Source organism: Paenibacillus sp. FSL P4-0127 (assembly GCF_038007325.1).
Taxonomy (GTDB): domain Bacteria; phylum Bacillota; class Bacilli; order Paenibacillales; family Paenibacillaceae; genus Fontibacillus; species Fontibacillus macerans.
The window spans coordinates 4,296,632-4,411,974 of sequence record NZ_JBBOWY010000001.1; the positions used below are offsets into that span (position 1 = coordinate 4,296,632).

The 115,343-nt window shown below is 50.3% G+C and carries 116 protein-coding genes, 7 pseudogenes and 1 other annotated feature (1 of these 124 cut by a window edge); of the genes and pseudogenes, 80 read left to right on the forward strand and 43 right to left on the reverse strand.

Annotation, left to right across the window (positions count from 1 at the left end):
- Positions 1–2: 2 nt before the first annotated feature.
- From NYE74_RS19340 to NYE74_RS19375, 8 genes are all read left to right on the forward strand, one after another.
- Positions 3–1,220, forward strand: coding sequence for a VWA domain-containing protein (locus NYE74_RS19340; protein WP_124332072.1), 1,218 nt, complete (start codon positions 3–5; stop codon positions 1,218–1,220).
- A 48-nt stretch (positions 1,221–1,268) separates the two neighbouring features.
- Complete coding sequence (locus tag NYE74_RS19345) at positions 1,269–1,871, forward strand: DUF1349 domain-containing protein (RefSeq protein ID WP_124332073.1); 603 nt, start codon at positions 1,269–1,271, stop codon at positions 1,869–1,871.
- Between the two features lie 132 nt (positions 1,872–2,003).
- The gene (locus NYE74_RS19350; RefSeq protein ID WP_124332074.1) at positions 2,004–2,645 is read left to right on the forward strand and encodes an HAD family hydrolase; all 642 of its coding nucleotides are present in this window, start codon (positions 2,004–2,006) and stop codon (positions 2,643–2,645) included.
- Positions 2,646–2,683: 38 nt separating this feature from the next.
- Positions 2,684–3,319: a pyridoxamine 5'-phosphate oxidase family protein gene (locus NYE74_RS19355; protein ID WP_124332075.1), complete on the forward strand. Its 636-nt coding sequence runs from the start codon at positions 2,684–2,686 to the stop codon at positions 3,317–3,319.
- 516 nt (positions 3,320–3,835) lie between these two features.
- A complete protein-coding gene (locus NYE74_RS19360) occupies positions 3,836–4,006 on the forward strand; it encodes a hypothetical protein (RefSeq protein ID WP_170179988.1) in 171 nt (56 codons plus the stop codon).
- Positions 4,007–4,037: 31 nt separating this feature from the next.
- Positions 4,038–4,493 (forward strand): NUDIX hydrolase, encoded by a 456-nt coding sequence (locus tag NYE74_RS19365; protein ID WP_270618754.1) that lies wholly within the window; start codon positions 4,038–4,040, stop codon positions 4,491–4,493.
- A 207-nt stretch (positions 4,494–4,700) separates the two neighbouring features.
- A complete protein-coding gene (locus NYE74_RS19370; RefSeq protein WP_124332217.1) occupies positions 4,701–4,994 on the forward strand; it encodes a putative quinol monooxygenase in 294 nt (97 codons plus the stop codon).
- Between the two features lie 314 nt (positions 4,995–5,308).
- Entirely contained in the window at positions 5,309–6,787 is a 1,479-nt protein-coding gene (locus NYE74_RS19375; RefSeq protein WP_213510715.1) for an Lsa family ABC-F type ribosomal protection protein, read from the forward strand.
- A gap of 70 nt (positions 6,788–6,857) precedes the next feature.
- Here NYE74_RS19375 and NYE74_RS19380 read toward each other — a convergent pair whose 3' ends face one another.
- Positions 6,858–8,528 carry a stalk domain-containing protein gene (locus NYE74_RS19380; protein ID WP_213510716.1) on the reverse strand — a complete coding sequence of 557 codons (1,671 nt, stop codon included), beginning with the start codon at positions 8,526–8,528 and terminating at the stop codon, positions 6,858–6,860.
- Positions 8,529–8,800: 272 nt separating this feature from the next.
- Between NYE74_RS19380 and NYE74_RS19385 the strand changes: the two genes are divergently transcribed.
- The 15 genes from NYE74_RS19385 to NYE74_RS19455 all read left to right on the forward strand — a co-directional run bounded on the left by NYE74_RS19385 (position 8,801) and on the right by NYE74_RS19455 (position 24,361).
- Entirely contained in the window at positions 8,801–9,142 is a 342-nt protein-coding gene (locus NYE74_RS19385) for a phage tail protein (RefSeq protein ID WP_036622883.1), read from the forward strand.
- A gap of 31 nt (positions 9,143–9,173) precedes the next feature.
- Positions 9,174–13,079 (forward strand): immunoglobulin-like domain-containing protein, encoded by a 3,906-nt coding sequence (locus NYE74_RS19390; RefSeq protein WP_341005124.1) that lies wholly within the window; start codon positions 9,174–9,176, stop codon positions 13,077–13,079.
- A 169-nt stretch (positions 13,080–13,248) separates the two neighbouring features.
- Positions 13,249–15,264 (forward strand): serine hydrolase, encoded by a 2,016-nt coding sequence (locus tag NYE74_RS19395; protein ID WP_155619386.1) that lies wholly within the window; start codon positions 13,249–13,251, stop codon positions 15,262–15,264.
- Positions 15,265–15,343: 79 nt separating this feature from the next.
- Complete coding sequence (locus NYE74_RS19400; RefSeq protein WP_270618781.1) at positions 15,344–16,036, forward strand: response regulator transcription factor; 693 nt, start codon at positions 15,344–15,346, stop codon at positions 16,034–16,036.
- Positions 16,023–17,414 carry a HAMP domain-containing sensor histidine kinase gene (locus NYE74_RS19405; RefSeq protein ID WP_270618752.1) on the forward strand — a complete coding sequence of 464 codons (1,392 nt, stop codon included), beginning with the start codon at positions 16,023–16,025 and terminating at the stop codon, positions 17,412–17,414. Before NYE74_RS19400 ends, NYE74_RS19405 begins: the two co-directional genes overlap by 14 nt.
- A 91-nt stretch (positions 17,415–17,505) precedes the next feature.
- The gene (locus NYE74_RS19410) at positions 17,506–18,747 is read left to right on the forward strand and encodes a cell wall-binding repeat-containing protein (RefSeq protein ID WP_036622887.1); all 1,242 of its coding nucleotides are present in this window, start codon (positions 17,506–17,508) and stop codon (positions 18,745–18,747) included.
- A gap of 140 nt (positions 18,748–18,887) precedes the next feature.
- Entirely contained in the window at positions 18,888–19,091 is a 204-nt protein-coding gene (locus NYE74_RS19415; protein WP_036622888.1) for a DUF2933 domain-containing protein, read from the forward strand.
- Positions 19,092–19,136: 45 nt separating this feature from the next.
- On the forward strand, positions 19,137–19,844 hold the full coding sequence (locus NYE74_RS19420) for a response regulator transcription factor (protein ID WP_036622889.1): 708 nt from the start codon (positions 19,137–19,139) through the stop codon (positions 19,842–19,844).
- Positions 19,841–21,250, forward strand: a complete 1,410-nt coding sequence (locus NYE74_RS19425; protein ID WP_036628139.1) for a sensor histidine kinase — start codon at positions 19,841–19,843, stop codon at positions 21,248–21,250. Before NYE74_RS19420 ends, NYE74_RS19425 begins: the two co-directional genes overlap by 4 nt.
- Complete coding sequence (locus NYE74_RS19430) at positions 21,247–21,444, forward strand: hypothetical protein (RefSeq protein WP_213510719.1); 198 nt, start codon at positions 21,247–21,249, stop codon at positions 21,442–21,444. Before NYE74_RS19425 ends, NYE74_RS19430 begins: the two co-directional genes overlap by 4 nt.
- 6 nt (positions 21,445–21,450) lie before the next feature.
- Positions 21,451–22,158, forward strand: a complete 708-nt coding sequence (locus NYE74_RS19435; protein ID WP_240751777.1) for a biotin/lipoyl-binding protein — start codon at positions 21,451–21,453, stop codon at positions 22,156–22,158.
- 1 nt (position 22,159) lies between these two features.
- On the forward strand, positions 22,160–22,801 hold the full coding sequence (locus NYE74_RS19440; RefSeq protein WP_341005125.1) for an HlyD family secretion protein: 642 nt from the start codon (positions 22,160–22,162) through the stop codon (positions 22,799–22,801).
- Complete coding sequence (locus NYE74_RS19445; RefSeq protein WP_270618749.1) at positions 22,798–22,956, forward strand: hypothetical protein; 159 nt, start codon at positions 22,798–22,800, stop codon at positions 22,954–22,956. The genes NYE74_RS19440 and NYE74_RS19445 overlap by 4 nt, the downstream gene beginning before the upstream one ends.
- A 149-nt stretch (positions 22,957–23,105) precedes the next feature.
- Positions 23,106–23,831, forward strand: a complete 726-nt coding sequence (locus NYE74_RS19450) for a class I SAM-dependent methyltransferase (RefSeq protein ID WP_124332082.1) — start codon at positions 23,106–23,108, stop codon at positions 23,829–23,831.
- Between the two features lie 80 nt (positions 23,832–23,911).
- A complete protein-coding gene (locus NYE74_RS19455; RefSeq protein WP_306308130.1) occupies positions 23,912–24,361 on the forward strand; it encodes a winged helix-turn-helix transcriptional regulator in 450 nt (149 codons plus the stop codon).
- Here NYE74_RS19455 and NYE74_RS19460 read toward each other — a convergent pair.
- Positions 24,335–24,709, reverse strand: coding sequence for a DoxX family protein (locus NYE74_RS19460; protein WP_270618748.1), 375 nt, complete (start codon positions 24,707–24,709; stop codon positions 24,335–24,337). The two genes, NYE74_RS19455 and NYE74_RS19460, sit on opposite strands and share 27 nt — an antisense overlap.
- A 454-nt stretch (positions 24,710–25,163) precedes the next feature.
- Here NYE74_RS19460 and NYE74_RS19465 point away from each other — a divergent pair, with 454 nt between their 5' ends.
- From NYE74_RS19465 to NYE74_RS19490, 6 genes and pseudogenes are all read left to right on the forward strand, one after another.
- Positions 25,164–26,375, forward strand: a complete 1,212-nt coding sequence (locus NYE74_RS19465; RefSeq protein WP_270618747.1) for an MFS transporter — start codon at positions 25,164–25,166, stop codon at positions 26,373–26,375.
- Between the two features lie 50 nt (positions 26,376–26,425).
- Positions 26,426–26,729 (forward strand): annotated as a pseudogene (locus NYE74_RS19470) (ATP-binding cassette domain-containing protein); the annotation flags it as partial.
- 73 nt (positions 26,730–26,802) lie between these two features.
- Positions 26,803–27,813 (forward strand): FUSC family protein, encoded by a 1,011-nt coding sequence (locus NYE74_RS19475; protein WP_124332084.1) that lies wholly within the window; start codon positions 26,803–26,805, stop codon positions 27,811–27,813.
- Positions 27,814–27,940: 127 nt separating this feature from the next.
- Positions 27,941–30,274, forward strand: coding sequence for a xanthine dehydrogenase family protein molybdopterin-binding subunit (locus NYE74_RS19480; RefSeq protein WP_341005126.1), 2,334 nt, complete (start codon positions 27,941–27,943; stop codon positions 30,272–30,274).
- Positions 30,261–31,094: an FAD binding domain-containing protein gene (locus NYE74_RS19485; RefSeq protein WP_155619379.1), complete on the forward strand. Its 834-nt coding sequence runs from the start codon at positions 30,261–30,263 to the stop codon at positions 31,092–31,094. The genes NYE74_RS19480 and NYE74_RS19485 overlap by 14 nt, the downstream gene beginning before the upstream one ends.
- A gap of 1 nt (position 31,095) precedes the next feature.
- Positions 31,096–31,581, forward strand: coding sequence for a (2Fe-2S)-binding protein (locus tag NYE74_RS19490; RefSeq protein ID WP_036622901.1), 486 nt, complete (start codon positions 31,096–31,098; stop codon positions 31,579–31,581).
- A gap of 302 nt (positions 31,582–31,883) precedes the next feature.
- Here the strand turns inward: NYE74_RS19490 and mprF are convergent, their stop codons facing one another.
- On the reverse strand, positions 31,884–34,532 hold the full coding sequence (gene mprF, locus NYE74_RS19495; RefSeq protein ID WP_155619378.1) for a bifunctional lysylphosphatidylglycerol flippase/synthetase MprF: 2,649 nt from the start codon (positions 34,530–34,532) through the stop codon (positions 31,884–31,886).
- A 217-nt stretch (positions 34,533–34,749) separates the two neighbouring features.
- Here mprF and NYE74_RS19500 point away from each other — a divergent pair, with 217 nt between their 5' ends.
- The 6 genes from NYE74_RS19500 to NYE74_RS19525 all read left to right on the forward strand — a co-directional run bounded on the left by NYE74_RS19500 (position 34,750) and on the right by NYE74_RS19525 (position 40,633).
- Positions 34,750–35,256, forward strand: coding sequence for a hypothetical protein (locus NYE74_RS19500; RefSeq protein WP_124332088.1), 507 nt, complete (start codon positions 34,750–34,752; stop codon positions 35,254–35,256).
- Positions 35,257–35,486: 230 nt separating this feature from the next.
- Positions 35,487–35,660, forward strand: coding sequence for a hypothetical protein (locus NYE74_RS19505; RefSeq protein ID WP_164815261.1), 174 nt, complete (start codon positions 35,487–35,489; stop codon positions 35,658–35,660).
- A gap of 609 nt (positions 35,661–36,269) precedes the next feature.
- On the forward strand, positions 36,270–36,500 hold the full coding sequence (locus tag NYE74_RS19510; protein ID WP_036622904.1) for an aldo/keto reductase: 231 nt from the start codon (positions 36,270–36,272) through the stop codon (positions 36,498–36,500).
- A gap of 135 nt (positions 36,501–36,635) precedes the next feature.
- Positions 36,636–38,318 carry a spore germination protein gene (locus NYE74_RS19515; RefSeq protein ID WP_036622905.1) on the forward strand — a complete coding sequence of 561 codons (1,683 nt, stop codon included), beginning with the start codon at positions 36,636–36,638 and terminating at the stop codon, positions 38,316–38,318.
- Between the two features lie 25 nt (positions 38,319–38,343).
- Positions 38,344–39,447: a GerAB/ArcD/ProY family transporter gene (locus NYE74_RS19520; protein WP_036622906.1), complete on the forward strand. Its 1,104-nt coding sequence runs from the start codon at positions 38,344–38,346 to the stop codon at positions 39,445–39,447.
- Positions 39,440–40,633: a Ger(x)C family spore germination protein gene (locus NYE74_RS19525; protein ID WP_036622907.1), complete on the forward strand. Its 1,194-nt coding sequence runs from the start codon at positions 39,440–39,442 to the stop codon at positions 40,631–40,633. Before NYE74_RS19520 ends, NYE74_RS19525 begins: the two co-directional genes overlap by 8 nt.
- A gap of 118 nt (positions 40,634–40,751) precedes the next feature.
- Here NYE74_RS19525 and NYE74_RS19530 read toward each other — a convergent pair whose 3' ends face one another.
- Together NYE74_RS19530 and NYE74_RS19535 are read right to left on the reverse strand one after the other, a co-directional pair.
- On the reverse strand, positions 40,752–41,396 hold the full coding sequence (locus NYE74_RS19530; RefSeq protein ID WP_036622908.1) for a DUF2306 domain-containing protein: 645 nt from the start codon (positions 41,394–41,396) through the stop codon (positions 40,752–40,754).
- Between the two features lie 14 nt (positions 41,397–41,410).
- Positions 41,411–42,445 carry a DJ-1/PfpI family protein gene (locus NYE74_RS19535; RefSeq protein WP_036622909.1) on the reverse strand — a complete coding sequence of 345 codons (1,035 nt, stop codon included), beginning with the start codon at positions 42,443–42,445 and terminating at the stop codon, positions 41,411–41,413.
- Positions 42,446–42,608: 163 nt separating this feature from the next.
- On the opposite strand from NYE74_RS19535, the gene NYE74_RS19540 reads away from it, so the two are divergent.
- The 3 genes from NYE74_RS19540 to NYE74_RS19550 all read left to right on the forward strand — a co-directional run bounded on the left by NYE74_RS19540 (position 42,609) and on the right by NYE74_RS19550 (position 46,347).
- Positions 42,609–43,295, forward strand: a complete 687-nt coding sequence (locus NYE74_RS19540; protein WP_036628141.1) for a response regulator transcription factor — start codon at positions 42,609–42,611, stop codon at positions 43,293–43,295.
- Position 43,296: 1 nt separating this feature from the next.
- Positions 43,297–44,661 (forward strand): sensor histidine kinase, encoded by a 1,365-nt coding sequence (locus tag NYE74_RS19545; protein WP_051985439.1) that lies wholly within the window; start codon positions 43,297–43,299, stop codon positions 44,659–44,661.
- A gap of 948 nt (positions 44,662–45,609) precedes the next feature.
- On the forward strand, positions 45,610–46,347 hold the full coding sequence (locus NYE74_RS19550; protein WP_036622911.1) for an SDR family oxidoreductase: 738 nt from the start codon (positions 45,610–45,612) through the stop codon (positions 46,345–46,347).
- Between the two features lie 84 nt (positions 46,348–46,431).
- Here NYE74_RS19550 and NYE74_RS19555 read toward each other — a convergent pair whose 3' ends face one another.
- Positions 46,432–46,602: a hypothetical protein gene (locus NYE74_RS19555; RefSeq protein ID WP_164815307.1), complete on the reverse strand. Its 171-nt coding sequence runs from the start codon at positions 46,600–46,602 to the stop codon at positions 46,432–46,434.
- Between the two features lie 90 nt (positions 46,603–46,692).
- Between NYE74_RS19555 and NYE74_RS19560 the strand changes: the two genes are divergently transcribed.
- Both NYE74_RS19560 and NYE74_RS19565 read left to right on the forward strand, forming a co-directional pair.
- Complete coding sequence (locus NYE74_RS19560; protein ID WP_124332091.1) at positions 46,693–47,640, forward strand: helix-turn-helix transcriptional regulator; 948 nt, start codon at positions 46,693–46,695, stop codon at positions 47,638–47,640.
- A gap of 71 nt (positions 47,641–47,711) precedes the next feature.
- Entirely contained in the window at positions 47,712–48,254 is a 543-nt protein-coding gene (locus tag NYE74_RS19565; protein WP_036628145.1) for a DinB family protein, read from the forward strand.
- A gap of 7 nt (positions 48,255–48,261) precedes the next feature.
- Here the strand turns inward: NYE74_RS19565 and NYE74_RS19570 are convergent, their stop codons facing one another.
- Entirely contained in the window at positions 48,262–48,678 is a 417-nt protein-coding gene (locus NYE74_RS19570; RefSeq protein ID WP_082207770.1) for a LysR substrate-binding domain-containing protein, read from the reverse strand.
- 126 nt (positions 48,679–48,804) lie between these two features.
- The gene (locus NYE74_RS19575; RefSeq protein ID WP_036622913.1) at positions 48,805–49,479 is read right to left on the reverse strand and encodes an SOS response-associated peptidase; all 675 of its coding nucleotides are present in this window, start codon (positions 49,477–49,479) and stop codon (positions 48,805–48,807) included.
- Positions 49,480–49,633: 154 nt separating this feature from the next.
- On the opposite strand from NYE74_RS19575, the gene NYE74_RS19580 reads away from it, so the two are divergent.
- Complete coding sequence (locus NYE74_RS19580) at positions 49,634–50,521, forward strand: hypothetical protein (protein ID WP_036622914.1); 888 nt, start codon at positions 49,634–49,636, stop codon at positions 50,519–50,521.
- Positions 50,522–50,559: 38 nt separating this feature from the next.
- Here NYE74_RS19580 and NYE74_RS19585 read toward each other — a convergent pair whose 3' ends face one another.
- A complete protein-coding gene (locus NYE74_RS19585; RefSeq protein WP_036622915.1) occupies positions 50,560–51,504 on the reverse strand; it encodes a tyrosine-type recombinase/integrase in 945 nt (314 codons plus the stop codon).
- Positions 51,505–51,718: 214 nt separating this feature from the next.
- On the opposite strand from NYE74_RS19585, the gene NYE74_RS19590 reads away from it, so the two are divergent.
- The 5 genes and pseudogenes from NYE74_RS19590 (at position 51,719) to NYE74_RS19610 (ending at position 58,499) form a co-directional block, all read left to right on the forward strand.
- Positions 51,719–51,823 carry a DUF6254 family protein gene (locus NYE74_RS19590; protein ID WP_015735743.1) on the forward strand — a complete coding sequence of 35 codons (105 nt, stop codon included), beginning with the start codon at positions 51,719–51,721 and terminating at the stop codon, positions 51,821–51,823.
- A gap of 317 nt (positions 51,824–52,140) precedes the next feature.
- Entirely contained in the window at positions 52,141–53,727 is a 1,587-nt protein-coding gene (locus tag NYE74_RS19595; protein WP_341005127.1) for a carbohydrate-binding protein, read from the forward strand.
- 1,212 nt (positions 53,728–54,939) lie between these two features.
- Positions 54,940–56,181, forward strand: a complete 1,242-nt coding sequence (locus NYE74_RS19600) for an MFS transporter (protein WP_306436793.1) — start codon at positions 54,940–54,942, stop codon at positions 56,179–56,181.
- A 364-nt stretch (positions 56,182–56,545) separates the two neighbouring features.
- Positions 56,546–57,550, forward strand: coding sequence for an AraC family transcriptional regulator (locus NYE74_RS19605; protein ID WP_213510396.1), 1,005 nt, complete (start codon positions 56,546–56,548; stop codon positions 57,548–57,550).
- A gap of 158 nt (positions 57,551–57,708) precedes the next feature.
- A pseudogene (locus NYE74_RS19610) lies at positions 57,709–58,499 on the forward strand (SDR family NAD(P)-dependent oxidoreductase).
- A gap of 1 nt (position 58,500) precedes the next feature.
- On the opposite strand, the gene NYE74_RS19615 reads toward NYE74_RS19610, so the two are convergent.
- Complete coding sequence (locus NYE74_RS19615; protein WP_213510395.1) at positions 58,501–59,598, reverse strand: glycoside hydrolase family 88/105 protein; 1,098 nt, start codon at positions 59,596–59,598, stop codon at positions 58,501–58,503.
- Positions 59,599–59,734: 136 nt separating this feature from the next.
- On the opposite strand from NYE74_RS19615, the gene NYE74_RS19620 reads away from it, so the two are divergent.
- Positions 59,735–60,583 (forward strand): AraC family transcriptional regulator, encoded by an 849-nt coding sequence (locus NYE74_RS19620; protein ID WP_036622920.1) that lies wholly within the window; start codon positions 59,735–59,737, stop codon positions 60,581–60,583.
- Positions 60,584–60,784: 201 nt separating this feature from the next.
- On the forward strand, positions 60,785–61,513 hold the full coding sequence (locus tag NYE74_RS19625; RefSeq protein WP_036622921.1) for a CAP domain-containing protein: 729 nt from the start codon (positions 60,785–60,787) through the stop codon (positions 61,511–61,513).
- Between the two features lie 95 nt (positions 61,514–61,608).
- Here the strand turns inward: NYE74_RS19625 and NYE74_RS19630 are convergent, their stop codons facing one another.
- The gene (locus NYE74_RS19630) at positions 61,609–61,968 is read right to left on the reverse strand and encodes a MerR family transcriptional regulator (protein WP_036622922.1); all 360 of its coding nucleotides are present in this window, start codon (positions 61,966–61,968) and stop codon (positions 61,609–61,611) included.
- 117 nt (positions 61,969–62,085) lie between these two features.
- Between NYE74_RS19630 and NYE74_RS19635 the strand changes: the two genes are divergently transcribed.
- From NYE74_RS19635 to NYE74_RS19650, 4 genes are all read left to right on the forward strand, one after another.
- On the forward strand, positions 62,086–62,544 hold the full coding sequence (locus NYE74_RS19635; RefSeq protein ID WP_213510394.1) for a nitroreductase family protein: 459 nt from the start codon (positions 62,086–62,088) through the stop codon (positions 62,542–62,544).
- 217 nt (positions 62,545–62,761) lie between these two features.
- Complete coding sequence (gene ppsA, locus NYE74_RS19640; RefSeq protein ID WP_124332095.1) at positions 62,762–65,383, forward strand: phosphoenolpyruvate synthase; 2,622 nt, start codon at positions 62,762–62,764, stop codon at positions 65,381–65,383.
- A 240-nt stretch (positions 65,384–65,623) separates the two neighbouring features.
- Positions 65,624–66,382, forward strand: coding sequence for a 3-oxoacyl-ACP reductase family protein (locus NYE74_RS19645; RefSeq protein ID WP_218032600.1), 759 nt, complete (start codon positions 65,624–65,626; stop codon positions 66,380–66,382).
- A 200-nt stretch (positions 66,383–66,582) separates the two neighbouring features.
- On the forward strand, positions 66,583–67,179 hold the full coding sequence (locus NYE74_RS19650) for a TetR/AcrR family transcriptional regulator (protein ID WP_036622926.1): 597 nt from the start codon (positions 66,583–66,585) through the stop codon (positions 67,177–67,179).
- A 126-nt stretch (positions 67,180–67,305) separates the two neighbouring features.
- On the opposite strand, the gene NYE74_RS19655 is transcribed toward NYE74_RS19650, so the two are convergent.
- Positions 67,306–68,268: a helix-turn-helix transcriptional regulator gene (locus NYE74_RS19655; RefSeq protein WP_036622927.1), complete on the reverse strand. Its 963-nt coding sequence runs from the start codon at positions 68,266–68,268 to the stop codon at positions 67,306–67,308.
- Between the two features lie 110 nt (positions 68,269–68,378).
- On the opposite strand from NYE74_RS19655, the gene NYE74_RS19660 reads away from it, so the two are divergent.
- The 14 genes and pseudogenes from NYE74_RS19660 to NYE74_RS19725 all read left to right on the forward strand — a co-directional run bounded on the left by NYE74_RS19660 (position 68,379) and on the right by NYE74_RS19725 (position 78,186).
- Positions 68,379–68,858, forward strand: a complete 480-nt coding sequence (locus NYE74_RS19660; RefSeq protein WP_270618735.1) for a GyrI-like domain-containing protein — start codon at positions 68,379–68,381, stop codon at positions 68,856–68,858.
- Positions 68,859–68,881: 23 nt separating this feature from the next.
- The gene (locus tag NYE74_RS19665) at positions 68,882–69,346 is read left to right on the forward strand and encodes a hypothetical protein (protein ID WP_036622929.1); all 465 of its coding nucleotides are present in this window, start codon (positions 68,882–68,884) and stop codon (positions 69,344–69,346) included.
- Between the two features lie 544 nt (positions 69,347–69,890).
- Positions 69,891–70,016, forward strand: a pseudogene (locus NYE74_RS19670) (class I tRNA ligase family protein); the annotation flags it as partial.
- Between the two features lie 189 nt (positions 70,017–70,205).
- The gene (gene vanR, locus NYE74_RS19675) at positions 70,206–70,910 is read left to right on the forward strand and encodes a VanR-ABDEGLN family response regulator transcription factor (protein ID WP_124332221.1); all 705 of its coding nucleotides are present in this window, start codon (positions 70,206–70,208) and stop codon (positions 70,908–70,910) included.
- A gap of 16 nt (positions 70,911–70,926) precedes the next feature.
- Positions 70,927–72,021 (forward strand): sensor histidine kinase, encoded by a 1,095-nt coding sequence (locus tag NYE74_RS19680; protein ID WP_316560795.1) that lies wholly within the window; start codon positions 70,927–70,929, stop codon positions 72,019–72,021.
- 135 nt (positions 72,022–72,156) lie between these two features.
- On the forward strand, positions 72,157–73,119 hold the full coding sequence (locus tag NYE74_RS19685; protein ID WP_316560794.1) for a D-isomer specific 2-hydroxyacid dehydrogenase family protein: 963 nt from the start codon (positions 72,157–72,159) through the stop codon (positions 73,117–73,119).
- Positions 73,120–74,151 (forward strand): D-alanine--(R)-lactate ligase, encoded by a 1,032-nt coding sequence (gene vanA / locus NYE74_RS19690; RefSeq protein WP_341005128.1) that lies wholly within the window; start codon positions 73,120–73,122, stop codon positions 74,149–74,151.
- 4 nt (positions 74,152–74,155) lie between these two features.
- The gene (gene vanX, locus NYE74_RS19695) at positions 74,156–74,812 is read left to right on the forward strand and encodes a D-Ala-D-Ala dipeptidase VanX (RefSeq protein ID WP_270618732.1); all 657 of its coding nucleotides are present in this window, start codon (positions 74,156–74,158) and stop codon (positions 74,810–74,812) included.
- A 367-nt stretch (positions 74,813–75,179) separates the two neighbouring features.
- Positions 75,180–75,527 (forward strand): DUF1048 domain-containing protein, encoded by a 348-nt coding sequence (locus NYE74_RS19700; RefSeq protein WP_124332101.1) that lies wholly within the window; start codon positions 75,180–75,182, stop codon positions 75,525–75,527.
- Positions 75,528–75,536: 9 nt separating this feature from the next.
- Positions 75,537–75,890, forward strand: a complete 354-nt coding sequence (locus tag NYE74_RS19705) for a DUF1048 domain-containing protein (protein ID WP_124332102.1) — start codon at positions 75,537–75,539, stop codon at positions 75,888–75,890.
- Positions 75,891–75,903: 13 nt separating this feature from the next.
- The gene (locus NYE74_RS19710) at positions 75,904–76,224 is read left to right on the forward strand and encodes a PadR family transcriptional regulator (protein ID WP_124332103.1); all 321 of its coding nucleotides are present in this window, start codon (positions 75,904–75,906) and stop codon (positions 76,222–76,224) included.
- A 56-nt stretch (positions 76,225–76,280) separates the two neighbouring features.
- A pseudogene (locus NYE74_RS19715) lies at positions 76,281–76,502 on the forward strand (DUF1048 domain-containing protein); the annotation flags it as partial.
- 172 nt (positions 76,503–76,674) lie between these two features.
- On the forward strand, positions 76,675–77,436 hold the full coding sequence (locus NYE74_RS19720) for an ABC transporter ATP-binding protein (protein WP_316560792.1): 762 nt from the start codon (positions 76,675–76,677) through the stop codon (positions 77,434–77,436).
- Positions 77,437–78,186, forward strand: a complete 750-nt coding sequence (locus tag NYE74_RS19725; RefSeq protein WP_124332105.1) for an ABC transporter permease — start codon at positions 77,437–77,439, stop codon at positions 78,184–78,186.
- 106 nt (positions 78,187–78,292) lie between these two features.
- Here the strand turns inward: NYE74_RS19725 and NYE74_RS19730 are convergent.
- The 4 genes and pseudogenes from NYE74_RS19730 to NYE74_RS19745 all read right to left on the reverse strand — a co-directional run bounded on the left by NYE74_RS19730 (position 78,293) and on the right by NYE74_RS19745 (position 81,902).
- Positions 78,293–79,274, reverse strand: a pseudogene (locus NYE74_RS19730) (FecCD family ABC transporter permease).
- Positions 79,271–80,293, reverse strand: a complete 1,023-nt coding sequence (locus NYE74_RS19735) for a FecCD family ABC transporter permease (RefSeq protein ID WP_124332222.1) — start codon at positions 80,291–80,293, stop codon at positions 79,271–79,273. Before NYE74_RS19735 ends, NYE74_RS19730 begins: the two are co-directional and overlap by 4 nt.
- A gap of 15 nt (positions 80,294–80,308) precedes the next feature.
- Positions 80,309–80,830 (reverse strand): annotated as a pseudogene (locus tag NYE74_RS19740) (ABC transporter substrate-binding protein); the annotation flags it as partial.
- 259 nt (positions 80,831–81,089) lie between these two features.
- Positions 81,090–81,902, reverse strand: a complete 813-nt coding sequence (locus NYE74_RS19745; RefSeq protein ID WP_124332107.1) for a class I SAM-dependent methyltransferase — start codon at positions 81,900–81,902, stop codon at positions 81,090–81,092.
- 463 nt (positions 81,903–82,365) lie between these two features.
- Here NYE74_RS19745 and NYE74_RS19750 point away from each other — a divergent pair, with 463 nt between their 5' ends.
- Positions 82,366–83,208, forward strand: coding sequence for a hypothetical protein (locus NYE74_RS19750; RefSeq protein WP_124332108.1), 843 nt, complete (start codon positions 82,366–82,368; stop codon positions 83,206–83,208).
- A gap of 190 nt (positions 83,209–83,398) precedes the next feature.
- On the opposite strand, the gene NYE74_RS19755 is transcribed toward NYE74_RS19750, so the two are convergent.
- On the reverse strand, positions 83,399–84,313 hold the full coding sequence (locus NYE74_RS19755; protein ID WP_316560791.1) for a hypothetical protein: 915 nt from the start codon (positions 84,311–84,313) through the stop codon (positions 83,399–83,401).
- Between the two features lie 723 nt (positions 84,314–85,036).
- Here NYE74_RS19755 and NYE74_RS19760 point away from each other — a divergent pair.
- The 3 genes and pseudogenes from NYE74_RS19760 to NYE74_RS19765 all read left to right on the forward strand — a co-directional run bounded on the left by NYE74_RS19760 (position 85,037) and on the right by NYE74_RS19765 (position 87,120).
- Positions 85,037–85,630, forward strand: a complete 594-nt coding sequence (locus NYE74_RS19760) for a TetR/AcrR family transcriptional regulator (RefSeq protein WP_155620095.1) — start codon at positions 85,037–85,039, stop codon at positions 85,628–85,630.
- Positions 85,631–85,714: 84 nt separating this feature from the next.
- A pseudogene (locus NYE74_RS33345) lies at positions 85,715–85,813 on the forward strand (MBL fold metallo-hydrolase); the annotation flags it as partial.
- A 257-nt stretch (positions 85,814–86,070) separates the two neighbouring features.
- Complete coding sequence (locus NYE74_RS19765) at positions 86,071–87,120, forward strand: aldo/keto reductase (protein ID WP_155620096.1); 1,050 nt, start codon at positions 86,071–86,073, stop codon at positions 87,118–87,120.
- 161 nt (positions 87,121–87,281) lie between these two features.
- Here NYE74_RS19765 and NYE74_RS19770 read toward each other — a convergent pair whose 3' ends face one another.
- Positions 87,282–87,563 carry a GNAT family N-acetyltransferase gene (locus NYE74_RS19770; protein ID WP_155620097.1) on the reverse strand — a complete coding sequence of 94 codons (282 nt, stop codon included), beginning with the start codon at positions 87,561–87,563 and terminating at the stop codon, positions 87,282–87,284.
- Between the two features lie 2 nt (positions 87,564–87,565).
- Positions 87,566–87,856 (reverse strand): (4Fe-4S)-binding protein, encoded by a 291-nt coding sequence (locus NYE74_RS19775; RefSeq protein ID WP_330164891.1) that lies wholly within the window; start codon positions 87,854–87,856, stop codon positions 87,566–87,568.
- Between the two features lie 306 nt (positions 87,857–88,162).
- Here NYE74_RS19775 and NYE74_RS19780 point away from each other — a divergent pair, with 306 nt between their 5' ends.
- Positions 88,163–88,288, forward strand: coding sequence for a hypothetical protein (locus NYE74_RS19780; protein WP_330164892.1), 126 nt, complete (start codon positions 88,163–88,165; stop codon positions 88,286–88,288).
- Between the two features lie 77 nt (positions 88,289–88,365).
- Entirely contained in the window at positions 88,366–88,926 is a 561-nt protein-coding gene (locus NYE74_RS19785) for a hypothetical protein (protein ID WP_341005129.1), read from the forward strand.
- Positions 88,927–88,983: 57 nt separating this feature from the next.
- On the opposite strand, the gene xerS is transcribed toward NYE74_RS19785, so the two are convergent.
- The 3 genes from xerS to NYE74_RS19800 all read right to left on the reverse strand — a co-directional run bounded on the left by xerS (position 88,984) and on the right by NYE74_RS19800 (position 91,501).
- On the reverse strand, positions 88,984–90,054 hold the full coding sequence (gene xerS, locus NYE74_RS19790; RefSeq protein WP_155620099.1) for a tyrosine recombinase XerS: 1,071 nt from the start codon (positions 90,052–90,054) through the stop codon (positions 88,984–88,986).
- A gap of 123 nt (positions 90,055–90,177) precedes the next feature.
- Positions 90,178–90,891 (reverse strand): beta-glucanase, encoded by a 714-nt coding sequence (gene bglS / locus NYE74_RS19795; protein WP_128633622.1) that lies wholly within the window; start codon positions 90,889–90,891, stop codon positions 90,178–90,180.
- 163 nt (positions 90,892–91,054) lie between these two features.
- A complete protein-coding gene (locus NYE74_RS19800) occupies positions 91,055–91,501 on the reverse strand; it encodes a ferritin-like domain-containing protein (protein WP_326044431.1) in 447 nt (148 codons plus the stop codon).
- A 176-nt stretch (positions 91,502–91,677) separates the two neighbouring features.
- Between NYE74_RS19800 and NYE74_RS19805 the strand changes: the two genes are divergently transcribed.
- Entirely contained in the window at positions 91,678–92,151 is a 474-nt protein-coding gene (locus NYE74_RS19805; protein ID WP_341005130.1) for an Hsp20/alpha crystallin family protein, read from the forward strand.
- 79 nt (positions 92,152–92,230) lie between these two features.
- On the opposite strand, the gene NYE74_RS19810 is transcribed toward NYE74_RS19805, so the two are convergent.
- Positions 92,231–92,929 (reverse strand): nucleotidyltransferase domain-containing protein, encoded by a 699-nt coding sequence (locus tag NYE74_RS19810; protein ID WP_341005131.1) that lies wholly within the window; start codon positions 92,927–92,929, stop codon positions 92,231–92,233.
- Positions 92,930–93,028: 99 nt separating this feature from the next.
- Between NYE74_RS19810 and NYE74_RS19815 the strand changes: the two genes are divergently transcribed.
- Entirely contained in the window at positions 93,029–93,400 is a 372-nt protein-coding gene (locus tag NYE74_RS19815; protein WP_124332119.1) for a YmaF family protein, read from the forward strand.
- Here the strand turns inward: NYE74_RS19815 and gerPC are convergent.
- From gerPC to NYE74_RS19840, 6 genes are all read right to left on the reverse strand, one after another.
- Positions 93,379–93,987: a spore germination protein GerPC gene (gerPC, locus tag NYE74_RS19820; protein ID WP_341005132.1), complete on the reverse strand. Its 609-nt coding sequence runs from the start codon at positions 93,985–93,987 to the stop codon at positions 93,379–93,381. The two genes, NYE74_RS19815 and gerPC, sit on opposite strands and share 22 nt — an antisense overlap.
- 99 nt (positions 93,988–94,086) lie before the next feature.
- A complete protein-coding gene (locus NYE74_RS33350; RefSeq protein ID WP_124332121.1) occupies positions 94,087–94,455 on the reverse strand; it encodes a spore germination protein GerPE in 369 nt (122 codons plus the stop codon).
- Positions 94,456–94,457: 2 nt separating this feature from the next.
- Positions 94,458–94,631, reverse strand: a complete 174-nt coding sequence (locus NYE74_RS19825) for a spore gernimation protein GerPD (RefSeq protein WP_373281400.1) — start codon at positions 94,629–94,631, stop codon at positions 94,458–94,460.
- A 54-nt stretch (positions 94,632–94,685) separates the two neighbouring features.
- Positions 94,686–94,898, reverse strand: coding sequence for a spore germination protein GerPB (locus tag NYE74_RS19830; protein WP_155620105.1), 213 nt, complete (start codon positions 94,896–94,898; stop codon positions 94,686–94,688).
- On the reverse strand, positions 94,898–95,128 hold the full coding sequence (locus NYE74_RS19835; protein WP_124332123.1) for a spore germination protein: 231 nt from the start codon (positions 95,126–95,128) through the stop codon (positions 94,898–94,900). The genes NYE74_RS19830 and NYE74_RS19835 overlap by 1 nt, the downstream gene beginning before the upstream one ends.
- Positions 95,129–95,324: 196 nt before the next feature.
- Positions 95,325–97,496: a 5'-nucleotidase C-terminal domain-containing protein gene (locus NYE74_RS19840; RefSeq protein WP_341005133.1), complete on the reverse strand. Its 2,172-nt coding sequence runs from the start codon at positions 97,494–97,496 to the stop codon at positions 95,325–95,327.
- A 245-nt stretch (positions 97,497–97,741) separates the two neighbouring features.
- Between NYE74_RS19840 and NYE74_RS19845 the strand changes: the two genes are divergently transcribed.
- Positions 97,742–98,209: a GreA/GreB family elongation factor gene (locus tag NYE74_RS19845; RefSeq protein ID WP_155620108.1), complete on the forward strand. Its 468-nt coding sequence runs from the start codon at positions 97,742–97,744 to the stop codon at positions 98,207–98,209.
- A 70-nt stretch (positions 98,210–98,279) separates the two neighbouring features.
- On the opposite strand, the gene NYE74_RS19850 is transcribed toward NYE74_RS19845, so the two are convergent.
- Positions 98,280–98,873: a TetR/AcrR family transcriptional regulator gene (locus tag NYE74_RS19850; protein WP_240751761.1), complete on the reverse strand. Its 594-nt coding sequence runs from the start codon at positions 98,871–98,873 to the stop codon at positions 98,280–98,282.
- Positions 98,874–98,904: 31 nt separating this feature from the next.
- Positions 98,905–99,525, reverse strand: a complete 621-nt coding sequence (locus NYE74_RS19855; protein WP_155620109.1) for a VC0807 family protein — start codon at positions 99,523–99,525, stop codon at positions 98,905–98,907.
- A 205-nt stretch (positions 99,526–99,730) separates the two neighbouring features.
- Between NYE74_RS19855 and NYE74_RS19860 the strand changes: the two genes are divergently transcribed.
- Complete coding sequence (locus NYE74_RS19860; protein WP_155620110.1) at positions 99,731–99,910, forward strand: small acid-soluble spore protein H; 180 nt, start codon at positions 99,731–99,733, stop codon at positions 99,908–99,910.
- Between the two features lie 534 nt (positions 99,911–100,444).
- Here NYE74_RS19860 and NYE74_RS19865 read toward each other — a convergent pair.
- From NYE74_RS19865 to NYE74_RS19885, 5 genes are all read right to left on the reverse strand, one after another.
- Positions 100,445–101,989 carry a 2-isopropylmalate synthase gene (locus NYE74_RS19865; protein ID WP_341005134.1) on the reverse strand — a complete coding sequence of 515 codons (1,545 nt, stop codon included), beginning with the start codon at positions 101,987–101,989 and terminating at the stop codon, positions 100,445–100,447.
- Between the two features lie 102 nt (positions 101,990–102,091).
- Positions 102,092–102,323 (reverse strand) — a binding site (T-box leader).
- A gap of 646 nt (positions 102,324–102,969) precedes the next feature.
- Complete coding sequence (locus NYE74_RS19870; protein WP_082207775.1) at positions 102,970–103,062, reverse strand: sporulation protein YjcZ; 93 nt, start codon at positions 103,060–103,062, stop codon at positions 102,970–102,972.
- Between the two features lie 123 nt (positions 103,063–103,185).
- On the reverse strand, positions 103,186–105,162 hold the full coding sequence (locus tag NYE74_RS19875) for a translation factor GTPase family protein (RefSeq protein WP_341005135.1): 1,977 nt from the start codon (positions 105,160–105,162) through the stop codon (positions 103,186–103,188).
- Positions 105,163–105,207: 45 nt separating this feature from the next.
- Positions 105,208–106,563, reverse strand: coding sequence for a PFL family protein (locus tag NYE74_RS19880; RefSeq protein WP_270618778.1), 1,356 nt, complete (start codon positions 106,561–106,563; stop codon positions 105,208–105,210).
- Between the two features lie 25 nt (positions 106,564–106,588).
- Positions 106,589–106,858: an ACT domain-containing protein gene (locus NYE74_RS19885; protein ID WP_036622993.1), complete on the reverse strand. Its 270-nt coding sequence runs from the start codon at positions 106,856–106,858 to the stop codon at positions 106,589–106,591.
- A 143-nt stretch (positions 106,859–107,001) separates the two neighbouring features.
- Here NYE74_RS19885 and NYE74_RS19890 point away from each other — a divergent pair, with 143 nt between their 5' ends.
- Entirely contained in the window at positions 107,002–107,577 is a 576-nt protein-coding gene (locus NYE74_RS19890; RefSeq protein ID WP_124332127.1) for a short-chain dehydrogenase, read from the forward strand.
- A gap of 62 nt (positions 107,578–107,639) precedes the next feature.
- Here NYE74_RS19890 and NYE74_RS19895 read toward each other — a convergent pair whose 3' ends face one another.
- The 3 genes from NYE74_RS19895 to NYE74_RS19905 form a co-directional block, all read right to left on the reverse strand.
- Positions 107,640–108,398, reverse strand: coding sequence for an SDR family oxidoreductase (locus NYE74_RS19895; protein WP_155620114.1), 759 nt, complete (start codon positions 108,396–108,398; stop codon positions 107,640–107,642).
- A 134-nt stretch (positions 108,399–108,532) separates the two neighbouring features.
- Positions 108,533–109,120 carry a GNAT family N-acetyltransferase gene (locus NYE74_RS19900; protein ID WP_172531694.1) on the reverse strand — a complete coding sequence of 196 codons (588 nt, stop codon included), beginning with the start codon at positions 109,118–109,120 and terminating at the stop codon, positions 108,533–108,535.
- A gap of 76 nt (positions 109,121–109,196) precedes the next feature.
- The gene (locus NYE74_RS19905) at positions 109,197–110,075 is read right to left on the reverse strand and encodes a VOC family protein (RefSeq protein ID WP_036622996.1); all 879 of its coding nucleotides are present in this window, start codon (positions 110,073–110,075) and stop codon (positions 109,197–109,199) included.
- A 463-nt stretch (positions 110,076–110,538) separates the two neighbouring features.
- Between NYE74_RS19905 and NYE74_RS19910 the strand changes: the two genes are divergently transcribed.
- Positions 110,539–111,453, forward strand: coding sequence for an IS1595 family transposase (locus NYE74_RS19910; protein ID WP_341005136.1), 915 nt, complete (start codon positions 110,539–110,541; stop codon positions 111,451–111,453).
- A gap of 313 nt (positions 111,454–111,766) precedes the next feature.
- On the opposite strand, the gene NYE74_RS19915 is transcribed toward NYE74_RS19910, so the two are convergent.
- The gene (locus NYE74_RS19915; RefSeq protein WP_036623003.1) at positions 111,767–112,201 is read right to left on the reverse strand and encodes an Rrf2 family transcriptional regulator; all 435 of its coding nucleotides are present in this window, start codon (positions 112,199–112,201) and stop codon (positions 111,767–111,769) included.
- Positions 112,202–112,272: 71 nt separating this feature from the next.
- The gene (locus NYE74_RS19920) at positions 112,273–112,761 is read right to left on the reverse strand and encodes a cysteine hydrolase family protein (protein WP_326043636.1); all 489 of its coding nucleotides are present in this window, start codon (positions 112,759–112,761) and stop codon (positions 112,273–112,275) included.
- 191 nt (positions 112,762–112,952) lie between these two features.
- Here NYE74_RS19920 and NYE74_RS19925 point away from each other — a divergent pair, with 191 nt between their 5' ends.
- A complete protein-coding gene (locus tag NYE74_RS19925; protein ID WP_326043635.1) occupies positions 112,953–113,351 on the forward strand; it encodes a MerR family transcriptional regulator in 399 nt (132 codons plus the stop codon).
- On the forward strand, positions 113,323–113,664 hold the full coding sequence (gene trxA, locus NYE74_RS19930; protein ID WP_326043634.1) for a thioredoxin: 342 nt from the start codon (positions 113,323–113,325) through the stop codon (positions 113,662–113,664). The genes NYE74_RS19925 and trxA overlap by 29 nt, the downstream gene beginning before the upstream one ends.
- 68 nt (positions 113,665–113,732) lie before the next feature.
- On the opposite strand, the gene NYE74_RS19935 is transcribed toward trxA, so the two are convergent.
- Positions 113,733–114,200, reverse strand: coding sequence for a hypothetical protein (locus NYE74_RS19935; protein WP_326043633.1), 468 nt, complete (start codon positions 114,198–114,200; stop codon positions 113,733–113,735).
- Between the two features lie 85 nt (positions 114,201–114,285).
- Positions 114,286–115,343, reverse strand: the 3' portion of a protein-coding gene (locus NYE74_RS19940) for an AI-2E family transporter (protein WP_036623011.1). It continues 31 nt past the right edge of the window; 1,058 of the gene's 1,089 nt are visible here — the last part of the coding sequence; its start codon lies off the right edge, out of view — the gene reads right to left on this strand; its stop codon occupies positions 114,286–114,288.

Consider the following 115,343-nt stretch of genomic DNA (forward strand, 5'->3'; position numbering starts at 1 on the left):
ACATGGCTGAAGCGGTAAACCAACAACAGGCTTTGGCCCGCTGGCGGCTTATTCTGGGCGCGGCCGCCGCAGGGGAGCTTGACCGGTACGGCAGCGGCGGGCAAGTGGAGCTCTCGGAAGATGAGTTGATTATGGATCGAGCGCTTGCCGCCATTTACGATCAAACGGCGGAGGGCGGAGAAGGAGCAAGCGGGGGCAGCGGTGCTGGCGCTCGCGGTGCGGGCCAGGGGAAATCCGCGCCCCGCCTGGCGCAGTGGCTTGGCGACGTAAGGACTTTTTTTCCGAAAGACGTGGTGTCCGTAATCCAGAATGATGCGATGGAACGCAAAGGCTGGAAGCAGCTTTTGTTCGAACCGGAGGTGCTGGCCACCGTTAAACCGGATATTCGCCTTGTCGGAACGCTGCTGTCGCTCAAAGGAAAAATTCCGGAGAAGACAAAGGACACCGCGCGAATGCTTGTGCAGGCGGTGGTCGATGATCTGGTCAAACGGATGAGCCATGAGCTCCAAAGAGCGGTCACCGGGGCGTTAAACCGCCGGCAGCATACACCGCTGTCCTCGCTGAGCGGTATCGACTGGAAGCGGACGATTCAGCGGAATCTGAAGCATTACGATGCAGAGCATAAGCGAATCGTCCCGGAAAGGTTTTATTACTTTGACCGCGCCAAGCGCAGCAAGGAATGGACGGTCATCGTCGATATCGACCAGAGCGGCTCCATGGCGGAATCGGTGATCTGGGCGTCGGTGATCGGGTCCATTTTTGCCAGCATTCCGGCGCTGGACACGCGTGTGGTCGTTTTCGATACCGAGGTGGTCGATCTGACCGAGCAATGCGCGAACGATCCGGTGGATATGCTGTTCGGCATTCAGCTCGGGGGAGGCACGAATATCGACAAATCCGTGGCCTATTGCGAACAATTCATTAAAGAACCGAAGAAAACGTTGTTCATCCTGATCTCCGATCTTTATGAGGGGGGCAATCAATCCCGGCTGATCCGGCGGATGCGGGAAATGAGGGAAGCCGGCGTCAAGACGCTAGGGTTGCTCGCCCTGTCGGATGAAGGAACACCGTTTTACGATGAACAGTTGGCCAGGGCTTTTGCTAGGGACGGGACTCCTTGTTTTGCCTGTACGCCTGCGATGTTGCCGCAATTGGTGGAAGGTGCGCTGCAAGGCAAGGATTTAGCGGAGTTGGTGAAGCGGTTGGAAAACAAGGATTAAGAATCGCCTCTTGGCATTAAGAGGCTATCCTAAGGAGGAGTTTGGCAAATGACCAAAAGCATATTGAATTGGGAGACAGGGCGCTGGATGAATGCGCCTTTGTCCGTGAAGCAGGAGGGGAGCTGCCTAAAGGTTGTTCCGGAAAAAGGCAGGGATTTTTGGAAGAAGACACTTTACGGTTTTGAGTTTGAGGACGGCGCGGCCCTGTTAACCGGCTGGCCGGCGGACAAAGCGGTGGAGGTGTCGTTTTTGCTGACGACTTTCACCGAATTGTATGATCAGGCCGGTATTATGCTGTACCACGGACCAGGCCAGTGGATCAAAGCGGGCGTTGAAATCAACGATGGAATTCCCCAGTTGTCCGCCGTAGTCACGGATGGGTATTCGGACTGGTCCTTAACGGCCGTACCCGAATGGGCGGGCGAAGAGGTGACCATCCGCGCTTCCCTCATGAACGATGCCGTCATTATACGGGCGCGTACGGAGCGCCATGCCTGGCGCACCATCCGCGTGGCTCGTTTCCCTTACCTTTCCGGCAATCAAGCCGGCCCTTTCACGTGTTCCCCGACGCGCGACGGCCTGGAGGTTACGTTTACTGGCTGGGCTTTCGCCGAGCAAGACCAGGATCTTCATAAAGATCCGCCGGTTTGAGTGCTAAAGCGAAATGCCATTATTGAACTCGGCCGCAGATTCCTCGCGCGGTTCATTATTTGCTATGATATATGCTCAAATGAGCATCGCTTAACGTTATGTGACAAAATACGAGCACAAGGAGTATCCTGCATGCTGAAAGCATTTATTTTTGATATGGACGGCGTAATTATTGATAGCGAACCGCTGCATTTCGAAGTTGATCTGTACACGTTAAACTCGATCGGCATTGCCAGCAGCAAAGAAGAGCTGGAGCAATACGTGGGGATGACCAATCCGGAAATGTGGAGATTAATCAAGGCTGAATATCAATTGGCGCATTCGATTGAGGAATTGATTCAGCTGCAATTAACGAAAAAGCTCGCTTATTTGGATGAATCGGACATCGAACCCATTTCCGGGATCCGAGAGCTCATTCAGGAATTGCGTGATAGGAACATTCCGATCGGCTTGGCCTCATCGTCCCCCAGAGTATTTATCGAAAAGGTGTTGAGCAAATTCAACATCCTGCATGAATTCGCATGCATCACAAGCGGGGAAGAGGTTCCCCAGGGGAAACCCGCTCCGGATGTCTATTTGGAAACCGCGCGGGCGATGAACGTGGAGCCGGAGCATTGCTGTGTCCTGGAGGACGCCAAACACGGGGTGGCAGCAGCGAAAAACGCCGGTATGCAATGCATCGGATTCGTGAATCCAAACTCCGGGAATCAAGATTTGTCGGCGGCTGATTTTATCGTCAACTCCATCGCAGAAGTAAAAATCCGGGAACTATAGCACGCGCCCATAAGATCATCCGCTGGGGGGAATTTCAAGTGAAAGCATCTATTTTTAATGACATCGTTACTTCGGAGGAGGAGCTCCGGACGTTATGCGGATTTCCGAAGGAATTGGTTAAGAACAAAGCGGTAACGGTCATAGACCGGCATTGCCGGGACTTTATTTCCAAGTCTCCGCTCATCTTCCTGTCCACTGCCGATTCGGCGGGCTCTTGCGATGTATCTCCGCGGGGAGATGCCGCCGGCTTTGTACACGTTATGGATGACCGCCATTTGGTTATTCCCGAACGTCCCGGAAATAAACGATTCGACTCTCTGCGGAACATTCTCGAAAATCCGAGGATCGGATTGATTTTTATGATTCCCGGGCTGGGGGAGACGTTAAGAATCAACGGACGGGCCTGGATCGTGAAAGATCGGGAGATCCTGAAGAATATGGAGGCTTTCGGAAAAGTTCCGGTGCTGGGGATCGGAGTGGAAGTCGAGGAATGTTATATGCATTGCGCCAAAGCATTCAAACGTTCGCATGTGTGGGACGATCACTACTGGCCGAAACAAGAGGAGTTGCCGAACCCGGCAAAAATTATCGCCGCCCATGCGGAAAAATTAAAACTTTCCGCCGATGAGGTGGCCGCTTCGCTAAAGGAAAGCTATGAGCAGCGATTATACTAAGCCGTCGTTAGGGCTTATCAAACGAATCGGTTACGCGGCAAGTGTGGTCACCGTTGGGTTATGGGCGGTTCTGCTGTGGTTTAATCCTTATTTTAACGGCTTGGATCGGATTAGCTTTTTGATTACATTGATTATGCTGGTTCTCCCGGCTGTTTTATTTTCCGTGGGTCTTGCTTTGTCCCGGAGTCTAATTTTATTGATTTCGTTCATCTGGAGTTTTCCGTACAGCTTGTATATGCTGCTGACACCCAGCATTTTTAAGCTGTTTGGCGTTACGTGCTTCATTTATTTATTGTGTTTCGTGCTGTTTCGAGCAAATAAGATAAAGTATTAAATTAGGCTGAACTTAAAAATCGGTGTTTGATAAGGCGGCTGCTGAATGACCAACCGCCGCGGCTGGGCCTGCAAAATAGCGGCACTTTATGTTCTTATTATCCGGAGCCAGGCGTGTCCATCCCCAATAGCGGAATTTTTTGTTCTTATTTTTCCTTTAAGTGGCCCAGAAGGCGGCATTCCTTGAGCTTTGAGAAAATAGCGGCACAAATTTCCTCTATTTTCCCAAAATTGATGGATATCGCTGGAATAACGCCATTTATGTACTTATGTTTTTCTATGGAATTTCTCAGGGAGCCTGGTTTTTGCAGTTTTTCTGATATTGCTTTGTCAAATGCCGTTTCTATTTTGTGACATTAACAACCAGGCAAAGAAGTGATCCTTTATGGGCTATATTATGGATATAAGAAAGATTGTGGGTACCAGACCCTTAATTATGGTGGGGGCTTGTGTTGTAGTTATAGATGGCGACTTCATTTTGCTGGAGAGAAGAACGGATAACGGCATGTGGGGGTTACCCGGAGGATCGCTGGAACCTGGGGAATCGTTGGAGCAAGTAGCCCGGAGAGAATTGTTTGAAGAGACGGGGTTGGAGGCCGTTCAGCTTGAGTTGATGGATGTTTTTTCGGGGCATGAGCTTTATTACAAGTATCCGCACGGGGACGAAGTTTATAACGTGGTAACTGCTTATTTGTGCAAAACGTATCGCGGAACGATCCGTAAAGAGGATGCCGAAGTGGAAGAGATCCGTTTTTTTGAAGCCAATCAATTGCCGGACAACATCAATCCGCCGGATCGGCCGATCATTAGAGCATATTTAAGTCTACAAAATCATTTCTAAATTGAGGGTGTATTCAATCATGAAAATCGCTTACGCCCTATTCGATGGGATTACTTGCCTGGATTTGATTGGAGGGAGAATCTTAGGCGTGCACTTGAAAGCCAGCCTAGGCTAAGGAATCTCTATAGCACACGCCTGTTCGAGGAATTTTTGCTGTTTTTTAGAAAATGTAATACTATGGAAATAAAACGGAAAGGGATGGAACAGGTGATTATTATTCATGCCGGGTTTCAAGTAGATCCAATGAAAGAAGCAAGTTTTTTGGAAGAGATTGCTCCGCTGATACAAGCCTCGAGAAATGAAGCCGGTAATATATCGTACCGACTGTATAAAGATACGGAAAAAGAACATGCGTTTACGATGATTGAAGTCTGGGAAGATTCGGCTGCAGTGGATTCCCATAATTCCAGTGAACATTTTACCTCATTCGTGGCCAAGGCGAGTCAATTTTTAACCGAACCGTTGGATATAAAAGTTTATAGTGGGCAGCCTTTGACGTGATAACGCAGGGCCTTATCGGCCATCCTGGCGTTGAATGGTTGAATTTAGAAAACAGCTATGTTAAGATACAAATAATTTAAATGACAGGAGCTGAAGAGGATAATGGATTTTTCTTGCTAAGAATTATAAAACAACAAAGCGAAAATGGTTTCGCATGTTTTATTTTTCCTATGCAAGAAAGTTGCTTATCCTTTTCACTCAAACGGAATATCCTGATCTGATGCCATAAGTGGGCCAGATTTGCTGTATTTGATTTGAGCTGCGGGAAAGTAACTTTCTTGCGGCTCAAATTTTTTTTGCAGGAGGATCGTTTCATGTCATTAATTAAAGTAACGAATCTGACTTTTGCCTATGAGGGCAGTTACGATAACATTTTTGAAGACGTCAGCTTTCAAATCGATACCGCTTGGAAACTAGGCTTTACGGGGCGGAACGGCAGGGGGAAAACGACGTTTCTGAACCTGCTTCAGGACAAATACGAATACAGCGGGCATATTTCCGCCGACGTCGGCTTTGAGTATTTTCCTTTCCATATCAACAACCCGGAATATCTGACCATGGATGTCGTCAGCGAAATATTTCCGGACTACGTCAACTGGGAACTCATGCGCGAATTGAACTTGCTGAAGGTGTCCGAGGATGTGTTGTACCGGCCGTTTGCGTCCTTGTCGAACGGCGAGCAGACGAAGGTGATGCTTGCGGCCTTGTTCCTGAAGGAAAACCGCTTCCTGCTCATCGACGAACCGACCAACCATTTGGACATGGAAGGGCGAAAGCTCGTGAGCGATTATTTGGCGGACAAAAGCGGTTTTATTCTAGTCTCGCACGACCGGGCGTTTTTGGACAACTGCGTGGATCATATCCTGTCCATCAACAAAACGAATATCGAAATTCAGAAGGGCAATTTTTCCGATTGGTGGGAAAACAAACAGCTGCAGGATAATTATGAGCTTTCCGAAAACGAAAAGCTTAAAAAAGATATCAAACGTTTGTCGGAAGCGGCGAAACGGACGAGCAACTGGTCGCATGAAGTGGAAAAAACGAAAAACGGTACGAGAAACTCCGGGTCGAAGGTGGATAAAGGATATGTCGGCCACAAAGCCGCCAAGATGATGAAGCGTTCCAAATCGATGGAACAACGGCAGCAATCCGCGATTGATGAAAAGTCCAAGCTGTTGAAAAACATTGAAACGGCGGAGAGTCTAAAGATCACGCAGCTTACGTTTCATAACTCCCGGCTGGCCCAGCTTGAGCGTGTTTCGATTTTTTACGGGGAGAAGGCGGTTTGCGAGGATATCAGCTTTACGATCGAGCAGGGGGAGCGGATTGCGCTTTCCGGGAAAAACGGCTCCGGCAAATCGAGCATCATGAAGCTTATTTGCGGCGAGGAGATCAGCTACACGGGAACGCTAAGAATTGGAAGTCAACTTAAAATATCTTATGTCAACCAAGATACTTCCCATCTCCAAGGCAATTTAACGGACTATGCCCGTAGTGAAGGAATTGATGAAAGCCTCTTTAAGGCGATCTTAAGAAAGCTGGATTTTTCCCGAATCCAATTCGAAAAGGACATGGCGGCATTTAGCGGCGGTCAAAAAAAGAAAGTGCTGATCGCGAGAAGTCTCTGCGAGCAAGCCCATCTCCTGGTCTGGGACGAACCGCTGAATTTCATCGACGTCATTTCGCGCATGCAAATCGAAGTACTGCTGCTGCAATACGCGCCGACCATCCTTTTCGTGGAGCATGACCGCGAATTTTGCGACCGTATTGCCACCAAGATTGTCGAACTATAGAGTTGTCGGCTAAACGAAGAGGCCGCCTTAAAAGGAATTATCCTTTTGAGGGCGGCCTCTTTCGTGTGCGCTAATCCGGCAGGATCAGGCCGACTGCGCTGTTCCCCATCGACTGGACGTAAATGCCAAGCTGTTCGGAAACAAAGCGGACAGGGACGAAGGTGGTGCCCCCGACCATCATCGGAGCCGCATCGGTCTCTACGCGTTTTCCGTTTACGAGGATGGTTTTTTCTCCGACCGTAAGTTCAAGCTCGCGGTTTTTCCCGTGTATCGTTACTTTGCGCGCCGATTTATCCCATTTCACGTTAGCCCCCAGCGTTTCCGATACGAACCGGAGCGGCACGTAAAATCTCCCTTTATTGTTGAAAGGGGCTTTGTCCAATTTTACAAATTTCCCCAAAACATATACGTCCTGAGTCTGGCGGAACAATATGTCCGGAAATGGCTCGTAGGTCGTAAGCAGCACTTCGGCGCCTGCTTCCTTCAACCTTTGGATCACGGCAGCGGAGCCGGACGGTTCACGGTAATCAACGATATTGCCTTCGATATCGAGCAGCTTCAGTTTCGGGCCGGGCTGGATTCCTTCGATCGAAGCGAGCAGATTATGGCTGAGATGGGCGTATTCAAGCTCAGGCCACGCATTGATGACGGCGATCGAAGACAGGCGATTGGCGGCTGCGTTAAAGGTGCGAAGCCGGGACAAGCCGCGCAGCGGGTCGACCGTTTCGATCTGGTTCATGCTGATATCGAGGGATTCCAGCTTCGTAAGCCCGGTTAGCGGTGCGACATCTTTCAAACCGACCGCCGGGAGCGACAGCCGGGTTAGATTCGGGAACGCTTTAACGGTTTCAGGATGCCGAAGGTTCGGATTCTGTCCTGTATATAGTTCTTCCAGGCGGGAAAGCGAAGCGATTGGCGATAAATCATGTATGCGCGCTGCTTCCACGTTTAACTTAACGAGTCCGGTCAGTCCGCTTAACGCTTCCAGCCCAATCGGCTTCGGATGGGGGGTGTCGCTGGCGAGGGTCAAATCGGCGAACGACAGCTCCGTCAGTCCTTTAAGTCCGCGCAGCGGTTCCAAATCAACGAGCGGGTTCGCATCCAGCTCAAGCTTATGGAGCTTCGGCAAGTGGCCGATGGGAGACAGGTCCGCGACATGGTTTCCGGTCAAATCCAGTTCTTCGAGGGAAGTCAGACCGCGGAGCGGCTTAAGATCCGACAGCCCGCCGTTATACTGCAATGTCAATCGCTTCAGGTTGTTCAAGTTTTGCAACCCGTCAAGCGACTTAAGTGAACCCGAAGATATGGTAAGATCCTCGAGTTTGCTTAGTTTACTTAGCGGGGCAACGTCTTTGATGCGATGCTCAGGTTGAAAAGGGTGTGTATAGTCCGGTGCGATATACAGCCGTTGCAAATGGGCGAAATGCTGAAGCCCCTCAAGGCTTTGAATGCCGGGAAACATTCCGGCCGATCCGGCGCCCGCACCGTTTTGCGCACCCTCAGCCATGGCGTCATAGGACTTCGAGGTATCGATCTCCGTGATGCGCGCGGCGTCCTCGGCGGTAATCGGTCCGGAAGGTTTGCCGAGGAGGGAGCGGACGATTTTTTCCAGCACGGGGTCCTCAATGGTTATGGAGTCGGAAGAAGCCGCCGACGCGGCGGATGACAGGAAAAGCGGGATCGACAGCAGCAGCAAAAGAAAAAGCGTTTGTATCTTGACCAATTTAAAGCTCCATTTCATAGGAATTCACCTCTAAAATCTGAAAAATTCGGAATATCATTTAGACGGCGATATATGGAATAAGTTTCGCTCCGCACTTAAGCGCCGGCAAAAGAACCGGCCAGGTTCAATCCATCCGCCTACACAGATCTCTTAAAGCGCACTGCAGCATCGATTAAAATTTCAATATTAAATGGTTGACTTTCATGCTAATATCTACTTAGTCTATGATGTTTGTCACGGACAAAAGCGGGAATCTCGATATATTCCGTGAATTCTAAAGGAGGATGTATATGATGAAAAGTTATTACAAAAAAGCTCTGATCCTCGGTGCCCTGGGAGTGATGTTAACGGCAGGCGCAGTGGTTAATCCCGGGCAGGCGGAAGCGTCGACAGATCCGTATTTAGGCGAGATTCAGCTGTTCCCCTACAGCTTCACCCCGGAAGGCTGGATGAAAGCCGAAGGCCAGGAGTTGTCGATTTCTCAAAACCCAACTTTATATTCCTTGCTCGGAACAAAATTCGGCGGGAACGGTCAAACGACGTTTGCGCTGCCGGACTTGCGCGGAGCTTCGCCGATGCCGGGGGTTTCCTATTATATTTCTATAAACGGTGCGTTCCCGCCTCGCGAGTAGGAATCGCAAACATGGAAGATGAGGTGAGGGCGTGTCGAAAACAAAACGTAGAACGCGTAAAAATATGAAACTCCGGTTCCTGATCCCGCTTTTGCCGGCCATCGGCGGGGCGATTTTGATGTTGGGTCAGGATGCGTCGGCGGCGGTCGTGAACGTAACGCTAGGCAAACCCGTAACTTCCAGCGGCTTTGCCGACCCGTACGAGCCGTCGAGGGCGGTGGACGGTTCCGTTCAGCCGACCAGCCGCTGGTACCAGGCAACCGCCGGAGAGAAATGGATTCAGGTCGATTTGGGAGATATTTATACGCTGAGTATTTGGAAGGTAACCGGTATGGGGCTCTACTATGAATGGTCCGGCGGATTGGACCCTTATCATTTTCATTTGGAAACGAGCTTGAACGGATCGAATTGGAAGACCGTGGATACGGTGCAGGGCAACACTAATCCGCTCTTTCAACGGTCTCTGCCGCCGGTAGATGCGCGTTACGTCCGGCTGGTGATTGATCAGGGGAATGCCGCCAACAATCAATGGGCGTCCGTGCTCGAATTTGAAGCTTATGGAGAATTGCTGACCGCGCCCGGGACGCCGGGGAATTTTGCGGGCGTCTTTCAAGATGGGGCTCCCAAGCTTAGTTGGGATGCCGCAGCAAAAGCGGCCACTTATGAACTTAGACGAAACGGCACGCTGATTTATTCCGGACCGCTTACTTCTTATACGGATGCCGATATCCTGCCGGCAGGAGAAATTACATACAGCGTTCAAGCGGTTAACGCCAAAGGAAGCAGCCCGGCGGCGGAAATCACCGTGAACGTTCCAAGCGAGGCGGAACGGGCTGACGAGGCCGCAGCGGCGCTGGAAATCGGATATGCGCCCGGCGACAGCGCTTCTGCGGTGACGCAGGATTTAACGCTTCCGCTTGCCGGATTAAGCGGGACAACCGTCAGCTGGAGCTCAAACGCTCCGGAAACGGCCGGCAATGACGGAAAGGTGACCCGCCCTGCGTATGCTCAGGGGGACCGCGCGGTGGAAATGACGGCGGCGGTAATGCTGGGAACGTATAAGGTGACTAGGACTTTCAACATAACCGTGCTGAGGGAACCGGCCGAAACCGCTCTGGCCAGAGCGGAGCAGGAACTTACGCTCGGGGATCTGACGGCCGTTGCAGGCAACCTCGCACTGCCTGAAACGGGCTATGGCGGAACGCGGATCGAGTGGTCTTCCAATGCGCCGGAGATCGTCGCGCCGGACGGAACGGTTCACCAGCCTGCTTATTCGAAGGGAGACAAAGATGTCACGCTGACCGCTGTGCTGAGGCTGGACGGTCTGGAGCGGGTCAAGACGTTTAACGTTCATGTCCTGAGCCTCCCGATCAACGATGAAGAAGCCGTGGCGGCCGCATATCAGTCGTTGACCTTGCCCGTAACGACGGTCACGTACGATCTGGATTTGCCGGACCGCGGGGCAAACGGTGTTTTCATGAACTGGAGCTCGTCGCATCCTGAATTTCTGAACTCGGAAGGACAGGTGACCCTGCCGAGTTATACGGATGGGGATCAGAACGTGACGCTGACGGCGACGATTTCAAGAGGAGCGTATTCGCTGACCAAGGCGTTCCCGCTGCTGCTTCCCGCTCAGCCGATTCGCCCGGATGAGGCGGCACGGCTGGCGGCGGATTCGCTAGTTCTTAATTACCCTGCGGGGATTAAAGATTCCATCAACCTTCCCCGCTCGGGCCCCTTTGACACTACGATCGAATGGGCGTCCGATCGGCCGGAAGTGTTGGATGCGGACGGCCGGGTCAACAGGCCAAGGTACACGGACGGGGATGCCGAGGTTCACTTGACGGCAACGGTGTCCAAGGATGCGGCTGCCGTGCAGAGAACGTTTCGGCTCACCGTACTTAAAGCTCTGCCGAACACGCCTTATATTCGCCTCAGCGGAACGAATCCTGTGCTGCTCGAAAGCGGAGACAGCTTTACGGACCCTGGAGCGACCGTCGTCGATAGCGTTTATGGGAGCATTCTGGCGGAAGGGATAACGGGAACGGGTTTGATGGATATAAATACCCCCGGTATTTATTCGCTAAGCTATGATTATAGCGGCGATGGATGGACGGCGGAAGGCGCCGAGCGCGAAGTTCATGTGCGGCCCCGCCCGGTGTCGGCTGCGGCCGCAAGCAGCGGCGTAGCAGGCTCCGTCCATGTAAGCGGAGCGGTCCCGGGGGCCCGGCTTGGACTGTATAACAGCGATGGGCGGCTGGCAGCTGATGGCACGGCGTCCGCGGAAGGGACGTACACATTTACTTCGCTTGCGGAAAACGGGTACTATGTGCTGCAAACGGTGAACGGTATGGCAAGTTCCCCGTCCGCTCTAATATACGTAAAGCTTCTTACGGCAGCGGACGTAGCGGCGGCAATCACAGCCGTCCCCGGCCCGGGCGAAGCGGATACGAAACTGCAGCTTCCGGCAGTGCCGGACGGGTTCACGCTTGCGATCTCCAGCAGCAGTCATCCGGAGGTCGTGCAAACGGACGGAGTCATCCATCGTCCGGCACGCGCTACTCAGGTTACGCTTGTATTGCAGGTAATCAAGGTTTCGGACGGCTCCGGCGCGCTGACCGTCCCGATCGCGATTACGGTTCCCGGCGTTCGAACCGGCGGCGGGGACGACGACGGCGGTCAGAACAGCGGGAGACGGAGCGGCGTATCGGTTAGCAGTTCAACGCTTCAAAAATCGTTCCTGTACGAACAAGGCCGTTTGGTCGTGGTTTATACGCCTTCGGCCGCATATTTGGAGCAACGGATCCGCCAGGCTGAGCTTTCCGGCATGGACCACGCTTCCATTGAATTAACGAATGAGACAGGCGCCAGCCGAGTGATCATTGCTTCCGATCTTTTGCGCAAATTCGATCAAGCCGGCACTTCCATCGTGTCCAGATACGCGACGTTCCGCCTTTCGGAAGAAGATCTGCTAAAACTGGCCGCGGAAGGACGAAAGCTGGAGGTCACTCTTGAAGCGGAAAGCGGCGCCGGTTCGGAATTGCTCAGTTCATGGGCTTCCGGCGAAGGGCTATCGGCGGCGGGACCCGCAGTGCGGATTAGCGCTGCGGTGACGGGAACGCCGCGAGTCGTTCTGCCGCTTGATCAGAACTCTGCCGCATTACCGGCCAACGGGGGAACGGCGGATGATCCGTTTATACTGGCTTATTACACTGACGGTACGAGAGAGAAACTTCCTGCCGCATTCGTTTATGATGACGTTGGCCGCATCGTTGGCGTTGCCTTTGATTTGACGGCATCGGGCACTTTTGCGATGGCCGTCAGTAGAGATGCGGCGGCGCCTTCCGAAGGCGTGAAGCCGCCGGCAGCTTCCGGAAGCGGGGCAGCCCCCGAGCACAGCTGGAGCGATGCGCGGGAGCACTGGGCGGACGGCGCGCTGCGGGCGCTGGCTGTACGCGGATGGATGCAGGGTTACGAAGACGGCACGATTCGGCCGGACCGGCCGGTAACGCGCGCCGAGTTTGTTTCGGTCCTGGCTAAAGCGCTGGGTAAAAACACGGATGAAGGCGGAAGCGCTGCGTTTGCGGATCTGGAAGGCCACTGGGCGGCCTCAGCCGTACAGGACGCCTATGCCCAAGGCTGGATCAACGGTGTATCCTCCGAATCGTTTGCCCCGGATGCGCCGCTGACCCGGGAACAGGCGATCGTGATTTTAGCGAAGGCGCTGGGAGCGAGTTCGCCGGATTCGAACCAGAACCTGTTGAATAGATTCACGGATAGAGATCAAATCACCGCTTGGGCCGCTTCGGCGCTGCAGCAGGCGGCTGCTTCCGGATGGATCGTCGGTTATCCGGACGGTACGCTGAAGCCAAGCGGAACGCTCAGCAGGGGCGAAACCGCAGAATTGCTGATCCGGGCATTTGGCCTAGAGTCATAAACCCATTAAAGAGCACGGTTACTTGGACAACGGGTAACCGTGCTTTACATTTCTTGCCATCCGATTCCATGTCTTGATTTAAGATTACATTAAGGTTGCATAGAAACCGGATTAAGATTGCTCCGGTACGCTTATAGCGTACTTTATAAGCGAAGGGAGAGAGCAATCAATGAACATGTGGCGGACGTTCCGCGCCAAAGCGGCCGTTGCCTTGGGGATCGTGATGATCACAGGCGCTATCGGCGGCGGAGGGAGTGCCGGATTGCACAATACCGCTTCCGCAGCGGAAGAGGGGCCGCGCGATCCCGAAGAAGTGGGGCGGTTTTTCGATGAATTTTTCGCGGATCCTGAAATTGCCCAAAATATGGCCGGAGCCGTGGTTATGGTCGTGAAGGGCGATCAAGTCCTGGCCGCAAAAGGGTACGGATACGCGGATACGGCAAAAAAGCTGCCCGTGGATCCGGAGCGCACCGTATTTCGAATCGCTTCGGTTTCGAAAGTGATTACCGCTACGGCGGTAATGCAGCTGGCAGACCAAGGGAAAATCGACCTGGACGGGGATATAACGCCCTATTTGGGCGGCGTCCGCATCCCCAATAAAACGAACGCGCCGCTGACGATGAAAAGCTTATTAACGAACAGCACCGGATTCGACTACGGGGACACCTCCGAACTAACGTCGCCGGATTTGAAGCGGGAGGTTTCTTTAAAGTCTTTCATTAAAGATAATGTTCCCACCGTCGTTCAGGAGCCCGGCAAATACTACCGCTATGACAACCTCGGTTTTACGCTGCAGGGATATGCCGTTGAGCAGGTTGCGGGCCAGCCTTTTGAAGAGTATGTCCGGGAGCATATCTTTGAACCGCTTGGGATGGCAAGCAGCGGCTTTCGGTTTACGCCGAAAATCAAGGAGCAGCTGGCCGTCCCCTACGATGTGACAGGCAAGCCAATTCCGCAATATGCTACCGTTCCGACCGTGCTTCCTGCCGGCGGCATGTTTTCGACCGGCTCCGATATGGCGAAATTTATGATCGCGCATCTGAACGGCGGCAAGCTGGGAAACGCCAAGATTTTGGATGCGGCGTCGGCGGCGGAAATGCATCGTCCGCAGCTTGCCATCCATGCGAAGCTGCCGAACATGGCGTACGGGTTCGAATATTCCAACCGCCAAATCTATAACGGGCGTTATGTGGTGGAAAAAGGCGGGGATATGGACGGATACCATAGCGGCATGTGGCTGCTGCCGGAGGAAAAGGTCGGCGTATACGTCAACGTGAATAAGGATTTTGACTTCCGGGTTCCGTTGTTCGAAGCTTTTATGGATCATTATTATCCGGAGAAAACCGCTGCCGGGGAACTGCCGCCTAACACCGATCAGCAGTCCTTGAAGCCATTCGAAGGCGTCTACAGCGACCTGCGGAACCGGATGTGGACGACCCGCGTTCGTACCGAAGGCGGTCTGCTGATCGCGACCGACCCGCTGGGCGAACACCGGCTGCGCGCGATCGAACCACTGTTGTTCGAAGACGAAAACGGCGTAAAAGCCGCGTTTAAGCTGAATGACGACAACACGGTGCGGGCTTTTTATTACGATCAAAAATCGGACAGCTGGTCGCAAAAAATGCCCGAGCCCCGGCAGTATCCGGATATTGGCCCGGACCACCCTTATGCCGCATATATCAGCCACCTGCGCCAGCTTGATATCATCGGCCGGGAAAGCGGGGAGGCGGCATTCCGGCCCGAAGAGCCGATCACCAGAGGCGAGTTCATCGGCTGGTTCATCCGCTGGACCGGGATCGCTCCGTCAAGGCAAAATCCGGTATTCGCGGATATCGCCGGCAGTCCGTATGCCCAAGAAATTCAAGCCGCTTATGAATTCGGTATTATCAAGGGGGCGGGCGGGGGCAAGTTCCATCCGTCCAAGCCGATCACCCGGGAGGAAGCGGCCAGCCTGGTCTGGAATATGGCAGTCGCTTACCTGCATGCGGCTCCGAGGGAAGCGAAGCTAAGCGGGACAACCGGCCCGTGGGCGCTTGAAGGAGTTCGTTACGTTGTGGCGAAAGGATTATATGGGCCGGAAATCGCCGGCTCGCCGGGCAGCGCTCTCGACTACCGGTCGCGGGAGCCGATGCTCCGGCAAGAAGCGGCTGCGCTGTTGTCGAAGTTCGCGGATAACTTATACTGATGGAATAGTAAAGTCCCTTTTGTTTGCAGAGCCGCTACTGTGAACAAAAGGGCACATTTACGTATACGGGGTGAGGGGAATAAAAGCGATTTTGATCATTGACGACGAAAAAGAAATCCGCGAGCTGCTGGGGATCTACCTGAAAAATTACGGTTACGGCACTTTTGAAGCCGAAAACGGACAGGAAGCGCTTGAGCTTTTTCAAAAAGAGAAGATCGATCTGGTCCTGGCCGACGTGATGATGCCGGAAATGGACGGGATTGAATTGCTCCGGAAAATGCGGCAGCACTCCCATGTCCCTTTTCTGTTTATTTCCGCCAAATCCGACGATATGGACAAAATTAACGGGCTCCAGCTTGGAGCGGATGATTATATCGGCAAGCCTTTTAATCCGCTGGAAGTCGTCAGCCGGGTTCAGGCTTTGTTCCGCCGTGCGGATTCGTATCATACTCCGGAACAACGGGAACAGGAGCTTATCGAGATCGGCGACGTCGCCCTGGATCTGCTGAGCTGCAAGCTGTACAAGCAAGGAGAGTATAGAGAGACGACTTCTTATGAATTTAAAATTTTGGCGCTGCTGATGAGAAACGCGGGACGGGTTTATACGAAAGCGCATATTTACGAGCAGGTATGGGGCGAGGAATATATGGGGGATGAAAATCTGGTGATGGTCTATATCAGCAAAATCCGCGACAAGATCGAAGACAACCCCCGAAAACCCGTTCATCTCGTGACGATTAGGGGGCTTGGCTACCGTTTTGAAAAAGCATAACCGACATGGAGGCAAGCGGCCGCTCAAACGTTTGTTTCTGTTGAATTACACCGCGATTACCGGCCTTGTGCTGGCGGCGATCATCTTGGCTTTGCTCAATATGGATTTCCTGATGAACCGTTTTTTCGACAAAACTCCGGATTTCAAGCAAATCAGTGCGGGCGATCTGTACGAAGCGGACGGGACTTTAAACGGAACCTTGCTCAACCGGTACAGCGGCTGGCTGGAGCTTTTGGATGAAGCGGGGAATGTCATCGCCACGGAAGGGCAGAAACAGGACGATATCGCTGCCTACAGCGGGGACCGGCTTTTTGCCGAAATCGATATGTACCGTAATGATCGCTATATTACCTATCATCCTTATTCGGTGGAAGGACCCAATGGCGAACGGTACGTCCTATTATGGAAAACCCCGGAACTAAACGATAAGATGCTTCTTGCCGTCGGTATTTTTGCGGCTTCCCTGCTCGTGTTCCTGATGGGGGCTCTGTTCTTCTACACTCGGTATTCCGTTCGCCAGTTGAAGAAGCCGCTCCAGCAAATCGCCCAAGGCATCGGGGAGATGGAACGGTTCCACTACGAGAAGCGGCTCCATTTTGAGGCCGAACAGGAATTTGCGGAAATTCGCGATGCCTTCAACGACATGGCCGAACGACTGCAGCAGGCGTCCGCAGCCAAAGCAACGGCCGAAAAGAACAAGCAAAATCTGCTGCTGCACCTGTCGCACGATCTAAAAACGCCGATTACGTCGATATTGGGTTACTCCCAGCTGCTGCTGGACAACCCGCCGGCGGACGAAAATGAGCGGCGGAAATATGTCCAATACATTCTCGATAAATCCTCTTATATGAGCAAACTGATCCTGGATTTGTTTGAGCTGGCGAAATTGGATGACGAGCACCTCAAGCTTAATTTGCAAAAAGTGAATCTGACCAAATGGTACCAGCAAAAAATCGCGGAATTTTATCCCGAAATCGAGCATCACGGCTTCCGCTTGCGGGCGGAAATTCCGGAAACGCCGCTGCATGTCATGATGGACCTGGTGCATATGGACCGTGTAGCCGCCAATCTGATCGGAAATGCGCTGAAGTATAATCCGCCGGGGACCGAACTTTATGCGTCATGCGAGGAACAGGACGGGAAAGCCATTCTATGGCTGGGGGATAGCGGCTTAGGTTTTCCGGAGCGGGAAAGGGAGCGGCTGTTTGAGGAATTTGTCCGCGGCTCTTCTTCCGGCAAGGAAGGTACGGGACTGGGGCTGGCGATATGCCGAAAAATCATCGAGCGTCACCAAGGCGCCATGGAGCTTGTGAGCGATGCCGATTATCCGACATTGTTCCGGATTCATTTGCCAAGCGCAAGCGTTCAATCTCCATAAAAACCACACACTTTCTTCATTTTCTCTGTTTAAAATAGTTATCACCTAATAACACTAATTAGGTAATAATGAGAATTTGCAGGAGGTTTGCATGAAGAAATCTGTCAAGCTTGGCGCGGCGGTTTTGGCCGCGGTGTTTGTGTTGTCGGCATGTACCAATACGGGCGGCAAGGAGGCGGCGGGGGAGGCGAAGGTTGAAGGCTCCGCCGCTCAAACCGCGAATGAATCCAAAGCGGGTGCGACCGCGGTGGCTGCCCCCTGGATCGCCTCCAAAAATACGACCCGGATCAACACCGATGATCCCGTGAATGCGGCGGTGGCGGTTTCCCGTTCGCTATGGATGGCGACCGGCGAGGATAACCGGCCCGGAAGCGTCATTCTCACCTCTGCGGACCCTTGGCAAAATGCCGCGGTCAGCGCCGATTTGATCCATCATCCCAGCAATGGCCCGATTTTGTTTGTGAACAAAGACGGCGTTCCCGAAGCCACGGCAAATGAACTAAAAAGACTCCAGCCCAGCGGTGTGGCATCCAACCAGGGCGTTCAGGCGATTTTGGTGGGGGATCTCGGACAAGGCGTTGAAGATCAGGTGAAGGAGCTGGGCTTCAAAACGGACAAAATCGCCGCCGACAATCCCGCAGCTTTGGCCAAAGCGATCGATGCCTATTACGCAAAAGCAGCCGGGGACAATCCTTCCTCCGTGATCATCGGTTCCATGGACAGCCAGGAGTACACCATGCCGGCTATCAACTGGATCGCGCATATGCCCGAACCCCTTCTGTACGTCAAGCAGGACGAAATCCCTCAGGAAACTAAAGAGGCTTTGCAAACACGGGGAGGCAAGGCGAATATTTACATATTGGGTCCCGAATCCGTGATTTCGGCCAAGGTTGAAAGTGAACTAAAGTCATTCGGCAATACGGTGCGCATCTCCGGAGATGATCCCTATGCCAATGCGATCGCTTTTGCCAAATATAAAGATGAGCAAACCGGGTTCGGGTGGGGAATTACCACGCCGGGCCACAACTTTTCTTTTGTGAACGCCGCTTCGCCGTCATTGGCTATTGCGGCCGCCCCTTTCTCGCACTTGGGAAAACACGCTCCATTACTGTGGACCGATCGGGAAGGGATGCCTGAATCGGTGATGTCCTACGTGATGTCGGTTCAGCCTACGTATGATCAGACTCCGACGGAAGGCCCCTACAATCATTCCTGGCTGACGGGATCGGCGGCAACGATTAGCGAGAAGGCGCAGGGTGAAATCGATTCGATGCTGGAAATCACGGCCAAGTCGGGAGCAGGGCATGGAAGCATGCACGGAACGAGCCACTGACAAATGCAGCTGCCTTTTTAGCAGACACGGTTCTTTAGAATCGTGTTTGCTTGTTTATCCGCTGTTTCCACATCGTTTCTACACATTCCTTTTATAGAATGGACTTATCAAGGATTGAAATGTTGAAGGAGGAAGGCAAGATGGATTGGTCTTGGTTGCTGGTGCTGGTTTGTCCGCTGATGATGATTTTTATGATGTTTGGCATGAAGGGACATGGGCATGTTCATGGGCGAGGGGATCATGCGCATCATTCGGCAAACGAGCAAGCGATTCGGGCGGAACTGGACGAGCTTAAAGCGCAAAACGAACAAATAAAGCAAGCGCTCCAAAAACTGTCCCGGTAAATTAAGCTATAATATTCTGTATGCGTAAGAAAGGGAGTGGCCGCCGTGTCAAAGCTACAGGTGCTGGTTGTGGACGATGAATGGAATATGCGCAATTTGCTGCGTATCTATTTAACGCGGGAAGGATTTGAGGTGAAAGAGGCGGCAAATGGCTACGAAGCCTTGGACATGGCGGAAAAACATCGGTTTGACGTCATTTTGCTGGACATCATGCTGCCCGATATGGACGGGTGGCAAGTTTGCAAAAAGATCCGGGAAAATGACAACGTAGCCATTCTTATGCTCACCGCACGTTCCGAAACCAAGGATAAGGTGCATGGGCTTGGCATCGGCGCGGACGACTATTTGACCAAGCCGTTCGAACAGGAGGAATTGCTCGCCCGGGTGTACGCCTTAATCCGCCGTGCGGCGATGACGGAAACCGCCATCAAACCGGAGCCCGTATTGGAGTTTGGCCATCTTCGAATCCTCCCTGAAGGCAGGGAGGTTTATATCCATGACACCCTGGTGGAGTTCACTCTCAAAGAGTTCGATTTGTTGCTGACGCTTGCTAAAAACGGGCAACGCGCGTTCGGCCGCGAGCAATTGGTGAACTTGATTTGGGGAAGCGAATACGAGGGGGAAGTCCGGGTCGTTGACACGCATATTAAAAATATCCGGGATAAGACCCAAAAAGCGGGACTCGGGTTTAATCCGGTTCAAACCGTTTGGGGAGTAGGTTATAAATGGAACGGGGCGGGCAGTTCCCAATGAGCGGAAATAAAATAGGCTTCAAGCTCGGCCTTGTCATTCTCGGGGCGTTTGTCGTGGTGATTGTGTCACTGGGGCTCTCCATTGACCGGATGTTTACGAATTTCTATAGTGCGGAAATGAGAACGGAGGTCAACGAACTAACGACCCATTTCACCGCGATGAGCGAACCGCCGGATATGCTGTCCGAAGAAACGATGCTGAAATTCGCCGATTTTTCCAATGTCAGCGTCCTCTATATTAACGAGCAAGGAAACGTGCTGGCAAATTCCGGGCCTTACGATATGACGGACCGTACATTTATTAAGCCAAGGGACGTTGAACTGCTGTTCGCCGGGCGGACGGTCGAGTCGGAATATGCCGATCCGAATGGAGCCCGGTATTTTATCGCGGCCAAACCGATATTTGATGCAGCCGGGAAAAATATTACGGCGGCCGTCTACGTCTTGTCTTCGACCAAACATATGGATGAATCGCTCTCAGCGGTAAGGGGCGTTCTGGTTCTGGCGGGAGTGGGGGCACTTCTGCTTGCCTTGGGAATTGCTTGGATCATCGCGCGGATTTTGTCCAGGCCGCTAGTGCAAATGCAGGTTGCGACCCGCAACATTGCGGCCGGCGAACTGGAAGCCAGATTAGCGATTCGGCGGAACGATGAAATCGGGATGTTGGCGGATTCCATCAATCATCTGGCCGTGGAGCTTCAGCGGTACCGGGATACGCGGCAGGAATTTTTTGCGAATATATCCCACGAGCTGCGGACTCCGATCACCTACTTGGAAGGATACGCGAAAGTCCTGAAAAACCGGCTCTACGATACGGTGGAGGAAAGGGACCGGTATTTGGAGATTATCCACGAAGAGGCGTTTCGATTACAGCGCTTGGTTAATGATTTGTTTGAGCTGGCCAAAATGGAAGAAGGAAAAATCGCGTTGTCCCTGGAATGGATCGATTTGGCGGAAATTGCCGATAATGCCGTACGCAAAGTGCAGCTGAAAGCGGAGGATAAGGGGCTGCGGCTGCAGACGATAATCAAGGATGCCATTCCTTTGGTTTACGGGGACGGCTTGAGGACGGAACAGATCGTGCTTAATATCCTGGAAAACGCGGTGCGTTATACGGAAAAGGGCGGCATCACCGTTGAGCTGGATCAAACCCCGGCATATGTATGTTTGGCCGTCCAGGATACCGGCATCGGAATTCCCGCAGACGAGCTCCCGCTGATTTTCGAGCGGTTCTATCGCGTGGAGAAATCGCGCTCGCGGCAGCATGGGGGCACGGGGCTTGGGCTGCCGATCGCCAAAAAACTGGCGGAGCTGCAGGAAGGGGAACTTTTGGTCAGCAGCAAGGTTGGCCAAGGAACGAGATGCGAGCTTCGCTTTGCATCCGGGCAGCGGGAGGAACCGGCATGAGAAAAACGGAATGGCTTATCGTTACGTTAATTATAGCTATGGGGCTGTCGTGCTTGTTCCTTTCGGCCTCCTCTTTTCGGGAATTGTCTTTGCTTCAGCTCGGGCGATCCTTGGGACGAACTTGTCTTCCGATGATGGCCGCGGTGGGGATCGTAGGGTTCGTTTACTGGTGCATTCAAAGAAAGCGGAAATAACAGGCCATGAGGAAGTTATTGAACCGCAAGAACATCATGTATGTTCTGCTGGTTATCGCGCTGGTGTTGGGCGGCACTTTCATGGCGCTGAAAGGGAAGGACGCCGTCACCGTCGCCGCCTCGGAGAAAAGCGCGCTGCTTGCGGCCGATTCCGTCAATCAGGCCTTCCAAGGCGTCGGCGGCAAAGTCGTATCCATTGCGGTGGAAGAACAGCAGCATGTAAAAAAGGGCGAAGTCCTCATGCAGCTGGATACGACGGACATCGACCTGCAAATCGCCAAACTGGAGGGCGATATCCAGCAGGCGAAATTAAAAATTGAGCAGGCCCAAAAGTCGCTTGACGTCCAATCCGAAAAAATCGTGACCCAAGAAAAGCAAAGCGAGCTGGATCTAGAAGGGGTGAAAGCGGCGGAAAGCCAGGTCATAAAAGGCACGCGTTCCGAAGATATCGAAAGGCAGGAGCTGGTGGTCGAAGCCGCCAAGCAATCGGCCGCGGCCGCCAAAGCCGCCGTGGAATCGGCCAAGAAAAATTTGGCGGTAGCGGAGCTTTCCCTAAACGCCAAGCAAAAAAGCGCCGATCTGGCCCAAACCGGCTACGTGCGGATTAAGAACCTTTACGAAAACGGGCTCGTGGCTCAGACCGATCTGGAATCGGCCGAAAATCAGCTCGAGAACGCAAACATCGCCTTAGAAACGGTTGCAAAATCAAGTTGACGTGGCCAATAATCAGGTGGTTTCCGCCGAAAAGCAGCTCGCCGTGGCCAACAACTCGGTTGCCCAGCAGCAAACGGCGCTCGACAAAATGAAAGCAGGCGCAACCGCCGAAGAAAAAGAACAAGCGCATATCAAAACCGAAAAAGCGAAGGAAGCGCTGAATTCGATTGCCCAATCGAAGGAAGAAGTCGAAAACGGCAAATACAATGTCGACTTGCTTAAGAAGCAAAAAGAAGCGCTTGACGTTCAATATAAAACCTTGAAGCTGCAGAAAGAACGGATGACGCTTGTCGCTTCCACAGACGGCAAGGTGACGCGCATCGTGCCGAAAGTCGGAGAACTTGTATCGAGAGGCGGCGTGGGAGCCGTGATTGAGACTGATCAGCTTTATTATGAAGTGTACGTAAACGAAACGGATGTTTCGCATTTTAAAGTGAACGGCCATGTAAATACCCATATCAAAGCGCTGAAGCAGGATGCCAAGGGAGTCGTCAAATCCGTGACGCCCGCGCCGCCATATGCCAGCCTTCGGATGAGCCGGGAGAAGGGACTTTCCGGTTTAACCTCGTATATCGTCCGCATCGAAATTGACCGTACGCCGGAGTTATTGCCGGGTATGACGGTAGAGGTTAAGGCTCGATGAAAGCTTTTATCGAGGAATGGAAGCTGCTGATGAGCGGCAACGTGTACGATAATGTGATCGAACCCGACATGCGTCCTATTTTATTCCGCAGCTGGGAGGGGCGATTTTGCTTCCGGCATGATGGCCGTCGTGTATCTGCTTGTGCTCAAAGATAGAAGAGCGGAGCACAAGCTGTCCCGCAGCGAAGTGCAAGCACCGCCGCAATCGCTTGGAAACGGGAATGTAATCCACCGCCCAAGCCGCCGCCGGCCCATTTGAATACGTTAAACTAGACTAACCGGAAAAGGTGGTGAATTGATTATTCATGCACTATTTGGAAATGTTGTCTAGATTAGGCGAAGGGAGTGCCCATCCCGGCGGATTTGCGGCAACGATCGAGCAATTTAACAAGTATAAACCGTCGGTGGATGGGACCATTCTGGAAATCGGCTGCGGTACGGGAAGAACGGCGTGTTATTTAGCCGAACAGGGGTATCGGATCGTTGCCGTGGACGTACAGCCTGACATTTTGGCCAAAGCGAAAAAACGGGCATCCGCCATGGGGGTGGAAGTGGATTTCCAGCTTGCCGACGCTCATGCCCTGCCTTTTTCCGATGAATCCTTCCATGCCGTTCTGGTTGAATCCGTCACTAATTTCACGCAAGCAGAGCAATCGTTATCCGAGTATTTTCGGGTGCTGAAATCCGGCGGGGTATTTTACGATCGCGAGATGTTTGTCCGGCCTTCAGCCCCTGCGGAAATCGTATCGGAGCTAAGATCATTTTTCCCCGCGCCTTCGATCATGAATAAGGATGAGTGGAACGTGGTATTAACGGACTGCGGCTTCACTCGTATCGAATTTCTCGAAATGAGCGAGATGGGGGATGACAAACTGGGGCAACAATACGAATATCCCGATGATCATCAAATCATTGATGAAGGGTCCTTTCTGGACAACAAACTGATGGAGTGCGTATTTCGTTCCTCGGATCTTATTATCGATAATAAAGAACATCTGGAGTTTGGGATTATTAGAGCTTTTAAACCATAAGAGTAAACTGGGTCCGCGCGCGCGGACTCTTTTTGCATTATCGAATTTCATCCACCGTATGGGTTTGCGCGTGGAGATCCTTGAACAAAGCTACTTGCGGGCATATAATCGGATCTAGAGTCTATTCCGGTAAGCAGATGCTGTTTTTAACTATAGTATCAATATATGCACGTTTGGTGGAGGATGAAATGGTTTTAAATTGTAAATACGAAGCGGTGTTGGAAGTACTTTTCGGCAAATGGAAAACCGTGATTTTATTTAATCTTTTTTCCAATGGTACAATGAGATTCAGCGAACTGCAAAAAGCCATTCCGGACATTACCAAAAAGATGCTGACGCATCATTTAAGAGAATTGGAGTATCACGACATCGTTCATCGGGAGGTCTATCAGCAAGTGCCTCCGAAGGTTGAATACTCCATTTCGGCTTACGGAAGAAGTTTGCTGCCTGTATTGCTTGCCATGAACGAGTGGGGGATGGCTCATGGCAAGCATTTGACTGAGCTATATGGGGAAGAGTCCGGTCAGTAGAAACGTCCTACCGTTACAAACACAGCCAGCGCTAAAAAAACGAGATTGGGGATTACGTCTTTCATCTTTTTTCTTGATATGAAGCGCGACGGCCAGAGTCAAAATCACGGAGGCTCCTAGCGCCGCTAATGGTGTAAGCCAAGGGAGCATTCCCGTTAATTGAGGCAAGATTACTCCCAAACCCGCCAAAAGATCCACACAACCAACAAATGTTACAAATGCTTTCGGGGAGTCTTTTACCCAAGGCCACATCTCGTATACCTTGTTATACATAAAGATTTTCATCCAGCCCCCGATCAGGAAAATCAATGCCAATAAGATCTGCACAACCCATAAAGCAACATTCATTCAAGTTCACTCCTCTTTTTTATTGGTGCAATTTTACGCGTTGAAGAACTTAAGTTGCATCATAAAGCATTGCGCTTGTGCGAACAATTAGGCACTTTATTTAAACAAGGTATCGAAAAGGAAACCATGCGAGTTTGACAGTTGGAGAAGTCAATGTTAATATGAGTTACATTAAATATTAGGAGGCACGTTATCTATGCTACATTCCATGCGTATTCGATAAGCCGGCAATAAAAAAGCAGATTAGTTTCCACTACTCTGGGCTTTTTTGTGCTGCTTATTTTTACGCGTGTAGACATAGATTGCGATAAGGATGGCTTTTTTTGCCATGCCTTTTATCGCCGTGTTCTTATTCGTGATGAATGCAGACCAACTGCCCTCAAGGTGGATTTGGATCTGTATTTTTTATTGCCCAAAAACAACCAGACAATAAAAAATACAGGGAGAAATGAACATGACAAAACAAAATTGGAAGCGCAGTTTCTTTACAATATGGGCAGGACAGGCGGTTTCGCTAATTACCAGCGCTGTTCTGCAGATGGCGATCATTTGGTATCTAACCGATAGGGCAGGGTCTGCGTTGGTGCTTTCTATCGCAACCATGGTTGGTTTTTTACCGCAAGCTGTTTTGGGAACGATGATTGGCGTATTGGTCGACCGTTGGAACCGCAAACTGGTGATGATCGGAGCGGACTTGATCATTGCGGCCGCAGGTGCAGCCTTGGCTTTAGTTGCGCTTGCCATCGACTTGCCGATATGGGTCGTGATGGTCGTTTTGTTTATTCGCAGTATCGGAACGGCATTTCATACACCTGCTTTGAGTGCGGTAACCCCTTTATTGGTGCCGGAAGATCAACTGACGAAGTGCGCAGGATACAGTCAATCGGTACAGTCGATAAGCTATATTTTAAGCCCTGTAATTGCTGGTGTTCTGTATGCAACATGGGAGCTTAACGCCATTATTGCGATTGATGTGATAGGGGCGTTGATCGCCTGTTTAACTGTAGCGCTAGTTGCTATCCCCAAACCAAAGACGCCGGTCGAAAGTGTTAAAAGCAACTTTTTCGAAGAGGTAAAAGAAGGTTACCGCACATTTAAAGCAGCGAAGGGTTTATTTGCACTGCTTTGGATCAGTGCTTTATATGCGTTTGTGTTTATGCCAATCAGCGCCTTGTTCCCTTTAATGAGTATGAGGTATTTCGGAGGTACGGCAACCCATGCTTCTATCGTTGAAACCGTCTTTGCCGCCGGAATGTTGGCTGGCGGCTTGCTGCTTGGAATTTGGGGCGGATTCAAAAACCGTGCATGGAGTATAATTTTTTCCGTCTCATTGATGGGGATTGCTCTTGCAATTTCTGGTTTATTGCCGGTAAACGGGTTTCTCCCCTTCGTTCTATGCAGCATTTTGATGGGCTTTTCAAGTCCATTCTTTAGCGGTGTGCAAGCGGCTCTCATTCAAGAGAAAATTCAACCGGAGTTTCTTGGACGGGCATTTGGCCTGTTGGGCAGCATGACATCTTTTGCTATGCCGCTGGGGTTAATCGCGTCCGGGATTTTTGCGGATCGAATCGGCATTCATTATTGGTTTACGCTTTCGGGAATCGGCATCATCGGCATTGCGCTTCTATGTATGCTGCTTCCGTCGATTCGGCATTTAGATAAATAAGAGGAGAAAGGAGGTGCGACGATGACGTTATTGATAAAAGCTAAAGATATTCGGAGATTCGAGCTGTATTGGCTTCGATGGGGTTTTCTCAATAGGATGTGCGGAAAGTGTTGCCGGGTTTTAAGCGGCGGCGAAATGATTAAATTGCAGCTGGCCAAAATGCTTCTGAGGCGGTATAACATCTTGCTAATGGATGAACCGAGTAATTTTCTCGACTTGCCTGCGGTCGAAGCATTAGAGCAATTGATGAAGAGCTGCGCAGGTACTATTATTTTCGTATCGCACGATGTGCATTTATTGGAGAAAGTAGCCGATAGGGTATATCAAATCGAGGATAAAAAAATAATTCTGAAGGGATATAAACGGCGCGGATGCCGTATTCTACATTTGATGTTTAACGAAATGTTGGTAAAACGGAGGGCGTGCTTTGACCGAACAAACCAAGGAAAAAGTACGGAATATCGGCAAACTTATCGTATTCATCGTCAAAATATCCGCCGCTTCCGGAATCGCATGGGAGCTCGCCAAGCTGGCCGGGTCGAAGCACCCTTACCTGGCGCCGCTGTCGGTGATTTTATGCGTGCAAACCACCGTCTTTCAATCCATTCGATACTCGTTTCATCGGCTTCTCGGTACAGTTCTCGGCGTTACGTTAACCTTGTGGGCCGCAGGCTCTATGGTCTTAAACGGCTGGACGCTGGCTTTGCTTCTCGCCCTGGTGTGCGGATTCGGTTTACTGATAGACAGGACGGAAAGCGTCATGCATGAAGTGGCGTTGAGTGTGCTGCTCGTTTTTGCCCTGCAAAAACAATCCGACCTTTACGGACTGGACCGCATTCGCGATACGTTTATTGGCTTAGGCGTCGGGCTCGCCGTCCATATGCTCATATACCCGCCGAATTTTGTCAAACCTGCTGAACGCAAAGCTTTGGCACTCATGAAAAGCTTATCGGAGCGGTTTGCCGAAGCAGCTGACTGGATTCAAAGCGGTTGTTCCGACGAGCAAAAAAAGGCTGTTCAATCGGCGCTGCGGACATTTGGGAAAAATCTGTTTCAATTAGAAAAACAAATGGAGCAGGCGGCGGAAAGCATCCAATTCAATGTGACCGCACCCGCAAGCCAAGCCTTGATGCGGCAAAATCTGAATAGAATCGCTATGATGAAGCAAGGTACGGCCTATTTGGAAAATACGCTAAACGTTGTTTCCGAATGGAACTCCACAGGGACGCTAGGAGAACCCGAACGAAAACAATGGGCCGGCCTGCTGAGAACGATCGGCTTATATTGGATCAACCCAAGTCCCAAAGCGGCCGATCTTTCCGTGTCGTCGCTCGAACTGCGTCGGATGGACGCTATGCCGGACGAGCCTCTAAGGTATTCGTCAGCCATTTTTACGGATACGTCCGCGCTTCTTAAACAGCTTTATCGGCTGTCCTAATTCGCGGCACCCCTTATGATGGGGTGTCTTTTTTTGCGCTTTAGGAGCATAACGATTTGTCCCGATTCGTATAATGCAGTAATTTGCGGAAACCGTGCGGAGCAACATTCGAAAGGAGAGGGCGGCTTTGGAAGTCATCGGCAGAAGTGTTCCGAAAAAAGAGTCCTGGGATAAGGTAACAGGCGCCGCTTTATATACGGGCGATCAAACCGATACACGGATGCTCCACGCCCGTATGGCAATAAGTCCGTACGCCCATGCGCGGATCGTCGAGATCAACACGGACGAGGCCCGGCAAGTTCCAGGGGTTCGCGCCGTGTTGACAGGGGATTGCAGCGATGTTCTTACCGGGGAAGAAATTCGCGACAGACCCATCATCGCCAAAGACCGTGTGCGGTTTTACGGGGAAACCGTAGCTGTGGTGGTCGCCGATACGGAAGTGCAGGCCCAGCGTGCGGCGGATTTGATCCGAATCCGGTACGAGCCGCTGCCGGTAGTGAACTCTCCGGTGGACGCCTTGCGAAGAGACGCTCCGCTCATTCACGAGAAGCTGGGGGAGTATGAAGCGGCGGCAGGGGTTATGCCGATCCCCGGAACCAACATCGCCAGCCTGCTCAAGGTTCGCAAGGGCGACCTGAGAGTGGGCTGGAATATGAGCGAAGTCGTCGTCGAAAACACGGTTTCGTTCGTACCGTCGGACCATGCGGCGATGGAAACGCGAAGCGCTGTCGCGGAGATCAAGCCGGACGGCCATATTCACATTGAATCGTCGACGCAGGCTCCTTTTGCCATCAAAAATTATTTGGGCCGTTTTTTTAATATCAATCCCGGTTGGATTGTGGTGACCACCCCGTTCGTCGGAGGCGGTTACGGCGGCAAGGCTGCGATCCAGCTGGAGCTGGTCGCTTATGTTGCTTCGCGGGCGGTGGGCGGCCGCAAAGTTAAAATCATCAACACGCGGGAGGAAGATATGCTGACTTCGCCGGGGCATATCGGCCTCGATGCCACGGTCAGGCTGGGCAGCACGGCGCAGGGGAAAATCACCGCGGCGCATATCGTGTACCGGTTCGACGGCGGCGCTTACAACGATAAATCCAGCGACGTTGCCCGGGCAGCCCTGATCGACTGCTCCGGACCGTATAGAATCGAGCATTTGTATTGCGACTGCTACACGTTGTACACCAACCATCCTTACGCTTCGGCATTTCGGGGATACGGGCATGCGGAACTGACCTTTGCCATAGAGCGGGCGATGGATGTGCTGGCGGAAAAACTCCGCATGGACCCTTGGGAGCTGCGCATGCGGAATATTGTCGTGCCCGGCGACACCGCGCCCACCAAAGATGTGCTGACGGAAAGCAGTCTGGGCGACTTAAAAACCTGCATGCACCGTTTGCGTACGCTGTCCGGCTGGGACGAATGGCAGGTGAGGCAGGTGGATGCGAATAAGATCCGGGCCAAAGGAATCAGCTGCTTCTGGAAAAATTCCTCCATGGACCCGGATGCCAGTTCGGGGGCGATCATTTCCTTCAATCGGGACGGCAGCGTAAATCTGGAGACCGGCGTCGTGGAGATCGGCACCGGCACCAAAACGGTGTTGGCTCAAATCCTGGCGCAGCGATTGAAGATGAGTCCCGATAAGGTTCACGTGAAGTTTAAGGTGAATACCCAAATTACGCCGGAGCACTGGAAAACGGTGGCTAGCCGCGGCGTTTTTTTGGCGGGACGCGCGGTGCTTAAAGCGGCGGACGACGCGATCGGGCAGCTGCTGAAAATCGCCGCCTGCGTGCTCAGGGCGGACCCCGACGATCTGGAGCTGGGGTGGGAACGAGTGTTCGTCCGGGCCGACCCGAGCTTGAACGTCAGGGTCGAAGAGATTTGCTATGGCTACAGATATCCGAACGGAAATTCCATCGGCGGCCAAATCATCGGCCGAGGTAATTATATCCAGCGGCGGATGAACTTGACGAACCCGAAGACCGGGGAAGGCACGCCGGGGCCGGAGTGGAACGTAGGGGCCCAAGCCGTAGAAATTGAGCTTGACACCAGGGATTATTCCTACCGGCTGCTTAAAGCGATTTCCGTCAACGACGCGGGCAAGGTGCTGAATCTTAAAGCGGCGCTTGGCCAAGTGATGGGCGCGATGTCCATGGGGCTAAGCTTTGCCAACCGCGAGACGTTTTTGTTTAGCCCCGGAGGCGCCGTCTATTATCCAACGCTTCGCGATTATCCTTTAATCCGTTATGGCGAAAACCCGGATTATGTGGTGGAATTTATCGAAAGTCCGTGCCTGGATGGGCCCTACGGCAGCCGCGCGCTGGGCGAACACGGGCTGATCGGCATGCCTGCCGCATTGGCCAGCGCCTTATCGCGCGCTGCGGGAGTGCAGCTGAATCAATTGCCTCTTTTCCCGGAAACGATCTGGAGGACAAGAAGGGGGAGGCAGAATGATTCCCTATGACTTCGAATATTACCGGCCGGCTTCCGTAAATGAGGCCGTTAACCTTTATCGGCAATTGGACACACAGGGCAAACGGCCGCTTTATTGGTCCGGCGGCACCGAAATTATCACCTTGGGCAGGCTTAACCAAGTGATTACAGGGGCCGTGATCGATCTGAAGGCGATCCCTGAATGCCGCGAGATGTCGGTTCGGGAGGATAAGCTGATTCTCGGGTCCGCGCTGACACTGTCCGAGCTTTACGATTCCCGGGTGTTTCCTCTGCTTGGAGAAACCGGGGGCGAAGTTGCCGACCGCACCTCCCGCAATAAAATTACGTTCGGCGGCAATATTTGCGGGCGGTTTATTTACCGTGAAGCGGTGCTTCCGCTGCTCTTAACCGATAGCGAAGTGCGGATCGCCGGCCCGGCGGGGGGAAGACAAGCGCCGATTACCCAAGCGTTCGACCAAACCCTTCAGCTTGGAAAGGGAGAATTCCTGGTGCAGACGGTTACGGATGAAAGCTATAGGAGAATGCCCTATATCACCATAAAAAAACGAAAAGTAGCCGTCATCGATTATCCGGTCGTCACCGCGGCCGGGATTCGCACCGGTTCCGGGATTCGCGTCGCTTTCAGCGGGGTGTGCGCTTTTCCTTTCCGCTCGGAAGCGATTGAAGCCCGTTTAAACCTGCGGGACATCCCGCTGAAAGAAAGGGTCGAGCAGGCCATTGCGCTGTTGCCGGCGCCAATCCTGAGCGACATTAAAGCTTCGGCGGAATATCGCGGGCTCATTCTGAAGCTGACATTGGAAGACATATTGAAAGCGTTGGGGGCGGAATAATATGGCGGATACGAAACGTTACGGCATGGCGCTGGATCTGGATGTGAACGGCGAGATACGGACCGCCGCCATTCGGCCCGCAGACCTGCTGCTGGACACATTGCGGGATTCTTTGGGTTTAACCGGCTCCAAACCGGGCTGCCGGAACGGAGACTGCGGGGCCTGCACGGTACTCGTCGACGGCATACCTATGAAATCCTGCCTCATGCTTACCGTTGAAGCGGCGGGAAAAAAGGTAACGACCATCGAAGGCCTTTACGATACGAAGGTTCAAAGGGAGTTCGTGGAAAAGTTCGCCTTCCAGTGCGGCTACTGTACTCCCGGCTTTATTATGAATATCTATGCGCTGGCACGAACTCATCCCGATGCGGATCAGGCGACGATCACGGACTGGCTGCAGTCCAACATCTGCCGGTGTACGGGTTATGAAGAAATTCATCAGGCCGTCGTTTCGGTGTTGGGGCGTCTTCCTGCGGCGGAGAATTAAAATTCTAATGGGCGGCTATCCATTCAGTATCTCCTGGGCAGGAATACACTGCACATGAAAAGGTAGGTGATGATCTATAAAAGGGTACACTGATGAGGAAGTTGCAGTAACGGGCAGGGTTATAATAGTCATCGGCGTGGCATTGTTATTATTGGGGAATGCCTATTTGCTAGGTCATGAGTGGGAACGTGTTGTAAAACGCAAGGCCGCGAAATATCGTTAATCCCCATAAAAAAGATGCGCCATCCCAAGAGATGCAACGGCTGCTTTCATGGGACGGCGCATTTTACTTTTATGTAGCCCTAGCGGCTTTTTTTCGGCCGCCGCGCGATCATTATGACCAGTTCGACAAGCAAAACGGGCAGCGTCACGCGGGCGGGATAAGCCAGGTAGCGAGGCTCCCAGCGCGGCGAAAATTTTTCTTTATAATGACGAAGTCCTTTAAAGCCGTACCAGTGGCCTCCATAATTGTATACCCGATTCGCCAGTTTTTCCTCGCGCAAAGCCATATTCGCTTGGCCGACGCTTGAAAGGGGGGCCATTCCCAGATTAAAGACGGCGTAACCCTGCTCCCGCGCCCACTCTAACAAGCGGATAAACAGGAAATCCATCGTTCCGTTCGGGGTTTTGCGTAAATGGCGCATCAGGTCTACGGACATGGTCCGCCGATCGTCATAACTTGGAGCAAGCGATGCAAAAGCGATCTCTTGCCCGTCCGCCGCCGCAAGTATGGCAATCGGAGATTCTTGCAAATACGCAGGATCAAACCAGCCGAGTGAAAATCCTTTTTCCCTGCGGCCGTCCAGCCACTCGTCCGAGATGCGCTGAAGCCGGCCGAGCAACTGCGGATCGTGCGGAGGCTGAAGCACCTCAAAGTGAAAGCCTTCCCGTTCAAAGCGATTTTTCACATTGCGCAAACTGGTGTTGGCTTTTCCGGCTAACGTAAAGTTTGCCAGGTCGACCAGCGCTTCTTCGCCCAGTTTGAAAAATCGGTACCCGTGTTCATGGTAAATCGGCAGGTTTGCGGGAGATACCTGATAGAACACAACTTCCAGATCGTATAAATCGGCAAAGCGCTGACATTCCTGAATCCCGTCGTAAAGAAGCGGCGCGGGGCCAATGGGATCGCCCAACACCACGAATTTGTTGCGGATGAGCGAATACGGAAACAGGACGCGTCCGCCGCAAGCCCAAAAAAAGCTTTTGTCGCCGGCAAACAGCATGTGCGTCAGAAGATTGCCGCCGGTTTCGCCGAGAAAGCCGCGCAGCTTGTCCCGCTCCGCTTCGGTCGCCCCAAGCGCACCAAGCCTGTTAGGGCGGAGAATGATCGTAAGCGAGAGCAGAATCCAAGTAACGGCGAGCCCGGTAATGATCGCAACGGTATGCTCGGTCGGATTCAGAATGAGATGAAGATACCGCTCGTGACCCGGCGGCAGGTGTTTGAAAAACGGCGGCTGCGTCCCCGAGGCGATTGCTTCGTACAACAAAGCTACGATAACTGTGGAAACCGCCCATGTCGCCATGGTGCCGCGCCCGATCTGGGCTCCGAGCCGATAAAACCGTTTGCGCGACACATAAAGCAGAAAGGCGATCAATATTAAAAAAATCGCTTCCTCATAGTCGAATGCCTTGGTGAAGGTAAACAGGATTCCGGCGCCCAGCAGACCCATCGTCCACTGGTAAGCCCGCTTGATCCGCCGGGAGATTCCCCAGGAAAGAACGATCAGCATCAGTCCGATGATCACGCTCAATTGATGGGATAACCGCATCAGCGGCAGGGACAGGAGCTGCTCGGCCAATCGCAGCCGATAGAGAAGCCCGGGCGTCGCCGCTGACAGCAGCAGGATCACTCCGCTGAAAAAAACCAGCTTGCCGAGCGCCCACGCTCCGATTTCCGAAAGCCATGCATACTGGCCGGGAAACTCCCAGAACCGCTGCCAGGCGTTCAGCGATTTTTCAACCGTTTGCGTATTGGCCTCCGACGCTTTGCGCCGCTCGTTCGCAAACTCGAATACCCCCATAATAAGGCCGATCAGCCAAGGAATGATGTAATACATCATCCGGAATAAAACGAGCACGGCGGCTGTTTTTTCGGGCGCGTAGCCGAGCGCCTGAAGCCCAAGCAGCGCAATCAGGTCAAAACCGCCGATGCCGCCGGGCGCCAGGCTGACCAGACCGGACGCGGCGGCGATGGTGTAAATGCCAAGCCCGGTGCGGAACGACAGGTCCGGCAGCAGGGTCGAAGCGATCATCCAAAAGGCGATGCCGGATAATACCCACTCTACCAAAGAGACCGCCACGGACGCGGCGATTGTGGAGAAGTTCATCCGCGGCAGATCACGGTTCAGCCATTTGGTATAAAAGGACGAACGCTGAAAAAGGACGTAGCCGGGCAGATAAAGGGCAAGCGCCCAGACGGCATACAGCGTCCAGGGGTGGGAACGGGTGACCGCATCAATCGGAAGCAGTCCGGCCAGATCTCCCCAGGCCAGTAGAGATATGCCCGTAATGGTGATGGTCGACAGGAAAGCGATGGAAGCCGTGATCGTCGCAACGGAAATCCCGCGGCTCCGGTATAGATAGGTTCGCAGAGCCGCTCCGGCTATTCCGGCGAACCCGATGACATTGTTTGAAGTATTGGCGATCCACGCAAAACGGAACGTCGTCCAGCGCCCGATCGGGAGCCGGAAATGGCGGCGAAGCACAAACTCGTAGCCGCTCACCGAGGCGACGGCGGCAAGGGACATGGCGATGAGCAGCAGAACCCTGGACGGCTCCAGGCGGTGCAGCACACGGAGGGTGGCGGCCCAGTCAATGCGGCGGAACTCGGCCTGGCCGGCCCAAATAATCAATCCGATAATGACGATAGGAATCAAGATTTGTACGATTTTCAAACGGTACAGCGTCGTAAATAATTTTACAGTCTTCAGTCGTTGGAACGTCTTTTGCATGATAGATAACCCTTCCTCTACTCCCATCAATTTCTGCGTATTCAAGTATACCCTTTATGGGCGCGATTAAAAAGTCCGCAAACCATCCGGAAGATTGCTCCGGGCAGGGAAGAAGTGCTAAAATCCGGTGTAAACACTAGCAAGGCGGCTAGCATTTTTGCAAACCGTCTTTTTTGCATCCGGAGGAGATCAACCTTGGAAATCCTAACTTACTGGCTTGAGCATTACGGGCAAAGTCCGGTTTCTGCTGCTGACTTCTTTTGCCGTATTCATATTGTTTTTCTGGCTGATGCTAGGCGTAATCCAAGATTTTTTGGCCCATGAATTCGAGGAAATCGACGAGATTGCATTCTATCTGTCGGCAACCATTTTTGGTCCGAAATGGACAAGTTTAATGAATGTTGCTGCCATACCCGGAACGCTTTATTTCTACGGACCCGTATTAGGGCTCACTGCGGTCTGGATCGTGCTGCAAAGCAAGGAGCGCAGGCTTGACCTGGCCTTTCTTGTTTGGGTCGTAGCGGGCGGGGATTTTTTGGATCCTATTTTGCGTCTCATTTTTCACCGTCCGGGACCGGTTGCGGCAGGCGTCCCGCCACTCAATACCTTTCCCAGTGGAGAGACGCTGATCTCGATCACGGTATACGGTTTTCGGCCTTTCTGCTGCTGCGTTATTATCAAAACCGCAATGTTCGCGTACCTGTTGTTATTGGGGGTATTGTAATCTGCCTCGCGGTCGGCGTCAGCCGTGTTTATTTCAAAGAACAGTATCCAAGCGACGTCTTTGCGGGGTATGGGTCAGTTTTAACGTCATATTGCTGGAAATTCTCCGGAAGCTGCGGAGCATTAAGAGACCTTCTGTAAATGAATAAAGCGGGGGGCAGGGAATCAGGAAGGCCAGCGAGAATTGGTATTGGGGAATTAGTGATTACTTATTCGGATAGGAGATCGGAAGTGAACAAAAACATACTGAATTGGGAGACGGGGAAATGGTTGAACCCGCCTCTGTCCGTGATGCAGGAGGGAGACCATTGTTCACCGGCTCGGTACGGCCTGGAGGTTACGTTTACTCGTTGGACGTTCGCCGAGCAAGACCGGGACCTTCATGCCGATCCGCCGGCGGAGTAGCCGCATGCTTCTGCATAATTAATGAAGAGCAGACCAGTGAAATTTTTCACTGGCTTATCTACTCTATTGAGTTCTCATGTAAAATTTGGGCTCAACCTAGAAATCGGTGTTTGGCAGCCGGCGATTGGAGCAATAACCGTTGATCTTAAAAATAGCGGATCTTTATGTGCTTATGATCCGGAGTTTGGCATGTTCATCCCCATTAGCGGCACTTTTAGTCCTTATTTTCCTATGAATGGTCTAGAACGCAGGCATTTCTTACGACGGAGGCAAATAGCGGCAAAAATTTCCTCTATTTTTCCCGAATGGACGGATTTCGCCAGAATAACGACATTTTATGTCCTTATTTTTTTTCTCTGGAGTTTTCAGGCAGCTGTTTTTTGCAGTTTTTTTGGCGCAATGCCTGTTGACTTAGAGCGCGCTCAAACTTGTAGACTACTTGACAGGAGGGGATACAGATGACAGAGAAAGAGAAAGAGTTGACGATTCAACAGGCTGCCGAACTCACCGGTTTAAGCGTACATACACTGCGAACGAGCGGATCGGTCTCATGGACCCGATACCGCGGGCCATGAATGGACATCGGCTTTATCGGGAGCACGATTTCGAATGGATCGTATTGCTCGCAAGGCTACGGGCTACAGATTGCAGGCGGTAAGGAAGCTGGCGAAAGAGACGGGACACACGCCAAATCAAATTGTGCTTGCTTGGATGCTGCAAAACGCCCCGGCGGCCTTACCGCTTGTTGCCGTGAGCGATTCCGTTCAGTTGGAAGAAAACCTAGGCGCGTTGGATATCCGGCTAAGCTCCAAACAGCTTGATGATTTGAATCTGGCGTAAAACATAAGCATGGCGTTTTGACGCACACTGCCTGACCAGGCAGTGTTTTTTTATTTCCGGTCATCTGGCTGGTATGCATCTAATTTCTAATTTCTGGGTAAATTAAAGAAAACCATTTTCCTAAGGGTGTTACTTGTGTGGTCTAAAATTGCAGCCTATATTCCTGACTGGACGATCTTTGTGCAGGCGGGGTTCACCTTGCTGGTTCCTATTGTCCTGTATGCCTTGCACCGCCGGCTCCGCTCGGTCGTAACGGGCCGGCCAAGCCATTCCGGGAACGGGAGCGAAGGCCGGGGGGCATCCGCCGCCGAATCGCCGGCATCCCGGGAAAGTTCCGGCCCGCCGTTATCCGGAGATTATGAAACGGATCTCATGTCCATGAAAGAGGCGATCGGCGGCAATGACGACGTGCATTTCCGGGAATATGAAGTCACGCCGTTCGGCGTCCGGGCGGTGTTGATCTACGTTGACGGAATGCAGGAGGAACAGCTGATCGATACCCATGTGTTGCAGGTGTTGATGTCGGACGCCGCTCAAGATGCGGAACAAAAACCGAAACGTCCGCCTGAAGAGCTTGCTTCGTACTTTAAGGAAAAAACATTGCCCATCAGTGAAATTACCGAAGTGACCGAGACCCGCCGCCTTAGCGAAGCGATCTTGACGGGATATACGGCCTTGCTGGCGGAGGGGATGCCCCATGCTTTGCTTGTCGGTACCCCGAAGGGGAAAACCAGATCCATCGAGGAGCCGATTTCGGAAGCGCTGCTGCGCGGGCCAAGGGTAGGTTTCACCGAGGTATTAAGCGATAACACGGCGCTGCTCCGGCGCCAGGGACGTACGGAGCAAATGGAAATCAAAAAATACGTCGTCGGCAATGTCGTTAAAAAAGACCTGGCGGTCGTCTATATGAAAACGATTGTGAATCCCGATTTGCTTCAGGAAGTGGAGCGGCGGATCGCCAAAATAAATTTGGATTATATCGCCGAGTCCGGTTATGTCGAGCAATTGATCGAAGATGATATATTGAGTCCCTTTCAGCAGGCGCAAAATACGGAGCGGCCGGACCGGGTCATGAGCGCCCTTATGGAAGGAAGAATCGCGCTGCTTCTGGACGGAACGCCGTTTGCGCTCATTGTTCCGGTGACGTTCAGCATGCTGCTGCAGTCTCCCGAAGATTACTATGAACGGTGGATGGGTGGATCGCTTTTGCGGACATTGCGTTTTTTTACCGCGTTTATGTCCCTGATGATTCCTTCGCTGTATATTTCATTTATTTCTTTTCATCCCGGGTTGATCCCGACCGAATTGGCTATCACGATTATCGAGACCCGCCAAAGGGTGCCCTTTCCTTCGCTGATCGAAATTTTGATCCTGGAAGTCTCGATTGAAATTTTGCGTGAAGCGGGGGTCCGGCTGCCCAGGCCGATCGGCTCCGCGATGGGCATCGTCGGCGGCCTGATCATCGGGGAAGCGGCGGTCCAGGCGGGAATTGTCAGCCCGTTTCTGGTTATTGTCGTCTCGGTAACCGCCATCGCTTCGTTTTCGATCCCGATGTACAGCGCGGGGATTACGCTGCGCATTTTGCGCTTTGCGGGGATGTTTTTTGCCGCTGTGCTGGGCATATTCGGAACGATCCTGTTTTTTCTGCTGCTGTGCAGCCATCTAACCAAGCTGGAAAGCTTTGGGGTGCCTTATGTAACTCCAGTCTCGCCGCTCCGGCTTCGCGACTGGAAGGATTTGTTCATCCGCGCGCCCCTGACGTTAATGAAGCGCAGACCCGCGATGCTGAAGACGACCCGTGAGCAGCGCAGATCCTAAATTGATACGTCGGGAGGGGCCCTTTGTGTTTACACGTTCTGATGACAAAATTACGATATCGCAAGCGGTTGTGTTTCTAACCGACAGCATCCTTGGGGCCGGGATTCTGAACTTGCCCAGGAGCGCCACCGAAAAAGTACAGACCCCTGACGCCTGGTTATCCGTTGCCCTGGCAAGCATCCTTGCGCTGCTGGCGGCGTTTGTCATGATAAAATTGTGCCAACAGTTTCCCGGGGCCACGGTCTTTGAATTCTCGCGAAAAATCGCCGGCGTTATCCCGGGCAGCGCTTTGTCCGCGCTGCTGATCATTTACTTTCTGATGATGGCCGTTTTTGAGATCCGCGTATTGGGGGAGGTGACGATCTTTTATTTGCTTGAGGACACCCCCATTTGGGCCATTATCATTCCTTTTATATGGGTGGCGGCTTATTTGATTTCCGGAGGAATCAACTGCATTGCCCGCTTGTTCCAGATTATTTTTCCCGTCAGTATCCTGGTTTTGGTGTTCAGCCTGTTTCTCAGCTTGAGGCTGTTCAATATCGATAATTTGCGTCCTTTGCTCGGGGAAGGCCTGCCCCCTGTAGTCGAGGGCTTGAATTCAACGCTCCTCAGCTTTGCGGGCTTCGAAGTCGTACTGATTTTGGTCGGGCATCTGCAGCATCCCGAGAAAGCGGCCAAAAGGCTGCTGCCCGGAATGGGCATTCCGATCGCATTGTACCTTATTACAACCGTAATTGTTGTGGGAGGCATGTCGACGAGCGCCGTATTAAGAAGCACCTGGCCGACGCTTGACCTTCTGCGAAGCTTTGAAATCAGCGGATTGTTTTTCGAACGGTTTGAATTTCCGTTTATGGTGATTTGGATCATGCAGATGTTTTGCAATTTCACCAGCAATTTTTTCGTCGTCTCCCTGGGAGTATCGAACGTTTTCCGCATCAAGTTCCCTGCCGCTCTATTTGCGCTAATGCCGGTGATTTTTATCGCGGCGCTCTTGCCCAAAAGCATCAACGACTTACTTGGACTCGGCGGAGCAAACGGAATCATGAGCGTCATCGTGTTCGTCTTGGTGACCCTGCCGTTATCCGTCATATTCCTCATCCGGAAGAAAGGACTTAAACAGCATGTGTAGACGGCGTATTCTGTCCCTTTTTGCTGTCGCTGGATTGCTTGTGATGCAAACGGGGTGCTGGAGCAGTAAAGAAATCGAGGATTTAAGCATGTACGTCGGATTGGCTTTGGACGTAGGGAAGCCGACAGCCATTGAACAGCAGTTGGAGAAGCAAGGGGGAAGTTATTCTAAGCGGGATCTGATGACGGCCACTATCCAGATCGTTCCGATGAAATCTTCCGGCGGCGGCAAACAACAAGAGGGGGAAGGCAGAGGGCCAGAATTTCTGAATACATCGGAAACGGGCGACTCTCTTTTCGAGATTATGCGACAGTATTCGCTTCGCCGGCAGCGCGCGGTCATCGGCCATCACCTGAAGGTGATCGTCATATCCACTGAACTGGTCCAAAAGCAAAACTTGGACAAGCTGCTGGAGTTCGTGCTCCGCGATAACGATATTCGCCCGAGCTGTATTGTGCTGCTTAGCCAAGGGCTGGCGCGGGATACGTTTGAAGCGGGACAGTCCGGCGAAATCCCGGCCTTCAAGTTGAAGGATCTGCTGCGCGGCCATTTTAGAACCGGTAAAATCTTGAAGGAGGTTAATTTGACCAGGCTGGATAGTCTGCTGGGCTCCAAGCGCAGCTTTATCCTGCAGGAGGTTGTGGCAGGGGGTGGCGAGACGGAATTTTCGGGTGCCGGTATTATTAAAGGGGAGACCGGACGATGGATCGGTTTGCTGGACCAAACGGATGTGGAGAGCATTTCCTGGATAAAAGGGGAAGTGCAGGGTGGGGCCATTAAAAGCTACGATTGGCGCAATGAACCGATCACTTATGAGGTTGAATCCATAAAGAGCAAAATCACTTCCGAGGTGCGGGATAATCGGCCTTCGTTCCATGTAAAGCTCGAATCGGAAGGGCGGATCATCGAAAATTGGGATGTTTTGGAGAATCCGTCCAAAATCGAGTATCAGGAGAAAGTGAAGAAGATATTTGAAAAAAGGTTGTCCCAAATGCTCGAAACGACGTTGGAAAAAATGCAGTCGAAATACAAAGTCGAAGTGGCCGGATTCGGTGAAAAACTAAAGATTCAGCAACCGAAATACTGGAAAACGGTGGAGGATCATTGGGACGACGTTTTCAGTCAAACGCCGGTGACCTTTGACATTCAATTTACGATCACGGACTTTGGTTCATCGACAATCTAAGTTCCAGCGAACTCAGAAATTGATTCTCCGGAGAGATTGAGGTGACGTTTATCACCATCTCTCCGGAGAACAACTTACAGTGAAGGGTTTATTTTTTGTCACCGAATACAAAGCCGCTTCAAGTCCGGAAGTTACTCCTGGATTGGCCGATCATTCTAATGATGATGCCGGGAATGACCAGCAGCAGCACTATGGAGCCATAAACGCCAATGGTGTAGCTGATTGCGTATACAAGACCGAATCCCTGATGAAAAAGGGAGGTGATGAGATGAATCAGCATATTCGTAAAACAAAAGGCGTAGCTTCGGATCATCCAATTCCGGTGCTGCGTAGTCCGTTTCCTTTTAATTTGGACGAGCGCCATCATCGTGATGAACAGCCAGATTAGATTCAGCGCATTGAATCCCATGCTGCCGATTCTTCCGCCGGTGGCGTAAGGCGCCATGTATCCGGAAGTCAGCACGACAAGCAGCACGGACACGATATAAACGTAGCCGTTAATGCGATGGAACCTGCGGCTTTTTTCAAAGATTCGATTGGAGAAGTTGAGCAGCCCCGCCGCCATGGCGATGCAGGCAAAGGCAACGTGGATGTACATCACGTTTAACCAGACGGGAAGATTAAGCTCGCGTTTCAGACCGGTTTTATGGCTTAAAAATTCCGCAGCTCCGGGATCGATCCAATAATTTTTCACCAGAGAATAAATGATGAACAGAACGCTGGCCGCGGCCAAAAGTCCGTATAATGTTTTCCGTATGTTCATGTGGTCCCCCCAGCTCAAGAAACCCGCTTTCCGGTTAATTTGGATGACGGCAGCATGCCGGCCTTGGCGACACCGATCAGGTCATCTCCGTCTACGACGGCTTCGAATTTCAGATTTAAGCGCATTGGTTTCGTGATTCGCAGCGACCAGGTAAGCTTGCCGTCCTGCAGGACGGGGTCCAAAAACGGGACCGTCTCATTCCCTTGTGTTGCGTTGCCTTCGATCCCCCCGCTGCTCGTTGAGATGGAGAGTTTTACCTGCATTTTCCCCACGGGCGTAGCGATCGTCGCGACCCAGTCCCCCTCGAAGACAGGTGCCTGCGAGGTTTTGTTATCCCCGGCGCCATAAGCCGCTTTCGCTTTATCCGCCGCGATGTTCGGTTCGTTGTCCGCCTTTTGTTTATGACCGCCAGGCGCAAGTCCGGTTGCTCTCCAGACCGTCCCCCTCCGTTCAAATTCGAACAGTTGCTCTACCGCATGGGCGATACGCGGTCCAAGCTCACGTTCCACCAGGTACAGCGCTACATCGAGTCCGGATGTTACGCCGCCGCCGGAAACGAGATTGCCGTCATCCACGACCCGTGCCGGGACGGGAACCGCTCCGGTTGCCCCTAGCACATCCATACCCAAATGATGGGTTACCGCCTTTCTGCCTTCCAGCAGCCCTCCCATGGCCAGCAGCAGGGAGCCGCCGCATACGGTGGCGACGATGATGTCTTGTTGCCTGAGGGCTTGCTCCATCAGTCCGGTTAATTCCGTTTGCACTGCTCTGCTCAAAATGGCTGGGATCGAATCGGGGCCATCTCCTTCGACGTCCCCCGCCGCGCCGGGCACGAGGATGATCCCCGCCTGCTGCGGATTCAATCTGCCGCTGGCTTCAATTTTCAATCCGTTGATGCCGCTGGTCACGGACCTCGGTCCTTCGGCGGTGACGAACTCCACGCTTACCGCATTTTCGGCATGCAGGACAGCGGAGTTAAACACCTCGTAAGGCGCGATGGCATCCAACAGGTCAAAGCCGTCAAACAACACAACTTGAACGCTTAGCATCAGTAAATCCTCCTAGTTCAAAGTAAATCAAATCATAACAAACGAATATCTCAAACCAAGCTGTAAAAAAGTCACAAAACAATAAACAATCCATCACAAAACATAAGGGTTTGTCGGTTCTTTCCGAAAAGATGATAAACTAGGGGATGAAGGTGGGATGCTGATGAGTTCATTCCATACGATACTCGTTGTAGACGACGACCAAAGTATCGTTGAACTATTAAGGGACTTTTTGGAGAACGACCAATTTCAAGTCATCACCGCAGGCGACGCCGCTGAAGCTTGGGCTTTGTTTGAGCAAAACTCCATCGACTGTATCGTTCTCGACATCATGATGCCGGGGCAAAACGGGTTTGAGCTGTGCCGGCGGATTCGGGCGGAAAGCAGCGTGCCGATCCTGTTCCTTAGCGCGCGCAGCGATGATGTGGACAAGATTCGCGGCTTGACGCTCGGCGGCGATGACTATATCGTCAAAACCGCTTCGCCCGGAGAGATCGTGGCCAGGGTAAAAGCCGTCTTGCGGCGCACCGCTGGGGGCCGGCAAGCGGACGGAAGAATCCTCGATTATGGCCGCATCAAGTTAAATTTGTCCACCAGAGAGGTGCTGGCGGACGGGAAAAACGTCGTGCTCACGCCCAAGGAATATGAGCTGTTGCGATTATTCGCCGAGCACCCGAGACATGTGTTTTCCTATGAGCAACTGCTCGCAAAATTTTGGGATGGGGTGGGCGATCGCCATACGATTCGAGTTCATCTCAGCCGGCTGCGCGAAAAGATCGAATCCGATCCGAACCATCCGGAATACCTGGTAAACGTATGGGGTGTTGGCTATCGCTTTGAAGGAGGATAAAATGAGAACACTTCGCATACGTACGTTTACTTTGCTTTGCTTCTTGTTCATCCTCTCATTGCCGTGGATTTTCTTTCTGACAGCACACTTTATGGAAACCAAAACGCTAAGCATCGCAAACAGCGGGCTGCAAAATAAAGCGCTGCAAGCAAAATTAAACGGGATCATTGCCAGGATTGAAGCCGGTTCGGACAAGTGGAGGGATCCTATTTGGCAGACAAAGCTGCATGAAGAGCTGCGGAAAGCGAATATGGATGCGGCTATTTTATCGGCGTCGGATCAGGAGATTTACCGGTCCAATCCGGAGCGCCGCGGCTCCCTGCGGTCTACGGAACGGATTTCCGTCATTGAGGACGGTCATTTGCTGGGAAGGGCGGTCATTTATCTGCCCAAGTCCAATACCGTTCAAATGATTTCGGCGTTTGCCGGATTTTTATTGGCATTTTTTATTATCGCTGTTGAAATGCGGCGGTTCCTGCTTAAGCCGCTCGAGAAGATGGGCAATGCGGCCAGACAAATCGCCGCAGGAGATTGGGATGTGCGGTTGCCCCGGTCCAGGATTACGGAAATCGCTGAAGTCCGCGACGGATTTGAAGCGATGGTCAACGGGCTGCAGAAGTCGTATCGGAAACAAGCGGAATTGGAAGAGGAGCGCCGGTTCGTGATTGCCGCGGTCGCGCATGATTTACGGACACCGCTGTTCGCGTTACGCGGTTATTTGGACGGTTTGGAGCAAGGAATTGCTGAATCGCCGGAGAAAATGGCAAAATATTTGGCGGTTTGCAAGGAAAAATCGGCACAATTGGACCGGCTCGTTGAGGACCTGTTCACCTTTACAAAAATGGAGTATTTGAAGACGGAGTTGAACAACAATACGGTTGATATTAAACTCATCCTCCAGAAGTCGGTGGACAGTCTGAGTCCGCTGGCCCGGCAGAAACAGATCCCGATCTTAGTTCATGCCGGGGACGATTTGCTGATTAACGGGGATGCGCACTTCATGGAACGCGCCATGAACAATCTGCTGGATAATGCCGTCAGACATACCCCAATTGGCGGTGAAATTGTTGTGCAAGGTTATAAAGCGGGCGATAAAGTAAAGTTTACGATCCGTGACACCGGCCCGGGCTTCTCCTCGGAGGAACTGAAGCGCGTTTTCGAACCGTTATATCGCGGGGAAGTCTCCAGAAACCGCTCCACTGGAGGCAGCGGGTTAGGGCTGACCATTTCACAAAGAATCGTCAGGCGGCATGGAGGTGAACTTGCCGCAAGCAACCATCCGGAGGGAGGAGCGTTGCTGGCAGGTTGGCTGCCTGTGGCCGCTCCGGATTCAGCTTATGCTGGCAAAGCTGAGCGCCCAAAATAGGCGTATGTAGGAAACATGGGCGTAATCCCACAATAATATATTGCTAAATAAGTGTAACAAAGGAGAATAATCATGTATCAATACAATTACGCTCCATCAGGTTACGCCCCGTATGAAATACCCGATTCCGCATTTCGCCAGCAAGATTTGGGCATTGAATGGCACGTACAAGAAGACGGGTGGAGCGGGGTGTGGCGCAGGCGAGGAAGCAGCAACACTTTTGATGCCAGGTGGACTATGCCTGGAGCTCAACCAGTAACTGCAGTTTTGACAATTATTATTTTTGGCAATTTTGTATTTGTTCAGCGGCGGTACAGCAGTGACGGAAACGATTGCATCTACACTGGAACACTTTCTGGAGATGGCCGTACTGTAACCGGGACTTACAGATGTACCCGGGGCGGAGGCAGGTGGACTGCTACGATCATTCGGCGCGAGAGAATCAGATTAGGCAGGGTCTGGTTTGAACAAGAAGGGGGCTGGAGTGGCGTATGGCGGCGCCGGGGAAACAGCAACATTTTCGATGCCAGGTGGACGATGCCCGGGGCGCAGGATGTAACGGCCGTATTGACGATCAACATATTCGGCAACAACGTCCAGGTTTTACGGAGAAACAGCAGCGATGGAAATAACTGCGACTACATCGGTACCATTGCCGGGGACGGCCGAACGGTTACCGGCACTTTTAGTTGTACTCAAGGCGGAGGGACTTGGAGAGCAATTATAACTTTTTAAACTGTGCTAGGACTGCTCCTTATTGAGCAGTCCTAATATTTTAAGCCCTGATCCGCACAATTAATAGTTTAACTTATATAGACCGAAGAGAATTAGGCAAGGATCGAACAGATATGTTCTAACGGGATCATTCAAGTACTTATTATAATGAACTTGCAAGGTCAAATCCGGCGATAATCGCTCAGCCAAAAACAAAAAAAGGAGAGAATGAAAATGACTTTACATGGAAAAGTTGCCATCGTCACTGGGGCGTCCAGAGGAATTGGAAGACAAATCGCCATCCAGTTAGCGCAGTCTGGGGCAAAGGTGATTGTCAATTATTCTTCGAATCCGGACAAAGCGGACGAGGTCGTAAAAACGATCGAGCAGTCCGGCGGGGAAGCGGCCGCAATCCGCGGCAACGTCGGCAACTTAAGCGAAGTCGAAGCGTTGTTCTCCGAGACGCTCAATAAATATGGGCGTGTGGATATTCTCGTTAATAATGCCGGCATCATGGTTTGCAAACCCATCGAGGATGTAACGGAGGAGATGTTTGACCGGCATTTTGCGGTTAATGTGAAAGGGACTTATTTTGCCTGCCAGCAAGCGATGAAGCATTTGGAAAAAGGCGGGACGATCATCAATTTATCGACCTCCGTGTCAGGTGCGATGCTGCCGACGTACAGCGTATATGCAGCTACAAAAGGTGCGGTCGAGCAACTGACCCGCCAATTGGCAAAGGAATTCGGTCCCAAAGACATCATCATCAATTGCATTGCGCCAGGACAAGTCTCCACCGAGTTATTCTTGAACGGCAAGTCGGATGAGCTGATTGATTCGTTTCGACGCATAAATGCTTTTGGACGGCTTGGCGAACCGGAAGACATCGCAAATGCGATCGAGCTGCTCGTTAGCGACAAAGCCCGCTGGATCACGGGGCAGACGATTCGTGTGAACGGCGGCTTCAACTAATATCGAAAGAGGTTGCCCGAAAAAAGTTGGACGAACCCGGCGCGAAAGCGCCCCGAGGTTCGTTTAACTTTGCTTGTTCACAACTTATTCGGCATCTTCTGCGGATGTTTTGTACGGACGTTTAACGGCTTGTTTGATGTGGCGGTCGATTTCCGCTTGGCCTTGAATTTCAACGGCCGCCTCGGCTTGATCGTTCAGTTGCTCCTCGGCTTGTCCAATTCCGTGCGCTTCTTGATGATTTCTGCTTGATGACATAACTTTAACCACTCCTCCTTTAGTCGGTTCCATCTGACTGCATGGTTATATTATTATTGGAGTGGGCAGTTTTATACGGAGGAAAATAATATGAACAAAACCGAACGGCAGCTCGCAATTACGCTTGAACTGCAGCGAAGCAAGGTGCTGAGAGCGGAGGATTTGGCGGCTCATTTCGAGACAAGCGTGCGGACGATATACCGCGACATTCAAGCCTTGAGCGAAGCGGGGGTTCCGATTGTCGGAGCTCCCGGGCAGGGTTATTCCTTAATGGAAGGATACTTTTTGCCGCCGGTGGGATTTACCGCGGAAGAGGCCGTGGCCTTGCTTATGGGGACGGATTTTATAGAGCAGAGGCTGGATAGCGATTACAGCAGGGTGGCCAAGGCGGCCAGGCGCAAAATCGAAGCGATTCTCCCGGAGCCGGTACGCGGCGAGTCGGCGCGCGTACGGGAGACGATGCGACTCCTTCGTGCTGGCGAACCGGTAACCGGGCGGAAGGAGAAAGACTATCTCGGCCAAGTACGACGGGCGATTTTGGAGCGGCGTAAAATTAGCTTTAGGTATCTGAAAAAAATCCCGGAAGCGGGCGGGGGCAGGGAGAGCAAGCGGGAGGCCGCGCCATACGGGCTGACGCTCGTACAGGGGAATTGGGTTTTGGTCGCACGCTGCGAGCTGCGGCAGGATATCCGCCATTTCCGCTTGTCGCGGATGACGGAGCTTGCCGTATTGGAAGAACGCTTTTCCATGCCGTCCGGCTTTAATCTAAGCCGTTACCGCCCGCCGAATGACCGTAACCTGCAGGTGCTGGTTCGGGTGAACCCCGAAATCGCCGACAAAATCGCCGAAACCGTTAATTTTTATGTAGAAGAGACTGAAGAGCGGGAGGACGGACTACGGGTCACCTTTCGCGTCCGGCAGTTGGAGGAGCTGCTGCCATATGTGCTCGGATGGGGCGGGGATGTCGAGGTGCTGGAACCGGACTCCCTCCGCCGCCGGATTCGGGAAGAGGCCGAAAAAATTTTAAGACGCTACTGACACGCTGTTGTCAGTAGCGTCTTTTTATAATGGGAGTATATCCCATGATTGAAGAGGAGTTGTTTGTAATGATGAGAAGTACGGCTGAGGCACTGCAGGCGTTTGAAGCAACGGTGGAACGGTATTTGAGCGAGCTGGAAAACCTCGATATGGAGCAGCTGCTGAAAAAAACGGATGAGGAGGAATGGTCCATCGGGCAAATGTACATGCATTTGATTCAATCGGCGCAATTTATGCATTTGAGCCATATCGACCAATGTTTGGCCGAAAGCGAAGCAACCTTGGTCCATACGGGGGAAAAAACGGAGCAGGGCCGGGCGGTATTCGAACTGGGGAGCTTTCCGCCCGTTCGGATTCGGGTCCCGGCTTCGCCGCAATACACGCCGCAGCAGCCGGGGAGCAAGCAGCAGCTGTCGGAAGGGCTGCGTGGTGTATTGGAGCGGATGAAACGCACCGAACCCGCTTTGCTTCAGGCGCCCGAACGCAACAAGATGCCGCATCCCAGACTCGGCCCGTTAAACGCCAAAGAGTGGTTTTTGCTGATCGAGATGCATTACCGGCATCATCTGCTGCAACTGGACCGTTTAAAGCGGGAGTTGAATTTGCAAGCATAGACAGCAGCTATAAGTTTAATAATATAGCGGCAGTCCCGGACTTTTCTGGTCCGAGGCTGCCGCATTTTTTTGCCAGTCTGATGCCGATCTCCCGGAAGAACTGAAGGATGAACTCGAAAAACGAGTTTTCCGTGTCGGTCAGCCGCTCTCCGGCGGGCCAGGACAAATAGATGGTGCGCCTGCACCGGGGTTCGCTAATGTGAAGCAGCTTGATATCTACGGTAACAACCTTGCTCCATAGAATGGATGGGATGAAGGAGCCGCCGATGCCGGTCTGGATCAACCCTCTGACCGTAGCGGGATCATCGCTTTCAAAGATAATGTACGGTTCGTACGGCAGCTGCGCGAAGAAGCGGTCGGTCGTTCTTCGCAGCGGATGGCTTGTCGTCAGGCTGATGAACTTCTCATGCTCCAGGTTTTTCAGTGATAAGGCTCTTCAAAGGCCGCAAGCTGGTTGTGCAGATGGTGGAAACCTATGGAAGTAAAAAAGTGTACTTGGTTCGGTTAAAAAAACGGCCACGGAGGTGCCATACTCCGTGCGCCGGAAAAATCAGCGTTTTATCCACGCCCGCTCCAGATCCATCTCGCGAATGCATTCGGCCGTGTCGTGTTTGTCGTTGTCAATCAGCGGCGCCACCGCGTACGCATGCATCTCTTCGGCCGAATGGGGCCGCAGAATCGGATCTAACGCATCCAAATCGTTCGTCCCCTCATCCAGCCACCGGGTCATGTTCTCCGGAGAGAGAATCGCCGGCATCCGGCTCTCAAATTCTCCGATCAACGGGTTGGCTTCGGTCATAACCAGAGTGCAGGTGCGAAGCGGTTCCCCGCGCGCATCCCGCCAGATTTCGTATAAACCGGCCACCCCGAACATGGCGCGGTTTTTCATGACGACCCGCACCGCGTATGACTTCTTGCCTTCATTTTTCCAATAGTAAAATCCGTTGCACGGGATGATGCACCGCTGCTTGTTCACCATTCTGCGGTAAGTCGGATTCCGCTGCACATTCCGGAGATCCGCGTTGATCGCATCCTTTCCCCAGTAGGGCACGAATCCCCAACGGAACTCGTCCAAAATCCGCTCCCCGTTCTGCTGCAGCACGACCGGCGTATGCTGCGTGGGGCTAATGTTATAGCGGTTTTTATAGTAGTACATCACCCGCTCGATCTGAAAATGCTCCTGAACCTCCGCCAGCTCGGCCGCCATGGAAAAACGTTGACACATGAAACATCAGCCTCCTATATAACCTAACTTATAGTGTTTGACAAAGAAGGAAAAATATTAATTTGGCTCCTTCGGCGGAAAAATTTTCTTGTCTATTTTTCAAAAAAATCTTGGTAAGGTAGGAGATAGCAATCGATTAAGAGGTGATGTTGTCATGATGAAGAAACGCTGTTTGTTTTGCGATAAGATTGTCTTCACTAAACAGGAAGGCGAGTATGATAGATATATGGACTGTTTCTGTTCACCCGGCGGGTCTTATAGCCTGCTGACGGACAGCTACAATGCGATACAATCGTTTCCGCACCAAAAGAAACGCGGCTTGCTTCATTTAGTTTCGGCTTATATCCGGGAGCGGACGGATTGCAATGAAAAGGTCGCTTTATCCGCCAACGATATGGAAGCCATTGCAAATTCTCCCGACAATCCGGCGAACATTCAAGACAAAGGGAATCGTTTGCTCCAGTATTTGCATAGACATTCCAATGGTCCGGGGGACCCGGTGATTATTCATCCGCTCTCCAACAGCTACAATCTGACGTATTCTCCCAATCTGCAAGAACTGGTATATATCATTGATAAGCTGAGAAACGAGCAATTGCTCATCAGGGAAGGAATTACCTTTCAACTGACTGAAAAAGGATGGAGGGAAGCCGCCAGCGCCGCAGGAAAAAACTTAAAACCATGCTCCGTTCTTATTTCGGATGAGGAGGATTTGCGCACGGAGTGGCAGGTTAAGCTGCTCCCCAAAATCGAGCAGTTCGGTTATCTGCCGCGCTTGCTGGCGCAAAGGAACACGCAGAGCAGTGTAAAGTATTCCTTGGCAGCGATAGCGGACAGCAAGCTGGTGATAGCGGATTTAACGGGGCAATCTCCTAAGGTGTATTTTGCGGCGGGATATGCGCTCGGTTTGAACATCCCCTTGATCTGGACCGTAAGCAGCAGCGATGCCGATACACTCCCTGTAAAAATCAAGGAGATCCGTCCCATTGTTTGGGATACCGTTGAAGAATTGGCGGTCATTCTCCAGCAGCGCTTGAGTTGATAGAAGAGCTCCGGAAAGCGGGGCACAGAGGAGGCAGCTTATGTCTCCTCTAAGTTTTTTATAAAAGGGATGGCCGGCCGCACCTTATTCATGGCGCGTTCCTTGGCTTCATCCAATACGTGCGTATAGATTTGCGTGGTAGAAATGTTCTCGTGGCCAAGCAGCTCCTGGACAGCGCGCAAATCAGCGCCGTTTCGCAGCAGATCCGTAGCAAAAGAATGGCGCAGTTTATGAGCCGATAGGGGGACACCCTTAAATTGAGGATATTTCTCGGCCAGAGCTTCGAACGTCTTATCGGCGATGGTTTGAACCATACGTTTACTGATGCGGCGGCCGAATTGCGAAATGAAAAACGCGGGTTCGTCTTTTTTGTTCCGCGGCTTAATTCGTTGGTCCAGCGACATCTGCAAAAGATACCGCAATTCCTCCGGAAGCGGGATATACCTCCATTTTTCCCCTTTGCCAAGCACCGACATTTTGGATCCGAAACGATCAAAATCAGTTATGTTCAGCCGGACGATCTCGCTTACCCGCAACCCGGCGTAAGCCATCAACGCGATAATGGCAACGTCGCGCACGATATACCTTCCCTTTACAAGCTGGAGGCACGCATCCAGGAATTGCTTTTGAAGAAATACCGGTTGCCGGTTTTTCTCGATCTTCGCTTTTTCAATATCCATCGCCGGGTTGTGGCTGCACACCCTAAACCGGACCAGAACTTTATAGAACAAACGGATCGCGGACTGGCAGCGGTTTCGATAGCGGGGGCCGGCGCCGGATTCGCGAACCCGCGTGAGATGCTGCAATATGTCAATGTCGGTTACATCGGCAACCGCTTTACCGTTCAATCCCGCGAGAAAGTGTTTGACGTCGTGGAGGTAGCCGTTCTGGGTTTCCTTTGAATATTCACGATCCTTCATATATACCAAAAAAAGGTTCAATTCACGCTCATATAGCTCCAAAGTATCTGTATACTTATTCATTCGCACCTGTCCAATCGCTTACAATCGAAATTACATTAAACGTACATTTAACGCAATTTAATTATAGCAAAAATCGCCCAAAAGAAGGAACTATCGTGCTTATAATTTTTAATTTTTTAGGTAAGGAGATAAAGGTTTCATGCATGAACAGAGCTGAGGAATGACAACTTAAGGAAGTGGTATACATCACAATATCCAAAGGAGGATACCTGTTATGGCTCACCAGAAGAGAAGGAAAGAAGCGGCCTGGAAGTCACGCAAGCAAGAACAGCATCCCCATGGTAAAATCAAATCGCTCAAGGAATTGTCCAGCGAATAGGATTGAGGAGTATACTACTTGAAAGCGAAGGACTGCCGGCGGAAATTGCCGGCAGTCTTTTTTTGCGCGAGAGGCCCATGCAATTGTGCATGGGTCTACACGATTTTGCCATATTTCTATCAAATCAAAGAATATGTTAAAAAATATAGCAGGATTAATGGGGGAATATGTAAAATAGTTACTCTAGCAATCTCTTTTTGTCTTAATTTAGGAGATTGACCCTATTTAGTAAAGGAGGCAGATGATAGGTTGATTTAAGCGGTTCAGGTTCGGCTTTTAGCAGGTAATTATCTTCTTTTGCAAGGAGGACAAACCAATTGAAACAGGCCAAAATATTCGGCAAATCGGGCATTTGGCTGCTCGTTGCCGCACTTATCGTTCCGTTGTTTTTACTCGCCGCATTCAGCGAGGAGAGGGTGGCGGCGGCCTCGGCCGCAAACGGCGATAAAATCATCGTCGGCTACTGGCACAACTTTGACAACGGGTCCAGCAACATCCGGCTGCGCGATGTCCCTTCGAGCTATGATGTCATCCAGGTTGCGTTTGCGGAGCCTTCAGGCGGTGCGGCGAGCGGAGATATGGCATTCCAGCCTTATAACGCCTCGATCGGCGAATTCCAAGCCGACGTACGGGAGCTGCAAAGCCAGGGCAAAAAGGTGCTGATCTCCATCGGAGGAGCCAACGGAGCCGTGGAATTGTCCACCGACCAGGCCAAACAGAAATTTGTCAGCACCATGAAAAGCATTATCGATACGTACGGCTTTGACGGCCTGGATATCGATTTGGAAGGAAGCTCGTTGTCCTTGAATCCGGGCGACACGGATTTTCGCAACCCGACGACGCCTAAAATCGTCAACCTGATCTCCGCCGTGCGGGAGATCGCGAACAGCTACGGTTCCGGCTTCGTCTTGACCATGGCGCCGGAAACAGCGTACGTGCAAGGCGGATACGCCGCTTACGGCGGTCCGTGGGGCGCGTACCTTCCGGTCATTTACGCTTTGCGCGATTCGCTGGACTATCTGCACGTGCAGCATTACAACTCCGGATCGATGACCGGTTTGGACGGGAAATCCTATGCCCAGGGAACGGCGGATTTCCAGGTGGCTATGGCCGAGATGCTGCTGCAGGGATTTGACGTTGGCGGCAATGCAAACAACCATTTTCCCGCCCTGCGCCAGGATCAAGTGCTCATCGGGCTTCCGGCCACACAGTCCGCGGCAAATGGCGGATATACGGCGCCGGCCGAAGTGCACAAAGCGTTGGATTATCTCGTTAAGGGGCAATCATTTGGCGGAAGTTACACGCTGCGCAATCCCGAAGGATATCCCGGCTTCAAAGGGCTGATGACATGGTCGATCAACTGGGATAAAGCGGCCAACTACGCCTTCTCCGGCAGTCACCGGGCCTATCTGGACAGCTTGGGCGGCGGAGGCAATCCCGATCCAGATCCCGATCCCGATCCGGAACCGGATACCACACCGCCAACCGCTCCCGGTAAACTGCGCGTAACGGGAGCCACGCCGACAAGCATCAGTCTCGCCTGGGATGCTTCCACGGACAACGTGGGCGTTGCCGGCTACACGGTAACGTATGATGCCGGAAGCATAAACGCAACCGGAACCGCGGCAACCGTTAGCGGCCTGTCTCCGAATACGACTTACACCTTTTCGGTAACCGCTAAAGACGCCGCCGGCAATATTTCCGCGTCCGCTTCCGTTCAGGGAGCGACGACGGCGGAGGATGATCCGGGCGAAGGTGAAGTTCAGCCTTGGCAGCCATGGGTTGCCTACCGTATAAATGACCTGGTGTCCTATAACGGCAGCATTTACGCGTGCATTCAGGCGCACACCTCGCTCCCGGGCTGGGAGCCGGCAAACGTGCCTGCATTGTGGCAATTGCAGTAACCAAGGCAGCGCCTATTTGAGGCTGAGCCGATAGGGGAATTTGCGGAAGCGGGGGGGTGCCCCGCTTCCTTGTTTTGCGCTGCCGCAACCATGCGGAGAATGTCCCCGTTGCAACGAACTCTTCGCCGAAATCACACAATATTTTAAGGTTGCCACTTGAGTATAGGGAAGTGGGGTGGGCGGCAGATCAACACTCGCTGTCCAGAGACTTTGCACGATTATCCCGTTTGATCAGGTAGCAGAGAGAAGGACAAGCTCGGGAGAAATAAATATTTGTGGAGAAGCAGATAGGTTCGAGATAATTTAGAACCCACACCAATCAAGTTGATTCGTATTAAACTAACCCCTGCCGTTCAAACGCCAAGATCAGGCCGCAGCCACAAGGGACAGATTCGGTTGGCGTGCGATCAGCTGGCGGTAAGGGATCGCCTGAAATCGCCACACACATGCGCTATCAGCGCTCCATGCAGGCCTGTTTGCTGTGATAACGGCTGCTGAATGGTTGAAGTTCCGTTCCCGCATTGACCTCTATGTCCGCTCGCTCCCAAAATCAAGAATTTACGAACGTGAGTTCGCTATATTTAATTTTACCAAACATACGTTCCCTAATCAAGCCAAAAATCTCACCTAAACCGCCTCATTTTTTCCTCATCTCTTCTGTTTTTTCTTCTCTCTTTTGGAACCCTTGCTTTAGCCCCGCTGGTCCCTGGCTCCCTGAACGAAGGGTATAATCGTGCAAAGGGTTGCTGGCAGGAACACCAAAACACGAACCCTTTAGACAGCCCCACACCTGGCGTTGATTTGTGAAACTGCTCGAAGCTCGAAACGGCTAGGGTACAAAAGGTAGATACACCGACCTCGGCGGATCGTGACTGGCGACTTTTTTGTTTTAAGGATATAAGTTGTTGTCCAAACGCCAGGAAATCACATTAAACAAAGGTCATGATAGCTGTAAATTTTTAACGTGTTCTGGAAGTGTAATACTGGTATAATTAGCTTTTAGACGTTTCTTTTAATTATTTTGGAGGTGTTTGATATGCAAAAAAGCCAATTTCAATCCAACCAACGAACCGGAATAAATCAAGATCAAAAAAGAAAAACGGTAAGCGGCCGCATGTTGCGGTATGGATTGTGATTAGCGAATAGGGAGTAGCGAATATTACCTTCTGGACCTAGAATGACGCGCCGCCTACCTGAAAGGCGGAATCCGTTTTGCATAACGTTCAAGCGGCAAAAGTATTTTATTTGATGAATTTTATTTCTTCGCTGGCAAACAGCACTATATTTACGACCTACAGCATCTATTACGTCACACAGCTGGGCTTGAATCCCTTTGAGCTTGTTCTGATCGGAACCGTATTGGAATTAACGGTGCTGATTTTTGAGGGGATTACCGGCGTCGTTGCCGATACATACAGCCGCAGACTGTCGGTCTTTATCGGGATGTTCATTTTGGGCGCGGGGTTTACGTTTGAGGGCAGCATCATTTGGTTTCAGGGGCTCGGCCTGGCGATCCCGCTCGTCGTTTGGGTGATGCTGGCCCAGGTGGTGTTCGGTATCGGTCATACCTTTATCAGCGGGGCGGACAGCGCCTGGATTGTTGATGAGGCGGGGGAATCCGCCGCCGGGTCCATTTTTATTCGCGCCAAACGTGTGGCTCTGACAGCATCTTTGCTGGGAATTGGCGTGAGCGTGGGTCTTTCCGTGCTGGCGCCGAATCTGCCGTATATAGCGGGAGGCCTGATGTACGCTGTGCTCGGCCTGCTCCTGATCCGCAAGATGAAGGAAACGGGCTTTGTCCGCCCGCCGCGCAGCGAAAGAGTCTCTCATTTTCGAGAGATGACCCGAACCTGGCAAAGCGGGGCAAAGGTGGTCGCACGCAGTCCGCTATTGATGATCATCGTGTTCGTCACGTTGTTTAGCGGCGCGGCCTCGGAAGGTTATGACCGGCTATGGGAGATTCATCTGATCCAGGAAATCGGCTTTCCGGACTGGACGTTGCAGGTGGCTGTTTGGTTTGGCCTGATCAGTGCGGCCTCCACGATTTTGGGAATGCTAGCGGTAGGCTTCACCGAGAAAAAGCTGAACATGAGCAGCGAGCGGACCGTGACCGCGGCCTTATTTATACTGACTTTCATTCGCGTTGCCGGCGTCTTCTCGCTTTTTCTGGCGACGGATTTCGTTTGGGCGCTGGCATCCGTGCTGGCCGTAAGTGTAGTCGTTACCGTGAGCGAGCCGATCTATGCGACATGGCTGAACATGAACCTGCGCAGCGATACCCGGGCCACGGTGTTGTCGATGGTCAGCCAGTCGGACGCGCTTGGCCAAACCGCGGGAGGGCCGGCCGTGGGCTGGATCGGAAACCGGTTCTCTATCCGAGCCTCCTTGTTAACAGCAGCAATATTGCTGCTTCCGATTTTGGGCGTGTTCGGCCGGATGCTGCGCAAGCGATAACGTAGCGATAAAAGTTAAAGGAGGCAGTTCCAAAAGGTCAGCTAGCTTGTGACCTTTGGGACTGCCTTCATCTCTTAAATGCAGTGGGGGACATCCAAGAATGAAGTTGTTATTGTTTTTCTTTCAGTTCATTGGTTGAAGTAGAATGAACGTGGAGAGTTGAATAAGCACCCTGATGCTCAACAAAATGGAGTTATGCCTTTAAGCTTCGGCGTCATCACATGTGTCCCGAGTGCAACAGGTATGTGATCCAGAAAACACCATATCAAAAACCGTTGATCCTGAAGAAAAGATCAACGGTTTTTATGTATACTTAATCATAACCGGAACGAATAGGTAAGCAACTAAAGGAGATCCGCACGCAATGAAATCTGACCAAATAAAATTCCCGCTGGGATTTTGGGCGGGATTACAACAATTGGGAATTGCCCCGAACGACGTCGCACGCAAAGCGGAGCTGCCGCTCACCATTGCTGCAGAACCTGTCGCCGTCACCGTCGCCCAATATTTCAAAATCTGGCAGGCATACGCCGATCTCATCGGCGACACTGCGATTGGAATCATCAAGCTGGCCACCGTCTTTGAAACGGCTCAGTACCCGCCGACCGTCTTAGCGACCTATCATGCTCGCGACTATCGCGACGCCCTTGAGCGGATGGCCCGGTACAAACAACTGTGCCCTCCGGAAAGCTTGCGTATCACCGAAGAAGGCGAGCGCTGTACCATCGAATTGGAACGGATGCCCGGTGAGCAACCCGGACCGCCAGTGCTGATTGGAACCACGCTGGCCTTTCTTCTGGAGCTAGGGCGGCGGGGCACGGGGCGCCCTTTAACTGCACGGTCCGTGGAATTTTCCAGCACGATGGGGGATGTAAAGGCTCTTGAGGCTTACTTCGGGTGCCCTATCCGGATCGGTGGAGCCAACAACCGATTAACGCTGCATCGAAGAGACCTGGACCGACCCTTTGTTTCAAATAACAAAGAGTTGCTGGAGCTCCTGACTCCCGTATTGGACCGCTCATTGGAAGAACAGCTCAGCCGTTCATTTCCCGAGATGGTCAAGAGGATCTTGAAGCGCAGTCTGGCTGGAGGGCGCCTTGACATTCAGGCGGTGGCGAGCGCGCTTGGCATGAGTGTTCGTACCTTGCAGCGCCGCCTTACTGACGAGGGTACAACATTCAAGCAGATATTGGCACAGGCTCGGCATGAACAGGCACGGGAATACTTGGCAGACCCCAAGCTCGATATTAAAGAAGTGGCTTTCTTGATCGGTTATGAAGATCAGAACTCGTTTTACCGCGCCTTTCGCCTTTGGGAAGGCGATACCCCTGCAAATTGGCGTTCCGAATATTTAACGAAAATTTGCTAGGTTTTCATAATTGGCGGGTTATACAAGAAATTTGGCGTTGTCCACTAGTTACCGAACGATCCGGACAAAGTAATATAATCCCTATCCGGAGCACGAGAGTGTTCTATGAATAACTGTAAATCAGCTCGCCGTAAATGACGACAAAGGAGACAGATGATATGGATATGGGATTAAAAAACAAAACCGCTTTAGTAACCGGGTCGACAAAAGGGATCGGGAAAGCTATAGCCATCGAACTTGCCAGAGAAGGCGCCAATGTCCTTATTAACGGACGAAATAACGATGAAGTAGAACGAACCGTAAAAGAACTGAAGTCCGAGTTCCCGGCTACCTCCCCTCAGAATGCCGCAGCCGATCTTGTGAATATCCGGCAAAGAGAAGCTTTATTTGAGAAATATCCCCATGTCGATATTCTGATTAACAACATGGGGATTTATGAAATCATGTCCTACGAGGATGTTGACGATGAAGTATGGGAGAAATACTTCCGAACGAATGTCCTTGCCGCTAATGGATTATCCAAATTTTATATGCCTAAAATGTTGAAAAACAATTATGGACGAATCATCTTTATTGCCAGTGAAGAAGCGATTATGCCTTCAGGGCAAATGCCCCAGTATTGTATGACCAAATCTATGTTATTATCCCTGTCAAAAAGCTTATCCAACTAACGAAAGGAACGGAAGTCACATCCAATACGATCTTGCCGGGGCCAACGCTTTCCGAAAATGTGTATCAAATCATTGAAAGTTTGTTTCCCGATGAGATGCCGTTCTCGGAAAAAGAGAAGCAATTTATGGCTGCCAACCTGCCCCAATCCGAAATACAGCGGTTTATCAAGCCTTTTGAAATAGGCAGGCTGGCCGCATTCGTATGCAGCCCTTACGCATCCGCATTTAAGGGTTCTCCAATCCGGATGGACGGGGGCATGGTGCCTACCATTTATTAACCTATTTTGCCGCCAGATTCATCTCTACGCACATAAGGATGAAAGCGCCTGCGCCGTGCAGGTCGTTTTCGCTCGTTGGGCGGGCGATATAGTGGGCGTAGTCGCCGATTCCCGTGCCGATGCAAATATTGCCGATCACGACGTTGCCGTTCTCGTCGAACTTCAGCGTATCGATGACGCCTTGGTAGCCTTTCCAGGCACACTCCATGTACTTGGCATCCAGATAACCGAACCGGACGGCCTTGGCCATGGCATGCACGAACAGCGCCGTGCAGGAATTTTCCGGCCAGTTATCCGGGCGGTCGCCTTTATCGATAACCTGGTACCACAGGCCAGTGGCCGGGTCCTGATAGTTCGTCAGCGCGATAAGCAGATCCTGTACAATGGTAACAAGCTTTGCTTTATCCGGATGGTCCTCCGGCATGTATTCGAACATTTCCAGCAAGGCGACGGGATACCAGCCGATGGCGCGGCCCCAGAACTCCGGCGCTTGGCCCGTGACGGGATCGGCCCAGTCGGCTTTTTTAGTTTCGTCCCAGCCGTGGTACAGCAAGCCGGTGGCCGGGTCCTTCGTATGCTCCTCCATGAGCAGCGCCTGAAAGGCCATCATGTCGAAATATTCGCTGTCGCCAAATGTTTTGGCAAATTGCACGGCAATCGGTCCGGCCATATACAAGCCGTCCAGCCACATTTGATTCGGATAATGTCCCTTGTGCCAGAATCCGCCGGACGGATTTCTCGGCCAAGATTTCAGCAAGGGTACCAGCGTGTGCAGCGCTTTTTTGTACCGCTCGTCTCCCGTTTGCTCGTAGAGGGGGAAGAGAAGCACGCCGGGCTGAATGTCGTCGAGCTCGTCGGACATAAACTTCTTGATGCTGCCGTCCTCGAGAACCTGGCTGTCCACCCACCGTTTCATATAGTCGAACAGCTTCTGTTCTCCGGTCTGCCGCCAGCATTTCTCCATACCGGACAGAAAAACGCCTTGATGGTAGTGGAACCGGTCCGGCGGAAGCTTTTCCGGCTCGAATTTGGCCATGATCGCCTCGCAGGCTTTAAGCGCCCATTGAATCGGGGTCATAAGGGATGAAGCGGTTTGCATACGTATCCTTCCTCCTCGATTGTTTGTACTCCCATTCTAGCATCGGTTTATGTACATTTTTTGCAAAAAGTCTCTGTTTCTTCTCATTTCTTGCGATATAATGTAACAACAGGTACGGAAGGGAGTGCGGAGCGGATTGGGAGATCTATATTTCGAGAATCATACGGGTACTTTCGAGGTATCCCACCGGAAAGCGTTAAGCCACCATATGCCGGTGAGCCATTTTCACAGCACTTACGAAATCTATTATCTGATGTCCGGCAAGCGGGAATTTTTTATTCAGGACCGGACGATTACGATTAACGAAGGCGATGTCGTCATCATTGCTCCCAATATTCTGCACCGTACGACCAATGCGGAGCGGCCGAAGCATGAGCGGTTCATTATCAATATGCACGAGCGGCTATTTTCGCCGGACGGCGCCCACAAGGAGGCGCTTTGGCCTTTGCTGGATCGGGATTATCTGATCGTGAACGGCTCCTTGCGCAATAGACAACCGCTCGAAACGCTTTCCAGAGCGATTATTCAGGAGATTCGGGAACGCAGTAGCGGCTTCGAATTGTTTGCCCAGACGCTCGCCGTGCAGCTGCTCATCATGTGCTGCAGGCACTTCCGGCAACAGGATGCGGAGCTGCCGGCATCGCCAAGTCCGATGCATGAACGAATATCGGAGATTGTCCGCTATATCAACGAGCATTACATGGAGGAATTGTCGCTTCATTTGCTAGCGGATAGATTTTATATCAGCCCGTATTATTTGAGCCGATCCTTCAAAGAAGCGACGGGCTTCGCGTTCGTAGAGTATGTGAACAGCGTACGGATCAAAGAAGCCATAAAGCTGCTTGAGAGTTCTTCCAAAAAGGTCAACTTGATCGCGAGAAAGGTGGGGTTCGGAAGCGTGACGCACTTCGGTCGAGTGTTCAAGGCGGTCACGGGCCATGCGCCGTTGCATTATAGAAGGAAAGAGGAGACGCGGAGAATTTAATAATCTTATTTCTGTATAAAATTGGATAATTCAAGCATAATAGCGGCTTCGATCCGCCCGTATGCCAATAGCCTTGGCCATGAGTCGGTCAAGGCATTTTTGCTGATTATGTTAGTCTGTTCGTGTAAGAATAAATCGGGGCCCCGCCGGAAAAATTAAGTGCAGTTATTCATTACTTTAACGAACAGAGGAGATTGGAATATGGTAAAGTATATTTTATTGGCAGCAATATTGCTGGTATCGGGGTGTGCGGCCGGCAACAATGCGGCGGGAAACAACACGGCGGGAAAGACCCCTTCAATGAAAGCTCAAACGGCTGCACCAACTCCTGTCACCACACAGGCGTCTTCAATAGCTACATCAACTAAGGCTCACGGATCGGTTAGGATAAAAGAAACTCCCGATGGATTTCCTTCCAATATAGGGGACTTCATTCCACCTGCCGGAAATCCGACAAACCCGGTACCTTCCAATCCGACCAATCAAGTTCCATCAAGACCAACGAATCCGACACCTTCAACGCCTTCACCTACTACAGGCACTACAGGACAAGCTCAGGATTCCTCCCAATTTGCGCAGCAAGTACTGGATTTGGTCAATAAGGAAAGAAGCAAAGCAGGTTTAGCCGCTCTTACCATGAGTCCCGAGTTGTCCAATATGGCGATGGTCAAGGCACAAGACATGTATAACAACAACTACTTCGATCATAATTCCCCAACACACGGATCCCCGTTCGATATGATGAAGGAGTTCGGAATTACCTACAATTCAGCCGGTGAAAATATTGCCAAAGGGCAAAGCAGCCCTACCCAAGTGATGAACGATTGGATGAACAGTCCGGGGCATAAAGCCAATATTTTAAACAGCTCCTATACCAAAATCGGTGTTGCTTACTACAATAGCGAGTGGGTGCAGGAATTCACGGGGTAAGCCGGAACATAAGGAATGCGCTTAGTATTACACACCAATATGGACATCCGTTTCAGGGAAACGGAATGTCCTTTTTTTCTGTACGTTAATTGTTCTTAACATTTTGTTCGAAAATTCACTTTACCTTCCAAAACTGCACTCAAGAATTTTTTCGACTTTTTCAATTGCTCCTCGATCTCTTCAATTTCTTTGATTTTTTGCTCCACCATTTTCTTCTTTACCTCGTAGGATAAGTTAAGTTGTTGATTGACCATCAAACTTAATTCTTCTATAGAAAAGTCCGCGGATAAAAGGGCCTTCACATCATCCAGAAACTCAACAATCTCTTCGGAATAAATCCGGTAATTATTTTCATCTCTTTTAACGAATACGTCCGGAATTAGCTTTTTGCGTTCATAGAACCTCAATGTTGATATGGGCAGACCGGTCCGTTTGGAAACTTCATTTATTTTCATCAGATGACCTCGTTATTTCTTGCTATAAACCTAAGTTCATAGTTCATAATACGAATATGATAACGAACGAAATACACCATGTCAAAAAATCCACTGTTATCAAAAAGGAGAGATTCTATGTTCAACAATATTCAAAATAACGATTTCGCTAATATAGTCAAGGGACGACGCTCCGTCCGCAAGTATGATGAAAATGTTAAAATATCGAAAGAAGAGATGAGCGAAATGATTGCGGAAGCCAGTTTGGCTCCGTCCTCCGCAAATATGCAGCCTTGGCGTGTAGTTGTGGTGGATACTCCGGAAGGAAAAGAAAAACTAAGACCTCTTGTGCGTTTCAATACGCTGCAAAATGATACTTCATCAGCCATGGTATTAATTTTTGGCGATACCCAAAGCTATTTCTATGCTGAAGAAATATACAATACGGCTGTGGAACAAGGAAAAATGCCGGCTGAAGCATTTGGTTTAGATGAAGAGCGCTATGTCCCGGTCATGATTATTTCAATCGGAAAAGCCAAGGAAGAGGGGCATGAGTCGGTTCGATTAGGTTCTGATAAGATAACATTTTGGAAGTAGCCATTTGTCGTAATATTAGTCGAGAATCAAAAAAAGAACCTGGGCAATTTTGCCAGGTTCTTTAATATTGCATATAAAAACACACGATGATATAATCAATCCACGACTGTGTCAATGAATATGGTCACAAATATCTCATCTTACATTTTAAGTGTAACACGCCGGTAAACTCTTGTCAAATGTTTTTTCTCAATTTAATGGTTAGGAGAGATGTGGAATGAGTTCGTTGGTTCTCGGCTTCAAGGAAATCGAAAAAACGCAGCTTTCGCTCGTTGGCGGAAAAGGGTTGAATTTAGGGGAGTTATCAAAACTAAAAGGAATACAAGTACCTGAAGGATTTTGTGTTACAACCGCGGGATTTCAAAAAGCCATCGAACAAAACGAAACGTATCAAGCTTTGCTTAATCGACTAACCATGCTAAAAGCAGAAGATCGCGATCAAATCGGGGAAATCAGCGGGAAGATTCGGCAAATCATTTTGGACGCCGAAATTCCTTCCGATGTTGTGAAAGCAGTAGCTCACTGTCTATCCCAGTTTGGCCAGGGGCTTGGCTTTGCCGTGCGTTCCAGTGCGACTGCCGAAGATTTGCCGCATGCCTCTTTTGCCGGTCAACAAGACTCCTTTTTAAATATTATCGGCATCGATGCGATCTTGCAGCATATCCGCAAATGTTGGGCGTCGCTGTTTACCGATCGCGCGGTCATCTACCGAATGCAAAACGGATTCGACCACCGTCAGGTTTATTTATCCGTTATCGTGCAAAGGATGGTTTTCCCGCAGGCTTCGGGGATTTTATTTACCGCCGATCCGATGACCGGAAACCGAAAGCTGCTGTCCATCGATGCCGGTTTTGGGCTTGGAGAAGCGCTGGTCTCCGGCTTGGTATCTGCCGATGGTTATAAAGTACGGGATGGGGAAATCATCGATAAAAGGATCGCCGCCAAAAATTTAGCGATCTATGGACGAAAAGAAGGGGGAACGGAGACAAAGCAGATCGATCCTGATCGGCAAAACACGCAAACCCTGACGGATGAGCAAATTTTACAGCTGGCACGCATCGGGAGACGGATCGAAGCTTATTTCGGCCAGCCGCAAGATATTGAATGGTGTTTGGCGGATGGCACTTTTTATATCGTCCAGAGCCGGCCGATCACAACTTTATACCCGATCCCTGAGGCGAATGATCAGGAAAATCACGTTTATGTATCTGTGGGTCACCAACAAATGATGACCGACCCCATGAAACCATTGGGATTGTCTTTTTACCTGTTGCTAACTCCTGCGCCCATGCGTAAAGCCGGCGGAAGGTTGTTTGTTGATGTTTCACTTATGCTGGCTTCACCTTCCGGCAGGGAAACTTTAATAAATGTCCTGGGAAAAAACGATCCGCTCATAAAAGATGCATTGACGACCGTCATAGAGCGGGGGAGTTTTATAAAATCGGTACCGGATGACAAGAAAGAACAGAGTTACGGTAAAAGCAATCAAGGTCCGGCGCCTGCGGATTATCAAACCCTAAACGATTACGATCCGGCAATCGTTTCTGAGTTGATTAAGCAAAGTGAATCATCGATCGAGGAGTTAAAACATAAGATCCAAACGAAATCAGGAGCCGATCTGTTTGATTTTATCCTGAAAGATATCCAGGAATTAAGGGAGAGGAAGAGCGTGTCTGATCCACGCAGCTTTGGTGTGATTATGACTGCTATGAATGCTTCATCATGGATCAATGAAAAAATGCTGGAGTGGTTGGGGGAAAAAAACGCAGCAGATACGCTGTCTCAATCTGTACCAAACAATATCACTTCGGAAATGGGTCTGGCGCTAATGGATGTCGCAGATGTGATACGTCCTTACCCGGAAGTCATTGCGTATTTGCAGCAAGTACAAGATGATCACTTTATGGATGAATTGCATAAGTTTGAGGGCGGGCAGGAAGCACGTGATGCGATCAATGCTTATCTCAGCAAATACGGCATGCGATGCACCGGAGAAATCGATATTACCAGACCTCGCTGGAGCGAAAAACCAATTACACTTGTCCCCATGATTCTGGGTAATATCAAAAACTTTGAGCCTAATGCCGCAAAGCGGAAGTTTGAGCAAGGGCGACAGGAAGCATTGAAAAAAGAACAAGAGTTATTGAAGCGATTGAAGCAATTACCGGATGGCGAACAAAAAGCCAAAGAGACAAAACGAATGATCGACCTAGTCCGGAATCTCATTGGATATCGGGAATATCCAAAATATAGTTATATTAACCGCTACTTCGTTTATAAGCAGGCTTTGCTCAAAGAAGCCGAACAACTCGTGCAAGCGGGCGTTATTCGTAATAAAGAAGATATCTACTATCTCACCTTTGAAGAACTTCACGAAGCTGCCCGCACCAATCAACTGGATTACCGGATCATCAGCCAACGAAAAGACGAGTACAAATTATACGAAAAACTAACTCCACCACGTGTTATCACGTCTGATGGTGAAATCATCGCTGGGGAGTACAAACGAGAAAATCTCCCAGCCGGAGCTATTGCGGGTCTGCCTGTTTCTTCCGGAGTGATCGAGGGACGAGCACGTGTCATCTTAAATATGGAAGATGCCGATCTGGAAGATGGAGATATATTAGTCACCTCCTTCACCGACCCTAGCTGGACGCCCTTGTTTGTATCCATCAAAGGCCTAGTCACCGAAGTTGGCGGACTGATGACCCATGGAGCCGTTATTGCGCGTGAATATGGTTTACCAGCCGTTGTCGGAGTGGAAAATGCGACCAAACTGATCAAAGACGGGCAACGAATTCGCGTGCATGGAACAGAAGGGTATATCGAGAAATTGTAAAGGTTAGTTCCAATGAAGCGGCGACAGTTAAGGACTTGATGATTCGGTCCATAGGCTGTCGCTGTTTCGCTATTCAAGCCAGTCTAGAGCTTGCTGCAGCACTCCAATTTTATGAATGGATATTAGCCGTTAACGAGCAAAAAAATTACTTCTTGCAATTTTGAACCAAAAGGTTCATAATAGCGTCATACCTAATTATGAACCGAAAGGTCCAAAATTGAATGGAGAGGAGTTTTACATTTGAATACGTCAAGCACAATGAATAAACCCTTAGCCGGCAAAAAAGCATTGGTCACCGGAGGAGCTCGCGGCATTGGCGCAGCCATCGTGAAAAGGCTCGCAGAAGACGGCGCGTCGGTTGCTTTTACTTATGTCAGTGCGCAAAGCAAGGCAGAGGAACTGGTACAAGAAGTTAAAAGCGCAGGTGGGCACGCTTTGGCGATTCGCGCGGACAGCGCCGATGCCGGGGCAGTGAAAGGCGCCGTCGAAGAGGCGATCCAAGCCTTTGGCGGTATTGATATTCTTGTAAATAATGCCGGCATTGCAGGTTTGAAGCCATACGACCAATATACCCTTGAAGAATTCGATCAAATGGTGGCGGTTAATTGGAAAGCGGTATTCGTTGCTGTTCAAGCGGCCGCTCCGCAAATGACACAAGGCGGTCGTGTCATCAATATTGGCAGTGTGGCCGCCGACAGCAACCCATTCCCTGGAAACAGCCTGTATATCTCGACCAAAGCCGCGGTAGCCGGATTGACACGAGGGCTGGCGCGCGATCTGGCGCCTCATGGCATTACAGTCAATAATATTCAACCAGGAATGACCGATACGGATATGAATCCTGCGGAGGGTCCCTATTCTTCATTCGTAAAGGCGATTCCGCTAGGGAGACACGGAAAGGCATCCGAAATTGCCAGTATGGTGGCTTTTATCGCTTCGCCTGAATCCAGTTATATTACCGGAGCAAGCCTGAATGTCGATGGGGGCGGGAGCGTTTAACCACAAGCGTTTTCTTAACGAAGGCAGAGTAAACGAGAAACAGACGATGTAAGCAAAATGATCCAAACTGTCAGGAGATCGGATTGCCGCCGATCTTTCTGGACAGCTTGGATCTTTTCATATTTTCCGAAATCATTGCAAATTCCGAGCTGTGTAGTAAAATATCACTTATCTGACATACGAAAAAGGGTGGGATGGTTATGGCAGCCGGACGTCCACGGGAATTTGACATTAAACAAGCGCTTGAGCGTGCCCTGAAGGTTTTTCGGCAAAAGGGGTATGAAGGGACTTCGTTGTCGGACCTGACCGAAGCCATGAAGATCAACCGTTCAAGCTTTTATGCCACTTTCGGCAGCAAAGAGAAACTGTTTCACATAGCGTTTGATTTATATATGAGCGAAGCGCCCATTCAAGCTTCCGTGACTGCGCTGAACGAACCGACAGCTCGATCCGTCATCGAGAAACTTCTTCGGGCAACGGCGGATTCGGTGGTCAATCCCGATTATTCTCCAGGCTGTTTATTAATCAAAGGAGCCCTTACAGGCAGCGAGGAATCCGATCCGATCAAACAATTATTGACCGATCAACGCGTTCAAATCGAACAAGCGCTAAGTACCCGGTTGGAGCAAGCCAAGAAGGATGGGGATTTGCCCGAGCACGCCAACCCTGCCGCCCTCGCCCGGTACGTCACAACCCTCGTGTACGGCATGACGGTCCAGGCTGTGAACGGGGCCAGCCGCGAAGATCTCGAAGAAGTGATCAACATCGCTCTGTTGGCATTGTCAGCATATGAATAATCGTGCGCCGAGTGGGAATTGTCGGCGGACAAGAACTTGCCATTGGAGTTGTACGAGCTGTCGGCGTCATCAGGCATCTTCTCTAACATTTTGATTTGATATTGATTGATGTCTGGCCGGCACTGCCTAGGGGCAGTATAAGTTTAATCTCTCTTGTAACCCTTCCGAGACTTCTTCCGGCATCTCCCTGACCTTGATATCCCCACCTAAGAAAAGTAGCCAATTTATGATTTCGGCTAATTCTTCCGAATGATGAACATTGATAAAAGCCTTAAGAATAGCTGTGGTTTGGTAAGGATTTGTATAGGAAAGTGAAACTTTTAAAGGATGGTATTTTTTGAACTGGGCAATCGCCTTGGGACCAAGTTCAAGGACAAGGTTGATATCTTCTTCCTGCTTGCTTAATTGTTCTAAAATCTTTTTCTTACTTGTTCTTTTTTTCGCAGGGTAGGGTTCTACATCGGTGAGATTGTCGACAGGAACAATCCGCCTCTTTTCTTCCTCTAAGTCAAAGCCTTCAATTAACCATAAGCTTTTTTCACGATAAAGGTGCAAGAGATAAATCGGATACGACTTTATTTCCTTCTCTTCTTCGATGGACACCAATAAATAGCTGTCCAGAAGCAGGATTTGGATGAGTTTTTCCAGCATGGGGTGGGGCAGGTCCGACAGATCAAGCAGGTCGGGATTATGGGGGTTGGTCCCTTCAAACAGCAATATTTCATTTAAAAGAACCAGGTCATCCTGCTGGTTTTCCGAGATCAGGCCGAGTAACTTTTCAGCTAAAGACTGACGACTCTTTAGATAAGGAAGTTGTTGATTTCTCGTGGCCATAAAGGCAATAAACAGAGCTTTAATCTCATTATCGGTAAAGCGGACCGTGGGCAGGACCGAGTTGTTCATGACAAAATAACCCCCGTCCCTTCCGGCTTCAGCGACAAGCGGCATCCCCATGGCTTCAATCTCTCGGATATCTCTAATGGCTGTCGAGCGGGAGATATTGAATTCTCGCATGATTTCAGAAATGGTAAAATGGGCGCGATTGTTGATATACCGCATGATGGTATTAATCCGTTCAACCTTTTTCATCGGGACCCCCTAAACGGTATCATTTTTTGACATGATTTATGGTTATTATAAACCCATCAAGTGAAAAGACAAATCATTTGATAAATTTAAAAAAGAGGAAGGTTTTGAATATGGCAAATTATACCCTTGAGGAAAAAGACAACTTCACCGTTTTGGGCATTGGAATCGAGCTTAAGAGCGATTACACGGACTATGCCGGCATAAACAAAGAGAAGGCAGACTTTTGGCAGGCAGTGAAACAAGATGGAACGCTGGACACTTTAAAGGCCATAGCCGAAAATGACTACATTTTTGCCGTGAACGAAGCGGTGAATAACAAGATGATGCATTATGCTGGTGTAATGAGCGAGGCCTCGCTACCGGAAGCAACCAGGGTTATTCAATTTCCTAAGGGGGAATACCTGGTTGTTAAAGGGGAAGGAAAGTCGGTTGAAGAGCTAAATAATACGCTTGCCGGCATTGCCTTTGGCCAAGCCTTGCCGGAAGCCAAGGATTTTGCCTATGTTGGCGGGCCAAATACATCGGTCGTGATGGGGCAGCGAAACGGTTTAGTATTTGGCGAAATGTGGATTCCTGTGGTTAGGAAATAAAGAGATCATAAGGGGGTATGAGCATGTCCTATATCGTTGATTTTAAAAATGTGTCTACGGTTGGCTTAGAGTCTTCACCCGTAGCAGAAGCGCTTGCCGGTTTACGTGCAAATGAAGCCCGTTACTTCATGAACAAATATAAGCATGAATTTACGGTTGTACCCGCAGCCGAAAGCCAAGAGACCCTTGCTTATGTGAACCGGATTTTGAAAGAAGAACGTGACATTGAGTTTGCGGCCAAGCCTTTAGAGACATCGCGTTTTCAAGTGGAAAATATCAAATGGGCCTTCGTTTTTTATGAGGATGGTCTTGCGGTCAACGTTTTGTATACAGTTGATGACCCTAAGAAGCGGGCCGTTGGTTTCAAGCTTTCCGAGGGGATGGAGGTACCCCGGGAGTTGGAAGGGAAGTTTAAGTTTGCCCGGCAGAAGTCTAAACTGGCCGGAACCATTCGGGGCTCGTTTTTTGTAATTAAAGGAGAATATTAAAGTAAACAAAACCGCCAATATTCATAAGAAACTTATGAATGATTGGTGGTTTTCTGTTCATTAGCAAATGGGCCAAAGTTATTCTGCTGAATTTCCATCCTAAGAAGATATACAGGATATTGGAACCAAACTTCATTGACAGTAACTGTCAGTGAAGTTGCTTATAATCAAAATACAGAACATCAGATATTTATCGACAAACAACGGTAAGGAACGTAAATACAACGCGCAAAATATATGAGCTTATGCTGGAATCGGAAAAGTAAGAACACCCAGAAAGCTCCGGTTGGTGAAAAGGAGCAAAGATGTTTCCCGCGAATATGGTCTCTGAGCCGCGCATCGAATCCCCAATCCGGAAGTAGGTTGCGCCGGGAACCCGCACCCGTTATCGTGCTAGAGTATAACCGCGTCCTGCGGCGTACTTGAAGAGGTGAATGCCGTAAGACATTGATGAAACTGGGTGGTACCACGTGAGCTAACACTCTCGTCCCTTTAGGGATGGGAGTCTTTTTGTTGTTTTCCTATAAAAAGGAGGTGAATTACCATAAGAAACATTTTTATCGGTGGAGCTTGGCCATATGCCAATGGTTCCCTTCACTTGGGAAGGCTAGCGAGTGTGCTGCCAGGGGATGTGCTGGCGCGCTACCACCGGGCGAACGGAGATTCTGTGAATATGTAGGCTTGTTCGAGCCGATCAATTTGATCGGCTTTTTAAAATATCATTAAACGAGGCGCAGCGAAGGAAGTTGGGGTCCTTATGAAAATCTTAATAAATTCTCAAGCTGGAAGTCATAAATTTAGTTGCCGAATTTAGTAAACTAGTAGGATGTTGAGTTCTGTCGGAAAGGGGCTGAAAATGATGTGCGCTAAAGTTCTCGTTGTTGACGATGAACATGAAATAGCGGATTTAATAGAAGTGTATCTGCGCAATGAAAATTATGAAGTGTTCAAGTTTTACTCTGCAAAGGAAGCTCTTGCCTGCATTGATCGGGCGGAGCTTGACCTGGCCATTCTGGACATTATGCTGCCGGACATCAATGGCTTTACGCTTTGCCGGAAAATACGGGAACAGCATACCTATCCCATCATTATGTTGACGGCCAAAGATGAAGAGACGGATAAAATTACGGGGCTAACCTTGGGTGCCGACGACTATATCACAAAACCGTTCCGTCCGCTTGAGATGGTAGCGCGTGTAAAAGCACAATTGCGGCGCTATAAAAAATACAACACGCCACAGTCTGCGCCTGTGACTGAACCTGTAATCGTCCATTCAGGTTTGGTTATGGATGTAAACACGCATGAGTGCCTACTGAATGAACAACCTCTTGAACTGACACCCACCGAGTTTTCCATACTCCGCATTTTACTGGAGCGAAAGGGCAGAGTGGTGAGTGCCGAGGAACTTTTTTCTGAGATTTGGAAGGACGAGTATTACAGCAAAAGCAACAATACGATCACCGTCCATATCCGTCACTTGCGTGAAAAAATGGGCGACACTGTAGAAAAACCAAAGTATATCAAAACCGTATGGGGGGTCGGCTATAAAATTGAAAAGCAATAAGAAGGGCAATTACGCAATGCTGAAGCGAAAAGCTTTTTTACAGATGCTGCTGATTACTATCATTGCTGCTGTTACTGTCCTTTTGATGCGGGATATTTTGCGGGGACAGATTGGAGATCGCATCGTTCAATTCCTGATTTATATTTTTAATCTGAACAACTCCGATGCACTGCTCATCTATCATTATGTATTTCGCAATAACTTAGATCTCATTATGCTTCTTTTGACCCTGGTTTTTCTGGTTATTCTTTCTTGGTTTACGATCTCCTGGTTCACAAAACATTTTGATGAAATCAGCTCCGGCATGGATCGGCTTGTGGAAGATTCAGAGGATAGAATATCCCTCTCCCCGGAGATGGAATTCATGGAAAATCGTCTGAATACCATAAAGGACAAGTTGAAAAGACAGAAGAAGGCCGCTCAGGAAGCGGAGCAACGCAAAAATGATTTGGTCGTTTATTTGGCCCACGACATCAGGACTCCGCTTACATCTGTAATTGGTTACTTGAGTTTATTGGGCGAGGCTCCCGATATGCCCGTGGAGCAGAGAGCTAAATATACTCACATTACACTTGACAAAGCCTATCGCTTGGAGGAACAAATCAACGAATTTTTTGAAATCACCCGGTACAACTTGCAGCAAATCAAGCTGGAAAAGGAAACGATCGACCTCTACTACATGCTTGTGCAAATGACGGACGAGTTTTATCCGATCCTCTCCGAAAAAGGAAATACCACTGTGCTTCACGCCGACGAAAACTTGACCGTGTACGGCGACCCGGTGAAGCTGGCGCGGGTATTCAATAATATTTTGAAAAACGCGGCCGCATACAGCTACCCAAACACGGAAATCGTTATTTCCGCAGAGGAAATAGAGGGTGATATAAAGATCGTTTTTCAAAATCAAGGCAATACCATTCCACAGGACAAGCTGGCCGCTATTTTCGAGAAGTTCTATCGCTTGGATGAAGCGCGCACGGCGGGCACTGGCGGTTCCGGGTTAGGGTTGTCCATCGCCAAAGAAATCGTCACCCTGCATAGTGGAATCATTGTGGCCCAAAGCAAAGATAACACAGTTACCTTTACGGTCTCTTTACCCGTTACGCATTAGGCAAACCTCAATCTGATGTTAGGATTTTCTTAGGAATTAAATAACTCAATCTTAAAATACGGCCTGTCCGCTCTTGATAACATGGTTTTATCAAAGCTGGCAGGCTTTTATTTTGCAGAAAGGACAGTTGACACCATGGAGAAAACAGGGATCACGATTTACGGATGTGAAAAGTACGAAGCGGATCTGTTCAGGAGGTATTCACCGCATTATGGTGTTGAACCGACGATCATTGAGTCAGCGGTATCGGCAGAAAACGCCGCGTTGGCATCAGGCAATTGCTGTATTAGCGTTAACCATAAAACGGAAATAGGGCCTTCAACTCTTCGCGCCCTCAAGGAAAACGGCGTCGCTTATATATCCACAAGAAGTATAGGCTGCAACCACATTGACATGGAAGCGGCTGAAAAGCTTGGCATTACTATTGGTAATGTAGCTTATTCGCCGGCCAGCGTAGCAGATTATACTTTGATGTTAATACTCATGTCTTTACGAAATGCAAAGTCGGTTTTATGCAGGGCAGACGTCCATGATTACAAGCTTTGCGCTGTACCGGGACGGGAACTGCGCGACATGACGGTGGGGGTCTTGGGGACAGGCCGCATCGGTCAGGCGGTGATTGATCGGCTACATGGCTTCGGATGCCGCATACTGGCTTACAACTTGTATCCGCAAGCTAAAGCCGAATATGCTACTCTGGACGAACTGCTGCGGCAAAGCGATATCCTGACGCTGCATATGCCGCTCAATAGCGATACTTACCGTATCCTTGACCGGAAGCGAATCAAAAGCCTGAAACACGGGGCCTTTGTCATTAACACCGCACGCGGTTCTCTTATTGATACGGAGGCGCTGTTCTGGGCTCTGGAAAATGGGAGGCTGGGGGGCGCCGCATTGGACGTCGTTGAAGGCGAAGAAGGCATATTCTATCACGACTGTACAAACAAGCCGATCCATAATCAACTTCTGCGGCGGCTGCAAAAATTGCCGAATGTGATGATTACGCCGCATACCGCTTTTTACACAGATCACGCGCTGCAAGATATCGTAGAGAACACGATTCAGAATTGCCTAGAATTCGAAAGGGGACGAAGCTAAATGCACAAGCTTAAGATGGCCGTTTTATTCGGAGGATGCTCAGAAGAACATGATGTCTCCATAAAATCCGCACAGGAGATCGCCAGAAACCTTGACCCGGACAAATTTGATCCGCTTTACATCGGGATCACCAAAACCGGTGAATGGAAACTCTGCGATTATCCTGAGGCGAATTGGGAAAGCGGAAATTGCCTTCCCGCCATTTTGTCGCCGGACAGAAAAGTTCACGGGGTGCTTGTGTTGGAGCAAGGAAAATACAAGAGCATCCGCCTCGATATTGTGTTTTCGGTTTTGCATGGAAAAATGGGAGAAGACGGCTCAATCCAGGGACTGTTGGAGCTCTCCGGCATTCCCTATGCAGGCTGCGATATCCAAAGCTCAGCGCTGTGCATGGACAAGTCCTTGACTTATGAGATCGTAAGAAACGCAGGAATCGCTACGCCTGATTTTTTGGCATTCAACAAAGGTGACATGCCGGACGCGGCGCCATTTGTTTATCCTGTCTTTGTTAAACCAGCCCGTTCCGGATCGTCTTTTGGCGTTAGAAAGGTATTCCATATGGACGAATTGCCGGAAGCCATCGAAAGCGCAGGACAATATGACACAAAAATTCTGATTGAGCAAATGATTTCCGGCAGCGAGGTAGGCTGCGCAGTGCTCGGAACCGGTAACGACTTGTTTGTTGGCGAAGTGGATCAAATCCGGTTATCCCATGGCTTCTTCCGCATCCATCAGGAAAAAAATCCGGAAAACGGGTCTGAAAACTCCACGATCAAGGTTCCGGCCGATCTTTCAGATCAGGATAAGAAACGGGTACAAGAAACAGCGAAACAGGTTTATCGGGCTTTGGGCTGCAGCGGGCTTGCTCGTGTGGATATGTTTCTACAGAATGACGGGCAAGTCGTGCTCAATGAAGTCAACACGATGCCTGGTTGTACCTCATACAGCCGCTATCCAAGAATGATGGCCGCCGCCGGCTTAACGCTTGCCGATGTGATTGAACGCGTAGTTGCATTAGCGATGGAGGGATAAGAATATGCAAAAAGGATTTGTGTTCCTTGATGAAGTTCTCCCCGGAATTCGTTGGGATGCTAAGTATGCCACTTGGGACAATTTCACCGGAAAACCGGTTGATGGCTATGAAGTCAATCGTATTGTCGGCACCCATGAATTGGCTGCCGCGCTGCATGTGGCTCAGGAGCAGGCAGCTGTCCTTGGGTATGGCTTGCTTCTCTGGGACGGTTATCGTCCGCAACGCGCTGTGGATCGATTTCTAAAGTGGTCTGAAGAGCCGGAAGATGGGCGTACAAAATCAAAGCATTATCCAAATATCAACCGCTCCGAAATGATCCGGAAAGGTTACGTAGCGGCTCAATCAAGTCATAGCCGCGGTAGCGCCATTGATCTGACTCTTTATCGATTAGATACCAACGTTCTTGTTCCCATGGGCGGTGATTTTGATCTGATGGATGTCATTTCCCATCACGAAGCTAAGGGAATCACTGAAGCTGAAACTGAAAACCGCCGGTTATTGCGTTCTATCATGGAGTCCAGCGGTTTTAACGCCTATGATTATGAATGGTGGCATTATACATTGAAAAATGAGCCATATCCCAGTACTTATTTTGATTTTCCTATATCACTGGCCCGTGAAAAAGGTATCACAGATGTTGCAGACGTGATAACAATATGACGGGGGGTTTTCAAAAAGCGTCAAAGAGACGCTTTTTTGTTTAGTGACTTAAGCCAGTTGAGTACGCTAAGCGTACGGAACAAAAAAACCACCCGCTATGCGGGCGGTGTAGTAGATCAATAAGAGCGGCTCTCTCCCGAAAAGATTGAGGAAGAGGAACAACGTAAAGCAGTTGACTCCTCGGCTACTCAGTGATACAATGTACACGTAATGAGTGATACTGAATAGCTCAATGTTCTAAAGGCTATTCAGTAAAATTTTCCCTCGGTACTATGTTATACTGAATATAAGTCAGACGAAGTGTAGAGGATCTGGGAAAATGGAGGTTCGTATTCACAAAAATTAACAAGTTAAAGGAGAAAACGCCATGAATTTTTGGGAAAAGATCACAGGCAATGACATGACTAAAGAATTTAAAAATTTTGAAGCACGAGCCCAAAAGCTGCCGGCTGATTATCAAGCGGCATGGGAAAAAATTAAAGCCAATCTTTGGCCGCACACCGATTTCACCGGCCGCAACCTCATGCCGATTCTTGACGGCGTGCTTGGCCTGCTCGAAGAAACGGCGGCGGACGGTCAGAGTGTCCAAGAGGTTTTGGGTGACGATATCAAAGGCTTCTGTTCAGCGCTTGCCGGCGAAGAAGGGGCTAAATCTATCCGCGACAAGTGGCGCGAGCAACTCAACAATAATATCGCTAAAAAATTAGGTAAATAGGAGGATAACATGAGAATACAAGATATCATCAAAGGCAAAAAAGAGTGGCGAGCGCACGTAGCCCGCGTTAAAGCGCTCCCGCAAGATTATCAGATTGTTTATAAAGAGATTCAAAAATATTTTTTTAAGGTTGGCCCAGCCCAGCTAACCGACGGGACGGCTTTGCTCTCGGGGGTTATCGATCTTTTTGAAGAGGGCGCGGCCTTGGGGAAAGGCGCGCTCGAAGTGACGGGCAGTGACGTAGCGGCTTTCTGCGACGATCTAATCAAAGATTCAAAAACCTACGCTGACATCTATCAAGAATCTGCCCACCAAGAAGTTAACAAGGCCGTGAATAAGGTTACGGATAATAAAACCAAATAAAAGGGTGCAAAACATGGAAAATTTAACTGAGATGCTGAAGGGGTCGCTGGAAGGCTGTGTGCTGGAAATCATCAGCCGCCGTGAAACCTATGGCTACGAGATTACCCGCCGGCTGAACGAGCTTGGGTTTACCGAAGTCGTGGAAGGGACGGTCTACACCATCCTCGTGCGGTTAGAAAAGAAAAACCTGGTCAACATCGAAAAGAAACCTTCGGATATGGGGCCGCCCCGCAAGTTTTACACCCTGAATGAGGCTGGCCGCCAAGAACTTAAATTGTTTTGGGAGAAGTGGGAATTTGTATCTTCAAAAATCAACGCCTTGAAGTCAATTTAGCTTCATAAGATATTCCGTATGATATTTGGAGCGTCTTATAAGCTTCATGCCAAAGGTGGAATTTCTCAGCGGGCAACGGGATGGAAATGCTGCACACGCAGTATGAATTAATTGAGTTGTTCGAAGCCGATGCGGCGGAAGGCAGACAAGTGCTGGAAATCACCGGGGACGACGTGGCATCCTTCGCCGACGAACTCGTCGCCAACGCTAAAACCTATGTCGCCAAGTATCGTGAAGATTTGAATCAGAGTATCATGAATCGATTGGGTAAAAAATAAATTCAGGTGGATAATACCGACTGTTCAATAGGCAACACCAACTGATTAGCTGGTTACAAATGTAAATTGCCGCCTTGCTATTCAGTTATATTTTTAGTTTAGTACTAAGTAATACTAATTATCAGTCAGACTAAATAGTAAATGATAGGCGCTTTTTTAAGGAGGAGAAATGATGAGCCATGCAGCGATTTCTGTAAAAGGGTTAAAAAAATCCTTTAAAGACAAGGAAGTCTTAAAGGGGGTGGATTTTGAGGTGCGGCGCGGTGAAATTTTCGCACTGCTGGGTTCAAATGGAGCGGGCAAGACGACAACGGTCAACATCCTCTCGACGCTGATGAAGCCCGATGGCGGCGAAGCAGATATTTGCGGCTTTGACGTCCAGTTTCAACCGGATCATGTTCGCCAGAGCATCAGCCTGACAGGGCAGTTCGCAGCTTTAGACAGCATGCTCACCGGGCGGGAAAACCTGATGATGATCGCCAAGTTGCGGGGAGTTTCCAATCCTGCTCAAGTCACCGACAATCTGCTTGCAAGATTCAGCCTGAGCGATGCGGCGGGCCGCCGGGTAGACAAATATTCCGGCGGGATGAAGCGCCGGATCGACATCGCCATGAGCCTGATCGGGGCGCCGGCCGTCATTTTTCTCGACGAACCGACGACAGGGCTTGACCCCGAAGCGCGGATTGAAGTCTGGGATACCGTCAAGGAGCTTGCCGGCAGCGGCACGACCATCTTGCTGACAACCCAGTACCTGGAGGAAGCCGAACAACTGGCGGACCGCATCGCCATCCTGCATAACGGAAAAATCATCACAACCGGCACCCTTGCCGAACTCAAAAAGATGTTCCCGCCGGCAAAAGTGGAATACATTGAGACGCAGCCGACCTTGGAGGAAATTTTCCTCGCGATCATCGGCAAAAAGGAGGAGATATAAATGAAAAGCAAAACAGGGGTATTGCTTGGGCGTTTAATGCGCAACATCGTGCGCAGCCCGGATACGATAATCACGGTGGCGATTACGCCGATTATGATGATGCTGCTGTTTGTCTACGTATTTGGCGGCGCCATCGAGACAGGTACGGACAACTACGTCAATTATTTATTGCCGGGAATTTTGCTGATGGCTATCGCATCCGGCGTCGCGTACACTTCCGTGCGGCTGTTTACGGATGTAAAGAGCGGGCTGATGTCGCGTTTCATTACCATGCCCATCAAGCGCTCGTCGGTATTGTGGGCTCACGTGTTGACCTCGTTTGTGTCCAATGCGCTTACGGTTGTAGTGGTTATCCTTGTCGCGCTCCTGATGGGCTTCCGTTCCGGCGCTAATATCCTGGATTGGCTTGCGGTAGCTGGGATACTCGGGCTGTTTACGCTGGCGCTGACATGGCTGGCGGTCATTCCCGGATTGACAGCGGGGTCTATGGAAGGGGCGACAGCCTACTCGTACCCGCTGATATTCCTGCCGTTTATCAGTTCGGCTTTTGTCCCCACCGAAACCATGCCGAAAGTTGTCCGTGCGTTCGCGGAGAACCAGCCCGTGACTTCCATCGTAAATGCGATTCGCGCCCTCTTGTATGAAGGGGCTGTTGGCACCGATATCTGGATCGCGCTTGTCTGGTGTGCCGGAATCATGCTCATCGCTTACTTCTTCGCCAGTAAAGCATTTAAACGCCAGCTAGGGTAAGTACACCAAAACGCTAAGCCTTCGGATATGGCCGGCTTAGCGTTTTTTAATCTAAGCCCAGGTAGTGGAAGATGCCTTTATTGAAGTTGAAACGTATCTTCTCCGCCTACCATCTTTTTTTTGACAAAAGATAAAGGAAATAGGGGGCCTCGATAAACGCAACCATGATTCCGGCTGAGTTAAGTTGCGGCCCATCGTATCTGCCAGAAGCAGCAGCCAGCCTCCGATTAGAATGGACACCGGCACAAATTGCTGATGCCGTGCTCCAACCAAAGCTCTGGCAATATGCGGAGCCATCAGGCCGATAAACGCGATCCCGCCGGTCATGGAAACGGCCGAGGCCGCCAGCGCAACCGCCGCCAGCATCAGAAGGATACGGTCTCTTTGGACCGCCATGCCGGCACCGATAGCGCTGTGCTCGTTTAATGCAAGCAAATTCAGCGCCCTGGATTTGAATAGCACATAGGGAACCAGAATGATCAGCCAAGGAAGCAGGGCCAGGGCGAAAGGCCAATCTGTTCCCCATACGTTGCCGGCAAGCCATTTGGAGATAAAATCCACTTTGGTTCGGTCAACGGAAGAGATGAGCACGATCATCATACCGGAGAGGGCCATGGAGAAACCGACGCCGGTGATAATCAGCCTGATCGGCTGCACCCCATTGCTGCGGGTGTAGGAGAATGCATAGATCAGTACAGCCGTTGCCAGAGCCCCGGCGAATGCCATAAGCGGAATCATGTACACGAAGGATGCGACATCGATTGGCGCAAAAATGAAAAATACGGTGACTCCGACGCCGGCTCCGGAATTAATGCCTACGATTCCCGGGTCTGCCAGCTCATTGCGGGTGATTCCCTGCAGAATGGCACCGGACCCGCCAGCAGCGTGATCAGTATCCGGGGCAGGCGGATGGAGAAGAGCACAAATTGATCTTCGAACGATCCGTGCCCAAGGATTGTCGGAATCAGCCTGCCATACGATACAGGGGAAGATCCGATACCTATACCGGTTACGATGGTCCCCAGGATAAGAAGCACGAGGAGAGAAATGACAAACGGTTGTTTAACATACAGACGGGATGTTTTCATGAGAACGATCGCACTCCTTTGCGGACAATGAACAGGAAGAATGGCAAGCCCAGCACGGCCACGATAGCTGCAACCGGCGTTTCAAACGGGACGTTAATCATCCGCCCGAGCGTATCTGCGAACAACATGAAAGTACCGCCAACGATCGCGGACAGAGGCAGAATGGTACGGTAATCGGTCCCGGCAAACGCCCGCACGAGATGCGGAATCATCAGGCCGATGAAGGCAATGTTACCAACAAGGGCAACCGCGGCACCTGCCAAAAGTGTGATCAACACGTAAAGCGCAATCTTGACATGAGTAATCTTAAGCCCCAGGCCCACGGCTGTTCCTTCGTTCAGGCTAAGGATCGTCAGCTGCCGGGACAGCAGAATAGAAATGACGAGGCAAACGATAATAACCGGGGCTATCGCTGCAATTTGCCCCCAAGTCGTGCCGATCAGTCCGCCGGACGTCCACATCGATACATTTTTGGAGATCTTAAATTGCAGGCTGATTCCTTCGGCCACGGCCGTCAGCAGAGCCGATACTGCAGAACCGGCTAGCACCATATGCAGGGGGGACATGTTTTGTTTCCGAAGAGCAGCAATGCCGAATACAAGCATAAAGCCAACAGTTGCGCCGATAAAACAGGCAATCATGGTTCCGAAATAACCGATGGCGGGGATAAAAGCAAAAGTAACCGCAAGTGCAGCGTTTGCACCGGCAGTCAGACCGAGTAATCCGGGATCGGCGAGCGGGTTTCGGGTTAGAACCTGCATAATCGCTCCGGCAACCGCAAGTGCAGCCCCTACCAGAACGCCGCCGACTTCCCGGGGTAAACGGAGCTCGCGAATGATGGAAATATCACCGCCTGTCAAGAGCGGGTTAAACATGGCGCTCCAAATGTCGGAGAGGGAAACATTTTTGGCGCCAAGCCTGATCGCTAGTGCGAACATGACAACAAACACAACCAAGCTGACAAGCAGCTTAAGCGCAAAAGAAGCGTTTATCAGCTTTTGCGGAGACTGTTTCTTCATTTCGATCATCCGTTCTTAATTTCCCAGCAACGACTTGGAAATAAAATCAAGCTGATAGTCAAGAGAAAGGGCATCGTTAAAATAGAATGCTGAGGCGTCTACTTCATAGACATGGTTATTTTTAACGGCCGGGATTTCCTTGTAAGTTGAAGTCTCCTGGAAGGAGGCATCACCGGCGGAATCTTTACTATAGATGACGTAATCTCCCATATAATCCGGCAGGATTTCTAATGACAAATTGTAATAACCGTCTTTTGCCGTCATTTCTTTAACCTTATCCGGCATTTTCAGACCCATGGCCTGATAGATAATTTCCGTACCGCGTCCCCAGCCGCTACCGAAGGTATACAGATTCTTGGAATCGCCTTCTATAACGGATATTGTACTGTCAGCACCGATTTTAGCTTTGATTTCTTCACCTGCTGTTTGGGCACGTTCCTTGAAATCGGCAATCCAGTCAGCTGCTTTCTGTTCCTGGTTAACGGCTTTGCCGATCTCCAGAATCTGAGTCAGATAGTCCACCTTATTGTATGTATAGAAAGGTTTATAGCTCGTTTGTCAACAGTTAAAATGTATCCCTGAAGAGTGGGCTTGCCCCACTCCTTTCTTTTTGAGCAGGGATTATAATCCATCTTGACAGTGAAAAGTTTTAATGGAGGGAGGGCTTGACCGTCAGGAAGTAGGGCTGCTAGCTGAATAATCTTGAGGAGGTATTTTTATGCTTAGCATGACTAGAAAAGCGGTTACGCCGACAGTTAAACTGAAACCAAAAGTTAACCGGAATGACCGGGAAATGCTATAGTTTTCTTGCTTTGATTACAAAAGTTACAGGAAGCATCTTGGCTTTTTTGGCAAACTCACTATTATCATTCCGCGATTGCATAATTTCATCATCAGATTGCTCAATCATTTGCTCAATGACAAATCCCGCTTTGGAGAGCGCATTCACATAGGTTGATAGTTTGCGGTCCGATAAGGTTAGCGTACCTTCATCAAGAGATACCGAATACCAAGATTCATCGAAATAACATTTTTTAAAAGCAAGCACATTATTTTCTGCAGCAACACATTTGTGAATAGGGTGAGACCAACTGAAAATAAATACGCCGTCTTTTTTAAGGTAAGAAGCGATACGGCAAAAAGTACCCTCAAGGTCGGTGGTCCAGCCTATGGCATAAATCGAATATACAAAGTCAAAATAATCCACTGGCAGGCCGCATTCTTCTTCCATGGGAGAGCAGATCAATTTTGCCGATAGGCCGCAGGCCGCCAAATGTTGCTTTGCCTTTTCGATTTGTTTTTCTGAAATATCCACAGCCCATAGTTCAGATGCTTTGCGTTCCCCCAGATACTGCAAGGAATGACCGGTTCCGCAGCCGATCTCCAGCATCTTTTTTCCTGAAACATCGCCAAAAAGTTGGCATTTTTCTTCTGAGACAAATGCTCCATAGTATGGAAGGGCGGTTGCTCCTAAGATGTCATTTCCTTTTGTGTCCCAAAAGAGACTGTTTGTTTTATGAATAGAATTCTTATCCATGTCGATCGTGACAGCGCTGCCAACCTCGCCGGCGCCTATAATGTTTGTTCTATGAACAGAATTCTTGTCCATATCGATGCCCTCCCAAATATAAAATAACACGCTATTAACCCCCAAAAATATACCATTTTTCTATGAACAAATCCACCTAAAACCTTACCTTCTATTCATCGTCCATTTGATCTCGTAGACCTGGGCGTTCCATGCCCGGAGGTTTCCGGGAGATTCGACTGAACCATTTTGAGTGGGAACGTCCCAGTAAAATATATGAGCATTCAAGAAGGAGCCGATGAATTTGGTGTATATTGACACAATAGTATCCTTTACAATTGACTAAATAATTTGTCGCACTCTCCCGAAAGCGAGGGGGTGATTTTGTCGTTTATAGGAATTTGTTGAGGATTGATTTAACTTGTTCAAAAAATGATCAATAATTGCCCCAATTATAAACAAAAACACTTTAGAATAATTGACTAATGGTAAATAATTCCGTATCCTTGTGATAAGGAATTTAATGGGAACCGAGGTAAATTTATTGAATCAACTGCGCCTGGACGATTTGAAAATTGATTCTTTAGTTGATCTGCTAAAGGCTACATATACTCTTGAAGATTGGGACAAAATGATCGAAATAGCTGACAAGCTTCACTTGGCCGCCCTAGAGCTTGAAGGCGAAAGATCAACTAAAAGCAAGGCTTGTGAGAGACATCCGATTTACTACTTTGGCTATAGCAAGTTAATGAAAGGATTAGCTCTTCAAAATAAGGGACAATACAGCGAATCAAAGGCCCTTGTAGAAGAGTATAGTGATCTTTCTTGGCTAGATGACGGGAGCAAAGAAGCAATAGAAGAAGTCGAGTTCTTTAAAATGTTCGCCAAAGCTAATATGTATGCTACAAACTTACTTGAAGGCAATTTAGAACATCTTGAACCATATGTCCAATTTCTAAGGGAATCAAGAATTGATGAGTTGATGCCGGGATTATTGAACATTATTGAAGCAGCAATAGAACATAGCTTCGATGTTGAAGAGATATTAGAATCTTTTGAAAATGATATAAATAAGGCAATCGAATATTACAAACAACGGCGAGCATTGTACCTGATGAGAGTATTCTTCAAATTGTCGCTGTATCACTTTGTTCGCCAGCAGTATAGTGCTGCAATAGATAAAACATTGCAAGGTTTGGAATTATCTAACATACTTAAAGATACGTTCGCATTTAAAAAGTTTTCTGCATTGTTCGAATTATTTAGGAAACATGCTAACGAAGTTCAACAGAAGCGGTACACTCTTTTTATGAGTAATACTCTTAAGGAGGAATTAAGTAATGAAAAAAGCATTTTTTTCGATGGCGATCGTATTGGGGTTAATTAGCGTGATTGTAGTACCCGTAGTACCAAGTACACCTGGCGTAATAACTGTAAATCATGGGGCGGAACATTAAGACATTTGAATATCAGATTGAATTTTCGCTAAAATAATGTCAACATTCAAGCTGAAAAATCACCCTCTAGGGCCAAATAGAGAGTGATTTTTTTATTTGTATATGAGCAGGTCAGTAAGCTTACATCGATTGGTCTCGTTGAACGAGATTCATCCAGCCTACCAGGTCGTGAACGGCGATACCGCCGAACGAGGTGTGCGCTTCGCCCAATTGCTCCAACTGGACGAGCTGCTCATTCAGAACTTGGCAGCCTTCTTCGTAAAAAGTGATGAAATTTCCTTCGGTGGAAGGCTTGGTTTCCACACCGGTGTAGATTTTCTTGTTCAAGCTTTCGCCTTCGGCCAACTCGGTTTTGGCCGTATCGTAAATGGCCTGGGCGCTATCGCGGTAAGACATCAGGGTCACGGATTCGAAGCGCGAGATCATCCAGGAGCTCAAAGTTTGTTCGCTGTCCGGTACTTTATAATTATCGAGCCAAAAGGGAAGAGCCGCCGACAGCGGAAGTTCCAAGTCAGCCGCCTGCCGGGCCAACGCATCGACATTGCCTTGCCATTCAGTCACCAGGGTGTCGTAGTCCGCTTTCCAGATCGGAAGCAGATAGGGCTCAATGTCAACATGAATTCCCTTTAGCTTCTCTTCCGGCGCGGCGTGCTGTTGGTAATCGTTAATCCATTTCATAAAAGCGTCCAATTTCGGACGGCTTGTGGCGAGGGCCCAGTCCGGGGCTCCGTTTAGAGAATGAACCTCGATGCCCATTTCCGAGGCCTGGCGGATGAAGCTGCGGTAGGAGGCAAGATCCACTTTGGTGCTAATTTGCAAGTATATAATTCCGACGCCTTGGGACTTGGCAAAGTTCAACAGCTCGGAGGACGATGATTGGATGAGAGCGGTGTGCCATAACCAAGTCGTTCTGGCGTTGGAGACGGGTTCAACTTCAGCGCTGGCGGTCTTGGTGGCCGGATTGCCCAAAAGCGCCAATATCAAAACAAAAACAAGAAGCATTGCGGATTTGCGGGGGTAAGCGATAGTTTTCACGAAGATGTACACTCCTTTAAGATAATAAAAATGTGTGATTGCGGTTAGGATTAGCGGACGACATGATTAGGGATCATATGAAACTCTAGGCCTTACCTCCCGCGTAGTGATGTGTCCAAACTTTAGGTCGAACATCCCTGTTAACAGGAACAAATTGAGACTTAAGGATTGGGTATGATCATATTTTCGTCGGATTTATCCATTTTTTTCATAGGTCCAAGGGATTATTTTTGCCATATTATTAGCAATGTTAACAGTGGAATCCAGTTTAAGCTCGATAAGTCGGGGCATATGAGCCAATAGTCCGGTTTGGTAAAATAAATTAAGAAAGCGGCTTCAAAGCGCAGCGGCTCGGTCGTGTATGGGAATAAGTACCTAAAAAATATGTGGACATCCGTTTTAGAGCAACGGATGTCCACTTTTTTGTGAAGATGAATAGGGGGGAGGGAAGGGGAATTTTGCTCATTTGCCTTTAGGTTTGAATTTGGATTTGGGGATTTTGGAGCCACTCTTTTTTTAACAATGCATATTGATTAGTGTTTTCATATTTTGGTGTCCCATCCTCGCAGGCGTCTTTAGGCGAAGTTTGGCAACAGGGGGTTATACCCCAAGTGCAAACCACCCGTTGGACGGGTGGTCATAATTTCACCTGTCTTAGCAAACCTTTCAATCCTCTTCGCAGGCTTCAAGCCGAAACGGGTTGGCTTATTTGACTTTAATTGAATGATCGTTTATTATTCAACCATGAGATATAAGGACAAAAATAAAAATGAAGCTATTTTTCAAGCAACCATTCAGCTTTTGAACGAAATCGGTTTTTCTGAAATTTCCATGTCTAAAATCGCCAAACGGGCTAAGGTATCACCAGGAACGATCTATGTTTACTTTGAAAATAAGGAGGACATGCTGAGGAAGCTGTTTTTGAATGTCGAGCAAAAGATTAGTTCGAGTATGTTCGAAGGGCTTCATCATTCAATGCCGGTCAAGGAAAGATTTGAACTGATTATGAGCAACTATATTAAATTCATTCTTAACCATAAAGATGAATTCCTCTTTTATGAACAATTTTGCAATTCACCGCTTGTCGAGAATTTATATCTTGAAGATTCCAGTATAATGTTCCAGCCTTTTTATAAATTGATTGAGGAAGGCAAAGAACAGAAGCTGCTTAAAGATTACGATACCATGCTGCTGTTGGTTTTGATTTATGCTCCTGTTACCGAGCTGGCCAAGCAATATTACAGAAGAGAATTTGAATTTAATAATAAAAATGTGAAGGACTTGATTCAATCAAGCTGGGACGCTGTCAAAGCATAAAGAGTCCTTTTTTTTAAACACATAAATGAATGAACGTTCAGTTAATAGCGATTTTAATAAATAATTTGAGAGTTGGTACTTATGTTGTGGTGTTCGTGGATTATTGAAGGAAATCATTCAAAGATATTTTACAGCGGGGATAGCGGCTACGGTCCTTACTTTAAAGAGATTGGCAATCATTATCATTAATCGAGGCGGGACAATACGACAACAATGGCTGGTGGCCGCTGCTGAGAGAAACGTCGTCATCGCGGTACCTCGAATAGGCGAAAGTGTTGAGATAGGTTCTTCTAAAATGCCATCGGCTCCATGGTGGAGAGATATTACTTAAAGGGGGTGATCCATGTAAAAAGCTGCGTATCCAACGATGATCATTTTCTTATAGAAAATGAAGGATTTCCAGTTTTGAAAAAATGAATAACTTTTATTAGGAGGCATTTATGAAATACTACTTCTTAGGAAAAAGCGGATTACGCGTCTCGGAGCTTGCTCTTGGCACCATGACTTTCGGTACGGATTGGGGATGGGGGGCAGGCACGGATGAAGCCCAGAACATGCTGGACATTTATCTCGACCGGGGTGGAAACTTTGTCGATACGGCCAGTGGGTATACGAACGGAAGCTCGGAAAAAATGTTGGGTGAAATTCTGGGCGAGCGTCGTAATCGCATCGTGCTTGCCACGAAATATACGATGAATACGCATCAAGGCGACCCGAATGCAGGCGGAAATCATAGAAAAAGCATGATCCGCTCGGTTGAAACTAGTTTGTCGCGAATGAAAACAGATTATATCGACCTGCTGTATCTGCACTCTTGGGACAACACGACGCCGGTAGAGGAAGTGCTGCGGGCTATGGATGATCTTGTACGAGCAGGCAAGGTGCTTTATGTAGGAATATCGGATACGCCGGCCTGGCAGATTTCGCGGATGCAGACGATCGCCGACCTGAGAGGGTGGTCTCCTCTGGTTGCCCTGCAAAATGAACACAGTCTGATTGAGCGAACGTCGGAAAGAGAGCTCACTCCGATGGCTCAGGAGATGGGGCTTGGGGTTGTTGCCTGGTCGCCTCTGGCCAACGGTCTTCTGACCGGAAAATATTCAAGAGAGGAGTTGCAGCAGTGCAGCAAGGAATCCGAAGGTTGGAGCTCGCGGGTAACCATGATGGCTAACCATGGTATGCTGAATGAGCGGGTATTTAATATTGTGGATGAAGTCAAAAAGGTAGCAGATGAAGTGCATGCTCCGGCGGCGCATGTTGCGCTGGCATGGCTGAGAGCCCAATCGTCCGTTACATCCATTTTGCTGGGGGCAAGCAAAGCCGGACAGCTTGAAAGCAATTTGAATATGCTTGATCTGCAGCTTGCGGAAGAACAACTGCAAAGGCTCGACGCGGTAAGCGTGATTGAGCTCGGGTTTCCTCATAAATACTTAAATGATCCCGCAAATCTATGGGGCGTTTTTGGGGGCGTAGCGGTCGAGCGCCGCTAAGATAAAGTCGCGTACTTTATTGTTCAATGAATCCTGACAACAAACAAGGAGCAAAATCGCCGTGGATCTTGCTCCTTGTTCTACAAGGCAGACAGAGGAATGAAGAAATCTCGTACCCTTAGGCTCTTCTCTTATTATTGTTATAATTTTATGATTCCTGCTTATTTATGGAAAACATCCGCGTATTCGGAGATACGTTCGAATCGTCCCTTGGCAAACGGGCATAAGGGTAATATCTTAATACCGTTTTCCCGCGCGTATTCCACCATAGCTTTGACCAGCTTATCGCCAAGCCCTTGTCCTCGGTAAGCATTTTCGACCAAAGTGTGATCAATAATGTAAAGCTCCGGACTTGAGATTACATACGTCATCAGCGCAGCAATGCCGCCGTTATCTCGAATAAGAAATCTTTTATTAGCGGTATCATGATCTACTATATGCATGTTCATCCCTCTTTCTTTGTTGAAGATTCACCGTCCAGACGTCTATACGTCAGTGCACCGCTTGGACAGGTGTCAATATGTCGGGCAATTGCCTCCACAGTGTCAGCATCGGGATTAACCCAAGGTCGCTTGCTTAAATCAAAAACACCGGGGAGGCCTTTTACGCAAATACCGGAATGAATGCATACCTCCGAATTAAACATTACCTCGATATCTTTACCGTAGTATACCTTCTGATTAATCATAATTCCTTCACACCCTTCACTTATGAGTTTGTTTAAAGCAAGATTCATTCTTCGAAAGATGTCAGAAATCTTTCCAAATGGCGAAGTGTTGATTCGTCGTCCAATTTTCTGGTGGTTTCATTCAGTTTTTCATGAATGCTGCCGATGGGAATCTTCAGACCCGGCACCTTGGCTCTCAATGTCCGAATTATAAAGAGGAATCGTTGGTAAGTCAACAGTGCTGATACCGAGTATAAATTACAGTTTATTTTCGTCCCATGATTAATCTGGATCTAGCAGGGCGATTCCGAGAAAGGCATTATTGCGCAGCGCGTGTTCGAAATTTATGAACAGGCCAGGGCTAAGGCGAGCAGCTTGGCCTTTTCGGATCAGGAAGTGCTCTCGCTGCTGGATAAGGCAGTGGTGGATGCGCAAAAAGCGGGTTACGACAAGACAACGAAATGGCAGGAGAATAAGCAGAAGCTGGAAGCGTCGAAATAAACGTCACGGCCAAGAAAGTTATAGACCGATTATTTCAGAGTTCACTTAAGTCTCATCAACATTGCATAACTCAATTGATGGAGCTTAGAGAATCGAATGAAACGATTGAATTCCCTGAAATTTGTCCCTATGCATATGCTTATGTTTTTTGGAGAAAATCTCTTTTAAAGGAGGAGCATTTCTACGGCTTTAATTCTTTAAGAACAAGCTTGATTTCTGATGTAGCACCACTTCTAATCAGGGAGCTTCTGGAGTATTTCTCTGATCAGGTCGTCAATTATCAAATGAAAATCCGTAGAAGTATTGATATGGGGGGGCTTTCCTGGATTCTTGAAAAACTGGTCTTACAGTTCTGTGAGAATTTCTTTTGTGCTTGGATGGAGACCGCAGGGAAGAGAAGTAAAGAAATTAGTGTACCTTCTTGGAAGGAAATTGAGAATATGAGGGATCGTTCGTTTCCAGATGTCGCTTTCAAATACAACTTTGATGAGAGCAGCTCATCTAGCAGCATTGAATATTATCATTTGCAAAACAGAGAACCGTTGTTGACTAACAAATGCAATTGCCCGAATAATAATACAAGGGAATTAATCAATTTATATACATATGTACAAAATACGGGTTTTGTGAATAAGTAATGTTATTGAAATATAGAACCGGCCCAACCCGGCTCTTTGATCTGTTTTATCTGCTTTTTACTTATCCATATTATTCACGGCTTTTCGCATCTCTTCATCCGTTAAATGCGTATAAATCATCGTCGTTTGGATTGATGAATGGCCCAATTGGTTTTTTAGTCTCGGTACGTCATTGTTTTCTTGATGATAACGTGTCGCAAAAGAATGTCTTAACGCGTGTACCGTTAACGCCGGTTTGCCGAACGCTGCCGCATATTTTTCGATCAGCTTCTCAATGGCTCTTGGCGTCAGCCGGCGGTTTGTGCCTTTGCGGCCGATCGGCGCCGCCAAAAACAAGGAACTTTCCGATTTGTCCGGCGCATATCTTGCTTCCCGGATGCTTAGGTAATTTTCCAGGTCCGCTAAAGCTTGTTCGCTAAAATACACGTATTGTTCTTTATTTCCTTTGCGGATTACCCGGACCAATCCTTTGTTCATATCCAAATCGCCGATGTCGGTACCCGCAACTTCCGATAAGCGTAGTCCGGATCCAAGTATCAAGGACACGATGGCGGTGTCTCGTTCGCGGTTAAACTCATGGAAACGAAAAATCCGCTTGTTGTCTTTGTTTTGCGCGCCAAAATCATACGCCACAAACTGCCGGAACCGTTCGAAATCGTCGTCTCGCAAAATTTTCCCTTCAATCCGGTTGGCCATCGTTTCCTGGCTTTCTTTAACGGCGTTAAATTCTATTTTGGCCATAACATTACGCTGAATATACGGCTGTAAATCGTCGGTTTCCGCTTTGTTTTGCAAATAATCGAACAGCGATTTTAACGCGGACAGTTTGCGGTTGATCGTATATTTGTTGTTTCCCAAACGGTACTCCAGATGGGAAAGAAAATTTTCGATCTCGCGAACCGTCAATTTTTCCAAGCTAGGTAATTCAACGTCTTTGCGGCTTGCGGCTGCGAACTTTTCGGCAATCAGCCAGTCAAAAAAGATGATGAAATCATGACAGTAATTCAGCAGCGTCGTCGGCGACAATTTGCGTTTGCGGCTATCTATGTATTCGGTCACGTACCAAGGCAGTTCATTTAACTTTTCATCGATGCGGTTCATATAATGCGCTTTTAACGTTTTATCCATGTCGGCTCGTCACCTCCTAAACCAAGCATAATTCATTTATAATTATTCGTCAAATTATTATTTTACGTAATTATAAAAACTCCTGCAGCTGGACTAAAAAGCTCATGCCCAGCTACAATCATATTAATTACTCGTATATTTTACCCAGTCATATTCAGCGTACAACGGATTCGCTCCATTATAAGAACCTAACCAGTCATCCACTCCGGTTCCGTTCCATAGATTCATCATAATTTTGCCTGGCGTACTCGGAATATTCGTGGTGGCGGTATGTTTCAAAACACCGTCTACATACCATTTAATATACCCTGGCTGCCAATCGAAAGCATAGGTATGGAAGCCCTTTGATGCATCAAAGCCAAGAGAGATAACCTTTTCATGACCGCCAACCCCATTGGTATAATAGTTAAACTGCACTTTTGTCGTGTCTTTTCCTAGAAATTCGATATCTATTTCATCCCATTGTGTGCCATGAGCAGGTCCTGTATACGTGAAAAAGGATGAGACAATTCCCGTATTTTTGGCTGGCTTCATACTGACCTCGTACAGGCCGTATCCGTAAATATTCGTTGATCGGTACTCCGCGCAGTCAAATTTGTTGTACGCAGAACTCGTTAAGCCCAGCTTGAGCTTTCCATCATTCGTAAAATTAACATTGTTGGCACGCCATGTGCAATTGAACACCCCCCCATTGGAATACCCATCTGCCTTTTCCCATGTACTCGGATTAAAATAACTTAATGGTTCCCAGAACACATTCCCCGCAAAAGCGCTTACAGAAAAAATCAAAGAAAACGCAAATGTGGTCACCAGTGTAAAACAAGACTTCTTTTTCATAAGACACCTCCAGAACGATTTTAAATATGAACGAAGTTGTGAGCTATGATGTTGGAATATTTTCCCTGGGTATTTATAGTATAGCGCTTACATTGAAATGTGGCAACCTGTAAATAAATACCCGACCAGTTCCCTGATACCAGTCGGGTTCTAATATCGCTTTTTACTTTTTCCCGCCCACCATAAAATACAAAAACCAGACGGCATGATTTTGTTCATCGAAAACCGTACGTTTAAATAGTTCCTTGATATAAGGATCGTGCGCTTTATCTGCGATTTCCAGGTACTGGTCAACCGTTTTTTGCTCATCCAAAAAAGCGCCGATCACTCCCGACCGGTAATCGGCCGGGCACCGTTCCGTTTGCCGCGGAGTCGCTTGCGTGCCGGTTAACGAAGCATAGAGTTGCAAGAAGCTGTGGTAGTGCCGAATCTCGTCTTGACGGATTTCCATAATTCTCCTCTTTATCTCTTCATTCGGAGCCATGCCGGCCAATTGTTCGTAGCAGATGATCGCATTGTATTCACCGTTTATGGCGCGTACGATGTCAGGGATTAAATTTTGGTCCGCAGAGACGCGAAACGAATCGTAAAAGTCGAAATCATAGTGCAAACTAACCTTCCCCTCTCGTTCTATTCAACCCTAGGCTATGCAGCCTATAGGCGTTTGGTGCAAGGCCCGCATAAAGGAAAAGTCCGCGCAGTTTTTCCGCAACACTTGCTACCGTTCGAACATGAACATGCTCCGCTGAATAAAATTTAGATATATAAAGATGTAGGTGATGCGATATGCGAAATAAGGGCGGTTTGACAAGCTGGGAAGAATTTGAAAAGAAAATGCTGGAGCAATTTCCGTTTTTGCCGAAAAACTTCACCCAGGCGAATCCCGCCAAAAACCTCTCCTGGGTAGGCGACTATGTCCAAAAGCAGCTTCAAAAGTCCATGCCAGCCGATTTTAAAATCCCTATTTTCAATGACAATGCGGGGAATTATGAACTTCACGAAACACACCGAAGTTTAATTGTCCGGTTGCCTGTTTCGGACCATTTCGAATTAGACCAAACAAAGATCTCGGTAAATCGCAACAAGCTGCGGATTGTTTTGCCGTCGGGGGAAAAACAGGAAATCCAGCTCAAAAAACAAGTGAACCCTAAACAGACCCGGGCAAAATACAAGGAAGGCATTTTGGAGATCCAGATGCCTAAGATGCCGGAGTCCCAAAACTTTCACGATGTCTTTGTCGAAAGCGAAAACGAGGAATAGAAGTTTAGGAAAAATAAGCCCCGTTGCACAGTGCAACGGGGCATTCTCATCCGGTTGTTCCCAAGTTAACTTCAAAGTTTCAGGCCTCATACCCGACAAGCAGCGTTCCTCCATACGGTTCCAGCGCCCGGCCGCAAGCCTTGATGAGTTCGCCCGGATCGTCCCGAAGATACAGCGTTTCCAGCCCTTTCTCCAAATCCCCCGCCGTTTCAGGAGCATACTTTTGCAAATACCGGAATAAGTGTTTCCCTTCCCCAAGCCATTGTTGGTTGGCGCGCAGCAGAAACTCGCTTAATAAAATGAGCAGCTTGCTGGCCACAAACCATTTTTCGCAGCGCGGAATTTGGCCCTGCAAATCCATGATTTTTTCGGAAATCTGGTATCTGGCGAAATCCAGTTCTGCTTGCGACCAAGGCATCGGGCCATACTGCAGATCGTTTTGTGCTTCTTCGATAAATTCCAGGCCGCTTTCCCGCGAAACCAAAACAACGCCTCCGGCTACCAGTCTCTGCAACGTGGGGTTGGCGGTCTGCACCCCTAAATCGTAGTATTCCCTGTAATTTTCCGGCGTAAGTACCGTACACTCGATGATCCAATCCATGAAAGAGCTTACCCTATGAAAATAACCCGGGTCCTCCTTTTCAAAAACAACGATATCCAGATCCGAAGCCTCGTCATGCTGGTTTATGCTGGCGCTGCCGCCCAATACCGCTAACATGCAATCGGGATAATGCTGAGACACAAACGTCTGGGCCGCCTCCGCCGGCGAATTTCGCATAGAATCCCCCTCCTCCCCGTATCAATAAATTGTATGAGCGAACGAAGCAGCGTAATCCTTTTTAAGAAAGTCTTACATCACAAGAAAGGAAGCGTACCGATGTTTGCGACAAATTGTCAGGCGCATGCGCATGAGTTTTATGGATCGACATCCATCAATTTAGGCCATCGGCATCATCTCCGTTTTTTTACTTATCCTGTTAATGGAGGCCCAAGTGACTGCCACTTTCATCGTTTCCAAGGAATCACTTACACCCAGGATCAACATTTCCATCGATTTAACGGCTACACCGGACCGCCCGTTTATTTACCTGACGGGTCACATTTTCATTGGGTTGACGATGTTGTGGATGACGAGCCGTTCGAATTTAGAGGCCAATATTATATCACCGTGACGGGCATCCCGCGGCATCGCCACAGTTTTCAGGGGCGAACCGGTCCCCCGCTGGGTTACGAACCCCCCAGTTGGTGAAAATAATCGATATATTTATCCGTCGCTTGCAGCAGATCATCCTTTAAACGCCGCTCAACCTGTTCATGCTGTTCATGACCGTTTGCCCCCTCTTGCAATTGGGCCATATAAAAGGCAAGCCGGTCCTCGACTTGCCGGATCATATCGTCCATGATGTTTTGCAGTTGTTCGGCCGTGAGGGTCATATTGCGGTGATTAGCTTTCTCGGCCAGCAAGGTGGCGATGTCCTCTTTTATGTATCGTTGCACTTCGACTTTGATCGTTTGGACGGACGATTTGCTCGGATCGTCAGGGTCCTGGCCAAACGAAACGTCCTCCGTTTGTTTGCCGGCTACCGATAGATCTTCAATCGTTCCTTGATCATTAGGACTGATTCCGATAATGAGGGTGCCGTTGAGATTTTCTACTTTCAACTGCTCAAAATTGTAATCTATCTTTTCAACATGTTGTCTCGGCATGGATTGCAAAGCCTCAAACTGCTTCTTCAGCGCCGAAATATCATTTTCCAATTGAAACAATTTATCGTACTGCCAGCGCAAGGCATGATTGATTTGATCCAGCCAATGATTGGGGGGATGTCCCGACAAATGCCCCTCCTCCTTTCTTTTTCTTTATCAATGTATGCCAATCCATCGCCCGTCTTGCAATAAATTAGCTACATGGGAGGGATCATCAGACCGGTTCAATTAATCTCTTGGGATAAGATGCCTGATATGCTTGGTGCGATTCTTCGCGTCAAGTATCGCGGTATTGCCGATTTGCAACCCGGAGGAAGTTGATATCCCCAAAATATACAGATTGTTTACGTGGATGCAGGGGCTTTTGTTCTTTTGCGTAAAAATGACTTCCTCATTGATTTCTTGGGAGGGAAACGGTTGAAAGAACACGGGCAGCTTCTCCAATTTCCCCTCATCCCCCCAAAAGACGGGAATTTGGCGTTGCAAGGCGAAAACTTGCGAATCCGGAAAGATTCCCCACACATCTCCCACATGTACAAAAGAAGAATAAATTACGAAGGTGACTTTCATCTGATTCACGCAGGATATCCGCATCATGTCTACCGCGCAAAAGGCACAAGCGGCCCGATAATAAGGGATTCCGGCGGAGTGTCAAATATGGAGGAGAGCCGAATCGAACCGGTGTCCCCAATCAAAACGACTGATGAACTGCCCACTGCCACGATCTTCATGTTGTCTACTAAAATTTTATCGTTTGTAACATCCAAGCGAATTTTTTCGTTCACCTTTTTCACACCTTCCGCATTGGCATTCAGAATCGGTTATAATCATCGTCCGGTGGCAAAAGGGACCACCGGTCCCGGCAAGGCACCAGGAGCGGTTGGGGCTGCCTCCGGGGCAGGGCCCGTAAACCCTCCGGTATTGTACAGATTGGATAACGATTTTATGATCCCGGCTGTTCCGATTTGCAAAACTGAAGAATTTGAAATTCCGTTAACCCGAAGGCACTGAATCGTAATTGTCTGCTGAACATGTATCATTAGGCTAAGGTCCCTCCCTTGGTGACCGAACCATCGACGACAGCGGGGTCAATGGTTAGGGTCGTACTCAAGCCGTTGTTCGTAACGGGAAAATCCCCAGTATTAAACGATCCCGAGCCCGCAAATGTTTTCGTAGCCGTCTGCGGGGAGATAACCAGCGTATCGCCAAATTGCACCACTCCACCGGAACTGATGTTAATGATCTTTACGTTGCCAACGATTGCAGGCATTTGTTTTACCCCCTCTTCCTCCGATTCGTCCCGTACCTTATAGTCGGTCTGTTTCCGCTGGGTAAAAAACCATTTCCTCGGTCCCTTCATCATATGGACCAAAGCATCATTTCGTTACGGCTCAACATGCATCATAAATGGCCTACAACGAAAAAACCGCCCCACAGTAAATGTGGGACGGTTTGGACATGCCGGCCTATTCGTTCAGCGCGGACATAATCATCAGCACCAAATCGCTGCGGGTGACTTGCGCGGTTTCTTTCAGTTCCAACCCGCTCAAAGCCTTCCCCGACGCCGCGGAAATTACGGCTGCAGCCTCTTTGACGATCAAGTTTTGTTCAGGCCGGAAAGCGGTGTCGGCGAAACCGTCCGTATACCCCGCTTGCTTAAGCGCGGAAACGGCAGGCAATGCCCACGGCTCGATGCTGTCTTCATCGGAAAATCCGGTTTCGGCTGCCGCGTCGCCCAGATTGAAGGCCCGGCTCACCATCACCGCAAATTCGGCGCGGGTCACGAGCCCATCCGGACGGAATGTGCCGTCGCCGTAACCGTTGATGATGCCCGCGGACTCTGCCCGGGCAATCGCCGACTTGTTGGGATCGTTAGCGATATCCGTAAACCGGGAAGCGACATTCTCCGCCGCTTCCCCGCCGGCCTCGCCACTGCTTCCTGCTTCGGCCGGAAGCGCCGCTCCTTTCAAATCGGTGATGCGGCCTTCCGCCTTCAGGTTGACCGTACCCGCTTTGTCCAGGTATTCGCGGAACACTTCATAATCGACCAGATTCAGCTCGTAGAAACGGCCGTCGTCCTTGGCCTGCTTCATCGAGTTGTAGAAATCTCCGCCGCCGGCCATATAGGAGTTGGTGGCCACGATATAATAAGCCTTCGGATCGATGTCGGCGTACGTGCCGTCTTCATTTTGAATTTGTACTTTCACGATGCGTTGTCCGGATTGCGTTTTCTCCCCGGTCACATCATCGACGACTTCAGGCTGCTTGGCCGAATCATAGTAGAAACGCATGCCCGAAACCTGCGGAAACCGCCCTTCACCGTTTTCGACGCCGCTTACGCCGTTCTCCAACGCCGCTATGATTTCATCGCCGGTCATCTTGAGCGCGGTCAGATTGTTGCCGAACGGCATCGTCGTCAGCAATTCGCCGAGCGTTATGTCGCCGGCATCGATCGAGGCGCGAATCCCGCCGCCATTCTGAATCGTCACATATCCTTTGACACCGGGTTCCTTGACGATGCTCATCACTTTCGACCGCATGCCGTCGGCCACCAGGTCGCCCAGGTTCGTCTCCTGCTTGCGCACGCTGTTGCGTTCACCGTCAAGGGCAACGTCCGACTCGCCGACAACGGTTTTTTTCAGTTCTTCCAGCGGGGCGGCGTATTCGGCCAGCTTGGCTTCCGCTTCCGTATTGCCCTTAATGGCATAATTGCCGGCATCATCCTTGGCATTAAGGTCGATCAAGCGGCCGTTCCATTCCTTCAGTACGCCCTTGTCGTCAAACGTCACATCCAGTTGGCCCAAATGCTCGTCATATTCGCCCGTTTGAACGATCAGCGTCGGTTCCGTATCGGCGTGGCGCACTTCGGGAACATCGAGCTGCGTATGGGAGTGGCCGCCGACGATGATGTCGATGCCATCAACCGCTTCCGCCAGCTCCTGATCTACCGTATAACCCAGATGCGATAATACGATAATTTTGTCGATGCCTTCCGCTTCCAGCGCATCCACCTGCTTTTGCGCGCTTTCCGCTTCATCATTGAACTTAATGTTGGGCCCCGGCGAAGAGAGCACGGAGGATTCCGGCGTGGTGAGACCGATGATCCCCACCTTCTCGCCGCCGATTTCCTTGATCACGGCCGGATAAATCTTCCCTTCTTCCCCGGGTTTTCCGAGCCCGCTGTTCGCCATGGGGCTTAATGCCGGCTCTGTGTCGAAATTGAGGTTCGCGCTTACGAACGGGAACTTGGCCTGCTTCACAAACTCGGCCAAGGCCGCAGGACCTTTATCAAACTCATGGTTCCCGAACGTCATGGCATCGTATTTCATGGCGTTCATAAAATACAGGTCCGCGAGGCCGCTAAACTGATTAAAATAGAGCGTTCCCGAAAAAACGTCGCCCGCATCCAGCAGCAGGGTATTCCCCGTTCTTGCTGCCTGCACGGCCGTGACGCGGCGGCCGATATTGTCCAGATGGGCATGCGTGTCATTCGTATGTAACACCCTAAGCTGGAATTCCCCCGAACCGTTTACGTTTTCGGCTGCACTGACTGTTCCCCAGGCCGTACCGGTCGTAAGTCCGGCCGCAATGACAGCGGCCGCAAAAAGCTTGCCGAATGACTTGTGCCCCAACTGCATAAAGCCAACTCCTCCCTCACCCTATATTAATTGCACTACATATTATAAATATAAGTTTAATAGATTTGTATGTAAACAATTTAAACCAATCATCCGAATACCTTCGGATGACCATATTCAGGAAAGATGTTATACTGGGTGTGAGCCCCTTGCGGGCTTATTTTCTTTAAGGAGGACTGCTTGTATGAGAACCATTGACATGGTCACGCTTGGTTGGGAAAAACAAGTTGGGGGTGATATTTACTATGAGCCCTAGTTTTAAAGCCCTCGACGGAACCAGAACGCATTTGGTGAACCAGCTCGTATTTTTTGACGAACAATACCCGTTTTTTGCGGATACTTATCTATACGGAATGCCAAGCCGCGATCGAAAAATGATAGACGACCTCTTGCAAAAATACACCGCCCGATTGATATCCATGCTGGCGGCCGATGATACTGCGCTGCAGGATATGCTCCATCAGGTCGTTCTGATCGGAAGCGGCGTAAAGGTGGAGTTTGAGGAAGACGGTTCAACGGACCTGTTCACTGTGGTCTACCCTACGGAAAGCGACCCCGACAACAACCGGATCTCTTTTATCTCCCCGATCGGCAGGCAACTGCTTTGTGCGGAATGCAATTCTCCCCTTGCCTTGGAGGTTCCGGACGGAACGCAGCGGATTCATGTCCGTGAAATAAAATACGCTTATATAGGCGGATTTCAAGATGAATAACAATTACGAAAACGAAAATGCCTTTTAATCCATTCCCCCGCCTTTGCGCGGGGGATATTTCCAAAAGCGCTCAGCTCAATGCGTTCAGCATAAACTCATAGATGTCCCGGTCGCTTAATACTTCGTCATCGGGAGTAACGATTTGTTGAACCTGCAAGCCGTACTTCAACGTGGCAAATAGCTGCGCAACCTTGTTGGCGTCGATGTGCGCGGGAATAACCCCATGCCGCTTGCCGACTTCAATCCATCTTGCCGAATTGCGGATCGCGGTTTCGTGATAGCGCCGCAGAATGTCGTCCACGGCGGGTTTATCTCTTTGGCTGAGCAAGTATATGAAGATCAGGTTGGAAACACTGTCCGGACTGGCGGCATGCTGCATCCTGCCGGACACCAGGTTCAGCGGTTCCTGGATATCGGCGGGTTTGCCGGCGGCTTGAGCCACGGATTCGAAAAAAAGCTCATTCGTTTTCTCGAATCCGGATTCAAGGATTAAAGCGAACAATTCGTCTTTGCTTTTGACATAATGATAAATCGCTCCTTTGGTGAGCCCGCTCCGGACGGCAATATCCTGCAGTGTGGCGGCCCGGCAGCCTTTTTCCAAAATCATTTCTTCCGCCGTCTCCAGCAGCAGCTTGAGCGTAGGGTTCATCGTTTTATCATGCATGGTCAAATACCTCCAATTAAATAAGCGATGTTTATTCCGACGGTTGAAGTCCCGGAGAAGCCTGCTTCTTCACCCGCTTTACGTAACGAACGGTCCACCAAATCGTCACACCCACGATGCCATAACTTGCAAACGGCGACACCGCAAGAAATGACGGAACGGATAAAATATACACCAACCCCACTTTGACAACGGCTTCCAGCACAAGAGCAACCCCCCACACGGCGGTAAGCAGCCGGAAAGTATGCCGGAACCTGGGCAAATTTCTCCATTTTTCTTCCATATTCGCATCCCGCCCCGTAAACCGCTCGGCAAAATAATAAATTAACGGGCGCTTAAGAAGCAAAGAGAGCAAAAATAGGAGTCCCATGATTCCCGTTACATACGATTCCCTCAGCAAAATAAACCTCTCGTCCCCGCCAAGCAGCACGGCAGCAACGCCTAAGATCAGGCCGATGAAAATAAAGGCGGAAAACATATCCGCTTTTCGCGTTTTAATCAGACTGTACAGCGAATCAACCAGCGGAACGACGGAGGCCGCCGATAGCGCCCATAAACTGCCGGTATGTTTAATGAGCAGGGTGTAAATCAGATAGGGCAATACGACATTGACGACTAATGTGATGATGATTTCTTTTCGCGTGTGGTTCATCTTGGTTGGAGTCCTTTCTTTAACATGAGTTTGACGGAAATGTTCCATACCTTCGGTAGGTATCTTAAATTTTACATACCTTCGGTAGGTAGATCAAGTGTTTTATTTTGAGTTTGCATAACATCGCTATGGCGAGGGCAACTTATGTACGATTGAAGCCTATTCCCCAAGTTTGTGATATTTTGCATTCCAGGAGGTCTTTAGTATGAACAGTCAACGCGCTAAAGAAATCGTCGCTTCGCCGACGATGGTAAACGTAACCTGCGATGGGGTTCCGATTTTTATTCAGCATGTGGACGAAAAAAACGAAACCGCCAGAATCTATCCTTTGGACGAGCCGGAAAATGAGAAGGACGTGGCTCTTTCCCAACTTCACGAGCATTAGTAAGCAGGAGGCGATGCGCGATGCATCCCTCCTGTTTTTGGTAAACATAACTATATTTATGTAACCTTTATTGATGGCCGCTCCCACAAACGTATGAATAACGGTCACCGCTTAAAGAAGCTAAAATAGCGGATTTTTATGTACTTATTATCCCGGAGCCAGGCCAGTTAATTCCATTAGCGGCACTTTTTGTCCTTATTTTCCCACGAATGCCCCAGAACGGGATCATTTCCTTGTGATTCAAAAAAATAGGGACATACATTGCCTCTATTTCTCTCAAATTGACGAATATCGCTGGAATAACGGCTTTTTTTGCCCTTAGTTTTTCCAGAAGTTTCTCAGACAACAAGATTTTTTGGCAAAGTTTTCTCCGCGCAAAACAAAAGAGTTCAGCCGATGTATCGGCGAACTCCTTTGTTGATCTTCGGCGGCATCCCGCCCTCCTGGGGCCCTTCGGTCCAAGTGTCATCGCGCTGGAAGGCCCCCCATCCTAAAATTAGACTGGGAGGGGCAGTTTTGATTGGAAAACCTAACTCAGAAAGCTTGAACGCTCTCCTTCTGATCCAGAATAACGGCGTTAACGCCGTTCAGGAAAGCCTGGCCGCTTGCTTTAATAATATCGGTGTCCATCGCCCGGCCGACATACGTCTTGCCTTGAAAATCAAGCTGGATATTCACGCGCCCTACCGCTTCCTTCCCCCGCGAAATACTGTTGATTTTATAATGCGTCAAATGAACGTCCAGACCGGTCAACGTTTTGATCGCCGTGTACAAAGCATCGATCGGTCCGTCCCCGACCGCGCTGCCCTTAAGCTCTTCCCCATTTTGCATAAGCACCACGGCCGCGGTTGGGCACAGATCATTCGTCACGACCTGGAACGACCGCAATTCAAACAGCCGGCTCCCGTGCTCCGCTTGTTCCCGTTGATCGTTCAGCAAGTAGTACAGATCGTGATCGTAAACCTCTTTTTTCGCGTCGGCCAGGGCCAGGAATTTTTGGAACACGATCTCAAAGGCGTCGGTATCGGACGTATCGAAGCCCAGCTTCGCGATCGCATGTTTGACTGCGTGTCTGCCGGAACGTGCGGTCAGCACCAATTCCATGCTTTCCGCCCCAACGTCTTCGGGTGACATGATTTCATACACTTGTTTATCCTTGAGCAATCCGTCTTGATGGATGCCTGAGGAATGGGCAAACGCGTTTTCACCCGTGATCGCCTTGTTGGCCTGCACGTCGAGCCCTGTCAAATGCGTCAATAGTCTCGACGTCCGGAGCAGTTCGGTCGTATCGATGTTCGTGCTGCAGCGGTACAGCGATTCCCTGACCTTCAGCGCCATGACTGTTTCCTCCAATGAGGTATTCCCCGCCCGTTCCCCCAGACCATTGATCGTGCACTCGATTTTTTCCGCGCCGTTTTTGACCGCGCTCAGGGTATTGGCCGTGGCCAACCCAAGGTCGTTGTGGCAATGTACGCTCAGTATGACCTTGTCGTTTAAGTTTTTCAATCGGTCATGGATTTTCCGGATCAGTTCGCCATACTCCTCCGGTATCGCATATCCCACCGTATCCGGAACGTTAATCATCGTGGCGCCGGCCCGTACGACCGCTTCGATCGTTTTCCACAAATACTCGAAGTCCGCCCGCGAGGCGTCCTCCGTCGAGTACTGCACCTGCGGCAGCAGCGTCTTGGCGTATTTGACCGCGTCGACGCCCATTTGCAGCACCGCCTCCTTGGAGCGGTTGAATTTTTTCTCCACATGCACGTTTGATGCGCCGAGCACGATATGGATCAGCGGGTCCTGCGCGATCCGGACGCTCTCATAAACGGCGTCAATATCGCTTTTCACCGCCCGGGCCAGCGCCGTGATGCCGACGCTGTCGCCCATGCTGCGGGCGATTTCCCGAACCGCCTGGAAATCCCCTTGCGACGAGGCCGGGAACCCGGCCTCGATAATATCTACACGGAGGCGCTTCAGCTGCTGGGCAAACTCCAATTTTTGCTGTACGTTCAACTTGGCCCCAGGGACCTGCTCACCGTCTCTTAAAGTCGTATCGAGCACGATAATTTTGCGGTTCATCTGAAATTCCTCCTTGATCATTCGGTTAATGGGTTATGCAATCTATGTGAAGCGGGGCTGATTAAACCCGGGCTTTAATCAACAAAAAAACCCCGTCTCTGCAATAGAGACGAGGTTTATCCCGCGGTACCACTCTAATTCATTTCACGCTCTGAAATGATCTCTTTCGATGGCCGACACCATCTATCCTTGTAACGGCGGAATCCCGGCTTACCCTACATATCAGGCAGCTGTTCATAGACGAGTTCAAAATGATGAGCGCTGCCGTTTCTCACCAACCAACGGCTCTCTGAAAGGTTCGATCATTTTTACTATTTCTAATCAACACATTTGCTCGTATGGAATTATAGGTAATTATATGCACCCCTGGGGCCATTGTCAACCGCCTTTTCTGGCCCGTTTGCGGAAATTGTGCATGCGCGGAGGGGCAGATGGCTTGTTAGTACATATACTGCATTAGATTTTAATTAACGCCAAGGAGATGGAACCCCTTGAAACGGAAAAAGAAAAAAGTCAAAGTCAAACAATTTATTCCCACTCAAATGAGTCAAAGTCCCCTCTCCCCCACCCTTTTTAATCCTGGGCCGCAATTGCCCGGTATTTTCGGGCCGTCGCAGCCGTCATCGGGCCCTCCCGCTTCGTCCGGCTTCGGCTCCTTATTTAAAGGTTTGGGCGGATTGGACGGCATTTTGGGCACCTTGGGCAAAGTTCAAAAGATGGTCGGGATGTTTCGGCAGTTTTACCCGCTTATTAAATTATTTTTCCCCAAAGCGGCGACGACAAGCGTAAGAAACAGCGGTATACCCCGCCGCCGGGCCGTAAAACAAAGAACTATCAACAAACGGAAGTGACTTCTGACCTGTCAGAAGTCACCCTTTTCTCTAAAAAACCCGTGTACGGAACACCTGCTGCCTTGATGTCCCGCACACGGGCGGTAAATCCTAAATCCCGTCATATGCGCTTTCCTGGTTTAAGTAGATTTAGATCCAGGCAGTCAAAACAATTACCAAAAGGATGAACAAAACGAGGATAACTCCGGTGCTCGTAAAACCGCCGCCTGCGAAACACGACATCAGTGAGGCCCTCCCTTCGTTTCAATCTACTTAAGCATATGACTTTAGCGGTACGTTGGATTGGTTATAAGTCCCGGAGCCGGAAAATAGGGCTGTTTCACAAAGCGGCGTTTAAGCATTCATCTATGGGTTCCAAGCCTGCTCGGACTGCACCTGAACGTGCATATGCCGTTCGGCCTCATTCCAGGGTACGGAATAGGACTGGCCCTTTGCGCAAAAGATCGAGGATGAGGTATAGGCCGGATCGGCGTTTTTATCGTAGTTTTTAAGGCGGATGACATCTCCGGGATTATGGCAGGCTTCATAACCGCCGAATTTCAGCGAGATGGAACCTTTGCCGTGCGTCATCGACGCCAAAACCGTACTATAATCCATAAAGGAGGCGACGGGAACGACGCCGGTGATCGTTGCGGAACTTCCCGTCAACTCAGGAGGATTGAACCGGCCATGAGCCTGCTGGATATCGGTCAGCACCTTGCCCAAATGCTCCGTGTCCACTTTGATTTTCACGTGGTATACCGGTTCAAGCAGTACGTTTTCCGCCTTTTCCAAGGCCTGTCTGATCGCCCGGAAGGACGCTTCCCGGAAGTCTCCCCCGCTGGTATGCCTGTTATGCGAACGGCCGGTAATCAATGTGATCCGCACGTCCGTGAGCGGCGAACCGGTCAAGAGCCCGTGATGCTCCTGCTCCAGCACATGCTGGCCGATCAGGTTCTGATAGCCCGCCGCCAGTTCGTCGGGATGGCATGCGTTCACGAACGCGACGCTGCTGTTTGGCCCCGTCGGCTCTAGCCGCAAATGCACCTCGGCGTAATGGCCGAGCGGCTCGAAATGCCCGCAGCCGTATACCGGCTTCGCGATCGTCTCTTTATAGAGAATTTCCGGCTGGCCGAAAGACACCTCAAAACCAAAGCGCTCCCGCACCACCTGCTGCAAAATTTCAAGCTGGACCTTGCCCATGACGTGAATATGCAGCTCCTGCAGATGCTCGTCCCAGCTTGTCCCTAAAGCCGGGTCTTCCGCATCCAGCATTTGAAACGCGCGGAGCACTTCTTTGATGTGCAGCGGGGGAGCGAACAGCACTTTGGATTGCAGGGTCGGCGCAAGCTCGAACGGGGCGGCGTCATGAATGGCGCCGACGCCTTGGCCGGGAAGCGCCGAGGTTAATCCGGTCACGGCAAACAGCTCGCCTGCACTAACCGAATCGGCTTGCGCGTAACGCTGCCCGTTAACCTTTTGGATCGCCGTAATTTTCTCCGCTTTGCGGGCTTCCCCCGTCCCGTATTCCACTTCGCCGCGCACCGCCAATACGCCCTGCAGCGCTTTAATGAACGTAATCCGCGCCCCTTGCCCGTCATGACGGATTTTATATACCCGCCCGGCAAAAGGGGGCCCATCGTCATAAGCGGCAACCGTCAGCTGATCCAGCCGCTCCAGAAAAACGTCGATGCCGAGATCCAGCAGCGCCGACCCTTTCAGGCACGGAAACACCTTCCTGCCGCGAATCAGGCGGATCAGATGGCCGGTCCATTCCTTGTCGTTCAGCGTCCCTTCGAAATAAGGTTCCAGCAGCGCATCGTCCCGTTCGGCGAGCCAGGCTTTCAGCGAATCCTCCCAATGGTCCGGGGTAAAGACGGCAACATCCAGCGCGTCACCGGTCAGCTGCCGGCGGATGTCCGCCAGTACGCGTTCCGGGTCGGCCCCCGTACGATCGATTTTATTGATGAAAAAAAACGTCGGAATACCGTAAGCGCGAAGGAGCTCCCATACCGTTTCCGTATGGCCCTCCACACCTTCCACCGCGCTGACGATAATGACGGCGTAGTCCAATACTTGCAAAGCGCGTTCCATTTCCGCCGAGAAATCGACGTGTCCGGGCGTGTCCAGCAAAAAATAAACGGAATTCCCGTACGTCATTTCCGCCTGATCGGCAAACACGGTGATGCCGCGCGCCTTTTCGATCTCATGGCCGTCCAAAAAGGCGTTGCGGTGATCCACTCTTCCCCGGCTGCGGATCGCCCGCGTGCGATACAACAACGCTTCGGCAAAAGTCGTTTTGCCTGCGTCGACATGGGCCAGCAGGCCGATCGTTTTGTTCAACGTGCATCCACCTCTGCTTTCGGAACCTGTCGTCCGTTCTATCTATTAGTTTTTAAAGCTGTGGATCGGCGCCGGAATGCGGCCGCCCCGCTCGATGAACGGCGCGCAGCCAAACGAGTTGACCGGCATGATCGGCGCATAGCCAAGCAAACCGCCGAATTCGACGATTTCGCCGACATCCTTGCCGATCACCGGAATGATGCGCACGGCGGTCGTCTTGTTGTTCACCATACCGATCGCCGCCTCGTCGGCGATAATGCCGGAGATCGTGGCTTTGCTCGTACTGCCGGGGATCGCGATCATATCCAGCCCGACGGAGCAGACGCACGTCATCGCCTCCAGTTTCTCCAGCGTCAGCGCGCCGCGCTGCACCGCTTCGATCATGCCGTGGTCCTCGCTGACCGGGATGAACGCCCCGCTGAGTCCGCCGACATAGGAGGAGGCCATTACCCCGCCCTTTTTCACGTTATCGTTCAATATCGCCAGCGCGGCCGTCGTGCCCGGCGCTCCCGCTTCCTCCAAGCCCATCGTCTGAAAAATTTCCGCGATGGAATCGCCGATTTCCGGCGTCGGCGCCAGCGACAGATCGATGATCCCGAAAGGCACGCCCAGCCGCTTAGACGCTTCCTGTGCGATCAATTGCCCGACCCGGGTCACTTTGAAGGCCGTCCGCTTGATCGTTTCGCACAACGTTTCGAAGTCTTTGCCCTTCACTTCCTTCAAAGCCCGCTTGACCACGCCCGGTCCGCTGACGCCGACGTTGATGACGCATTCTTGTTCGCCCACGCCGTGGAAAGCGCCGGCCATAAACGGGTTGTCCTCGACCGCGTTGCAGAACACGACCAGCTTGGCGCAGCCGATCGAGCCCCGGTCCACCGTTCGTTCGGCGGTGCGCACGATGATGTCGCCCATCAGCTTGACGGCATCCATATTGATGCCGCTGCGCGAGGAGCCGACATTTACCGAGGAGCACACCCGCTCCGTCACGGCCAGCGCTTCCGGAATGCTTTCGATCAGCAGGCGGTCGCCGGCCGTGAAGCCTTTTTGCACAAGCGCGGAAAAACCGCCGATGAAATTGACGCCCACCTCTTTGGCCGCTTTGTCGAGCGTTTCGGCGACCGGCACATATGTATCGGTTTTGATACCGCCTGCGGCGATCGAGATCGGCGTCACGGAAATCCGTTTATTGACGATCGGAACGCCAAACTGTTTTTCCAGATCCTCGCCGGTTTTGACCAGGTTCTCCGCGAGGCGGGTAATTTTGTCATAGATTTTCCGGTTGAATACATCCATGCTTTCATGAGCGCAGTCCATCAAACTGATGCCCATCGTAATCGTGCGCACGTCGAGATTCATTTCCCGGATCATCGAGTTCGTTTCCTGCACTTCCACGCGTGAAATCATGTTTTTCTCCCCTTCCCGTTCCTTAGATGCGATGCATGATATTGAAAATATCCTCATGCTGCAGCTTGATTTCCACGCCGATGGACGTCCCCAACTGCTGCAGGTCTTCGACGAGAAGCTCAAACGATTTCGACGGCGCCGAAATGTCCACGATCATCATCATGTTGAAATACCCTTGAATGATGGTCTGCGATATATCCAGAATGTTGACGTTATGATCCGCCAAATATGTACATACCTTCGCAATAATGCCGACTTTGTCCTTCCCGACAACCGTAATGATTCCTTTCATACGGCGTTCCCTCCTTTGATTTATGAATCCGCCGCTTCTGCGCCGGGTCCAACCGCTTAACCGCTTCGCTTATTATGGCAAAAGATAGCGGAATCTTCAATGAAAAAATCCGCAAAAAAACTCCCCCTGACGGGCTTTCGCGGATGGTTGCAAACACCAAGCTGCTCTTCTCCGCACAGGGGCGCGAGCTCCATTATGAGTTGATGACGGTCGCTCCCTATATTATTTTGATGGAGTTGCAGGAGCATTTAAAAAACGGCCGCCACAAAACGGTGATCAACACCTCGTCCGCCGTGACAAATATGGCGAAGCCGTTCGATGCGGATTCGCCGGACCGCCCGAAAACGTTCCGCAAGCTGTTGGGTTCTTACGCCACTTCCAAGCTGGCATTGTCGCTTTGGACGCAGGCCGCAGCTCCGGAGTTCGCCAAGGAAGGAATCAAAATCCGCAGCGTCGACCCAGGCAGCAACAACACCGCGCGAAAAAGCAAAAAATCCGGTTTGCCATGGTATGTGAAACCGATGATGAAGCTGTTTTTCCAGCCGCCGTCTTACGGGGCAGGGCGGTTGTACGACGGAGCGTTTGGACCATACCGCGATCTTGCCGGCGTGTATTTGGAAAAAGGCCAAGTTAAAGAATTAAATTACACCGAATTCGCGCAACAGGTGCTGAACAAGGTCAAAACGGTTTATGAGCGGGAATATCTTAAAAGTGAATGAAGACCGGCTAACAGAGCAAGCCTCCTTTTCCATTCCCGGATCAGGAGGCTTGCTTAACACGCTTAATAGGCGGTCCATCCGGCATCCGCGGTGATGACGGTGCCGTTCACAAAGCTGGAATCGTCGGAAGCGAGGAACAACGCCACTTTGGCGATTTCCTCGGCGCTGCCTAATCGCGGATTAATAGCCATGCCAAGCTGTTGTCTGGAAGCGCCAAACGGATTGATATTGGTCATCGAAGCCCCGATATTCGTTTCCACGCCGCCCGGAGCGATCGCATTGCAGCGGATGCCTTTTTGAGCGTACATGAACCCGGTGTTTTTGGTAAATCCAATCACGGCATGTTTGGAAGCGGTGTACGCCGCGCCTGCACGTGCTCCGTACAACCCTCCGGCGGAAGCAACGTTGACGATCACGCCGCTTTCCTTTTCCAAGAAGATCGGCAGCACTTTCCGGGTTGCACGCATTACGCTTGTCGTATTGACGGCAAACACCCGCTCCCACTGCTCATCCGTGATGTCGCCGGCCGGCTCGAAATTATCCATGATCCCCGCATTGTTCACCAAAATATCAACCGTGCCGAAAGCTTTAACGGCCGCATCCACCAACTGCTGGATGTCTTCTTCCACAGTGACGTTTGTTTTCACCGCTTGAGCCGTCCCGCCTGCGGCTGTAATCCGTTCAACCGTGGCGTTCGCGCCCTCCAAATTCAAATCCGAGACCATGACCTTGGCGCCTTCTTTGGCAAACAGCAGTGCGATTTCTCTGCCCATTCCCGATGCGGCTCCCGTTACGATGACTGCTTTGTTCTCCAATTTCAAAGCGCGTTTCCTCCAATCGTACTATTAAAATTTTAAATGTTTTCAATCATTATTATGATACCCATTCCATGGGCATTTCCATCAGCAAAAAAGAGACTTGCTCCTTCGCGGAGCAAATCTCTTCTTCATTTCTATTATGGAGTTTTAAAAAGTTTGCCATGAAATTGCTCAAGCCTGGCCAGGTACTGCTTGTTCAGCAAAGCAAACAGAACGGCGTCAACAAATTGATTTTTCTCGAAGAAACATTCCTTCAAATAGCCCTCTTCATGAAAACCGATCTTCTCGAGCAGGTATCTGGAACGAATATTGTCCGGGTCGATAAAGGCTTCAATCCGGTTTAAGCCCAAATCCTCAAAGCCAAAGCGCAAAATTTCCTGCAGCACCTCGCTCATCACGCCCTGTCGCCAATATTCCGGATCCAGCTCGTAGCCGATTTCCGCCTTATAGTGCTCTTGAGACCAGTTATGGAAGCCGCATGTACCGATGACCCGGTCCCCTTCCGATTTGACCGTGATCGCCCAGCGAAACCCGCGGCGCTCCAAATACCGGATGTTCCAGTTTTGGATCAGCTCTTCGGCCTGCCGGAGACTATCAAACCGATCCAAGTCGTAATATTTCGTAACCTCGTCATTGGAAAAATACTGGAACAAATCCCCGGCATCTTCCGCGGTCAATTTGCGCAAAATAAATCTTTCCGTCTCCAGCTGGGGGAACAGCTTCACGGCAACCGCTCCTTTCCTATAACATTGCATCGTATAATATTATAGGTGAGAAGCCTTGCCAATTGAAAGAGTCAAATCATTCGGCCTGGTCAATCACTAGTTTAATGCCGATGCCGAACGGATCGGTAAGTCTGATTTCCCGCCCTTGCTCGTCCCGTTCATAGGCCGCTTTGGCATTCGCCAACCGGCTTTCCACGGCCCCTAGGGCCGCAAGGTCCGGCAGCACCGCCGCGAAATAACGCAGCCCGACCGCGTCCTCCGGCGACGGGGGAGCTCCGACGCCGGCCCAGGTATTCAGGCCGATATGATGATGGTATCCGCCGGCGGACACAAACAGCGCCGCCCCGCCGTAATGGGCGGTAATTTCAAAGCCGAGAATTTGGCAGTAAAACCGCTCCGCCTCGCGCAAATCGCCGACATGAAAATGAACATGGCCGATCTGCGTTGCCGGCGGAAGTCCCCTCCACTCGGCTCCTTCCGAAACGGCAAGCAAACCATCCACGTCCACCGGATCAGTCGACATGATATATTCGCCGCTTTCGTCACGCCGCCAGGTGTCGCGCGGCCGATCGGCGTAGATTTCAATGCCGTTTTGGTCCGGATCGTTTAAATATAACGCTTCGCTCACCAGGTGATCCCCCTGTCCAACGGGAATTCGGTATTTGATCAGATTGCGCAGCGCCAAGCCAAGCGCGGTCCGATCCGGTACCAGGATCGCGAAATGGTACAGCCCGGAAACCGACCGTTCCGGCATAACCCGATACTGCCCGTTAGCTTCCAGGTACAACAGCGGTGTTTTCCCGTCGGCCGTGAGTTCGGCTACGTTTCCGTTTTGCTTCAGTACGCTCAGGCCGATCACTTCCCGATAAAAGGCCACCGACCGGTCCAGATCGCGAACTTTAAGATAGACGCTGCCGATCCGGGCAGCGGGATGAATGGATACGTGCTCAGACAAAATGTAAATTCCTCCTATACGCAAAGATTGGTGTGGATACGAAATGCTCTATTTCATGCAATATAGTGTAACCGGTTTGGTTACATGATAGTTATGTAATCAGTATAGTTACAGGTGAACCGTGTGTCAACGAATACTTGCCGGTTTTGGCTGCGCATATAAAAAACGTCTGCCAGCGTATTTTCAAAGAAGCCAGGCCGTTTAGCGGTAGTTTTTCTTGCGTTGATAACGTTCGTGTCTCGGTGTTCCTGCCTGCTGCCTACCTTTGCACGATTATCCCCTTCGTTAAGGAGCAGGGATTGGGGCCAGAGCAAGGGTTCCAAAAAAAGCGTGAAGAAAAAGAAAGGGGGGAAAAATGAGGCGGTTTAGGTGAGATTTTCGGCTTGATAAGGGAACGTGTGTTTGGTATAATGAAATAAATGGAACTAATGTTCGTATATTCTTAATTCGGGGGAGAGTAAACATGGAGATCAATGCGGGCACGGAACTTCAATCATTCAGCAGCCGTTTTAACAGCGAGCAGGACTGCATGGAAGCGCTAATCGCGATGAAGTGGCCCAGCGGCTTTGTCTGCCCGCGCTGCGCTCACACCCGGTGCAGCCGTCTGACCTCCCGGCATATCCCCTTGTTCGAGTGCGGAAAGTGCAAGCATCAAACATCGCCTTTGGTCGGCACGATTTTTGAAGGAACGCATCTCCCCTTGGTGAAGTGGTTCCAGGCCCTGGAGTTATTCCTGCTTGAGGGCGGCATCTCAGCGCTGCGGCTGCGCAAGGAGATCCGTGTCGCCTACAAAACCGCCTGGTTAGTGCTGCACAAAATACGTCATGCCGTGGGGGAGTTCGATGCCCGGGAGCTGCTCTCCGGAGACGTGAAGGTGAACAGCGATCAGTATGGGCGTAATCCGTCCCGGTGTCAGCTTTCGCATCCGTACGCCTCGGCGGTCGTAGCGGGATGCACGGTCACGGAGTCGGGCGAGCCGGAGCAGGTTAAAATCCGCCTGGTGCCGTATAAGCGGGGAGACGGGAAAATGGCAAACCGTCACGATCTAACCGCTTTTATTAGCGGGCATGTGGATGTCCGTACATCGGCGGTACAGCTGTTCCCTCAGGCCTTTCGGCTGTATACGCCCTTGCGGAGAGTGGTGAGAGAGGCGTGGGAATCGCTGAAGAGTACGTATGGAGCCTTGGGACTGAAGCATCTGCAGGCGTACCTGAACGAGTACACCGGGCGCCGCCGTCTGCGCCTGCCCGGAGGACTGCCCAGAGCGGAAGAAACGATGCGGCAGAAGTTTCTGCAAATGTGTGTGGCGATTCCGGCGATTCCTTACCGCCGGCTGATCGCGCGCCAACCGTACCAGCCCCTTGCGGCTGCGGCCTGATCGTGGCGCTTGAACGTTTCAGACGTTACTGCAAACGGATCCAGGCTGCAGCAAGATCCCGGTCTTTTCATTTTTTTTCGGTGTCTTGCCCCATCCCTCTCGTCAGGTCTGCTTCACTTCTCCTAAACCTCCTTCTCCCAAACCTATCTATTGATCTAGAACAGGTCTGCTTCTCAAAAACATATCTACCGATCCCAAAAGTATCCTTTCCCCAATATATCTCTTTCTCCTGAATTTATCTTCTTCGCTGCTTCCTGATCAAACGGGATAATCGTGCAAAGCGTCGGACAGCGGATGTTGATTCAGTTTGCACTTACACCACCGGCGTTTTTGCGGAAATATCCTCGACGATATCCTGCAGCGTCACGGCTTCCAACGTTTTCTCCAACGCTTTTTGCGCCATGGAGAAGATCGGCTCGATCGCAGACTGAATATTTCGGCCGACCGGGCAATCCGGGTTGGGGTGATCGTGTACCGCAAACAACCCGTCCTCCTCCACGACATGCACCGCGCGGTAAATATCGAGCAGCGTAATGTCGCACAGCTTGCGGGATAGCTTGGTGCCGGCCACGCCGGGGCGAACTTCCACCAGCCCGGCTTTATTCAACATGCTCATAATACGGCGAATAACGACCGGATTCGTATTCACGCTGCCGGAGATATACTCCGATGTACTAACCCCGTCCTTATTGATTTCAAGCAGGGACAAAATGTGAATGGCCACGGAAAATCTGGAGCTGATCGTCAAGCGTGTATCCCCCTTTTCAAGCATCAGTAACAATATTAGTTACAAATTGACCGGGGTGTCAATAATCATAGTCATTGATTTTTCAACAAAGCATGGATAACGGCATAGCTGATCAAACTGCGGTCCCGATATACGCCGGACACTGCATCCGGATGTTCGCCGAGAATGCCTTTTTGCAGGATCGCCGCCCCAAAGCCCCTCTCGCGGGCGCCGTTAAACGTAAAGGTTACGCAATGTTCCGCAGCAAAACCGCAGACGACGACAAAGTCGGTTTCCTTATCCCGCAGCAGCTGCTCCAAATCGGTTTTCCAAAAGGCGTTGTTCCATTCCTTCGAAATGCGGAGATCCGAATCGTCAAGCCTAATTTCCGGAGTCACCTCAAATCCGGGCGAATGCTCGCCCATTTCCGTATCCTGCACCACCACGACCGGTCTGCCGGTGTCCCGGAACAAGTCGGCCACGGCGTTAATATACTCGCTAGCTACGGACAGCTCGCTTTGCAGCCGCGGACCGCTCAAAAGGCCCTTCTGCATGTCGATGATTAATAAAGCCGGTTTCATTGGCGTGCCTCCTCGTCAAACGCTCATTTTGGGGTCAATCATTCCTTTCATTATACACACTTCCGGGCCCAAGATTAAGCCTTGCCATAACATCCTTCTCGTCTCTGGCGAAAAATAACGGCCAACCTATTGACCCTCACATTAGTGTCAGGGTTTATAATGAATCCGGAAGGCAGGTGAGGTTAGGTTTTATGAAAATTGGAGAATTGTCGAAGGCGACCGGCGTCAGCATCCGTTCCCTTAGATATTACGAGGAGCAAGGGCTGATCACCTCAAAGCGGCTAAACAACGGATATCGCGATTATCACAGCTTGACCGCCGAGCAGGTAAAAACGATTCAGTTTTATTTGAGCCTCGGCCTGACCACGCAGGAAATCGCCGGTTTTCTGCAATGCGTAATGACAAGCAAAGAAGCGTTTTGCCGGGAGATTATGCCGGTGTACCGCAGCAAGCTGAAGGAGATTACCGAGCAAATTGAGCTGCTGCAAACGATCAAGTCAAATCTGGAAGAACGGATTCACTACATTTTAGAAGAAAATCCCGAAATGGAGATGATGGAATATGACGATCAGACGGATCGCCGATGCTAACGAATTCAACCGGGAAAGTGCGGCCGCGGAATTGGTGCTCGCCGACTTTGACGCTCCGTGGTGCCCTCCGTGCAAGGTGCTCTCACCGATTCTGGAAGAGCTGCACGAGGAATTTCAAGGAGCCGTTCCCCTGCTTCAAGTAAACTGCGACGATCATCCGGAACTGGCATCGCAATACGGAGTCATGTCGATGCCTACGGTTATCTTCTTCCGCGGCGGAGAGCCGGTGGAGAAGCTGATCGGCTTAAGACCCAAAGACGCGTACCGGGAACTGATCCACAAATACCGTGGGGACGCGGGCCAGGTACAGTAAACGACAAACCAACCGCAAAAAGCTGCCGCCCTGCTCCCTCGTTCAAGAAGGGGCAAGGCGGCAGCTTTTTATCCGTAGGCGGCCAGATCAGGGATTTGTTTGGCTTGCTCGATGAACGGACCTTCCAATAAGTTGTTAAACGCCAAATGCGTAGCCCGCAAACTGAGCAGCCGATCCCCCGGCTTCAGGCCGAATTGCTCCCACGTCCCGGGCGGCAGCGTAAAATAGCGGTTACAGTTCAAATGAACCCAACAGAATGTCCGTTCTTTAAACGTAATCGTCTCCCCCTCGGGAACGGCAAGTTGCCGAAGTTGGGGAATGCTGGCGAAGACGGCCGCCAGCGGCGAATTTGCGATCATTTCCTTGCATACCACGCTGAAGCCCCGGACCGTGTTGCGTCCCGTCATTAAAATGATCTGGGAATCCGGTTGAATACCATACTCCTGCAGGGCTTGATCCGGCAGGTAAAACGATCCGTCGGCAAGTATTTTGCTCCACGCGTAAAAATACTTCCCGGACTTGGCAGTTACTGCCATACTCTCATCCCCCGAGCTAAATAATGATCGTTTGGTTTACGCTAAAATCATCTCGCATGCAGGGCATCTGGAGATATGATATTCATCACGCTTCCGGCAGCTTGTCTACCTTTTGGGCGATGTACAGCCGGTAAGCTTTGATCACGATAATTTTAAGCGTCATATAAAGCGGTATGGCCAGGATCATGCCCAGGATGCCCATGAAATCGCCGGCGATCAACAACAGCACGATCGTGGTTAGCGGATGAATGTTGATCGTTTTCCCGTAAATATACGGAGAAATCAAATTACCTTCGATCTGTTGGGCGGCAACGACGATGATGATGACCCAAAGCACCATTGACGGCGAAACGGTAAACGCGACGATAACGCAAGGGATGGCGCCGAGCAGCGCGCCAAAATAAGGAATAAAGTTAAACAGGGCCATGACGATGGCCAGCAGCAGCGGGTACGGCAAACCGATCAGCCAAAAGCCGATGAAACCCATAACGGCCAGCAGCATGGCGCTGATCATCCGGCCGGCGATGAACCCCTTCAGCATATTGTCGACCTCATGGATCACCTGCTCGCCGTCGATCCGGTAACGGACCGGAAGCATCCGCACCAAAGAAGGCGTTACCCTATCGTCTTGTTTCAGCATGTAATACAGAAAAATCGGCACGGTCCCCACGATGATCACAAAATTGTTCAAAAAGCTAAATACATGCGATACGTATCCGCTGACCGTATTCAACGCGGAATTGAGGTATTCGGTCACCTTGTTCATCACTTCCGGACTGCCTTCGCTTGTAACAAACGAAAAATACCGGCTGCGGCGGATTTCGTTCATTTGCTCCTGCAAGCTGGCCATGAGTTTCGGAACGTTGTTCATAAACTCGAACAGCTGCTTTTGCAGCGGCGGCCAAACGACCATAAAAAAGATCGTAACCACTCCGGCAAAAAGAAGGTAGATCAACAGAATCGACAGCACCCGGTTCCATTTTTTCCGCTCCAGAAATTGCACGATTGGGCGCAGCAAATAGTAAAGGAACCCGGAAATCGTCAAGGGGACGATAAGAATCTGCACCAGGGTGACGAAAGGATTAAAAATGAAACTGACCTTGGACAGCAAATAAATGATCGTCAGCAGCATGATAATCCCCA

Excerpts from the sequence above, each read along its gene's own strand:
- NYE74_RS19340 (WP_124332072.1), top strand. The coding sequence starts at position 3 with ATGGCTGAAGCGGTAAACCAACAACAGGCTTTGGCCCGCTGGCGGCTT.
- NYE74_RS19345 (WP_124332073.1), top strand. The coding sequence starts at position 1,269 with ATGACCAAAAGCATATTGAATTGGGAGACAGGGCGCTGGATGAATGCG.
- NYE74_RS19350 (WP_124332074.1), top strand. The coding sequence starts at position 2,004 with ATGCTGAAAGCATTTATTTTTGATATGGACGGCGTAATTATTGATAGC.
- NYE74_RS19365 (WP_270618754.1), top strand. The coding sequence starts at position 4,038 with ATGGGCTATATTATGGATATAAGAAAGATTGTGGGTACCAGACCCTTA.
- NYE74_RS19375 (WP_213510715.1), top strand. The coding sequence starts at position 5,309 with ATGTCATTAATTAAAGTAACGAATCTGACTTTTGCCTATGAGGGCAGT.
- NYE74_RS19380 (WP_213510716.1), bottom strand. The coding sequence starts at position 8,528 with ATGAAATGGAGCTTTAAATTGGTCAAGATACAAACGCTTTTTCTTTTG.
- NYE74_RS19385 (WP_036622883.1), top strand. The coding sequence starts at position 8,801 with ATGATGAAAAGTTATTACAAAAAAGCTCTGATCCTCGGTGCCCTGGGA.
- NYE74_RS19395 (WP_155619386.1), top strand. The coding sequence starts at position 13,249 with ATGAACATGTGGCGGACGTTCCGCGCCAAAGCGGCCGTTGCCTTGGGG.
- NYE74_RS19410 (WP_036622887.1), top strand. The coding sequence starts at position 17,506 with ATGAAGAAATCTGTCAAGCTTGGCGCGGCGGTTTTGGCCGCGGTGTTT.
- NYE74_RS19415 (WP_036622888.1), top strand. The coding sequence starts at position 18,888 with ATGGATTGGTCTTGGTTGCTGGTGCTGGTTTGTCCGCTGATGATGATT.
- NYE74_RS19425 (WP_036628139.1), top strand. The coding sequence starts at position 19,841 with ATGAGCGGAAATAAAATAGGCTTCAAGCTCGGCCTTGTCATTCTCGGG.
- NYE74_RS19430 (WP_213510719.1), top strand. The coding sequence starts at position 21,247 with ATGAGAAAAACGGAATGGCTTATCGTTACGTTAATTATAGCTATGGGG.
- NYE74_RS19435 (WP_240751777.1), top strand. The coding sequence starts at position 21,451 with ATGAGGAAGTTATTGAACCGCAAGAACATCATGTATGTTCTGCTGGTT.
- NYE74_RS19445 (WP_270618749.1), top strand. The coding sequence starts at position 22,798 with ATGAAAGCTTTTATCGAGGAATGGAAGCTGCTGATGAGCGGCAACGTG.
- NYE74_RS19450 (WP_124332082.1), top strand. The coding sequence starts at position 23,106 with ATGCACTATTTGGAAATGTTGTCTAGATTAGGCGAAGGGAGTGCCCAT.
- NYE74_RS19460 (WP_270618748.1), bottom strand. The coding sequence starts at position 24,709 with ATGAATGTTGCTTTATGGGTTGTGCAGATCTTATTGGCATTGATTTTC.
- NYE74_RS19465 (WP_270618747.1), top strand. The coding sequence starts at position 25,164 with ATGACAAAACAAAATTGGAAGCGCAGTTTCTTTACAATATGGGCAGGA.
- NYE74_RS19485 (WP_155619379.1), top strand. The coding sequence starts at position 30,261 with ATGATTCCCTATGACTTCGAATATTACCGGCCGGCTTCCGTAAATGAG.
- NYE74_RS19490 (WP_036622901.1), top strand. The coding sequence starts at position 31,096 with ATGGCGGATACGAAACGTTACGGCATGGCGCTGGATCTGGATGTGAAC.
- mprF (WP_155619378.1), bottom strand. The coding sequence starts at position 34,532 with ATGCAAAAGACGTTCCAACGACTGAAGACTGTAAAATTATTTACGACG.
- NYE74_RS19510 (WP_036622904.1), top strand. The coding sequence starts at position 36,270 with ATGGATCGTATTGCTCGCAAGGCTACGGGCTACAGATTGCAGGCGGTA.
- NYE74_RS19525 (WP_036622907.1), top strand. The coding sequence starts at position 39,440 with ATGTGTAGACGGCGTATTCTGTCCCTTTTTGCTGTCGCTGGATTGCTT.
- NYE74_RS19530 (WP_036622908.1), bottom strand. The coding sequence starts at position 41,396 with ATGAACATACGGAAAACATTATACGGACTTTTGGCCGCGGCCAGCGTT.
- NYE74_RS19535 (WP_036622909.1), bottom strand. The coding sequence starts at position 42,445 with ATGCTAAGCGTTCAAGTTGTGTTGTTTGACGGCTTTGACCTGTTGGAT.
- NYE74_RS19540 (WP_036628141.1), top strand. The coding sequence starts at position 42,609 with ATGAGTTCATTCCATACGATACTCGTTGTAGACGACGACCAAAGTATC.
- NYE74_RS19545 (WP_051985439.1), top strand. The coding sequence starts at position 43,297 with ATGAGAACACTTCGCATACGTACGTTTACTTTGCTTTGCTTCTTGTTC.
- NYE74_RS19550 (WP_036622911.1), top strand. The coding sequence starts at position 45,610 with ATGACTTTACATGGAAAAGTTGCCATCGTCACTGGGGCGTCCAGAGGA.
- NYE74_RS19555 (WP_164815307.1), bottom strand. The coding sequence starts at position 46,602 with ATGTCATCAAGCAGAAATCATCAAGAAGCGCACGGAATTGGACAAGCC.
- NYE74_RS19560 (WP_124332091.1), top strand. The coding sequence starts at position 46,693 with ATGAACAAAACCGAACGGCAGCTCGCAATTACGCTTGAACTGCAGCGA.
- NYE74_RS19565 (WP_036628145.1), top strand. The coding sequence starts at position 47,712 with ATGAGAAGTACGGCTGAGGCACTGCAGGCGTTTGAAGCAACGGTGGAA.
- NYE74_RS19575 (WP_036622913.1), bottom strand. The coding sequence starts at position 49,479 with ATGTGTCAACGTTTTTCCATGGCGGCCGAGCTGGCGGAGGTTCAGGAG.
- NYE74_RS19580 (WP_036622914.1), top strand. The coding sequence starts at position 49,634 with ATGATGAAGAAACGCTGTTTGTTTTGCGATAAGATTGTCTTCACTAAA.
- NYE74_RS19585 (WP_036622915.1), bottom strand. The coding sequence starts at position 51,504 with ATGAATAAGTATACAGATACTTTGGAGCTATATGAGCGTGAATTGAAC.
- NYE74_RS19590 (WP_015735743.1), top strand. The coding sequence starts at position 51,719 with ATGGCTCACCAGAAGAGAAGGAAAGAAGCGGCCTGGAAGTCACGCAAG.
- NYE74_RS19605 (WP_213510396.1), top strand. The coding sequence starts at position 56,546 with ATGAAATCTGACCAAATAAAATTCCCGCTGGGATTTTGGGCGGGATTA.
- NYE74_RS19615 (WP_213510395.1), bottom strand. The coding sequence starts at position 59,598 with ATGCAAACCGCTTCATCCCTTATGACCCCGATTCAATGGGCGCTTAAA.
- NYE74_RS19625 (WP_036622921.1), top strand. The coding sequence starts at position 60,785 with ATGGTAAAGTATATTTTATTGGCAGCAATATTGCTGGTATCGGGGTGT.
- NYE74_RS19630 (WP_036622922.1), bottom strand. The coding sequence starts at position 61,968 with ATGAAAATAAATGAAGTTTCCAAACGGACCGGTCTGCCCATATCAACA.
- NYE74_RS19635 (WP_213510394.1), top strand. The coding sequence starts at position 62,086 with ATGTTCAACAATATTCAAAATAACGATTTCGCTAATATAGTCAAGGGA.
- ppsA (WP_124332095.1), top strand. The coding sequence starts at position 62,762 with ATGAGTTCGTTGGTTCTCGGCTTCAAGGAAATCGAAAAAACGCAGCTT.
- NYE74_RS19650 (WP_036622926.1), top strand. The coding sequence starts at position 66,583 with ATGGCAGCCGGACGTCCACGGGAATTTGACATTAAACAAGCGCTTGAG.
- NYE74_RS19655 (WP_036622927.1), bottom strand. The coding sequence starts at position 68,268 with ATGAAAAAGGTTGAACGGATTAATACCATCATGCGGTATATCAACAAT.
- NYE74_RS19660 (WP_270618735.1), top strand. The coding sequence starts at position 68,379 with ATGGCAAATTATACCCTTGAGGAAAAAGACAACTTCACCGTTTTGGGC.
- NYE74_RS19665 (WP_036622929.1), top strand. The coding sequence starts at position 68,882 with ATGTCCTATATCGTTGATTTTAAAAATGTGTCTACGGTTGGCTTAGAG.
- vanR (WP_124332221.1), top strand. The coding sequence starts at position 70,206 with ATGTGCGCTAAAGTTCTCGTTGTTGACGATGAACATGAAATAGCGGAT.
- NYE74_RS19680 (WP_316560795.1), top strand. The coding sequence starts at position 70,927 with ATGCTGAAGCGAAAAGCTTTTTTACAGATGCTGCTGATTACTATCATT.
- NYE74_RS19685 (WP_316560794.1), top strand. The coding sequence starts at position 72,157 with ATGGAGAAAACAGGGATCACGATTTACGGATGTGAAAAGTACGAAGCG.
- vanA (WP_341005128.1), top strand. The coding sequence starts at position 73,120 with ATGCACAAGCTTAAGATGGCCGTTTTATTCGGAGGATGCTCAGAAGAA.
- vanX (WP_270618732.1), top strand. The coding sequence starts at position 74,156 with ATGCAAAAAGGATTTGTGTTCCTTGATGAAGTTCTCCCCGGAATTCGT.
- NYE74_RS19700 (WP_124332101.1), top strand. The coding sequence starts at position 75,180 with ATGAATTTTTGGGAAAAGATCACAGGCAATGACATGACTAAAGAATTT.
- NYE74_RS19705 (WP_124332102.1), top strand. The coding sequence starts at position 75,537 with ATGAGAATACAAGATATCATCAAAGGCAAAAAAGAGTGGCGAGCGCAC.
- NYE74_RS19710 (WP_124332103.1), top strand. The coding sequence starts at position 75,904 with ATGGAAAATTTAACTGAGATGCTGAAGGGGTCGCTGGAAGGCTGTGTG.
- NYE74_RS19720 (WP_316560792.1), top strand. The coding sequence starts at position 76,675 with ATGAGCCATGCAGCGATTTCTGTAAAAGGGTTAAAAAAATCCTTTAAA.
- NYE74_RS19725 (WP_124332105.1), top strand. The coding sequence starts at position 77,437 with ATGAAAAGCAAAACAGGGGTATTGCTTGGGCGTTTAATGCGCAACATC.
- NYE74_RS19735 (WP_124332222.1), bottom strand. The coding sequence starts at position 80,293 with ATGAAGAAACAGTCTCCGCAAAAGCTGATAAACGCTTCTTTTGCGCTT.
- NYE74_RS19745 (WP_124332107.1), bottom strand. The coding sequence starts at position 81,902 with ATGGACAAGAATTCTGTTCATAGAACAAACATTATAGGCGCCGGCGAG.
- NYE74_RS19760 (WP_155620095.1), top strand. The coding sequence starts at position 85,037 with ATGATCGTTTATTATTCAACCATGAGATATAAGGACAAAAATAAAAAT.
- NYE74_RS19765 (WP_155620096.1), top strand. The coding sequence starts at position 86,071 with ATGAAATACTACTTCTTAGGAAAAAGCGGATTACGCGTCTCGGAGCTT.
- NYE74_RS19770 (WP_155620097.1), bottom strand. The coding sequence starts at position 87,563 with ATGCATATAGTAGATCATGATACCGCTAATAAAAGATTTCTTATTCGA.
- NYE74_RS19775 (WP_330164891.1), bottom strand. The coding sequence starts at position 87,856 with ATGAATCTTGCTTTAAACAAACTCATAAGTGAAGGGTGTGAAGGAATT.
- NYE74_RS19785 (WP_341005129.1), top strand. The coding sequence starts at position 88,366 with ATGGAGCTTAGAGAATCGAATGAAACGATTGAATTCCCTGAAATTTGT.
- xerS (WP_155620099.1), bottom strand. The coding sequence starts at position 90,054 with ATGGATAAAACGTTAAAAGCGCATTATATGAACCGCATCGATGAAAAG.
- bglS (WP_128633622.1), bottom strand. The coding sequence starts at position 90,891 with ATGAAAAAGAAGTCTTGTTTTACACTGGTGACCACATTTGCGTTTTCT.
- NYE74_RS19805 (WP_341005130.1), top strand. The coding sequence starts at position 91,678 with ATGCGAAATAAGGGCGGTTTGACAAGCTGGGAAGAATTTGAAAAGAAA.
- NYE74_RS19810 (WP_341005131.1), bottom strand. The coding sequence starts at position 92,929 with ATGCGAAATTCGCCGGCGGAGGCGGCCCAGACGTTTGTGTCTCAGCAT.
- NYE74_RS19815 (WP_124332119.1), top strand. The coding sequence starts at position 93,029 with ATGTTTGCGACAAATTGTCAGGCGCATGCGCATGAGTTTTATGGATCG.
- NYE74_RS33350 (WP_124332121.1), bottom strand. The coding sequence starts at position 94,455 with ATGATGCGGATATCCTGCGTGAATCAGATGAAAGTCACCTTCGTAATT.
- NYE74_RS19830 (WP_155620105.1), bottom strand. The coding sequence starts at position 94,898 with ATGATACATGTTCAGCAGACAATTACGATTCAGTGCCTTCGGGTTAAC.
- NYE74_RS19835 (WP_124332123.1), bottom strand. The coding sequence starts at position 95,128 with ATGCCTGCAATCGTTGGCAACGTAAAGATCATTAACATCAGTTCCGGT.
- NYE74_RS19840 (WP_341005133.1), bottom strand. The coding sequence starts at position 97,496 with ATGCAGTTGGGGCACAAGTCATTCGGCAAGCTTTTTGCGGCCGCTGTC.
- NYE74_RS19845 (WP_155620108.1), top strand. The coding sequence starts at position 97,742 with ATGAGCCCTAGTTTTAAAGCCCTCGACGGAACCAGAACGCATTTGGTG.
- NYE74_RS19850 (WP_240751761.1), bottom strand. The coding sequence starts at position 98,873 with ATGCATGATAAAACGATGAACCCTACGCTCAAGCTGCTGCTGGAGACG.
- NYE74_RS19855 (WP_155620109.1), bottom strand. The coding sequence starts at position 99,525 with ATGAACCACACGCGAAAAGAAATCATCATCACATTAGTCGTCAATGTC.
- NYE74_RS19860 (WP_155620110.1), top strand. The coding sequence starts at position 99,731 with ATGAACAGTCAACGCGCTAAAGAAATCGTCGCTTCGCCGACGATGGTA.
- NYE74_RS19865 (WP_341005134.1), bottom strand. The coding sequence starts at position 101,989 with ATGAACCGCAAAATTATCGTGCTCGATACGACTTTAAGAGACGGTGAG.
- NYE74_RS19870 (WP_082207775.1), bottom strand. The coding sequence starts at position 103,062 with ATGTCGTGTTTCGCAGGCGGCGGTTTTACGAGCACCGGAGTTATCCTC.
- NYE74_RS19885 (WP_036622993.1), bottom strand. The coding sequence starts at position 106,858 with ATGAAAGGAATCATTACGGTTGTCGGGAAGGACAAAGTCGGCATTATT.
- NYE74_RS19890 (WP_124332127.1), top strand. The coding sequence starts at position 107,002 with ATGGTTGCAAACACCAAGCTGCTCTTCTCCGCACAGGGGCGCGAGCTC.
- NYE74_RS19910 (WP_341005136.1), top strand. The coding sequence starts at position 110,539 with ATGGAGATCAATGCGGGCACGGAACTTCAATCATTCAGCAGCCGTTTT.
- NYE74_RS19920 (WP_326043636.1), bottom strand. The coding sequence starts at position 112,761 with ATGAAACCGGCTTTATTAATCATCGACATGCAGAAGGGCCTTTTGAGC.
- NYE74_RS19925 (WP_326043635.1), top strand. The coding sequence starts at position 112,953 with ATGAAAATTGGAGAATTGTCGAAGGCGACCGGCGTCAGCATCCGTTCC.
- trxA (WP_326043634.1), top strand. The coding sequence starts at position 113,323 with ATGACGATCAGACGGATCGCCGATGCTAACGAATTCAACCGGGAAAGT.
- NYE74_RS19935 (WP_326043633.1), bottom strand. The coding sequence starts at position 114,200 with ATGGCAGTAACTGCCAAGTCCGGGAAGTATTTTTACGCGTGGAGCAAA.